This is a genomic window from Coprobacter fastidiosus (assembly GCF_030296935.1).
In the GTDB taxonomy this organism is placed as follows: Bacteria; Bacteroidota; Bacteroidia; order Bacteroidales; family Coprobacteraceae; genus Coprobacter; species Coprobacter fastidiosus.
Genome location: NZ_AP028032.1, coordinates 2191515 through 2306857, shown reverse-complemented (window position 1 = coordinate 2306857; position 115343 = coordinate 2191515). Strand labels below are relative to the sequence as shown.

89 protein-coding genes, 2 tRNA genes and 1 pseudogene (2 of these 92 cut by a window edge) are annotated in these 115343 nt (G+C 39.2%); 46 read left to right on the top strand and 46 right to left on the bottom strand.

The window, feature by feature from the left end; translation table 11 throughout:
* The 4 genes from mobV to QUE35_RS09135 all read right to left on the bottom strand — a co-directional run.
* Positions 1-558, bottom strand: the 5' portion of a protein-coding gene (gene mobV / locus QUE35_RS09150; RefSeq protein WP_005866998.1) for a MobV family relaxase. The gene continues 804 nt to the left of window position 1, outside the view; 558 of the gene's 1362 nt are visible here — the first part of the coding sequence; its start codon is at positions 556-558; its stop codon lies beyond the left edge, outside the window.
* Between the two features lie 247 nt (positions 559-805).
* The gene (locus QUE35_RS09145; RefSeq protein ID WP_031258179.1) at positions 806-1138 is read right to left on the bottom strand and encodes a hypothetical protein; all 333 of its coding nucleotides are present in this window, start codon (positions 1136-1138) and stop codon (positions 806-808) included.
* 28 nt (positions 1139-1166) lie between these two features.
* Complete coding sequence (locus QUE35_RS09140) at positions 1167-1559, bottom strand: hypothetical protein (RefSeq protein ID WP_005866999.1); 393 nt, start codon at positions 1557-1559, stop codon at positions 1167-1169.
* A gap of 17 nt (positions 1560-1576) precedes the next feature.
* The gene (locus QUE35_RS09135) at positions 1577-2809 is read right to left on the bottom strand and encodes a site-specific integrase (protein WP_005867000.1); all 1233 of its coding nucleotides are present in this window, start codon (positions 2807-2809) and stop codon (positions 1577-1579) included.
* Positions 2810-3151: 342 nt separating this feature from the next.
* On the opposite strand from QUE35_RS09135, the gene QUE35_RS09130 reads away from it, so the two are divergent.
* The 3 genes from QUE35_RS09130 (at position 3152) to QUE35_RS09120 (ending at position 6764) form a co-directional block, all read left to right on the top strand.
* Positions 3152-3733 (top strand): non-canonical purine NTP diphosphatase, encoded by a 582-nt coding sequence (locus QUE35_RS09130; RefSeq protein WP_022600066.1) that lies wholly within the window; start codon positions 3152-3154, stop codon positions 3731-3733.
* A gap of 18 nt (positions 3734-3751) precedes the next feature.
* Positions 3752-6064: a type IX secretion system anionic LPS delivery protein PorZ gene (porZ, locus tag QUE35_RS09125; protein ID WP_022600063.1), complete on the top strand. Its 2313-nt coding sequence runs from the start codon at positions 3752-3754 to the stop codon at positions 6062-6064.
* A 187-nt stretch (positions 6065-6251) separates the two neighbouring features.
* On the top strand, positions 6252-6764 hold the full coding sequence (locus tag QUE35_RS09120; protein WP_031258177.1) for a DUF4251 domain-containing protein: 513 nt from the start codon (positions 6252-6254) through the stop codon (positions 6762-6764).
* Positions 6765-6800: 36 nt separating this feature from the next.
* Here QUE35_RS09120 and QUE35_RS09115 read toward each other — a convergent pair whose 3' ends face one another.
* Positions 6801-7580 (bottom strand): radical SAM protein, encoded by a 780-nt coding sequence (locus QUE35_RS09115; RefSeq protein WP_022391211.1) that lies wholly within the window; start codon positions 7578-7580, stop codon positions 6801-6803.
* A 252-nt stretch (positions 7581-7832) separates the two neighbouring features.
* Here QUE35_RS09115 and QUE35_RS09110 point away from each other — a divergent pair, with 252 nt between their 5' ends.
* Positions 7833-8426 (top strand): DUF4294 domain-containing protein, encoded by a 594-nt coding sequence (locus QUE35_RS09110; protein ID WP_022391212.1) that lies wholly within the window; start codon positions 7833-7835, stop codon positions 8424-8426.
* A 10-nt stretch (positions 8427-8436) separates the two neighbouring features.
* Here QUE35_RS09110 and QUE35_RS09105 read toward each other — a convergent pair whose 3' ends face one another.
* Positions 8437-8964, bottom strand: coding sequence for an RNA methyltransferase (locus tag QUE35_RS09105; RefSeq protein ID WP_022600060.1), 528 nt, complete (start codon positions 8962-8964; stop codon positions 8437-8439).
* Between the two features lie 472 nt (positions 8965-9436).
* Between QUE35_RS09105 and nadA the strand changes: the two genes are divergently transcribed.
* The gene (nadA, locus tag QUE35_RS09100) at positions 9437-10426 is read left to right on the top strand and encodes a quinolinate synthase NadA (protein WP_022600059.1); all 990 of its coding nucleotides are present in this window, start codon (positions 9437-9439) and stop codon (positions 10424-10426) included.
* Here nadA and queG read toward each other — a convergent pair.
* The 3 genes from queG to QUE35_RS09085 form a co-directional block, all read right to left on the bottom strand.
* Positions 10415-11356, bottom strand: a complete 942-nt coding sequence (gene queG, locus QUE35_RS09095) for a tRNA epoxyqueuosine(34) reductase QueG (RefSeq protein WP_022600058.1) — start codon at positions 11354-11356, stop codon at positions 10415-10417. The genes nadA and queG overlap by 12 nt on opposite strands.
* Positions 11337-11960: a polysaccharide deacetylase family protein gene (locus QUE35_RS09090; RefSeq protein WP_022391216.1), complete on the bottom strand. Its 624-nt coding sequence runs from the start codon at positions 11958-11960 to the stop codon at positions 11337-11339. The genes queG and QUE35_RS09090 overlap by 20 nt, the downstream gene beginning before the upstream one ends.
* A gap of 75 nt (positions 11961-12035) precedes the next feature.
* Entirely contained in the window at positions 12036-15293 is a 3258-nt protein-coding gene (locus QUE35_RS09085) for a DUF2723 domain-containing protein (RefSeq protein ID WP_022600057.1), read from the bottom strand.
* Positions 15294-15490: 197 nt separating this feature from the next.
* Here QUE35_RS09085 and QUE35_RS09080 point away from each other — a divergent pair, with 197 nt between their 5' ends.
* Together QUE35_RS09080 and xyl3A are read left to right on the top strand one after the other, a co-directional pair.
* Positions 15491-16501: an NAD-dependent epimerase/dehydratase family protein gene (locus QUE35_RS09080; RefSeq protein ID WP_044261425.1), complete on the top strand. Its 1011-nt coding sequence runs from the start codon at positions 15491-15493 to the stop codon at positions 16499-16501.
* A 41-nt stretch (positions 16502-16542) separates the two neighbouring features.
* The gene (gene xyl3A, locus QUE35_RS09075; RefSeq protein ID WP_022600055.1) at positions 16543-19149 is read left to right on the top strand and encodes a xylan 1,4-beta-xylosidase; all 2607 of its coding nucleotides are present in this window, start codon (positions 16543-16545) and stop codon (positions 19147-19149) included.
* Positions 19150-19226: 77 nt separating this feature from the next.
* On the opposite strand, the gene QUE35_RS09070 is transcribed toward xyl3A, so the two are convergent.
* Positions 19227-19655 carry a PH domain-containing protein gene (locus QUE35_RS09070; protein WP_169721113.1) on the bottom strand — a complete coding sequence of 143 codons (429 nt, stop codon included), beginning with the start codon at positions 19653-19655 and terminating at the stop codon, positions 19227-19229.
* Positions 19656-19759: 104 nt separating this feature from the next.
* On the opposite strand from QUE35_RS09070, the gene nadB reads away from it, so the two are divergent.
* The 3 genes from nadB (at position 19760) to nrdG (ending at position 24365) form a co-directional block, all read left to right on the top strand.
* Positions 19760-21334: an L-aspartate oxidase gene (gene nadB / locus QUE35_RS09065; RefSeq protein WP_022391222.1), complete on the top strand. Its 1575-nt coding sequence runs from the start codon at positions 19760-19762 to the stop codon at positions 21332-21334.
* A gap of 318 nt (positions 21335-21652) precedes the next feature.
* Entirely contained in the window at positions 21653-23860 is a 2208-nt protein-coding gene (locus QUE35_RS09060; RefSeq protein ID WP_022600053.1) for an anaerobic ribonucleoside triphosphate reductase, read from the top strand.
* Entirely contained in the window at positions 23853-24365 is a 513-nt protein-coding gene (nrdG, locus tag QUE35_RS09055; RefSeq protein WP_022600052.1) for an anaerobic ribonucleoside-triphosphate reductase activating protein, read from the top strand. Before QUE35_RS09060 ends, nrdG begins: the two co-directional genes overlap by 8 nt.
* Before the next feature lie 18 nt (positions 24366-24383).
* On the opposite strand, the gene QUE35_RS09050 is transcribed toward nrdG, so the two are convergent.
* The 3 genes from QUE35_RS09050 to QUE35_RS09040 all read right to left on the bottom strand — a co-directional run bounded on the left by QUE35_RS09050 (position 24384) and on the right by QUE35_RS09040 (position 28209).
* Positions 24384-26051: a DUF4419 domain-containing protein gene (locus QUE35_RS09050; protein WP_022600051.1), complete on the bottom strand. Its 1668-nt coding sequence runs from the start codon at positions 26049-26051 to the stop codon at positions 24384-24386.
* Positions 26052-26198: 147 nt separating this feature from the next.
* A complete protein-coding gene (gene rbr / locus QUE35_RS09045) occupies positions 26199-26774 on the bottom strand; it encodes a rubrerythrin (protein ID WP_009318349.1) in 576 nt (191 codons plus the stop codon).
* A gap of 151 nt (positions 26775-26925) precedes the next feature.
* A complete protein-coding gene (locus tag QUE35_RS09040; protein ID WP_022600050.1) occupies positions 26926-28209 on the bottom strand; it encodes a DUF2851 family protein in 1284 nt (427 codons plus the stop codon).
* 164 nt (positions 28210-28373) lie between these two features.
* On the opposite strand from QUE35_RS09040, the gene dapB reads away from it, so the two are divergent.
* From dapB to folK, 11 genes are all read left to right on the top strand, one after another.
* Positions 28374-29087 carry a 4-hydroxy-tetrahydrodipicolinate reductase gene (gene dapB, locus QUE35_RS09035; protein WP_022600047.1) on the top strand — a complete coding sequence of 238 codons (714 nt, stop codon included), beginning with the start codon at positions 28374-28376 and terminating at the stop codon, positions 29085-29087.
* Positions 29088-29111: 24 nt separating this feature from the next.
* Positions 29112-30575 (top strand): signal peptidase I, encoded by a 1464-nt coding sequence (lepB, locus tag QUE35_RS09030; protein ID WP_022600045.1) that lies wholly within the window; start codon positions 29112-29114, stop codon positions 30573-30575.
* A gap of 6 nt (positions 30576-30581) precedes the next feature.
* Positions 30582-31583, top strand: coding sequence for a signal peptidase I (lepB, locus tag QUE35_RS09025; protein WP_022391230.1), 1002 nt, complete (start codon positions 30582-30584; stop codon positions 31581-31583).
* Positions 31584-31585: 2 nt separating this feature from the next.
* Entirely contained in the window at positions 31586-32215 is a 630-nt protein-coding gene (locus QUE35_RS09020) for a WbqC family protein (protein ID WP_022600043.1), read from the top strand.
* Between the two features lie 188 nt (positions 32216-32403).
* A complete protein-coding gene (locus QUE35_RS09015) occupies positions 32404-33594 on the top strand; it encodes an MFS transporter (protein WP_052330514.1) in 1191 nt (396 codons plus the stop codon).
* A 297-nt stretch (positions 33595-33891) separates the two neighbouring features.
* Positions 33892-34773 carry a cell division protein FtsX gene (locus QUE35_RS09010; protein ID WP_286260642.1) on the top strand — a complete coding sequence of 294 codons (882 nt, stop codon included), beginning with the start codon at positions 33892-33894 and terminating at the stop codon, positions 34771-34773.
* Between the two features lie 21 nt (positions 34774-34794).
* On the top strand, positions 34795-35016 hold the full coding sequence (locus tag QUE35_RS09005) for a DUF3098 domain-containing protein (RefSeq protein WP_009318341.1): 222 nt from the start codon (positions 34795-34797) through the stop codon (positions 35014-35016).
* 19 nt (positions 35017-35035) lie between these two features.
* Positions 35036-35929, top strand: coding sequence for an undecaprenyl-diphosphate phosphatase (locus tag QUE35_RS09000; protein WP_022391233.1), 894 nt, complete (start codon positions 35036-35038; stop codon positions 35927-35929).
* Entirely contained in the window at positions 35929-36648 is a 720-nt protein-coding gene (gene truB / locus QUE35_RS08995; protein ID WP_022600037.1) for a tRNA pseudouridine(55) synthase TruB, read from the top strand. Before QUE35_RS09000 ends, truB begins: the two co-directional genes overlap by 1 nt.
* A gap of 71 nt (positions 36649-36719) precedes the next feature.
* Positions 36720-37769, top strand: a complete 1050-nt coding sequence (gene queA / locus QUE35_RS08990) for a tRNA preQ1(34) S-adenosylmethionine ribosyltransferase-isomerase QueA (protein ID WP_022391235.1) — start codon at positions 36720-36722, stop codon at positions 37767-37769.
* Positions 37770-37779: 10 nt separating this feature from the next.
* Positions 37780-38253, top strand: coding sequence for a 2-amino-4-hydroxy-6-hydroxymethyldihydropteridine diphosphokinase (gene folK, locus QUE35_RS08985; RefSeq protein WP_022391236.1), 474 nt, complete (start codon positions 37780-37782; stop codon positions 38251-38253).
* 47 nt (positions 38254-38300) lie between these two features.
* On the opposite strand, the gene miaB is transcribed toward folK, so the two are convergent.
* Positions 38301-39677, bottom strand: a complete 1377-nt coding sequence (gene miaB, locus QUE35_RS08980) for a tRNA (N6-isopentenyl adenosine(37)-C2)-methylthiotransferase MiaB (protein ID WP_022600034.1) — start codon at positions 39675-39677, stop codon at positions 38301-38303.
* A 380-nt stretch (positions 39678-40057) separates the two neighbouring features.
* Here miaB and QUE35_RS08975 point away from each other — a divergent pair, with 380 nt between their 5' ends.
* Together QUE35_RS08975 and QUE35_RS08970 are read left to right on the top strand one after the other, a co-directional pair.
* Positions 40058-40495, top strand: a complete 438-nt coding sequence (locus QUE35_RS08975) for a hypothetical protein (RefSeq protein ID WP_022600032.1) — start codon at positions 40058-40060, stop codon at positions 40493-40495.
* A 42-nt stretch (positions 40496-40537) separates the two neighbouring features.
* A complete protein-coding gene (locus tag QUE35_RS08970; RefSeq protein ID WP_022600030.1) occupies positions 40538-42031 on the top strand; it encodes a butyryl-CoA:acetate CoA transferase in 1494 nt (497 codons plus the stop codon).
* Positions 42032-42110: 79 nt separating this feature from the next.
* Here QUE35_RS08970 and nagB read toward each other — a convergent pair whose 3' ends face one another.
* Positions 42111-42920 carry a glucosamine-6-phosphate deaminase gene (nagB, locus tag QUE35_RS08965; protein WP_122329723.1) on the bottom strand — a complete coding sequence of 270 codons (810 nt, stop codon included), beginning with the start codon at positions 42918-42920 and terminating at the stop codon, positions 42111-42113.
* A gap of 208 nt (positions 42921-43128) precedes the next feature.
* Here nagB and QUE35_RS08960 point away from each other — a divergent pair, with 208 nt between their 5' ends.
* On the top strand, positions 43129-45111 hold the full coding sequence (locus tag QUE35_RS08960; RefSeq protein WP_009318330.1) for a glucosamine-6-phosphate deaminase: 1983 nt from the start codon (positions 43129-43131) through the stop codon (positions 45109-45111).
* A 68-nt stretch (positions 45112-45179) separates the two neighbouring features.
* Here the strand turns inward: QUE35_RS08960 and QUE35_RS08955 are convergent, their stop codons facing one another.
* Both QUE35_RS08955 and QUE35_RS08950 read right to left on the bottom strand, forming a co-directional pair.
* The gene (locus QUE35_RS08955; RefSeq protein ID WP_009318329.1) at positions 45180-45449 is read right to left on the bottom strand and encodes a tetratricopeptide repeat protein; all 270 of its coding nucleotides are present in this window, start codon (positions 45447-45449) and stop codon (positions 45180-45182) included.
* 178 nt (positions 45450-45627) lie between these two features.
* Positions 45628-45700, bottom strand: a tRNA-Glu gene (locus QUE35_RS08950).
* Positions 45701-45913: 213 nt separating this feature from the next.
* Here QUE35_RS08950 and QUE35_RS08945 point away from each other — a divergent pair.
* Complete coding sequence (locus QUE35_RS08945) at positions 45914-47209, top strand: NCS2 family permease (RefSeq protein WP_022600025.1); 1296 nt, start codon at positions 45914-45916, stop codon at positions 47207-47209.
* Between the two features lie 171 nt (positions 47210-47380).
* Here the strand turns inward: QUE35_RS08945 and QUE35_RS08940 are convergent.
* The 11 genes from QUE35_RS08940 to QUE35_RS08890 form a co-directional block, all read right to left on the bottom strand.
* Positions 47381-47453 (bottom strand) — tRNA-Gly (locus QUE35_RS08940).
* Between the two features lie 158 nt (positions 47454-47611).
* A complete protein-coding gene (locus QUE35_RS08935) occupies positions 47612-48061 on the bottom strand; it encodes a YqaA family protein (RefSeq protein ID WP_022390052.1) in 450 nt (149 codons plus the stop codon).
* Positions 48022-49026, bottom strand: coding sequence for a hypothetical protein (locus QUE35_RS08930; protein ID WP_009318325.1), 1005 nt, complete (start codon positions 49024-49026; stop codon positions 48022-48024). Before QUE35_RS08930 ends, QUE35_RS08935 begins: the two co-directional genes overlap by 40 nt.
* Before the next feature lie 4 nt (positions 49027-49030).
* Positions 49031-50299, bottom strand: a complete 1269-nt coding sequence (gene purD / locus QUE35_RS08925) for a phosphoribosylamine--glycine ligase (protein WP_022600023.1) — start codon at positions 50297-50299, stop codon at positions 49031-49033.
* Between the two features lie 20 nt (positions 50300-50319).
* Positions 50320-52473, bottom strand: a complete 2154-nt coding sequence (locus QUE35_RS08920) for a S9 family peptidase (RefSeq protein WP_031258168.1) — start codon at positions 52471-52473, stop codon at positions 50320-50322.
* A 21-nt stretch (positions 52474-52494) separates the two neighbouring features.
* Positions 52495-54045 carry a THUMP domain-containing class I SAM-dependent RNA methyltransferase gene (locus tag QUE35_RS08915; RefSeq protein ID WP_022600020.1) on the bottom strand — a complete coding sequence of 517 codons (1551 nt, stop codon included), beginning with the start codon at positions 54043-54045 and terminating at the stop codon, positions 52495-52497.
* A gap of 26 nt (positions 54046-54071) precedes the next feature.
* Entirely contained in the window at positions 54072-54971 is a 900-nt protein-coding gene (locus QUE35_RS08910; RefSeq protein ID WP_009318321.1) for a serine O-acetyltransferase, read from the bottom strand.
* A gap of 151 nt (positions 54972-55122) precedes the next feature.
* A complete protein-coding gene (locus tag QUE35_RS08905; RefSeq protein WP_022600018.1) occupies positions 55123-55536 on the bottom strand; it encodes a hypothetical protein in 414 nt (137 codons plus the stop codon).
* Between the two features lie 17 nt (positions 55537-55553).
* Positions 55554-56012 (bottom strand): DUF3592 domain-containing protein, encoded by a 459-nt coding sequence (locus QUE35_RS08900; protein WP_022600016.1) that lies wholly within the window; start codon positions 56010-56012, stop codon positions 55554-55556.
* Positions 56013-56039: 27 nt separating this feature from the next.
* Positions 56040-62150, bottom strand: coding sequence for an RHS repeat-associated core domain-containing protein (locus tag QUE35_RS08895; protein ID WP_022600014.1), 6111 nt, complete (start codon positions 62148-62150; stop codon positions 56040-56042).
* Between the two features lie 16 nt (positions 62151-62166).
* The gene (locus QUE35_RS08890; RefSeq protein ID WP_022600012.1) at positions 62167-62601 is read right to left on the bottom strand and encodes a T9SS type A sorting domain-containing protein; all 435 of its coding nucleotides are present in this window, start codon (positions 62599-62601) and stop codon (positions 62167-62169) included.
* Positions 62602-62950: 349 nt separating this feature from the next.
* Between QUE35_RS08890 and QUE35_RS08885 the strand changes: the two are divergent.
* Positions 62951-64493, top strand: a pseudogene (locus QUE35_RS08885) (GNAT family N-acetyltransferase).
* Between the two features lie 48 nt (positions 64494-64541).
* On the opposite strand, the gene QUE35_RS08880 reads toward QUE35_RS08885, so the two are convergent.
* On the bottom strand, positions 64542-66614 hold the full coding sequence (locus QUE35_RS08880; protein WP_022600010.1) for an acetate--CoA ligase family protein: 2073 nt from the start codon (positions 66612-66614) through the stop codon (positions 64542-64544).
* A gap of 139 nt (positions 66615-66753) precedes the next feature.
* Between QUE35_RS08880 and metG the strand changes: the two genes are divergently transcribed.
* The 13 genes from metG to QUE35_RS08815 all read left to right on the top strand — a co-directional run bounded on the left by metG (position 66754) and on the right by QUE35_RS08815 (position 85673).
* The gene (gene metG, locus QUE35_RS08875; RefSeq protein WP_256998622.1) at positions 66754-68811 is read left to right on the top strand and encodes a methionine--tRNA ligase; all 2058 of its coding nucleotides are present in this window, start codon (positions 66754-66756) and stop codon (positions 68809-68811) included.
* Positions 68812-68961: 150 nt separating this feature from the next.
* Positions 68962-70413: a lipopolysaccharide biosynthesis protein gene (locus QUE35_RS08870; protein WP_122329722.1), complete on the top strand. Its 1452-nt coding sequence runs from the start codon at positions 68962-68964 to the stop codon at positions 70411-70413.
* A 13-nt stretch (positions 70414-70426) separates the two neighbouring features.
* A complete protein-coding gene (locus QUE35_RS08865) occupies positions 70427-71326 on the top strand; it encodes a glycosyltransferase (RefSeq protein WP_022600004.1) in 900 nt (299 codons plus the stop codon).
* Positions 71327-71344: 18 nt separating this feature from the next.
* Positions 71345-72613 (top strand): glycosyltransferase, encoded by a 1269-nt coding sequence (locus QUE35_RS08860; RefSeq protein ID WP_022389992.1) that lies wholly within the window; start codon positions 71345-71347, stop codon positions 72611-72613.
* A 7-nt stretch (positions 72614-72620) separates the two neighbouring features.
* A complete protein-coding gene (locus tag QUE35_RS08855; protein ID WP_022600001.1) occupies positions 72621-73370 on the top strand; it encodes a glycosyltransferase family 2 protein in 750 nt (249 codons plus the stop codon).
* Positions 73371-73556: 186 nt separating this feature from the next.
* Positions 73557-74642: a CDP-glucose 4,6-dehydratase gene (rfbG, locus tag QUE35_RS08850; protein ID WP_022389990.1), complete on the top strand. Its 1086-nt coding sequence runs from the start codon at positions 73557-73559 to the stop codon at positions 74640-74642.
* Positions 74643-74659: 17 nt separating this feature from the next.
* A complete protein-coding gene (rfbH, locus tag QUE35_RS08845) occupies positions 74660-75994 on the top strand; it encodes a lipopolysaccharide biosynthesis protein RfbH (protein ID WP_022599998.1) in 1335 nt (444 codons plus the stop codon).
* A complete protein-coding gene (locus QUE35_RS08840) occupies positions 75984-76874 on the top strand; it encodes an NAD-dependent epimerase/dehydratase family protein (RefSeq protein WP_022599995.1) in 891 nt (296 codons plus the stop codon). The genes rfbH and QUE35_RS08840 overlap by 11 nt, the downstream gene beginning before the upstream one ends.
* 12 nt (positions 76875-76886) lie before the next feature.
* The gene (locus tag QUE35_RS08835; RefSeq protein WP_022599993.1) at positions 76887-78695 is read left to right on the top strand and encodes a thiamine pyrophosphate-binding protein; all 1809 of its coding nucleotides are present in this window, start codon (positions 76887-76889) and stop codon (positions 78693-78695) included.
* 262 nt (positions 78696-78957) lie between these two features.
* Positions 78958-80250 (top strand): methionine adenosyltransferase, encoded by a 1293-nt coding sequence (gene metK / locus QUE35_RS08830; RefSeq protein WP_009318308.1) that lies wholly within the window; start codon positions 78958-78960, stop codon positions 80248-80250.
* Positions 80251-80375: 125 nt separating this feature from the next.
* Entirely contained in the window at positions 80376-81494 is a 1119-nt protein-coding gene (locus tag QUE35_RS08825) for a TlpA disulfide reductase family protein (protein WP_147404877.1), read from the top strand.
* 10 nt (positions 81495-81504) lie between these two features.
* Complete coding sequence (locus QUE35_RS08820; RefSeq protein ID WP_009318306.1) at positions 81505-83043, top strand: YifB family Mg chelatase-like AAA ATPase; 1539 nt, start codon at positions 81505-81507, stop codon at positions 83041-83043.
* Positions 83044-83231: 188 nt separating this feature from the next.
* Complete coding sequence (locus QUE35_RS08815) at positions 83232-85673, top strand: T9SS type A sorting domain-containing protein (RefSeq protein WP_022599989.1); 2442 nt, start codon at positions 83232-83234, stop codon at positions 85671-85673.
* A gap of 143 nt (positions 85674-85816) precedes the next feature.
* Here QUE35_RS08815 and QUE35_RS08810 read toward each other — a convergent pair whose 3' ends face one another.
* The 6 genes from QUE35_RS08810 to QUE35_RS08785 form a co-directional block, all read right to left on the bottom strand.
* Positions 85817-87325 (bottom strand): GH3 auxin-responsive promoter family protein, encoded by a 1509-nt coding sequence (locus QUE35_RS08810; RefSeq protein ID WP_022390617.1) that lies wholly within the window; start codon positions 87323-87325, stop codon positions 85817-85819.
* Positions 87326-87560: 235 nt separating this feature from the next.
* Positions 87561-89351, bottom strand: coding sequence for a DEAD/DEAH box helicase (locus QUE35_RS08805; protein ID WP_022390618.1), 1791 nt, complete (start codon positions 89349-89351; stop codon positions 87561-87563).
* Between the two features lie 240 nt (positions 89352-89591).
* Positions 89592-90647, bottom strand: a complete 1056-nt coding sequence (locus QUE35_RS08800) for a tyrosine-protein phosphatase (RefSeq protein ID WP_022390619.1) — start codon at positions 90645-90647, stop codon at positions 89592-89594.
* A gap of 110 nt (positions 90648-90757) precedes the next feature.
* Positions 90758-91687 (bottom strand): carbohydrate kinase family protein, encoded by a 930-nt coding sequence (locus tag QUE35_RS08795; RefSeq protein ID WP_022599987.1) that lies wholly within the window; start codon positions 91685-91687, stop codon positions 90758-90760.
* A gap of 6 nt (positions 91688-91693) precedes the next feature.
* Complete coding sequence (locus tag QUE35_RS08790) at positions 91694-92314, bottom strand: SIS domain-containing protein (RefSeq protein WP_009318300.1); 621 nt, start codon at positions 92312-92314, stop codon at positions 91694-91696.
* Between the two features lie 29 nt (positions 92315-92343).
* Complete coding sequence (locus QUE35_RS08785) at positions 92344-92898, bottom strand: LOG family protein (protein ID WP_022390621.1); 555 nt, start codon at positions 92896-92898, stop codon at positions 92344-92346.
* Between the two features lie 163 nt (positions 92899-93061).
* Here QUE35_RS08785 and QUE35_RS08780 point away from each other — a divergent pair, with 163 nt between their 5' ends.
* Positions 93062-94285, top strand: a complete 1224-nt coding sequence (locus QUE35_RS08780; RefSeq protein WP_022599985.1) for a M16 family metallopeptidase — start codon at positions 93062-93064, stop codon at positions 94283-94285.
* A gap of 42 nt (positions 94286-94327) precedes the next feature.
* Here the strand turns inward: QUE35_RS08780 and QUE35_RS08775 are convergent, their stop codons facing one another.
* Positions 94328-95059, bottom strand: a complete 732-nt coding sequence (locus QUE35_RS08775; RefSeq protein WP_022599984.1) for an HAD family hydrolase — start codon at positions 95057-95059, stop codon at positions 94328-94330.
* A gap of 12 nt (positions 95060-95071) precedes the next feature.
* On the opposite strand from QUE35_RS08775, the gene mnmA reads away from it, so the two are divergent.
* The 3 genes from mnmA (at position 95072) to QUE35_RS08760 (ending at position 98895) form a co-directional block, all read left to right on the top strand.
* Positions 95072-96151: a tRNA 2-thiouridine(34) synthase MnmA gene (mnmA, locus tag QUE35_RS08770; protein ID WP_256998621.1), complete on the top strand. Its 1080-nt coding sequence runs from the start codon at positions 95072-95074 to the stop codon at positions 96149-96151.
* A gap of 40 nt (positions 96152-96191) precedes the next feature.
* Positions 96192-96623: a Fur family transcriptional regulator gene (locus QUE35_RS08765; RefSeq protein ID WP_031258153.1), complete on the top strand. Its 432-nt coding sequence runs from the start codon at positions 96192-96194 to the stop codon at positions 96621-96623.
* 334 nt (positions 96624-96957) lie between these two features.
* A complete protein-coding gene (locus tag QUE35_RS08760) occupies positions 96958-98895 on the top strand; it encodes a heavy metal translocating P-type ATPase (RefSeq protein WP_022599982.1) in 1938 nt (645 codons plus the stop codon).
* A 250-nt stretch (positions 98896-99145) separates the two neighbouring features.
* Here QUE35_RS08760 and QUE35_RS08755 read toward each other — a convergent pair whose 3' ends face one another.
* The 3 genes from QUE35_RS08755 to QUE35_RS08745 form a co-directional block, all read right to left on the bottom strand.
* Positions 99146-100162: a 2-oxoacid:ferredoxin oxidoreductase subunit beta gene (locus QUE35_RS08755; protein WP_009318293.1), complete on the bottom strand. Its 1017-nt coding sequence runs from the start codon at positions 100160-100162 to the stop codon at positions 99146-99148.
* 3 nt (positions 100163-100165) lie between these two features.
* Positions 100166-102019 carry a 2-oxoacid:acceptor oxidoreductase subunit alpha gene (locus tag QUE35_RS08750; protein ID WP_022599981.1) on the bottom strand — a complete coding sequence of 618 codons (1854 nt, stop codon included), beginning with the start codon at positions 102017-102019 and terminating at the stop codon, positions 100166-100168.
* Between the two features lie 274 nt (positions 102020-102293).
* Positions 102294-102824, bottom strand: coding sequence for a shikimate kinase (locus tag QUE35_RS08745; protein WP_009318291.1), 531 nt, complete (start codon positions 102822-102824; stop codon positions 102294-102296).
* 117 nt (positions 102825-102941) lie between these two features.
* Between QUE35_RS08745 and QUE35_RS08740 the strand changes: the two genes are divergently transcribed.
* The 3 genes from QUE35_RS08740 (at position 102942) to QUE35_RS08730 (ending at position 106024) form a co-directional block, all read left to right on the top strand.
* On the top strand, positions 102942-103589 hold the full coding sequence (locus tag QUE35_RS08740) for a ribonuclease H1 domain-containing protein (RefSeq protein ID WP_022599979.1): 648 nt from the start codon (positions 102942-102944) through the stop codon (positions 103587-103589).
* A gap of 132 nt (positions 103590-103721) precedes the next feature.
* Positions 103722-104930 (top strand): glycosyltransferase family 4 protein, encoded by a 1209-nt coding sequence (locus tag QUE35_RS08735; protein WP_022390628.1) that lies wholly within the window; start codon positions 103722-103724, stop codon positions 104928-104930.
* A 104-nt stretch (positions 104931-105034) separates the two neighbouring features.
* Complete coding sequence (locus QUE35_RS08730; protein ID WP_022599975.1) at positions 105035-106024, top strand: glycosyltransferase family 2 protein; 990 nt, start codon at positions 105035-105037, stop codon at positions 106022-106024.
* 88 nt (positions 106025-106112) lie between these two features.
* On the opposite strand, the gene QUE35_RS08725 is transcribed toward QUE35_RS08730, so the two are convergent.
* The 7 genes from QUE35_RS08725 to pyk form a co-directional block, all read right to left on the bottom strand.
* Positions 106113-108674 (bottom strand): glycoside hydrolase family 84 protein, encoded by a 2562-nt coding sequence (locus QUE35_RS08725; protein WP_022599973.1) that lies wholly within the window; start codon positions 108672-108674, stop codon positions 106113-106115.
* 220 nt (positions 108675-108894) lie between these two features.
* On the bottom strand, positions 108895-109701 hold the full coding sequence (locus QUE35_RS08720; RefSeq protein WP_022599971.1) for a DUF5672 family protein: 807 nt from the start codon (positions 109699-109701) through the stop codon (positions 108895-108897).
* Positions 109701-112136, bottom strand: a complete 2436-nt coding sequence (locus tag QUE35_RS08715) for a glycosyltransferase family protein (protein WP_022599969.1) — start codon at positions 112134-112136, stop codon at positions 109701-109703. The genes QUE35_RS08720 and QUE35_RS08715 overlap by 1 nt, the downstream gene beginning before the upstream one ends.
* A gap of 131 nt (positions 112137-112267) precedes the next feature.
* On the bottom strand, positions 112268-113497 hold the full coding sequence (locus tag QUE35_RS08710) for an FtsX-like permease family protein (RefSeq protein ID WP_031258151.1): 1230 nt from the start codon (positions 113495-113497) through the stop codon (positions 112268-112270).
* Positions 113498-113508: 11 nt separating this feature from the next.
* Positions 113509-113844 (bottom strand): 30S ribosome-binding factor RbfA, encoded by a 336-nt coding sequence (gene rbfA, locus QUE35_RS08705; protein WP_009318277.1) that lies wholly within the window; start codon positions 113842-113844, stop codon positions 113509-113511.
* 112 nt (positions 113845-113956) lie between these two features.
* Positions 113957-114586, bottom strand: coding sequence for an O-methyltransferase (locus QUE35_RS08700; protein WP_009318275.1), 630 nt, complete (start codon positions 114584-114586; stop codon positions 113957-113959).
* 13 nt (positions 114587-114599) lie between these two features.
* Positions 114600-115343, bottom strand: the 3' portion of a protein-coding gene (gene pyk, locus QUE35_RS08695; RefSeq protein ID WP_031258150.1) for a pyruvate kinase. Its footprint extends 723 nt past the window's final position; the window shows 744 of its 1467 coding nt (coding positions 724-1467); the start codon falls outside the window, past its right edge; its stop codon occupies positions 114600-114602.

Sequence of the window (115343 nt, the reverse complement as noted above, 5' to 3'; positions counted from 1 at the left end):
TTCGGCATAGGTATCTTGATAGGATTTTAATTTCAGCCGTGTCATAATATCGTCTGCGCACAGCCTCACGGTGTCGGTCGGCTTCTTGCGGTATCGCTTCTTCGCCTGTTCCTCCCTTTTCCTGCGCTTTCGCTCTCCCTTGACGATGGGGACGAGCGTAACGTGTATGTGCGGCGTTTCCTCGTCCCTGTGCAGGTGAGCCGCCACGATGTTCTCCTTTCCGAACGTGTCGGCGAAGTATTTCAGATTGTCGGCGCACCACTCGTCCAAACGCCCCTCTTCCTCTATCCGCTTCATATCCTCGTGCGTTCCCGACACGTTGATGCGGATAGCCCGTACTTGGTTGCTTCCGATTTTGCGTGTCAGCCCCGCTTCTTCTAATCTCTGCTGTATAGCCGCCGAACGGTCTTTCACCCCGTCGGGGTATTCGATGAGCCTGCGGTTTAGGTGTGTGCGTGTGGGGTCGGCGTTCTTCGGTATGATGAAACGCTCGATATGTGCGGTCGTTCCGCTGTCGCCGCCGTGCGCCTTTTCCATGTGTAAAACTACGAAACCCATATATTCTTCCTTTCTTTTTTGGCTTGTGAAACAATGATTTTTTGTATCTTCGGGGGCGGCAAATGCCGTCCCCGATGGGGTGTGCAGAGGGGCTTGCCCCTTGCCTTATTGGGGAATTTTCAGCGATACGTAGTATTGCGGCTCGGAAAATTCCCTAATAAGCTACGGTATTTTCTCCGTAAATACCCTGCGGCGTGTCGTCCGTCTGCCCGTCTGCCTTTCGGCTATGGCTGTCCCTGCCGTCTGCTTACCCGTATAACCCCACCTTATTATTTTTCCCTTTCGGTCGGTGGTGGGCGGCGGGGCGGTCGTTTCCGTTTTCAAAGGCTCTTTTGCACGGGGCGGTCGGATACAAGGTTTTCCCGATAAATACGCTCGCAGCGAAGCGAGAGGAAGATTTATCGGGAAACGGCGCAGCCGCCTGACCTTTTAGCCGACATAAAGCCCCGTGCTTGCTTTGCCTTTGTAAACGGAAATGATTGCTCCGCTTTCCTCTGAAAAGAGGAATAGAACCTGCAATATATATCACCATAGTGATAGGTTTGCATGTTTGCATGCCGGTATGTTGGTACGTTTGCATGTTGGTATGTTGATATGTTGGTGTATCATCATGCTTTCCAACGGCTGTTGGGCTTGCCGTCCGAAACAACCGACACGAATACCGTCGTTTTCTCTTTTCGCCCGTGTATAATCCTCTCTAATAATGCCCTGCGGACTTTCGCCGCCCCGAACGACTCGATACGGAAAGCGAGGGCGGCTATCGTTTCGAGGTTGTAAACCTCGATGTAACTTCTCTCCGGTAAGCGGATAAGGCGTTTTATGCCGTACTCTTTCAAAACTCCGCTTTTGCAGAGTGCCTTTATCCCTGCCCGAACCGTCGGGGCGATAACCCCGAACAGTTCGCAGATTTCCCGCTCGGTCATGGCGGTTGCACCTATATCGCTCGGCAGGGAGATATTGCCCTGCCCGTCCATCGTGATAATGTTCCTTTCTTCTTTCATCGGGATTCTGTTTTTAATTAGATGGCTCGGCAGATATTCTTCTCCATATCCTCCAACTTGTGCGACAGGGTTTCCATGTCTTGGCTTATCTTCTGGGCGGTGATTTTGGCGTAAATTTGGGTGGTCTTTATGTTGGTATGCCCCAAAAGACGGCTCACCGTTTCGATGGGTACGCCGTGCGACAGAAGCACGGTCGTGGCGTTCGTGTGTCTTGCAACATGGTAGGTCAAACGTACCTTGAAGCCGCATTGTCTGCCTATCTCTTTGAGTATCTTGTTGCAACTGCCGTTACTCGGAACGGGGAAAACATGACCGTCCCGAGCCAGTCCCTTGTATTTCTCTATGATACACTTGGGAACGTCCAAAAGACGGATGTTCGATTCGGTGTTGGTCTTCTTTCTTCGGGTGATTATCCAAAGGTTGCCGTCGAAGAATGTTTGCAGGTGGTCGGCGGTGAGGTTCTTCACGTCCGAATACGCCAAACCCGTGAACACCGAAAAGACGAACAAGTCCCGTACAAGTTCATGGGTGGCATTCTTCATGGGTGCGTCCATGAGCGTCTGTATCTCCGTTTGGGTGAGGTAGCCCCTATCCACGCTTTCGGGAGAGTTGATATATCCGGCAAAGGGATTGAACGGCAAACGTCCGTCGTTTCTCGCTATCGAAACGATGTGCTTCAACGCAATCATGTAGCCCCACACGGTATTGGTGCGGCATTTCTTCTCCGTGCGCAGAAAATACTCGAAATCGTTGATGAACGTGAGGTTGAGTTCCTTTAACGGGATGTCCTCACGCTTGTAGGTATGGGGCAGGAACTCCCGAATATGGTTGCAGACCGTCCGATAACGGGTAAATGTACCCTGCGCCCTGCTGTGCCCGACTTTCTTCTCAAACTCGGCGTTGTGCTGCTCGAACAGCTTCAGCAAGGTTTCCTGCTTGATGCCGATACCAAGATAGGCGTCTTTGAGTTTGGCGGCGGTAACATATCCGTCCGTCTGCATTAACTCTTGATAGCGGCGGTTTACCTCCACACGGATTTTATCTACCGCAAGGTTGATTCTCTGCGCTTCGACGCTCTTGCCCGAAGCACGGCTGTTTTTCACGTCCCACAACCGTGGGGGAACGTCCATCTTGCAACTGAACTGTTTAATCTCGCCGTCCACCGTGATACGGCACATTAAAGGCAGGTTGCCGTTCGGCTTCTCGCTGCCTTTCTTCACGTAAAATAATACCTTGAATGTACTTCGCATAACTCACTCCTTTTTTTGGTTACAAAATTAGTTATTAGTGAGTTACCGACTGCTATGCAAAATTACGCAAATCACAGAAACAGAACCATTTAGCAAGAAATTCACACCCGTTACGGGGGTAATGAGGTGGTAACTGAACTTCTGCGCTGTTTGGCTTCGAGGTGGTATTTCGTTGGCTCTGCCCCATAGAAAAACAAAGCGTAACGAACACTCTATCAGCTAATTCGCTACGCTTTGCCCAAATTTACTTTTTCGCTATGTGTTTATTTTATACTTTTGTTTCAGAAAGAACTAACAATAATAAGTTTATTTATAACGTTATATACAATAAGTTATTCTATTATGAAACAAATCGTCTTCGCAACAAATAATAAGCATAAATTAGAAGAAATCAGGAACATTCTTGATAATGCATTGAATATTTTAAGCCTCGATGATATAAATTGTCATGAAGACATCCCTGAAACCGGAAGTACGATAGAAGAAAATGCACTTATTAAAGCTCGATATATAAAAGAAAAATACGGTTACGACTGTTTTGCAGACGATACGGGGCTCGAAATAAAGTCCTTAAATAACGAACCCGGAGTATATTCGGCCCGATATGCCGGAAACGATCATAACTCAGAGAAAAATATGCAAAAAGTCCTTGAAAATTTAAAGGGCAAAAACGATCGTTCAGCCTGTTTCAGAACTTGCATAGCATTAATAACAGGTAACAACGAATATCTTTTCGAAGGAAAAATAGAAGGAGAAATAATCACAGAAAAAAAAGGAGAATCAGGATTCGGATACGATCCTATATTTGTACCGGACGGATATACTCAAACATTCGCAGAGTTAGGAAATGACATAAAAAACAAAATAAGTCACAGAGCCTTAGCTGTAAAGAAACTTATAAACTTTTTGCAATCTATACAATAAAAAAAGAGTACCTCGATTATGACGAAGAAATTATTCTTTTTTGTCGGTATATTACTTTATTCTCTTCTGTCTTTCGCCCAGACAGAAGTAGGAGCATGGAAAATTTATCCGGTATTTCTTACACCTTCACAAATAACGGAAACGAAAGATAAAATATATTTTCTTTCGGACGGATATTTGTTTTCTTATGGTAAAGAAGACGAAGAATTCAGGGAATTGAACCGGTTGAATATATTATTCGACAACGATATAAAACTTATAAAATATAACGATGAACACGATATATTGACAATTGCTTATACAAACAGCAATATAGATCTTATAATAGGGGAATCGGTATATAACATACCTTACATAAAAAATACAGCCATAACTTCTTCTAAAAATATCAATGACATAACTTTCTATAAAGATGAAATATATCTTTCTACAGATTTCGGTATCGTTATATTGAATGTTCCCAAAAAAGAGATAAAAACAACTTATAATTTTAATAAAGCCATTAATTCTGCCACAGTAATGGGAGAATACTTTTATTGTCTGGTACAAGGAGAGGGGCTTTATCGCTGTAAATTGGATGATGTATTATATGATTTCGACAATTGGGAAAAATGCTATTCGACCGAAGGCACTCAATTGCTTTCTTTAGAAAACGGAATGTGGATGTTAGATACTAATAAAAATATCATTTACTTCGATACGGAAAGTAATTCTACCGCTATTTACAATAAAGGTAATATATCCTCTATAAAAGAAACGAATACCGGCTATATGGCCTGCGGAACAAATAACATAATAGTATATGATAAAAACAATAACAAAACCGATGAAATCATTTATTCTGATTACAATATGTCGGATATTGTTCCGATAGATGTAAGTATGAATAATAGACAAAATACATATTGGATATTGCATAAAAAAGGCATTGCCGCATTTAAAAGAAGCAACGAATCTTTCCAGCAATCTAAAAATATAGACAACCTCAATTACTCGACTGTCAATATTCCCTATTTTTTGACTATGACCGACAACGGCAAATTATATGTCAGTACACAGGGGGTAGGCAGTAAAAATATTTATGACCAATACATAGATTCCCACATATCGATTTACGAAAATAATAAATGGTCTAATATAGAAACTGACAATATCCCTACGACCATACATCCGGATATAAAATTTTGTACGACTTACAATATTGCCGAAGATCCTGAAGATCCGGAAACTTTTTATATAGGAACATGGTTCGAAGGGTTATATCGTTTCAAAAATAAGCAATATGACACCCATTGGAATGGAACAGAAGATAATTCTCCTATTTCCGGTGGATGGAGTCATAAAGTAAATTGTTTGAATTTTGATTCATCTAAAAACCTGTGGATGATAAATTACAGTACACCCGGTATTCTTGTCATGAAAAAAGACGGAAATTGGATAAAACTTAATTATCCCGACATAGTAACACAACAATATACCGAACAAATAATATTATGTAAACATTCTTCTTCTAAATGGGTTATTGTTCCTAAAACATCCTTTGTTTTCGCTTTTAATACGAATAATACTTTGGAAAATATGAGTGATGACCAGACCCGAAAATTTTCGACTTTTTCGGATCAGGATAATAAACAGATAGACGGAAACGACTTTATTTGTGCTGCAGAAGACAGAAACGGACAGTTATGGATAGGAACAAACAGAGGGCCTATCGTATTAAATAATCCTGACAATTTCATGCAATCGGACTTTAGATGTACACGGATAAAAATACCGAGAAATGACGGAACAAACGCGGCAGATTTACTTCTAAATGATGAAAATATACAATATATCGCTGTAGACGGAGCTAACCGCAAATGGATAGCTACCCAATCATCGGGAGTATATTTGGTTAGTGAAGATGGTCTTGAAACCATACACCACTTTAATATGGACAATAGTATATTGCCTTCGAATAATGTTCTCTCGATAGCCATAAATAAAACTACCGGAGAGGTATTTTTCGGAACTGAAAAAGGATTGGTTTCTTACCGTTCCGATGCGACCGAACCCAAGGAAGATTTCTCCAACGTATATGCATTTCCTAATCCTGTTCGTCCTGATTATACAGGAGTTATAACAATTACAGGATTACAGGAAAGATCTTTAGTCAAAATTACCGATACTACCGGAAATCTTATTTATCAAGATTATTCGGAAGGCGGCCAAATGGTTTGGAACGGATTGAACAGAAACGGAGATAGGGTGAAAACAGGAGTATATTTGGTATTTGCTTCATCCAGCAATGGAAAAGAAGGTGTCGTTACCAAAATATTAATAGTAAACTGATGACTTTTTTCCTGAACTTTAAGATCCTGTTTGAATTTTGCCCGGGTCAGATTTAAAAGTTCCTTTCGAGAATATTTTTCTGATTTTACGAGGATGACAGCAGACTATATGATGAGTGAAAATACTAATCTGACCTGATAATATTTCCTTATCGGAAAATTTACACAGGTTTTAAAATAAATTTGTTATGAAGAAGATTTTAATATTATGTATGTCAGTCGTTATCTGCATCGCTTTTGCAACGGCACAAAACAAAAAATCAGTATCGGCAAATTCTATTCAGAAAGAAAAAACACAACAAACAGAGAGTAAAAAAATATTAGATGCCATACAGAATAAAAAATATAAAATATCGGTCATTTCAGCTTCTCCCATGAACGGAAAGACCGTATATCTCACCTCTCCCTATTCTGTAAAAATAAGTAACGATTCGGCATATATAGAACTTCCTTATTTCGGTGTAGCCTATTCTGTTCCTTACGGTGGTGGAGAAGGAGGAATAAAAGCGAAAAACAAATACGAAAATTATAAACTTCGTGCTCTTAAAAAAGGAAAGTATGCCGTTAGTTTCGATATAAGAGGAAACGAAGATTTTTTCAAGGTATCCATAGATATGTGGCCTTCGTCAGGTAGAGCATACATACATGTACAACCGAACAATAAACAAGGTATTTCTTACAACGGAAACATTGTTTTATAGCTTATTTAATTTTCAAAGATAAATTCTACTATAATGTCAAGCCGAAACTGAAACATTCAGACCGGCTTGACGTATTTTCAAAGCTATTTTTTCAAGTTCTTCCTTAGATAGTTTTACAAGGTTTTTCTCAGGAGTCTCTCTATCTATACTATAAATCATTACTTGTTTAGGGTTTATGAGTTTTACGGTTTCTAACCATGCATCCACTTCTTTATCTGTCGTATTATCTATTCTTTTACCCTTATGCTCTCCACGTAAAAATAAAGTCTGTATAATCAAATTTCCATTAAAACGTTTCAGATTATCAACTAACTTATCAACCGAAAATTTCGGTTGATTAGGTTCATTAATGAGTTTTATAGTATCTAAAAATACAGAATCCAATTTCAATATATTATTATCCACTCTATTCAATGCTCTGAAGACAGACTCTTTTCCTATATGACAGGCATTAGATAAAACACTCACTTTAGCCTCCGGAAAATATCTATTCCGCAAATTTATAGTATCTTCTATTATTTCTTCGAACTGCGGATGCAAAGTAGGTTCACCATTACCGGCAAAGGTAATAACATCTGGTTTTTCTCCCTTTTCGACCATAAGCTTCAACTTATCATCTAATGCATTATACACAGCCTCCCGAGTAGGCAAGCCGTTTTTACCCCGCTTGTCGGCATTATATCCGCACTCACAATAAATGCAATCGAAAGAACATACTTTACCGTCATCGGGTAAAAGATTCACTCCTAAAGAAACACCCAATCTTCTACTATGTACCGGTCCAAAAACAATTTCTCTAAATAGAATAGTTGACATATTTTTCCTTTTTACCGACTACAAAAATAATCATTCGCTTTTTCTGTAACAAAAACGAATTGTCAATTGTTATATCAACTATTTTACTCTAATTGTTAATAAACAAAATAATAAACTTATATACAATTGATTATATAATATAATCAATATCTTATAAACAGATAAATTACTAGTTATTAACAAGCTGAAACTATATAATAAATAATGCAAAAAATAAAATTCATACTTACTAATACACTATTTTTGTAACTGATGAAGAAAGTAGTAGTCATAATATGTAGCATAGTATGTTTATGCGGATTAACCTCCCCTATACATAGTCAGTCCGTAGCTTATAATCAGATGTACAGGACAATTATAGAAAACGGAGATACTGTATGGATGGTACTTATGCGACCTGTTTATTGTTTCCCCCCGTTAAAATTCAAAAACAGCAAAGAAGAAAAATACTACTGGAGAACCGTACGTGATGTAAAAAAAACTCTGCCCTACGCAAAACTTGTATATAATGCACTCATAGAAACTTATGAATATATACAAACCCTACCTGAAAAAGAAAGAAAAGCTCATTTAAAACGTATGGAGAAGGAACTTTTCAAAGAATATAAACCCGTATTGAAAACATTCACCTATTCTCAAGCTAAATTGCTCATAAAACTCATAGACAGAGAATGTAATCAATCTTCCTTCAATCTTATAAAAGCTTTTTTAGGAGGTTTCCGGGCAAATGTATGGCAAACTTTCGGAAGTTTGTTCGGAGTGAGCCTTAAAAAAGAATGGGAACCGGAAGGGAGCGACAAAATGCTGGAAAGAATATGTATCTTAGTAGAATCGGGACAACTTTAATACATAAAATTTATCTCAACATTTTAAAGAAATCCCATATAACTAATCCTGCAGTTACTGATACATTTAAAGAATGCTTTGTCCCGAACTGAGGTATCTCTATACTTTGATCACACTTATCAACAACGCTTTGTTGCACTCCTTTCACCTCATTACCCAAAACGACAGCGTATTTACAATCTTTATTCAACTGTAAATCAGATAATATGATACTGTTTTCAACTTGTTCTATAGCATACACGATATACCCTTCTTCATGTAATTTATCAACAGCAGCGTTAGTATCCTCGAAATAATGCCACTCGACACTATCTTCTGCTCCTAAAGCCGTTTTATGTATTTCAGGATGAGGAGGAGGAGCAGTAATGCCGCATAAATAAACAGCTTTCACTAAAAAAGCATCGCTTGTGCGAAAAACCGACCCTACATTATTCAAACTCCTTACATTATCCAGAATCACGATAAGAGGTATCTTATTTTTCTTTTTAAATTCTTCTTGTGAAACCCTATCAAGTTCTAAAATGGTTTTCTTTTTCATTATCTCTAAATATTACGCATCTTAATATATTGCAAAGATATAATTTTCTCTTTGTGCAAACCCTATTAAAAGTATGCTGATAACTTGTGAAAAACATCGGATAAATAAAGAATAACTTTTTCTCATCAAACATAGGACAATTAAAATATTCTATTATATGAAACGAGAAATCTAAATTACAAATCAAAAACACAAAAGTTTTAAATGAATATATCAACTGTAAAATAAGGGTTTATCCATACAGTAAATAAAAGAAAGTTTTTAACTTTGCCACTTATTAACGTATAGTTAATTATGATGGTAAAACTCTTATAATAAGAAAAAACAGATGTTGATATACTCTTTATAAAAAGACATAAAACCTTAATAACTTAATATACAATAGTTCTTATAAAAAAGATATCAATACTATCAACAAGCTATTATCATCATCTATTTTAAGTTTTAAATAAATAAAAGAAGAAATATAATTATGAGTATTGTGAACATCGGTAAGGGATATGTCGATTTCCCTGTTCCGGGAGGTATAGACTTGAGAAAAGAGATCGATAGATTGCGGAAAGATAAGAATGCCGTGATACTTGCCCATTACTACCAATCGGGAGATTTACAAGATATAGCCGATTTTGTAGGGGACAGTCTGGCTTTAGCTCAATGGGCATCTCGGACAAAAGCCGACATTCTCGTATTATGCGGAGTTCACTTTATGGGTGAAACAGCTAAAATTCTTTGTCCTGATAAAAAAGTTTTAGTTCCCGATCTGAATGCCGGATGCTCTTTAGCCGATAGTTGCAATGCTACCGACTTTGCCGAATTCATCAAAGAAAATCCCGGACATACGGTCATTTCTTATGTTAATACATCGGCTGCGGTCAAAGCTCTTACCGATGTAGTGGTCACTTCTACGAATGCCCGTCAAATAGTAGAAAGTTTTCCTGTTGAAGAAAAGATTATATTCGGACCTGATAGAAACCTCGGGAATTATATAAATAGCGTCACAGGGCGTAATATGAAGCTGTGGAATGGTGCATGTCATGTACACGAACAATTTTCTGTTGAAAAAATAGTGGAGTTGAAAAAAGAGTATCCTGATGCCTTATTATTGGCGCATCCTGAATGTAAAAACGTCATATTGACGTTGGCTGATAAAATAGGGTCTACGGCTGCATTATTGAAATTTGCAACTCAGTCTGAAGCAAGACGATTTATCGTAGCTACGGAATCGGGTATTTTGCATGAAATGCAGAAACAGAATCCTGATAAAATTTTTGTTCCCGCCCCGCCTAATGACAGTACTTGTGCTTGCAATGAATGTAATTTTATGCGGTTAAACACGATGGAAAAATTATATAACTGCCTTAAATATGAGCAACCTGAAATTACAGTGGACGCTGAAATAAGAGAAAAGGCCGTATTGCCTATTCAGAGAATGCTCGATATTTCGGCGAAATTAGGACTCTGATTTATTTTTTCGAAGTATATTTATATTTCTTAGAAGTCCTTCGTATTTTACCCGTTTGACAGCCGATTTTTTAAATATGCGGTTATAATCTTCGTGTGTCAGATGTTCAAGTTTCTCTTGATCGAGAGATAAAAACTCGGAAGAAGGTTCAAACTCCGGTATTGTTGTGGGAATAGAAAACCTGTTCCAAGGACATACTTTCTGACAAGTATCGCAACCATATACTCTATTATTCATTTTAGAGCCTATTTCAAATGGAATATCAGACCTGTTCTCTATCGTTTGGTATGATATGCACCTGTTAGAGTCAAGTGTCGTAAAATCGCCCGGAATCAAAGCCTGTGTGGGACAGTGTTCGATGCACGAATTGCAATGTCCGCATCTGTTTTGCATGGGAGTATCCCATGGTAGTTCGAGAGAAGAAATTATTTCTCCTAAAAAGAAAAAAGATCCTTTTCCCGGTATGATCAGTTGTGTATTTTTTCCTATAAATCCTATACCGGCCTGCTGAGCCCAGTAACGTTCCATGACGGGAGCTGTATCGCAAAATATTCTTCCTTCTATGGGAATCAGTGTATTTATATAGGAAAATAATTCATTTAATTTTTCTTTTAGAACAATGTGATAATCTTGTCCATAAGAATATAGTGCGAATTGAGGATGATTTTCAGGAATGTGTATAGAGGGATAATAATTCAAGGCTACTACAAGCACAGAACGAGCGTTTTCTACCAATAATCGAGGATCGAATCTTTTGTCTTTATAATTTCTCATATATTGCATTCGGGCTTCTTTACCCTTCTGTAACCATTTGTCGAAATGTAAACGGCAATCTGCATCGACTTCTTTTACAGGAGTTATACCGCAAGCTGAGAAACCTAAGGCAAAAGCTCGTTCGAAGATTTTATTTTTAAGGGAAAATTCGTTCAAAATTATATCCTTTTTCTAATAACCATTCGATTGATTTAGGAAGAGCATAACGTAAATTTTTTTGAGATTTGAGAGAATCGTGGAAAACGATGATAGATCCGTTTCTTACAAATTTCTTCACGTTATTAAAAACATCTTCTCCGTTTAATTTTTTACTGTAATCGCGAGTTACCACATCCCACATGATAATATGATAATCGAGTTTTTGTAAAGTGAGGAGTTGAGAGAAACGCATGTGACCGTGAGGAGGTCTGAATAATTGGCTTTTTATGAGTTGATTAGCCGCTTCTACATTTCTCACATAGTTTTGAGTAGTATATTTTATACCTTGTATATGGTTCATTGTATGGTTTCCCGTAGAATGTCCCCGCAATTTTATCTCTTCATATAATTCTCTGTTTCGGGCAACGTTTTCTCCCACACAAAAAAAAGTAGCTTTTACTTGATAATGATCCAATAAGTTAAGTACCCAGGGAGTTACTTCGGGAATAGGACCGTCATCGAAAGTAAGATATATATTTTTTTCTTTTCCCGGAACCGGAATACGCCATATTGTTTCCGGATAAAGCATTCTATATAAATAAGGCGGCTGTTCTATCAACATGACCAAAACTTTTTAAAACAAATAGGATATTCTCTCTTATAACGAGAATATCCTATTCGTCGAATATTTATATTTTTACTGTTGTTGCAGCATGGCAGTAGGATCTATACCTATGCTTTTTAGTTTATTGACATATTTCATTGCCGATTCTTGATCGTTCTGAGAAATGAACATAGGTATGACATTTTTTATAAGAATAAACTGATTGATCTGTACATCTCTGTCTATCGATCTCAATTGATTAGGAGTAAGAGTTGTGTACCATTTGAGGTATTCGAAAGAATTATCGGCTATCTCTTCCAATAGTTTTTTCGCTTTTTCTTTTTGTCCCAATTGATAATAATTCATAGCCAATTGAGTAGAAATGTAGTCGTGAGGAATTGCCGTGCCTGGAATTTTTTCCATACAATAATCCAACGCTTTCAATGCTTTATCTGTTTTACCTTCTTCCATTAGCTGGCCGATAAGTTCTACAAACATCATACGCAGCGTAAAACACATTCTTCTTATGTTTTCGTCTAAATAAACGTTAGGATTCTCAATGCCTCCCCATACGAATTTGTTCATCATATTGTCATACATTTTTTCCGTATCGATAGAACTGTCTCCATCCGGATTTTTGACAGGTACGATACGATATGCCAACCCTACACGGCTGAAATACGGTTTAAGATTCATATACATTTCCGGTCCTACGGTTACTGCATAATATATAGGACGTTTCCAGCCTTCTTTCGCATTTGTATTGATCATATCCAGAATAGCTATTTCGTTTAATGTCATGGAATTTTTATTTGTGTATGACAAATCTATTCTTTTAACGATACTGTCTTTCAGTTCAGGAGTTACAGTTCCCGATTTCAATACAGATGCAGAATCTACAGGTATATAAAAAGCATTGGTAGGGAAATAGTTGAAAGTACCTTGTGCTTCGGGTATTTTCTTGGTCCATTCTTCATCGGACAAGAAAAAGTTCATTGCATCGCTTACCGACATAGGTTGTTGTGTAACGTTATATAAGTAAGCATATTCGCGTTTTCCGTTACCGTATTGATATTCTTTCATAGATATAGGAAGAGGAGTAGATTCATAAGCTTGACTCTTCATCTGATCTATATACCAATCGGTTTGCAAGTAACTTAAATTACATACACGTACATCGGTACGATAACCTTCCGTTTCTTGTACATACCATAAAGGGAAAGTATCGTTATCTCCGTTGGTAAAAATAATACCGTCTTTTTCTATACAGGAAAGGTAATTTTTACCGAAATCTCTACAAGTATAACGTCCCGAACGATCGTGATCGTCCCATGTCTGACTTACCATTTGTATAGGTACTATGAGACAGAGTACGGTGGCTATGGAAGATGCCACTTTCGGAGAAAGGTATCTTTCAAGACCTTTACTTATTGCCGCTACACCTAAACCTATCCAAATTGCAAATGCGTAGAAAGAACCGGCATAAGCATAATCTCTTTCACGCGGTTGATAAGGAGTTTGATTCAGGTAAATAACAATAGCTATACCGGTCATGAAAAATAAGAAGAACGTTACCCAAAATCCTTCTATACCTTTTTTTCCCGAATATGCTTGAAAGAATAATCCTATAAGACCCAATATGAGCGGCATCATGTAAAATACATTGCGTCCTTTATTGTTTGCCAGTTCAGAAGGAAGATTAGTCTGATCTCCGGCTAGGTGTTTATCTATAAAATTAAAACCGCTGATCCAATTACCTTTACTTACCTCTCCGTTTCCTTGCAAATCATTTTGGCGTCCTGCAAAATTCCACATGAAATAACGCCAGTACATAAAATTCAATTGATAATCGAGGAAGAATTTCAAATTTTCTCCGAAAGTAGGTTTATAGACTGTATGAGTTTCTCCCTGGTAATTTTTTACTTTAACAGGTTTTCCTTTGAAATTAGTCCACTCTTTATAAGCTTCTATATGTTGAGGACTACTGCTGTACATACGAGGGAAAAACATATCCAGTTCGGGAGTATATATATAATCTCGTTTATGGTCTATGATTATATATTTGTCTTTTTCGTTTTTATCGGTTTTTATATTTCTTCTCCATATAGCTGAACCTTCCTTAAACATGGGTGCTCCGTTATTGTCGCGTGCTACATCCGATACGAACGTATTTCCGAACAGAAGAGGACGGTCTCCATATTGTTCCCGATTCAGATAACTTGCCAATTTGAATACATCTTCAGGAGAATTTTGATCCATAGGCGTGTTTGCAGAAGAACGAATCACGATCAGGGCATAAGAAGAGTAACCTATGAAAATAACCATGATAGATACCAAAATAGTATTCAAAGCACGAACCGGCAGCTTTTCTTTGAAGAAAAGATAACAAGCTAAAATGATAGATAACAATATGCCTATCCATATTTTATCTCCTATAAAAGGAATACCTACCATAATGACGCTTATTAAGAAAGAGAGCCGCAAACGGAACTTATTTTTTTGACTGTATGTTTCATAAATAGCCCAAGAAATGCATCCTATTACGAGGAAGAAATAAATAATGACACCGGTATTGAAAGGTGCGCCGAATACGTTTACAAATAAAAGTTCCGCCCATCCGGCGACTTTTACAAATCCCGGAATCAATCCGTATAATAAAATTACGATTATAGCGAACGAAATGGCAATAGCTATAAGAGAGCCTTTTGCATTCGTATTTTTGAATTTTCTGTAGTAATATACCAGTACGATAGCCGGAATACATAATAAATTGAGAAGATGTACTGCAATGGATATACCGATAAGGTAAGCTATAAGTACTATATACCGGTAAGAATGAGGTTCGTCGGCTACAGTTTCCCATTTCAAGATGAGCCAGAATACAAGAGCCGTACAGAAAGAAGAATATGCATAAACTTCACCTTCTACTGCCGAAAACCAAAAAGTATCACTGAATGCGTAAGCTAAAGAACCTACGAGTCCGCTTCCCAAAATAGCGATCATTTGTCCCATACTCATCTCTTCTCCTTCTTTTACCACTATTTTTCGGGCAAGATGAGTTATAGTCCAAAATAATAATAATATAGTGCCTGCACTGAGTAGTCCCGACATCAGGTTTATCATGTAGGCTACCTGAGTAGGATCAGAGGCAAAATTTGCGAAAAATCTTCCCGTTAACATGAAAATAGGATTTCCGGGTGGATGTCCTACTTCGAGTTTATATGCAGAAGAAATGAATTCTCCGCAATCCCAGAAACTGGCTGTTGGTTCCAGCGTTAAAATGTAAGTTACGGCCGATATGACAAACACGACCCAACCTAAAACGTTGTTCAGTAATTTGTATTGCTTCATAGATTTTATTTGATGAAGAGGCTATAAGCTCTATATGCGTTGCAAATATAGGAAAAGATTGTCAACAAAATGTTTTAAAGATTGTAATAATCTCTCTATTAAAGCTCTTCAAGAGAATAAAATGCAATAATAAGATATGATTTTTTGTTAATTCTCCTTTTATTATTACTTTTATCACATATAAAATGAAGTTATTTATGCTCAAAAAAATATTGGTTACGGGTGCGGGAGGTTTTATAGGAGGTTTTATAGTAGAAGAAGCTTTGCGGCGAGGTTATGAAACTTGGGCCGGTGTTCGTGCCTCTACCAATAAAGAATATTTGAAGGATGAAAATATAAAATTTATAGACCTTAAATTTAATGATAAGGAACAATTGAAAAAACAGCTTTCAGAACAAAAAGAAAAGTTCGGTGCGTGGGATTATATTGTTCATAATTTGGGAGTGACAAAATGTAAAAATCCTGAAGACTTCGATCTTATCAACTACAGTTTTGTAAAAAATTTTACCGAAGCTTTAATAGAAACCGAAACCGTCCCCGAGCAATTTATCATGATGAGTAGTCTGGGTGCGTGGGGAATAGGTGATGAAACAGGTTTTACTCCTATACGGCAAAGCGATGTTCCGCATCCCAATACTCGTTATGGGAAGAGTAAACTTAAAGCAGAACAGCATCTTTATTCCTTATCGAATTTTCCTTACGTGATAATGCGTCCTACCGGAGTGTATGGTCCTCGTGAAAAAGATTATTATCTGATGATGAAAACTATTAAATTCGGATTTGACTTTTCTGTCGGATATAAAAAGCAATTGATAACTTTTATTTATGTTCGGGATTTGGTAAAAGCTATTTTTCTGGCTATAGATAAAGGTGTTAAACAACGAGGATATTTTATTTCTGACGGAGGAGCTTATACTTCTACCCAATTTCGCAAATATATAGCTTCAGCTATGGGAAAGCGGTTTGTCATTCCTATTCGTTTACCTCTTGTTTTTCTAAAGATTGTTTCTTATTGTGCCGAATTTTTTGCGTCTTTGACAGGTTCTGCCAGTACGCTTAATAGAGATAAGTATAATATTATGAAGCAACGTAACTGGATTTGCGATATAACTCCTTTACAAAAAGAACTTGGATTTGAACCTGATTATCCTTTGGAAAAAGGTGTTTATGAAACTGTAAACTGGTATAAAAAATCGGGTTGGTTATAATAGATAAATTATTTTTAGTTACACAAAACAATAACACACACATGAAATCGAAAAAAGTAATTTTATTTACACTGCTGTTTTTTTCGGCTTTTTCTTTTAGGGCCGAGAATCCTCCGTATAAAAATCCGGAATTATCTCCGGATGAAAGAGCTTTGGATTTATTGAATAGGATGACTTTGAAAGAGAAGTTCGCCCAAATGCACAATAACACCGGAGGTATAGAACGTCTGGGCGTTCGTCCGTATGATTGGTGGAATGAAGCTTTACATGGAATTGCACGTGCGGGAAAAGCAACGGTTTTTCCGCAAGCAATAGGTCTGGCAGCGACTTTTGATGATACGGCTGTTTATGAAATGTTCGATATGGTTTCGGATGAAGGAAGGGCGAAATATCATGATTTTCAGAGAAAAGGAATGTATAACGGTTATAAAGGACTTACGTTCTGGACTCCGAACATCAATATTTTCCGTGATCCTCGTTGGGGACGCGGCATGGAAACATATGGAGAAGATCCTTTTTTGACTACGAAAATGGGGCTTGCTGTCGTAAAAGGTCTTCAGGGAGACGGTACTCAAAAGTATGATAAGGCTCACGCTTGTGCGAAGCACTATGCTGTTCATAGCGGACCTGAATGGAATAGGCATAGTTATAATGCCGAAAATATTTCTATACGTGATTTAAGAGAAACTTATTTGCCGGCTTTTAAGGCGCTTGTTACAGAAGGAAAAGTGAAAGAAGTAATGTGCGCCTATAACCGTTTTGAAGGAGAACCTTGTTGTTCTAATAAGACTCTGTTGATAAATATATTGAAAGACGAGTGGGGATTCGATGATGTTATCGTTTCCGATTGCGGAGCTATTGCCGATTTTTATACAAAAGGCAGACATGAGACTCACGCTTCGGCGGCAGATGCATCGGCAGATGCGGTTATATCCGGGACAGATTTGGAGTGCGGCGGTTCTTATTGGGCTTTAGATGAAGCTTTTGAAAAAGGGTTGATTACCGAAACTAAGATCAATGAATCTGTTTTTCGGTTGCTTCGTGCCCGTTTCGAATTGGGAATGTTCGACGATGACTCTTTGGTATCTTGGTCTTCTATTCCTTATTCGGTAGTTTGTTGCGATAAGCATAAAGCAAAGGCCTTGGAAATGGCACGTAAAAGTATGGTATTGTTGAGTAATAAAAATAATACGTTACCCTTAAGTAAAAGTATAAAGAAAGTAGCGGTAATGGGACCGAATGCTAATGACTCGGTAATGCTTTGGGCTAATTATAACGGGACGCCCGACAGATCGGTTACTATATTGGAAGGAATTAAAGCGAAGTTGCCTGAAGGAAGCGTAATTTATGAAAAGGGATGCGATTATGTAGACACCGAAGTTTTTCTCAGTTATTTCGATCGGTGTCAATATAATGGTAAAAAAGGTTTTAAAGCGACTTTTTGGAATAATCGTGATTTGTCGGGAGATATTGCAGCGACAGGTCAAATAAGCGAACCTTTTAATTTCGATACGGGAGGAGAAACAGTCTTTATGCCCGGAGTGAATCTAAAAGATTTTTCGGCCCGTTTCGAGTCTGTATTTATTCCTGAACGAACCGAAGAGGTTGTATTTACTATATCGGCAGATGATGGTTGCCGTGTTTATGTCGACGGAAAAGAAATTATTTCGGATTGGAAAAACGGACCTGCATCCAGAAAAGATTATCGGATGAATGTCGAAAAAGGAAAGAAATATGATATTCTTATCGAATATTATCAGGGAGGAGGAAAAGGAGCACTTAAATTCGATGTAGGGTTGAGCCGTCAAATCGATTATAAAGCTGTCGCCGAAAAAGTGAAAGATGCAGATGCTATTATTTTTGTCGGAGGTATTTCTTCTTCTCTTGAGGGAGAGGAAATGGGAGTGAAATATCCCGGATTCAAAAACGGTGACCGCACGAATATAGATCTTCCTCAAGTACAGAAAAATATGATGAAAGCTTTGAAAGAAACAGGAAAACCCGTAATTTTTGTATTGTGTTCGGGAAGTACTATGGCTTTATCTTGGGAAGATAAAAATATGGATGCTATTCTTCAGGCTTGGTATCCGGGACAGGAGGGGGGTACTGCGGTTGCCGATGTGCTTTTCGGAGATTACAATCCTGCCGGGCGTTTGCCGTTGACTTTTTATGCATCTTCCGATGATCTTCCTGATTTTGAAAATTATAATATGTCCGAAGGTCAAGGGCGTACTTATCGTTATTTTAAAGGAAAACCCTTATATCCTTTCGGGCATGGATTGAGTTATACCGGTTTCAGTTATTCGAAAGCTAAATTGAGTAAAAAGTCTATGAGTGTAAATGATTCGGTATTTTTGAGTCTGAATTTGAAAAATACGGGTCTGCGAGACGGGGATGAAGTAGTTCAAGTATATATACGCAATTTGCAAGATCCCGAAGGTCCTTCTAAATCATTGAGAGGATATAAACGTGTTTCGGTAAAAGCGGGGCAAACCGTACCTGTAAAAATAGATTTGCCGGCTTCTTCTTTCGAATTTTTTAATCCGGTAATTGAGAAAATGGAAGTACGACCGGGAAAATATGAAATTCTTTATGGCGGAACATCCGATGATAAGCAGTTGAAAAAACTCGGTTTAGAAATCAAATGATAGATAGAAAAATATGATATGAAAAAGATCTGTTTAAATAGTCTCGCTTAAGCAGATCTTTTTTGTTTCTATCAATTTTATTTTGTGATTTTTATGTCGGGATTGCATTTGATTGTTTCACGGATAAACCCTTCTTTATCATAAGGAGAAATAGCTATTCTCCGATTATCTTTGCAGTATAGTATAATCTGGTCACTTGATAAAGCATACCTTTTTGTAGGATTCGTAGTAAATGACGAGTTTTTTTTCGGATGAGAAATAATTTCCGATATAGTATCTAACTTGATTTTTATTACAGGTAAATATCCCGATTTGATATATAACATATTGTTATTGAATATATATTCCGTATGTATAAAAGAAGGAACGAACAATACGTTTATGATGAGCATGATGACTAAAAAAATGATCGATTTAATCCACATACTGTAAAAAAGGAGAATGATCGTTATCAGCAGTAATATATGGGTGAGAATTCCTATTTTTGATTTGAATGTACGTTGCATAGAAATAGATTTTTTACGAAGATACAACATTGCTACTTTATTTTTACCTTTGTGTTTAGAAAAGTTCGGATACGCTCGGCAATCGTATCGAAAAAAAGAAAAATATGACACATAAATTTGATTTTTTGGTAATAGGCTCGGGTATAGCAGGGATGAGTTTTGCCTTGAAAGTAGCTGAAAAAGGTCGTGTAGCTGTAATTTGTAAAACAGGTCTTGAAGAAGCGAATACGTTTTACGCACAAGGAGGAATTGCTTCTGTAACCAATACGCTGGTCGATAATTTTGAGAAACACATTGAAGATACGATGATTGCGGGAGATTGGATCAGCGATCGGGCTGCGGTCGAGAAAGTGGTGCGAGAAGCTCCCGGTCAGATTAAGGAGTTGATCGATTGGGGAGTAAGTTTTGATAAAGACGAGAATGGAAAATTTGATCTTCATAAAGAAGGAGGACATTCCGAATTCCGCATTTTGCATCATCAGGACAATACCGGAGCTGAAATTCAGGATAGTTTGATCAGAGCTTTGAAAAATCATCCGAAAATTAAAGTTTTTGAGAATCATTTTGCGATCGAAATCATAACACAGCATCATTTGGGAGTAAACGTAACCCGTCACACCGGTAATATAGAATGTTACGGTGCTTATGTACTTGACCAGAATACGAACCATATTCATACATTTCTTTCAAAAACTACTTTGATTGCTACGGGAGGAGTAGGAAATGTTTACCGGACTACCACAAATCCGCCTGTCGCTACTGGAGACGGTATTGCCATGGTATATCGTGCAAAAGGCGATGTAAAAGATATGGAATTTATCCAATTTCATCCTACTGCATTATATAATCCGGGAGAGCGTCCCAGTTTCTTGATTACCGAGGCGATGCGCGGTTATGGAGCTGTATTGAAAACTAAAGATGGAAAAGAGTTTATGCAGAAGTACGATGATCGCCGATCATTAGCTCCTCGTGATATTGTAGCCCGTGCCATCGATAATGAAATGAAAACTCGCGGAGATGAATGTGTATATCTTGATGTGACCCATAAAGACCCGGAAGAGACCAAAAAGCATTTTCCTAATATTTATCAAAAATGCTTGAGTTTGGGGATCGATATAACAAAAGATTATATTCCTGTAGCTCCGGCTGCACATTATTTGTGCGGGGGTATTAAAGTTGATTTGGATGCACGTACGTCTATAAAAAACTTGTATGCCGTAGGTGAATGTTCTTGTACCGGTTTGCATGGTGCGAATCGATTGGCTTCCAATTCGTTGATAGAAGCGGTAGTTTATGCGGATGCTGCAGCAAAACATGCGGTGAAAGTATTGCCCGATATAAAGATACAAGAAAATATTCCCGATTGGAACGATGAGGGTACATCATTGCCAGAAGAGATGGTATTGATAACGCAAAGCGTACGGGAAGTAGAACAGCTTATGTCGGCTTATGTGGGAATAGTGCGTTCCAATCTGCGTCTGAAAAGAGCTTTGGACAGATTGGAAATACTTTATCGTGAGACGGAAGATCTTTTCCAGCGTTCGGTCGTGACTCGGGAGATATGCGAATTGCGCAATATTATTAATGTAGGATATTTGATCATCAAGCAAGCCATGGCACGTAAAGAAAGCAGAGGCCTGCATTATACGATAGATTATCCTAAGAAAAATAAAATTTGATCAGATATTTTTTACTGATAATTTAGTCTGTTATCATAAACTTTTAGAAAGTTACCGTAATATTTTTTTCGGTAACTTTTTTATTTTACATATATACACAATTTTCAATTTTGAATAATTTTATATTGATATTATTTTTAGAAGTTTCTAATTTTAAAAATTAAAAAGTTGATAATTAGTTATATATAAATTTTATTTATATAAAAAGTTTTCAAAAATAGAAATTGTATTGTTATATAAGAAATAAATTTTTTACCTTTACATCGGTATTCAGAGATAATAAAAACGATATAAAAAATAAATTTTAGTCTCAAAAAAATGATACAGACAGTAGTAAAACGCGATGGACGTATCGTGGGTTTCAATGAAGAAAAAATTATTGCAGCTATTCGTAAGGCGATGTTGCATACCGATAAGGGTGAGGATATGAGTTTGATTCGTCAGATCACCGATCGTATCGTATGTCGGGGAAGTGAGCAAATGAGCGTAGAGGCAATACAGGATTGTGTCGAAGTGGAACTGATGAAAAGTAGCCGTAAAGATGTAGCCCAGCGTTATATTGCTTATCGTAATCAAAGGAGTATTGCCCGTAAAGCGAAAACCCGCGATATTTTTCTTGAAATTATAGAGACTAAATCAAACGATATAACTCGCGAAAATGCTAATATGAATGCCGATACTCCGGCAGGTATGATGATGAAATTCGCAAGTGAGACTACAAAACCTTTTGTAGATGACTATTTATTGAGTGAAAGAGTCAAAACGGCAGTAAGAGATTCATATATCCATATACATGACAAAGATTATTATCCTACTAAAAGCCTCACGTGCGTACAACATCCGTTAGATAAGATTTTGAAAAACGGATTTTTTGCAGGACATGGAGAATCCAGGCCGGCAAAACGAATAGAGACGGCAAGTATTTTGGGGTGTATTTCTTTGGAAACGGCTCAAAACGAGATGCATGGCGGACAGGCGATTCCGGCTTTTGATTTCTATTTAGCTCCGTTCGTAAGAAACAGTTTTATCGAAGAAATAAAAGTAATTTCCGATATGAACGGTACTGATTATTCTCATCTTTATCAAGTGGATTTGGATGACTATATTACCCGTCCTCTTGATGGTCTTACAGGGGATGCCCGTGTCGTGCAGCATGCAGTCAACCGCACGGTAAGTCGGGTGCATCAATCTATGGAAGCTTTTATTCATAACATGAATACGATTCATTCTCGGGGAGGCAATCAGGTGGTGTTCAGCTCTATTAATTACGGAACCGATACTTCGGCCGAAGGGCGTTGCATCATTCGTGAATTGCTGGGATCTACGTATGAAGGTGTAGGTAACGGGGCTACAGCTATTTTTCCCATACAGATATGGAAGAAAAAACGTGGAGTAAGTTACTTGCCGGAAGACCGGAATTATGACCTTTATAAATTGGCATGTAAGGTAAGTGCCCGTCGTTTTTTTCCTAATTTCTTGAATCTGGATGCAACTTTCAATAATCATGAAGAATGGCGTATCGATGATCCGGAGCGTTATAAATATGAAGTGGCGACAATGGGATGTCGTACCCGCGTTTTTGAAAATCGTTTCGGAGAAAAAACGTCGATAGGGCGTGGAAATATTTCTTTTACGACAATCAATATCGTTCGGTTGGCGATAGAATGTATGAATATTCGAGACAAAAGCGAACGGATTGCTCGTTTTTTTGCTAAGCTGGATGAAGTGCTCGAGATTACCGCACTGCAACTTCACGAGCGGTTCGAGTTTCAGAAGACGGCCTATGCCAAACAGTTTCCTTTGTTGATGTCCGCTTTGTGGAATGGATGTGAGAAGTTGAAGCCGAATGATACGATAGCATCGGTTATTAATCAAGGAACTTTGGGTATAGGTTTTATCGGATTGGCGGAATGTCTGGTTGCTCTTGTCGGTAAACATCACGGAGAAGATGCTTCTGCTCAAGAATTGGGATTGCGTATTATTACCTATATGCGTGATCAGGTAAACCGTTTTTGTGATCAATATCAGCATAATTACAGCGTATTGGCTACACCGGCTGAAGGATTGTCCGGAAAATTTACGGCAAAAGACCGTCAGACATTCGGTGTTATTTCGGGAGTTACAGACCGAGATTATTATACCAACTCGAATCATGTTCCGGTGTATTATAAATGCAGTGCAAGACATAAGGCCGAAATAGAAGCTCCTTACCATGACTTGACTCGTGGCGGACATATATTTTATGTCGAAATAGACGGGGATGCTACACATAATCCTGAGGCAATTATGGCTGTTGTCGATATGATGGATAAATATAATATCGGTTACGGATCGGTAAACCATAATCGTAACCGCTGTATGCAATGCGGCTATGAAGATGCTTCTGCCGGACTCGATACCTGTCCTCATTGCGGTAGCAAAGAGATAGACCGGCTTCAGCGGATTACGGGTTATCTGGTGGGAACGACAGACCGTTGGAATCATGCAAAGTTGTCTGAACTTAATGATCGTGTCGTTCATGATTGATTATATATATATATTGGATATTGTCGAAGATACGACTGTCGACGGACCGGGGTTGCGTACCTCGGTCTATTCGGCCGGTTGTCCGCATCGTTGTCCGGGTTGTCATAATCCTCAGTCATGGGATATTTGTAACGGAAAAAAAATGTCGTTGAATGAAATTCTTTCCGTAATAAAAAGCAATGATTTCGACAATGTGACTTTTAGCGGCGGTGACCCGTTCTTTCAGCCGGAAGCTTTTACCGAATTAGCACGTCGTATAAAAGAAGAAACCTCTAAAAATATATGGTGCTATACCGGATATTTATATGAGGAGATCGTTGCTTCTGCCCGTTTATCCCTCCTATTGCCATATATAGATGTATTGGTTGACGGTAGATTCGTAGAAACGCAGAAAGATACCTCTTTATTTTTTCGGGGAAGTCGCAACCAGCGACTTATCGATGTGCCTGTTTCATTGCGGCAAGATCGTGCAGTAGAGTTCGTGTATGATCCCGTTTCTGTTTAAGCTTGTTTAGGAGATTGTCTAAAATACGATCTCCAATTCACTATTGGCTTTTACTTTCAATTTCAGTTCTTCTTCTGAAAAATCGAAATAATCGAGGACTTTATCGGGATGGGCGAGAGCGGGTATCCATGATTCAGGTAAAATCGTCAACTCCCTTTCGAAAAAGTCGATGAGTTTCTTATTCTCCGTATTGCGGCCTTTCAGTTTTATTTGAGCTACCGAACCGTCACAAGTTATTACGAAACGCAATGTATCTCCGGAAAGATCGATATTATTCAGTTGTTGGTATTTCTCTTTATTCCGGTTCAATTCATTGCGTATAAATAAAAGACTTGCTTGCTGCGATTTGAATTTTTTAATATCATATATAGCCGAATCGGTGTATTCATTGCATATTCTGGGAGACCATAATTGCGGGTCGTTGTGATGTTTAGGGGATAGAGATAATACGTCGGATACATCCATTTTTACTTTTGAAGTATCTTTTTTGCATACGAGCCAGGAAATAAACGGTTCGAGTGTTTTATCTTGTGACTGTTTCACCCCGAAAAATCCGGAATAAGCTTCCATTTTTTTAGTTGTTCGGTTAAAATAATTTATCCATTTGATGTCTATTTGCGATAAACCGGAGGGAAAACTTTCAGTTCCTAATGTAGATAATTTGTAATCGTTTCCATGTAAATAGGGGTTCAGGCGATATACCAACTCGTATTTACCCTTTCCTTCGGAAGTATATCCTAAAAAATCCTCTCCCGTTGTCGGTAAATATGGAAAAAACTTGATAATCCAACCCGATATATAGAATGCTCCGTATTCTGCGGCATCTTTATATATGGAATCCCAGAATGAAACATTGATTTTATCATCGAAAACATTGATAAACTCTTTTATTATAGGTCTAAGTTCCTTTCCCCACCATGTTAATCCGAGTTTATCCAAATCCGACAGATGATCGAATATCCATATCCAGTCTTCTTTGTTTCCCGTAATCGTTATTTGCGGAATACCGCATCCGGTTTCTCCTACATAAGAGAATTTCTTTTTGTAACTTTCCAGAAGGGTTATTTGGTAAACGGTTGTCTGAACTGGGGTTGTGGTCGAAAAGTTCGGAACAAAGAAATCATAAAGGTCGTTATGGGTATGATTTTTTGTTTCATTGCAAAAATCCTTTATCAATGTTCCCCAATATCTTGCATTGTTTTCGAGGCTGTCGTTTCGAATGATAAGTTCTTCTTTCTTTTCATCTGTAAAGATGATATTTTTAAGAGAATCATAATGTTGGTTTATGTGTATCGATGTCGCCTGACAGATTAATGTCCAGATATGATCCGGACTCAGTTTCAGCGGCCTGTGTTCGTCATAGCAATATTGTAAAGTTTCTATAAATCCATTGTCTCGGGTATATATGAGGCGTTCATTTTTATGTTCATCCGGTAAAAAAGATATTTTTTTCTCTATTTTCAACTCCATCATATCTTTTACCGGATATGTCTTTAGTAAAGAGTCTGCCGGTTTTACGGAAGAAACATTAAAAGTTACTCCATTAACGGAGGTATCGATTACATTTTGTATTTTGATAATTTGGGCAGAGTCGAAGGGTTCGGCGCTTTTGGACTGAGAACCGGACTTACCATTACATGCAAAGAGTATAACCGTTAGAAAATATAATATCGAATAGTTTTTCATGTATAGAGATTGTATTATGGATTCTTAATTTTACAAAAATAAGAAAAATAAATTATTATGCAATAAGAGTGATGATAATATGTTTATAGTCAAAAAAATACGGCTGTCCGAAATTTCAGACAACCGTAGAGCTCCGTAAATACACCATTAATAATTATCTCGTTTAGGTTCGAAAAAATCTTTCGGATGCAGACATGCCGGACATTTTTCGGGAGGAGTTTTTCCTTCGTGAACGAAGCCGCAGTTCCGGCATTGCCATTTAATGGGCTCTTCGCGTTTGAATACCATTTTATCTTCTACCCGAGCAAGCAATTTGCGATAACGCCATTCATGGAACTCTTCCACTTTGGCGATCATCTTAAACGCTGTGGCAATATCTTTAAACCCTTCATCGGCAGCTATTCCCGAGAAATCGGCATATAGAGAAGACCATTCGAGCTTTTCCCCTTCTGCTGCTTCCAGTAAGTTTTGAGCTGTATTGCCGACAGGTCCGGTAGGATAGTCGGCAGTAATCATTACCATACCACCTTCAAGATAATCGAAAAAACGTTTTGCATGAGCCTTTTCTTGATCTGCAGTTTCAAGAAAAATTCCGGAAATCTGTTCATAACCTTCTTTCTTAGCTACCTCTGCAAAAATAGAATAGCGATTTCTTGCCTGAGATTCACCGGCGAAAGCTTTCAATAAATTTTGTTCTGTGATCGTACCTTTAATTGTTTTCATACAAAAATAATTTATGCTGTTTGAGAATGAGCTGTCTTTGAAGAAATTCCGGTTTGGGGTGTTTCTTAGAAATAACATATTAAAACAAGAAAAGGTTTACGAAAATTTGAAAGACTTCTTAAATAGTCTCTGAAATGAGATTTATTCTATTTTATTTACAATTTATCGGGCTTGATAATAATCTGTGTCCTATCCGGCAATACAGACATTTTTTAGGCACGCAATAGGCTGTATGTAGCTGTATCAGAGCTTGACTGTCGAGTGCATTATCGGTTTTGATTCCCGCTTGAGAAAAATATCGGATTATTCTGTTTTGTTCGGCTTTTATATTTTCCAACAGATTCATAGCCCGTTCGTTATAAACCTCATTCCCTGTTTTTACTCCATAAGCATATAATAGCGGGGCTACCGTATTGATCAGCAAAATATCTACGGCACTTTTCCCTAAAGCTTTAGGCCGTTGTGGTGACAGTTGTCCGAAAGAGTAATGAGTATCCCAATACCCGTTTAGGTAGAGATCGAACAGTCGTCGGAAAGATTTCTCATCTTTAGTTTCACGAATTTGGGTAAATAGAGAAAATCCTTGATGAATAAGTTGTGCCAATAAAGCGATTCGCTGATGAGGAAAATTTGCCGGACGCAATCGGGCGAATTTCCAACATTCCGGATTTAGAGGAGAAAGTCCGAATTTATTTTTGAGAAATGCATATTCGTTTACCATTCTTTGGTAATAAGCATCATTCGGGAAATGTTCCGGATCGAGTAATCCGGCTTGCCCGAAAAGAAAAGCTTCGATTTGGAACAGAGAGTCGGCATGTTTTTGCATGAACAGTAAGGGCAAGCTGCGGGCAAGCCTTTCGAAAGCATCGCTATTGGTTCCGAAACCCAAACTTCGAGATAAAGTAATGTAGCATACTTCTTCCCAATTTCCTCTATAAGATTCTAACCAGTTGCATATCCGTCGGGCTTTTTCTTGAAGGCGTTCCATCGCTAAAGACGTTATCCAGTCGGTTAAAAAAAGAGGCGGTAGTTCATGCAAACGGTCTCCGCAGGGAAGAAAGGAGTTTTGATGGATTAATAATTCATAATTGTCTTTAATTATGTCCGGATACCGTATTATGAGTTGGGGGATAATTTCTCCGGTAGAACGAACAATTTCTGCATCGTTGTTTTCTATAACATGTAATATTACCGAATCGTAAGATTTATCGTGGTTATGGTTATGAAGTTTCCAGTCGGAGGCGTTTTTATGTATTTCGACATTTCCTGCCCATAACTTTTCTCCTATACGGATTTTGGCATTGAAAAAGTCCGGACCGGAGTCTGAGTTTCGGTGTCCCGGATCGATAATTTCTATCTTTTCGCCTTTTGTCGTAAGTAAGTTCCGGTTATCGAAAAGGCGATGTTCCCAAACGTAATATAATAACTTTTCCATTGAATCATAATTTTGATGCTCAAAAGATTATCTGAATGTTATGAATTGTCGGAAAAAATCTTTGAGTTCGAAATTTCAGATTGAATTTATTATATTTGCAAATTAAAGAATATCCGGTAAAAACCGGATGATTTGTGAGATGTTTTAAAACAGAAATAGAACAGATGAAAATAGCGTTAATAGGTTACGGAAAGATGGGGCATGCGATTGAACAAATAGCCCTTCAGCGAGGACATGAGATCGTTTCTGTCATTGATGTGAATAATCAAGAAGATTTTACGTCTGATGCGTTCAAAAGTGCCGACGTAGCCATAGAGTTTTCTATGCCGGCCGTGGCGATGGATAATTATCGCAGGGCTTTTGCTGCCGGAGTTCCGGTCGTTTCGGGTACGACTGGTTGGCTTGAACATCTGCCTGAAATAAAAGAAGCTTGTAAAGCCGGACAAACATTTTTTTATGCTTCGAATTTTAGTTTAGGAGTAAATATCTTTTTCGCACTCAATAAATATCTGGCAAAAATTATGAATGATTTTCCGGCTTATGATGTGAGAATGGTAGAAACACATCACGTTCATAAGTTGGATGCTCCCAGCGGTACGGCGATTACGTTGGCGGAAGGTCTGATCGATAATATAGAACGAAAAAATAAATGGGTTGAAGGGAAAGAACCTGCAGAAGATGAGATCGGAATCTGTTCGGTAAGAGAAGGTGAAGTTCCGGGAATACATACGGTTATTTACGAATCGGATGTAGATACGATCAGCATAACTCATGACGCCAAAAGTCGTATGGGATTTGCTTTAGGTGCAGTGATTGCCGCAGAGTTTACTTGTGGGAAAAAGGGCTTTTTGACAATGCAGGACATGCTTAAATTTTAAGAACAACATTAATATACGATTATAATGGAAGAAGAAAAAACAACTATATCCCCGGAAAAGGAAAAATCGATAAAAGGGCGTTTTTCCGGTGTACGCAAAAGCCGGTGGATACGTTTTTCGATAGCATGTATCATCTATATAGCTTTTGCGATATGGCTCGATAATTATTATATTTTGCCGGGGCTGTTGGTTTTGCTCGATATATATATTACCCGATTTATACCTTGGACATTTTGGAAGAAGTCGAAAAATAAGGCTACTCGTAAAACGATGGAGTGGGTCGATGCCATTTTGTATGCTTTGGTTGCTGTTTATCTGATCAATACTTTCTTTTTTCAAAATTATAAGATCCCGTCTTCTTCTCTCGAAAAGACCCTATTGGTCGGTGATTATTTGTTTGTCAGTAAGTTGAGTTTCGGACCTCGTGTCCCGAACACTCCTTTATCTTTTCCGCTGGCGCAGCATACAATGCCGGTTATCAACACAAAGTCCTATATAGAGTGGCCGCAATGGCCTTATCATCGTCTGAAAGGTTTGGGACAGGTAGAACGCAACGACATCGTCGTGTTTAATTTTCCGGCAGGCGATACGGTGGCATTAAAGGTTCAGAATCCCGATTATTATACACTTTGTTATAATGAAGGTTGGGAAACAGTAAACAATAATAAGGCGGTTTTCGGTGATATCGTTTATCGTCCGGTAGATCGTCGAGAAAATTATGTGAAACGCTGTATAGGAATGCCCGGAGATAATTTTGAAATTCGTAATAATCAAGTGTATATCGATGGAAAGCCGTTGAAAAATCCTAAAGAAATGCAGCTTAATTATTATGTAATGACCAGTAGTCCGGATATTCGGTTGGGAGAATCTAACTTCAGAGAATTGAATGTCAGTGAAGACGATCGTTTCCTCGTTAGTGGAGATCGTGGTTATGATAATGTTCTTGAATATTTGGGTTTTCCGAGAAATGCCGATATGGGATTCAATCCGGTTTATCGTCTTCCTCTTACTCAAGAAGCTTTAAATAAGCTGAAAAGCTATAAATTTATAACAAAAATAGTTCCCGAACCGGGAGATTTCGGTGGAGATACATATCCTTTAGGATATTATAAGAAATGGACCCGTGCCGATTACGGGCCGGTTTGGATTCCCGAACGGGGTGCTGTATTGAAACTTACGCAAGACAATTTGCCTATTTATGAACGGGTGATTCGTAATTATGAGGGAAACGATTTGCAGGTAAAAGAAGATGGCAAGATCTATATAAATGGGAAAGAGACCGATACGTATCAATTTAAGATGAATTATTACATGATGCTCGGCGATAACCGGGATAATTCGGCGGACAGTCGTAGCTGGGGATTTGTCCCAGAAGATCATATAGTCGGCAAACCATTGTTTGTGTGGCTGTCTATTGATAAAGATAGAGGCTGGTTTGACGGACGCATTCGTTTTGATCGTTTCTTCAAATGCGTGACAAAGGATTGATGATTCATGAAGGAGAGGGGCGTACAGGAAGGGAAAATTCCATGGAAGCTGATTGTCGGAATTATATTGTCGGTGTGGCTTTTGCGGACTTTTTGTGCCGAATCGTTTCGTATCCCTGCCAATCAAATGGAAAATACTTTGTTAGAAGGCGATCATCTTTGGGTTTGGAAAAGCAGTTACGGTGTACGTGTGCCTCAAACCCCAGTTTCATTACCGTTTTGTTATGATACGATTCCCGGTACGAAAATCCGGTCATATATCTCTTTGGGAATCCCGGAAATGTATTTTTTCAGAAAGTTCCCTAATCGTAATGATATTGTCGTTTTTAATATTCCTTCTTTAGAAAAGAATATTCCGGTAGATCGAAAAAAAATTGCGGTTGCACGTTGTATCGGATTTCCCGGGGATACGGTAAGTTTTCAAAATGGGGTTTTACGTATTAATGGTAACTTCGTTTCTCAGCCTTCCCGTGCAATTGCTGCTTATTTCTGCGCCGATTCGGTAAAGTCGGTGATAGATTCCTTGTTTTTAAAGTTGAATATCACTCCTGTTTCAACGAAAATCGAGAAAAAAAGTCTCTATTTTTTGTCTCGTTATGACTATTTTAGAGTCAAGAACCTATTGGCTTCTCCTGATCTTTTACAAGAAGTTAATCTTGATCGCAATAATTTTCGGGTCGTACTTCCTTTGTTTGGAGAAGCTACATCGGTGAATGCCGAAAACGCTTCATTTATTGCCCGGTTGATGAGTGCGTATGAAGGAAGAGATGTAGAGGTGCGTGACGGAAGAATCTATGATGGTGAAACCGAAATAGTTTCATATCGTTTTGCTCAGCCTTACTATTGGGTATTGGCAGATAATCGTGAAATGGGAACAGATTCGCGAAGCTTCGGAGCTCTTCCTCATTCTCATTTGGTGGGTAAAGGTAGCCGAGTCTGGCTTTCTTTCGATTCGGGAAAGCCTTTTTATAAAGCTTTTCGTATCGACCGTATTTTTAAAGTTCTTTGATTATGACTTCAGCTTGTCTTTCTACAGCTTATTTAGCTCCGGTTTCTTATTATAAAACATTGTGTAACCGAGATCATATAATTGTGGAGAAATGCTGTAATTATGTAAAGCAAACTTATCGTAACCGATGTAATATAATTAGTGCAAACGGGTTGATTCCTCTTTCTGTTCCGGTGATCAAGCCCGATACGGCGAAGTGTCTTACTCGGGATATTCGCATTTCCGACCATGATAATTGGCAACACATGCATTGGAATGCTATTGTTTCGGCATACGGTTCTTCTCCTTTTTTTGAGTATTATCAAGATGATATTATTCCATTTTTTGAAAAAAAATTATCCGGGACATTCCTATTCGACTTGAACGAGTCTTTGCGGGAAACAATATGCAGATTGTTAGAAATAACGCCCAATGTTGTTTATAGCGATGAATATGTTGATTATACAGGAAGCGAAACAGATGATTTCAGAGATGTGATACATCCTAAAAAAGAGATTGATAAAAGATTTCATCTGCAACCGTATTATCAGGTCTTTTCATCGAAGTTGGGTTTTATACCCGATGCCAGCATTCTCGATTTGCTGTTTAATATGGGACCTGAGTCTCAACTTGTGCTTTATGATCGGATATAACTGTCGAAACAAAATGTAAAGAAGACCTTGACCGAATTTCTTTATCGGAGAATTTAAACAGTCAAAGAGACGGCTGAATATTTTTGTTTGAAAACTATTACCTTTGCATCGAAAAATTCATGAATTTTTCCGTTGAGATGACTTTTGACACAAGATGCGGAAAATTATTGTGCTAAATCGAAAGTGTTATGATGAAGGATAAGTTGTGGACTCGAAGTTTTTTAGCGGTTGCCGGGGGTAATTTTCTTCTGTTTTTTGCTTTTTATCTGTTGTTACCTGTGCTGCCTATGTATTTGATGGAACAATTCGGGTCGAATAAAGCGACTGTGGGAGTTATACTTTCCTCCTATACGATAACAGCTCTTTTTGTCCGTCCTTTTGCAGGATACATGGTCGATACATTTCCCCGGAAGCCGTTACAGTTAATTTGTTATGGGGTGTTTACTCTATTTTTCGGCGGATATTTACTTGCCGGGACACTGCTTCTTTTTGCTGTAATAAGGGCGATGCACGGCCTGGCATTCGGTATGGTGACTGTTTCGAACAGTACTGTGGCGATCGATGTCATGCCGTCTTCACGCCGAGGGGAAGGAATAGGATATTATGGAGTAAGCAGTAATTTGGCAATGGCAATGGGACCTACCGTATCATTATATATATTGGATGCATTCCGCAATTATGATTCGATATTTTTATTATCCTTGTTTTCCTGTATATTGGGTTTCTTTTTGGTTACTACCATAAAAATGCCGTTGAAACAGCGTTCCGTTGAGATACAGCCGGAAAAAGAACATGTCTCTCTCGACCGTTTTTTATTGGTAAAAGGAGTATCCGGAGCGATCTCTCTTTGCCTTCTCTCGTTCAGTTACGGAGTCCTTTCTACTTATCTGGCTATATATGGGAAAGAGGAGGTAGGAATAGACTCGGGAACAGGATTATATTTTATGCTTATGGCTTTCGGTCTTATATTTTCCCGGCTTACTACCGGAAAATATTTGAATAAAGGATTGATCGTCAATATGATAACGGTTGGGATTGTATTCCTTGTTATCGGTTATTCTGTTTTTATCTTTCTGAAATCTCCTGTGGGATATTATTTTTCTGCTGCTGTTTTAGGAATGGGATACGGTTTGATTTGTCCTTCATTTCAGAATCTTTTTATCAATTTAGCTACTCATAGTCAAAGAGGTACTGCAAATTCTACATTTTTTACCGCATGGGACTTGGGGTTAGGTTTAGGAGTCTTGATCGGGGGAAGCATTGCCGATATGTCGGATTATACTGCAGCTTATACGTTTGCATTGGTATTGGTGGTGTTAGGATTCTTTTTCTTCCGCCATATTGCAGGCCCTTATTTTGAGAAAAATAAGTTGAGATAATATTTTGTTAAAAAAAACGAATTAAAATGCCGTAATTCGTTTATTATTTGTTATTTTGCCTCAAATTTCGGGTAAAAGTGTACTTGCGTTATTTTAGTTATAATTGAAGTATTGCGGGAGTCTGAGAATAAGAGAGATAGAAAATAAAAAAAAATATATCATCAAGCGGTAAAGTCATATCGGTTATCCGGTTTCTGAATTTTTTTAAGACTATCGATGTTTCTGTATCACTCTATTTTTTAGATTTCTTTCCTGAGCTTTTCAATGCTGTATTTTTGAATTATTACGAATAAAGTAATGAGCGAATCGAAATCCGGACGACATATTACGTTCTTTAATGCGCGCCTGACCTCTACTATCAGTATTTCCTTGGTACTTTTTATCTTGGGAATTGTTGTTCTTATGGGTATATTGGCAACGCGTCTTTCGATGTATGTAAAAGAAAACATGGGATTTTCCATTGTTTTGAAAGAGAATGTGACGGAGTCGCAGGTGAAAAAGTTACAAAAAAAACTTGATATAGCTCCTTATGTAAGAGCGACTCAATATATATCGAAAGAAGATGCTTTAAAAGAGTTGGAGGTCGAATTAGGGGAAAACCCGAAAGATTTATTGGGCTTTAATCCGTTGCAAGCCTCTATCGAAGTAAAACTTCGTTCGGATTATGCTCATCCTGATAGTCTGGTGTGGATCGAGAAAGGATTAAGAAAAGGAACTGTTGCGATCGATGATATAGTTTATCAAAAAGATCTGATACAACTGGTAAATGACAACATTCGTCGTATAAGTTTTATGCTTTTGGGATTAGCTGTCGTACTGATGCTCATATCGTTCGCCTTGATCAGTAATACAATACGTCTCGGCGCTTATTCTAAGCGTTTTATTATTCAGACTATGAAGTTGGTGGGAGCGACTCCTGCATTTATTCGCAAACCTTTCATCATATCCAATATTATAAACGGAATTATAGGTGCGTTTATAGCAATGGCTTTACTCTCCGGATGTGTCTATTATCTGCTGACCGAATTTGATAATCTGTACACATTGATCGATATCAGCTCCCTTTTTTGGGTGTTTGTGATTGTCCTTTTATTGGGAGTTGTACTTACTGCGATTTCTGCGTGGTTTGCTGTAAATCGTTATATCCGGATGGATCGGGATAATTTATATTATGTTTAGAACCATAGAAAATAAATATAGATGGATACAAAAGATTTTGCATTAGGAAAACAGAACTTGATTTTGATCGGTATCGCTTTTGCTGTGATTATTTTAGGGTTTGCTCTGATGGCAGGTCCCGGATCTACACCGGAACATTATAATCCGGATATTTTCAGTTTCAGACGTATCGTATTAGCTCCCGGTATTGCGTTTGCCGGATTTGTGTTTATGATTTATGCAATCATGAAAAAATCGAAATAAAACGCAGTACGATAAGTATATGGAAGAATTAAATTGGTTTCAGACCATTATTATAGCGATTGTAGAAGGATTGACCGAGTTTCTTCCGGTTTCTTCTACCGGTCACATGATCATTGCCCAGAATATGTTGGGTGTCCCGAGTAGTGACTTCGTAAAAGCATTTACCGTGATTATACAGTTTGGGGCGATCTTGTCGGTAGTCGTGTTGTATTGGAAACGGTTCTTTAAGTTGAATCCTTGTAAAATATTCGATTCTGAGGCCGTTTCCGGAAAAACTGGATCTGCCCGATGGGTGGAATACGGCAGACGGTTTTTATATAAATACGATTTTTACTGGAAGCTGTTGGTTGCTTTTATACCTGCTGCGTTTTTCGGATTATTGTTCAGTGACAAAATAGACGAGATGCTCGAAAGCGTTACGGTTGTCGCCGTTATGTTGGTTATCGGTGGTGTTGTAATGTTGTTTGTTGATAAGTGGTTTAACAAAACGACACCCGATCAGACAATGACGCTGAAAAGAGCATTCAATGTGGGGCTGTTTCAGTGTATTGCTATGATTCCGGGAGTATCTCGTTCGATGGCGACGATTGTCGGAGGTATGGCTCAGAAAATGACTCGTAAAAATGCGGCCGAATTTTCTTTCTTTCTGGCCGTTCCTACCATGTTTGCAGCTACGGCATATAAATTGTTGAAACTACTGACTTCTGAAAATGGAATGCAGGTATTGCAAGATAATTTATTGACTTTGATTGTCGGTAATGTGGTAGCGTTTATCGTGGCTTTACTGGCGATTAAATTTTTTATCAGTTTTGTAACGAAATACGGATTTAAAGCGTTCGGATATTACCGTATTATTGTAGGAGGTATCATCATTGTGCTGATGTTGTTAGGGTATAATTTGGAAATAAGCTGATGAATTTTTTAGAAGGAGAAGTTCTCTATTTCGATAAGCCTTTGTATTGGACCTCTTTTAAGTTGGTTAAGATTGTGCGTACGCGCATATCGCGGAAGTTGAAAATAAAAAAGATAAAAGTCGGGCACGCCGGAACTCTTGATCCGTTGGCTTCAGGAGTAATGATAATTTGCACCGGGAAAGCGACGAAGTTGATAGAGAGTTTTCAGTACCAGACAAAAGAGTATGTCGCAACTTTACAGTTAGGAGCAACAACACCCTCTTTTGATCGGGAAACAGAAATAGATGGGGTTTATCCGACGGAACATATAACCCGTGAAGGCGTAGAAACGGTTTTAAGGCAGTTTGTCGGTTCTATTCAACAAGTTCCTCCGGTTTATTCCGCATGTAAGATCGACGGACGGAGAGCCTATGATTTTGCACGTAAAGGTGAAGATGTCGAACTGAAAGCGAAAGAGCTTGTTATAGATGAGATAGAGTTGCTCGAGTATCAGTCTGATATAATAAAAATCAGAGTGGTTTGCAGTAAGGGAACTTATATACGGGCTTTAGCACGGGATATCGGACAGGCGTTGGGTAGTGGGGCTCATTTGATCGGTTTGGTTCGTACCCGGGTAGGAGATGTCCGTTTGGAAGATTGTTTGCAAGTCGACCAGATCGATGAATTGGTCGAAAAGGCTGTTGTTACAGAAGTTGATAATAAAGAAGAAATAAAGTAGAATATTCCGGCATGAAGTGATGTCCTCTTAAAATAGGACAGTGCTTTTTTGGAAATAAAATTGATATACAAATGAAATTATCGCAATTCAAATTTAAGCTTACCGAGGAGCAAATAGCTAAATACCCGGCAAAAAACAGAGACGAATCGCGTTTGATGGTTGTGCACCGTAATACCGGTGAAATAGAACATCGTATATTCAAGGATATACTTGAATATTTTGACGATAAAGATGTTTTTGTTTTTAACGATACAAAAGTCTTTCCGGCAAGATTATATGGGAATAAAGAAAAGACAGGTGCGAAGATCGAAGTGTTTTTGTTGCGTGAATTGAATGAGGAAAATCGTTTGTGGGATGTATTGGTTGATCCGGCACGAAAAATCCGCATTGGGAATAAGCTATATTTCGGTGAAGACGATTCGATGGTTGCCGAGGTCATAGATAATACGACATCGAGGGGACGTACTTTGCGTTTCTTGTTTGACGGTACTCATGAAGAATTTAAGGAAGCTCTTTATAAGTTGGGAGAAACCCCGCTTCCCCGCTACATAAATCGTCCTGCCGAACCGGATGATGTAGATCGTTACCAGAATATTTTTGCAAAAAACGAAGGCGCTGTTGTCGCTCCGGCTGCCGGACTGCATTTTAGCCGAGAGCTGTTGAAACGAATGGAGATAAAAGGAATAGAGAGCGGATTCCTTACGCTTCATTCCGGCTTGGGAAATTTCCGTGAAATAGATGTAGAAGATCTTACCAAGCATAAAATGGATTCGGAGCAAATGTTGGTAACGCCAGAGTTGGTTGCTTTTGTAAATAAGGCAAAAGACGAAAATCGGCAAGTTTGCGCTGTGGGAACGTCCGTGATGAGAGCTATCGAAAGTACGGTAAGTACCGATGGTCACATGAAGCCTTATAGCGGTTGGACTAACAAGTTCATTTTCCCGCCTTATGATTTTACGGTAGCAACCAGTTTGGTCAGCAATTTCCACATGCCGCTTTCTACTATGTTGATGATGGTAGCTGCATTCGGAGGGTATGATCTTGTACTTGATGCGTATGACAAGGCATTGAAAGAAGGTTACCGGTTCGGTGCCTATGGGGATGCTATGTTGATCATTTAAACTATAAGGAATGAATATTGTTTATATCGCTTTGGGGTCTAATCTGGGAGACCGGAAATATTATTTGACTCGTGCGATAGATGAAATAGAAAAGCGGATAGGGGAAATTATTTCTCTATCCGCTTTTTATGAAACCGAACCTTGGGGTTTTATTTCCCGATATCCCTTTTTGAATGCTGTCTTAAGAGTCGATACCGAGCATGATGCTATTTCTGTATTGGATTTGACACAGTCCATAGAAAAAGATTTGGGTCGTAAGGTAAAAAGTCATGGATCATATCAGGATCGCTGTATCGATATAGATCTCTTATTTTTTAATACTGAGATATTAAAAAACGACCGATTAGAACTGCCGCATCCTCTTTTACAAGAACGGCGCTTTGTCCTTGAGCCTCTTGTAGAGATTGCTCCGGATTTGTATCATCCGATCTTACATAAGACAATAAAAGATATATGGCAGGAATTTTTGTCTGTCTCAAAATAAACAGAGACCATCTCTATTTTATTTTGAGATGGCCTCTGTTTTATAGATTAATTTATCGCTTCTCCCAATAGTGTTGCCGATGAAGCATCCGTGATTTTTACCTGCACGAAATCTCCGATATGGTAGTTTTGTTTCGGGAATACGACAACTTTATTTTGTCCGGTGCGTCCGAACAAGTCTTCTCTCGAACGTTTGGAATATCCTTCGACCAAAACCTCGAAAGTTTTGCCTATATCCCGTTTATTGCTCTCTGCAGACAGCTTATTTTGTAGATCGATCATTTGTTCCAATCGTTTTATTTTGATCTCTTCTGCAATATTGTCCGGCAGATGTTTAGAGGCGTATGTTCCGGGACGTTCCGAGTATTTAAACATGAAAGAAGCGTCGAATCCTACAGTTTGCATTAAGGATAAGGTTTCTGCAAAATCTTCATCCGTCTCGGAATGAAATCCGCTGAACATATCTGTCGTAATCCCGCAATCGGGAATTATCCGGCGAATAGCGGCGATTCGGTCGAGATACCATTCCCGGGTATATTTACGATTCATCAATTTTAAAATGCGGTTGCTTCCTGATTGTACAGGTAAATGTATATGGTGGCAGATATTCGGGTTTGCAGCAATCGTGTATAAAATATCATCGCTCATATCTTTGGGATGTGAGGTCGTGAATCTTATGCGTATTCCAGAGCCAGCTTCTTTTGCAACTAAGGCGAGTAATGCCGGAAAATCTATTTTTTCACCGTTGGGACGGCTGAATATATACGAATTGACATTTTGCCCTAATAAAGTTACTTCTTTGAATCCTCTGTCTTTTAGGTCATTCAATTCTTTAAGTATGCTTTCGGGTTCTCTGCTGCGTTCGCGTCCACGAGTGTAAGGAACGATGCAATAAGAGCAGAAATTGTTGCACCCTCGCATGATAGAGATAAATCCCGAAATGCGGTTTCCTCCGATTCGTTTAGGAATTATATTTTTATAAGTTTCTGTTGTCGATAGATCTACATTAATTGCTTTTTCCCCTTGTTCTACAGCTCCGATCAAGTTAGGGAGGTCAAGATAAGCATCTGGGCCTACAACTAAATCGACATGGTGTTTCTCCAATAATTCTTCCTTTACCCGTTCTGCCATGCAACCGAGTATTCCGATTACCAGATTCTTTTTCTTTTTGCGTAAAGAGTTGAAGTATTGGAGACGAGATAAAACTTTCTGTTCGGCATTATCTCGAATAGAGCAGGTATTAACCAGGATAGCATCGGCGTCTTCGATAGAGTCGCATAGTGCATATCCGTCCATTTGCATAATAGAAGCTACAACTTCGCTGTCGGCTACGTTCATTTGACAACCATAGGTCTCGATAAAGAGTTTTTTTTCTGCTGTCTGCTCGGTCGCAGATTTAAAGTCTGCTTCGGAGTTTTCTTTCATTTGGATATATTTTTATAGTTAGAAATGGTATTATGTATTTTTTTTAGATAAAAACCTAACAAAAAATAATATATAATGCTTGCTTTTAAAAATTTATTTATACTTTTGCGTCTAACAATATATGAAATTTTTTCATAGTTAAGGTTTAGGTTAAATCTGTTAAGGGCAGTTGTGAAATTGCCCTTAATTCTTTATATACCATCGGTTTAATTTCTTATAGAGTATTTTTAACCTGCCTTTATTTATGAATTTGTTTCATATCGACTTTACATAACCGCTTTTCAGATCATTATATCTGACCGATCTGATATAAATTTTGAAAGTCATCTGTTGTTTATCAGCTTTATTTTGTACATTTGGGAACAAAAATACGAAAAGCTATGGAGAATTTGTGGATTTACGTTCTTCTTATTTTTATATTTATCGTCAGAGCGATTACTAAGAGTGCGCAGAAACAGATTGATGCCCATAAAAAAATAGATCAGGATGAGACATATATTCCGGCAGAAGAGGGCGAACATCCGGTAAATCGACCTTTAACTTGGGAGGATCTGTTCCCTTCGGAACCTAAACAGCAAGTACCTGTACGGCCTGTTGTTGTAAAGGCTGAAAAAGAAGAGAAGAAGATAAAGCTTATAAATATAGAATCGCCTTCTCAACCGGAAGTTACGAAAAAGGTTTCCGAAATCGTAAAAAAGGAAACTGTTATTCCGGATGAAGTTTATGATATTCCGAATTATTCGGATCTGTTACCTTATGGTTCGGATGAGCTCCGTAAAGCGATAATTGCTTCTGAAATTTTGGCAAGAAAGTTCTGAAAATTAAAAACACAATTGGTTCATATAAAATCTAACGCAAATATGTCATTTAAAGTTATTTCGGCAGAAGAAGCCGCCTCATATATTCATCACGACGATAATGTGGGCTTTGGCGGTTTCACAGCTGCGGGAACACCTAAAGTCGTACCCGCGGCAATAGCAAAGAAAGCACAAGAAGAACACGATGCCGGGCGTCCTTTCGCAATCGGCGTTTTTACCGGAGCTTCAACGAATGATTCTCTTGATGGGGCTTTATCCAGAGCCAAAGCAATAAAGACCCGTACACCTTATCAATCGCATAAAGACAGCCGCAATGTGATAAACAGCCGGGAGATGTCTTATTACGATATGCATCTTTCACATCTGGCTCAAAACTTGAGATATGGTTTTTTAGGAAAAATAAATGTTGCGGTTATTGAAGCTACAGATGTTTCTGAAGATGGCAAAATCATATTGGGTACAGGTGTAGGGATAGCACCTACGGTATGTCAGTTAGCCGATAAAATTATTATAGAACTTAATAGTCATAATCCGAAAGAGTTAGCAGGATTTCATGATATTTATCAACCTGCCGATCCTCCATACCGGCGTGAGATCCCGGTGTATAAACCCAGTGACCGTATCGGTAAACCGTATATACAAGTCGATCCGAAAAAGATTGTGGGAATCGTGGAAACAAATCTTCCGGACGGTGTGAAGGAGTTTGCTCCGGCAGACGAGGTGACGACCCGTATTGGAGATAATGTTTGTAACTTTTTAGTTTCTCAGTTGAAAGCGGGCTTGATTCCTAAAGAGTTTTTACCGTTGCAGTCGGGTGTAGGGAACATTGCAAATGCCGTATTAGGCGGATTGGGAAATAGCCCGGATGTTCCGGCTTTTGAAATGTACACCGAAGTGATACAGGATGCCGTTATCGGATTGATGAAAACAGGTAAGTGTAAGTTTGCCAGCGGATGTTCATTAACTGTCAGTCCGGCTGTTTTAGACGAAATATATAAGGATATAGACTTTTTCAGAGATAAGATCGTATTGCGTCCGGGGGAAATCTCCAATAGTCCTGAAGTTGTAAGACGACTTGGTTTGATAACAATAAACACAGCTCTTGAAGCTGATATTTTCGGGAATATAAACAGTACGCATGTCACCGGAAATAAGATGATGAACGGTATCGGAGGTTCTGCAGACTTTACCCGCAACGCCTATTTATCGATCTTTACATGTCCTTCTGTTGCCAAAGGCGGAAAGATCAGTGCTATCGTACCGATGGTGTCTCATCTCGATCATAGCGAACATTCGGTAAGTGTTTTGGTGACCGAACAAGGCGTCGCCGATTTACGGGGGAAATCTCCGATCGAAAAAGCGAAGCTGATTATTGAGAATTGTGCTCATCCTATGTATAAACAATTGTTGTGGGATTATCTCAAACTTGAAAGGGGAGGACATACTCCGCATAATTTGAAAGCATGTTTTGCTTTTCATCAAGAATTCAATAAATCGGGGGATATGGCTTTGACTAACTTTGATGATTATAAATGAATCTGATGATTAAATAATAAAAGAGAAGCGATCGATATATTATCGATCGCTTCTCTTTTATTATTTAGTTTATTTTAATTTAGAGCAAAGAGTCCGGGTCTAAATTATTCTTTTCTATATCGAGAAAGTATTTATATGTTCCGACTTTCAATTCGTCAGTAGCTGCATCATCACAAACAATAATGCTTTTAGGATGCATTTGCAGAGTACTGATTGTCCACATTTGACTGATACCACCTTCGACACCATGGCGCAATGCACGAGCTTTGTTGTGTCCGTTGACGATAATCAAGACACTTTTAGCGTCCATTACCGTACCGACACCTACTGTCAAAGCGGTTTTCGGAACTAAGTTTACATCATTATTGAAAAACCTTGAGTTTGCGATGATCGTGTCATGAGTCAAAGTCTTGACACGAGTACGCGATGTAAGAGCAGATCCCGGCTCGTTGAATGCTATATGCCCGTCAGGACCGATACCTCCTAAGAAAAGGTCTATACCTCCTAACGATTTTATTTTCTCTTCGTATCGGGCACATTCTTCTTCAGGATTTTCGGCATTTCCGTTCAATATATTGACATTTTCCGGTTTAATATCGATATGGTTGAAGAAATTATTCCACATAAAAGAGTGGTAACTTTCGGGATGATCTTTCGGGAGACCGATATATTCATCCATATTGAAAGTTATCACATTTTTGAATGATACGACTCCTTTTTTGTTCAAATCGATTAAATTCCGATACATTCCCAAAGGAGAAGATCCGGTCGGCAGACCTAAGATAAAGGGTTTTTCTTCTGTCGGATTAAACTCATTGATTCGGGCGGCAACGTAATTGGCTGCCCAACGCGATACGTTTTCGTAGTTCGGTTGAATAATTAGTCTCATAGTATATTTATATTTGTTGATATGTCCTTTTCTGCATGTTTTATTCAAACTTTGTTTCAAAAGTACGTAAATTTAACTATTAAAAACGATACAATAAGGTAAAATCGTATCAAATTATTGTTTTTGGCACAACCTTTATAAAAATGAATGTACTTTTTGTGGGTAATAATATATATCTTTGTTATTCTAAATTTAATAAACCCATACTATGAAAGCAAATTTAAGCTCTCAAATCAAATTAGACAGAACGCCGAAACGTTACTATCGGCCGGATAATGCGTTCGAACTTACCGCTCTTACGCGTTTTGAAAAAGTATTTACTGAAATTTATGAAAGCTCCGAAGAGGGAGCATTGCAAGTAGCTCGTGAAGTTGCCGATTTAATGCGTACCCGTGAGAAAGAGGGACGTTTTTGTGTTTTAGCATTAGGATCAGGTGCCGGAACTCATGGTGTATATCGCGAATTGGTGCGTATGCATCAAAATGAAGGTTTAAGCTTCTCTAATACTATTATATTCAATGTCAGCGAGTTTTTTCCATTAGAGGCAGATGCTCCCGGAACATCGAAGTTATTGCATGAAGTATTGATCGATTTGATAGATATCGATCCTCAAAATGTATATACTCCGGATGGGACTATTGCTAAGGAGTCGATTTTCGATTTTTGTAAAGATTATGAAAAGAAAATCGAAAAATTAGGCGGACTTGATCTTACATTAGTGGAGTTCGGACCTTCCGGAAATCTGGCATTTAACGAACCGGGTTCTCAAATCAATTCTTCTACCCGTTTGATGTTGTTAGGTAGCGAATCTCGCCACAATTTTGCAAAATTATTCCACTCCAATGAGGCAGTTCCTCATAGTGCTATTACGATGGGTATTTCGACTCTTTTGGGTGCGAAAAAAGTGATTGTCGTAGGTTGGGGCGAGACAATAAGTCCCTATGTGAGACAAGCGATCGAAGCTCCTGCATCCGATACCGTTCCGGCAAGTTTTCTGCAATCCCATAAAGAGTCTAAATTCGTTTTAGACCTTTCTTCAGCAGAACACCTGACACGTTTAAGTACTCCTTGGTTGGTTACTTCTTGCGAATGGGACGATAAATTGATTCGTCGGGCTATCGTATGGCTTTGCCGTATTACGGGCAAACCTATTTTGAAATTAACGAATAAAGACTATAATGATAACGGTTTGAGCGAATTGTTGGCGCTTTTCGGTTCGGCATATAATGTAAATATCAAGATATTTAATGATTTGCAGCATACTATTACCGGGTGGCCGGGTGGAAAACCGAATGCCGATGATACTTTCCGACCTGAACGGGCGAAACCTTATCCTAAGAAAGTTATTGTATTCAGCCCGCATCCTGATGACGATGTGATCTCTATGGGAGGCACATTAAAACGTCTGGTAGATCAACATCATGATGTACATGTTGCTTATGAAACATCGGGAAATATCGCAGTCGGAGACGAAGATATGATGCGTTATGTAATGCTTATGGGAGGAATCGCAAAAGATTTTTGCTTCGATACTCCGGAATTTATGGCTAAACATGCGGAAATAACTAAATTTGTAAAAGAGAAAAAGGACGGGGACATAGATACACCCGATATTCGCCATCTGAAAACGTTGATTCGTCAGGGAGAAGCGCGTACTGCATGTAATTATATCGGTGTGAAACCGGAAAATGTTCATTTCCTGAATTTGCCGTTTTATGAAACGGGAACAATTAAAAAAGGAGATTTGACCGAGGTAGATAGAGATATTGTCAAAGATCTTCTTGAAAAAATTAAGCCGGATCAGATTTTTGTTGCCGGAGACTTGGCCGACCCTCATGGCACTCATCGTGTTTGTTTGGATGCGGTTCTTGCGGCTATTGACGATATCAAGGATGAGGAATGGATGAAGAATTGCCGTATATGGATGTATCGCGGTGCATGGGCAGAATGGGAAATCGACCACATCGAGATGGCTGTACCTATCAGTCCGGAAGAATTACGCCAAAAACGAAATTCTATCTTGAAACATCAGTCGCAAATGGAAAGTGCACCGTTCCTTGGTGATGACGAACGTCTTTTCTGGCAACGGGCAGAAGACCGGAATAAGGCAACGGCAGACTTATATACCAGTCTTGGTTTGGCTTCGTACGAAGCGATAGAGGCTTTTGTAGAATATCATCCGTTGCGATAATATTATAAAGAGTAGTAGAAAGAAAGCGGGCTGTCTCATTTTTAAGTGGGGCAGCTCGTTTTTTATGATTATGGATTAAAATCCGGATTCATGAAATTTTGGATGTCGACAAGTACCTCTTGAGCCTGTTTGGCCGGACTTTCGGGGTTTATCTCCGTAGCGCTTAAATAGTAAAAAGTCGCTTGTTTCCAGTTTCCTTTCTTTCTAAAAATATTACCTAACAAATAATACGCCTCATCGTCTTTCTCATTTTGTTCGATACGCCGATTGAGCAATTCGATAGCCTCTTCCAATCTGTTTTCAGCGATTAAATCTTTTATTATGTCTGTTGTTTCCATATTCTGCCGTTTTTACAAATATACGCTTTTTGATCAGATTAAACTTTAAATAGGCCCTAAAGTGGAATAATTAACGTTTTTACGAGAACAGAGTTTTTATCTGGAGAAGTACACCCACCTTTTTGGGGGAAAGGCAGAATAAAAAGAGATTACCGTTGTCGATAATCTCTTTTTTTTGTAGCGGAGCCGGGAATCGAACCCGGGTCTCAACAATGAGAATGTTACATGCTAGGCCACTACACTACACCGCCATAAATATGCAGCAAATGTATATAAAATTTTAAATCGATGTTCTCGAATATTGATTTTTTTTGGAAAATTTAAAATATCTCTTTAAGTGAGAATATTTTGGTTCGATATACCTTCTTATCTAAAAAATTAAAATAGGGAGTAATACTTTTATTACATTTGTAACTTGGATAATAAGTTCATTATTCGATTATAAATACGATACTGTTTTGTGTATGTTACAAAAAATATTCGGGTTCAATAAGCAGACGATGAACCTACGCACAGAAATAATTGCAGGAATTACGACTTTTTTGACAATGAGCTATATTTTGGCTGTAAATCCGGCAATGTTGAGCATTACGGGTATGGATAAAGGGGCAATCTTTACCGCCACAGCCCTTGCTGCCGCTATCGCTACGCTTTTGTTAGCTTGGATGGCAAAATTACCTTTTGCCCAAGCTCCGGGTATGGGGCTGAATGCTTTCTTTGCTTTTACCTTAGTGCAGGGTATGGGTTATTCTTGGGAAACGGCATTGACAGCGATGTTTGTAGAAGGACTTATATTTATATTGATTACACTGTTAAATGTCAGAGAAATAATACTGAATAGTATTCCGGTGAACCTCAGGCACGCTATATCTGCCGGAATCGGAATGTTTATCGCTTTTATAGGATTAAAGAATGCCGGCATTATAGAATCGAACCCTTCGACATTCGTGGCATTAGGGCATTTTACTCCTATATCTTTATTAGCTATTTTCGGAATATTGCTGAGTGCCGTGTTATTGATAAAGAAGGTAAAAGGCGCTCTGTTTTACAGCATTCTTTTGTGTACGATTGCCGGTATACCGTTAGGTGTTACCGAGATACCGGAAAATTTTATACCCGTTTCCATGCCTCATTCCATAGCCCCTACATTTTGTAAATTCGATTTTGAAGGCTTCTTTACTTTAGATATGGCAATTATCATTTTCACATTGTTGTTTATGAATATATTCGATACGCTGGGAACTTTGGTCGGACTTGCTACGAAAACAGGAATTATGGATAAAAATGGACATATTCCCCATGTGAAAGAAGCCATGATGTCCGATGCTATCGGGACTACGATCAGTTCGATGTTAGGAAGTTCTACTGTCACGACTTATGTAGAAAGTGCTTCGGGTATTGCGGAAGGAGGGCGTTCGGGCGTTACTTCTCTGATTACCGGTTTGCTTTTTATTCTGGCGCTCTTTTTTGCTCCTGTTTTTCTATTGATACCCGGAGCAGCTACGACCGGAGCTTTTGTTTTAGTCGGTGTATTTATGATGGATTCTATCGGTAAGATAAATTTGTCCGATATTTCAGAAGCTCTCCCGGCTTTTGTTACGATTATTATGATGGTGCTGACCTATTCGATAGCCAACGGTATCATTTTGGGATTGCTTTGTTATGTGTTGTTGAAGTTGTTCTGTGGGAAATATAAGCAGATTACCCTTACGATGTATATTCTCGCTATATTGTTTATTATAGATCTTATTTTGGCGTAGCACAATATCCGATAAAATGTATTTTAGAATCTGTTTAAATTTTGTTCGGAGTGTTTTTGTGAATTTTTTTGAGGGTATTTGGGGGATAAATATTAATTTACACACGTACCGAAATCCATTATAAATAAAAAAACAGCTATTTACAAAATATGCAAATAGCTGTTTATCAAGAGCGGCAAACGGGACTCGAACCCGCGACCCTCAGCTTGGGAAGCTGATGCTCTACCAACTGAGCTACTGCCGCATTTCTTTTTGACGTGGACAAAGATACAATTTTTTTTATTTCAATGTATATTCTGTAAAAATCTTTTTTTGTTTAGTGATGTAAGAGGCTGTTCAAGTTTTCTGATAAAGAGCTTTTCAAAGTTGACTCCGGGTAAAATTTAGACAGGCATTTAAAATCTACATAAAGAAGTCGATGCCTTTGGCAACACAGTAATAACGGAGGAATTTGCCTGCAAGCATCGATAAATTTGTAATAAGTACATTGGCACGCATAAGCCCTAATGTGACGATGATCAGATCTCCTCCGGCAGGAAGAAAGACGAAAAAAGCCATCAGAGCTCCTTTCCCTTGCAAAAATTTTTGAGTTTTATCCAAACTCGATTTCTTAATGCGCAGATATTTCTCTATCCATTCGACTTTTCCCAGTCGTCCTATATAATAGCAGGTTACTCCTCCCAGCCAATTTCCGGCAGTTGCCGAAGCGAGACATCCCCACTCGTTATATCCGGCATATAGCAGTAGGCCTAATACGACTTCTGAACTAAACGGAAGAATGCTTCCGGCAAGAAAACCTGCTATGAAAAGCCCTATATAACCCCACTCACTAAGTCCTGCAATAAAATCCATAAATAGAATAATAGGTAAATGAATATAATGGTATAGAACAAATAAACCATTACCTTGTTGGTAATGTTATTGAAGAGGTGTGATGCTTGTATTGCTACATATACATTTAAAAAAGGCAGGAAGTTGTAAAACTCCGAAATATTCAACCCGATGAATATTGTTGTACACACAGATAAGACATTGATAAACTCGTTGTAAACGCGAGTACATATTTTGTCGCTGTAATGCTTATAAAGGCTGCTTATGCCAGCAATGAATCCGATGGCGATTGTCGGTAAGAGATATAATAACTGAGAAAATTCGCCTTCGTCATGTAGCCAATGTATTGTCCCGGCGGTTTTGAATATTTTATCGAATGATAACGGATAATTCCAAATGAAATGCCCTCCGTAAAAGAGCCATATAACCGTAATAATTCCGATTATGGACGCAAAAAATGTTTTAGAATTTAATGCCCGGGTCTGATATAATCCGATCCAGAATATCGGGAGAAAGAATATTAACGGTGTCCAAAACAGAAAACCGGCTGTAATAAGCAGGGAAAAGGTAAAAGCTTGATTCTGCGGGCGAATATTTTGATATGTACTGTAAAGAAGTGCTATGGACAATAAGATCACCGGTACGAGAATATTGCCGATTCGTAATTCTGAAGTCAGTTCGGGATTAGAACATTCAAGTAATAAGAAAAACAGCAAAGGAAGCGATGAATGCGCTCTAACGATCGTATATATGTTATTGATCCATAGGAGTAATAAACTGCTTATCAAGATTGCTCCCAGATTGATAATAATACGGATATGCTCGGTATGTATTCTGTTGAACAAAAAAGACAGCAAGCCTTCTGTGCCGGATACCTGCGGCTCGTAAAAGAAGTAAGCTACCAAAGATAACAAACAGGCAGCTACCACACTGAATGTAATGGTGGTAGTACTGCCCGAAATATTGTATAGCTTGTCTTCCCTCATATTGTTAAAGGTCAAAACCTATATCGTGGCGGAAATATTTCTTTTCGAAGGAGATTTTTTCCGCATTCTTAAATGATGTCGCAAGAGCTTCGTTTTTATCTTTTCCATAAGAGCTTACGGCGATAACGCGACCTCCGTTCGTGACGATGTTCCCGTCTTTCAATGCTGTCCCGGCGTGGAACAAGATACTGTCGTTTATCCGGTCGATTCCGGTGATTATTTTCCCTTTTTCATAATTACCCGGATAACCTCCCGATACGAGCATAACCGTTACTGCGGAGCGAGGATCGACTCGGAGTTCTTTTTCGGATAGTTTGCCTTCGGCTACACCTTCGAATAGTTCGACCAAATCGGAAGCTATACGGAGCATTACCGCTTCGGTTTCGGGATCTCCCATTCGCACGTTATACTCTATTACCATCGGTTCGTTTTTCACATTGATAAGACCGAGGAATATAAAACCTTTGTATTCGATATTTTCGGCTTTCAGGCCTTCTATTGTCGGTTTTACGATACGGTCTTCGACTTTTTTCATAAATTCGGCATCAGCGAACGGTACGGGAGAAACCGCACCCATACCTCCCGTATTCAATCCGGTATCGCCTTCCCCGATCCGTTTGTAGTCTTTCGCCTCAGGGAGTATTTTATAAGAATTGCCATCGGAAAGAACGAAGACCGAGCATTCGATTCCGGATAAAAATTCTTCTATGACGACCGTGCTGCTCGCTTCTCCGAACATACCGCCGAGCATTTCTTTCAGTTCCCGTTTCGCTTCGTCCAAGTCGGGAATGATCAGTACACCTTTCCCGGCTGCCAATCCGTCGGCTTTCAGTACGTACGGAGCTTCCAATGTGTCGAGAAAAGCGCATGCTTTGTCATACTGCTCGGCCGTGAAACTTGCATAGCGGGCGGTGGGGATATGATGACGCATCATAAATGCTTTGGCGAAGTCTTTGCTCCCTTCGAGTCGTGCACCCTCTTTTGATGGTCCTATTACCGGAATTTTATTTAATTCCGGATCGTTTTTGAAATAATCGTATATACCTTTTACCAATGGGTCTTCAGGTCCTACTACGACCATATTTATGTTATTGTCGAGGACAAACTGACGGATACCGTCAAAATCGGATGCCGACAGAGCTATGTTGATGCCGATCGACGCTGTTCCTGCATTGCCCGGGGCAATATATAGTTTATTTACTTTCGGACTTTGTTTTATTTTCCATGCCAGAGCGTTTTCCCGGCCTCCTGATCCTAATAACAAAATGTTCATTATTGTCTGTTTTTCTTAGTTTATTTTAAATAATCATCAAAATACCGAGTTATTTTTTCATATAAATGTACCCGGTCAGGACCCAATACATTATGGAAGTGTCCCGGATATACAAAGTAGTCGGGATATGTCCCGGATTGAATGCAACTTTTTAAAAAAGACAAGCTGTGTTGCCAGACTACGACCGGATCTTGATCTCCGTGTATCAGCAATAAATGTCCTTGAAGGTTTCCTGCAATACGGTTCAAATTACTGTTTTCATATCCTTGTGCATTCTCTTTAGGCGATCCCATATAACGTTCCCCGTACATTATTTCATAATATTTCCAGTCGATTACAGGACCTCCGGCAACACCGGTTTTGAATGTTTCGGGATTGTTCAGCATCATATTCGTGGTCATAAATCCGCCGAAACTCCATCCGTGTACACCGATTCTGTTTTCATCGACATACGGTAGAGATTTCAGCCATTTTATACCTTCCATCTGATCTTGCAGTTCAATCTTTCCAAGCTGCCGATGAGTAACGTTTTCGAATGCCGATCCCCGGTTTGCCGATCCTCTTCCATCTATTGTAAAGATAATATATCCCCGATTTGCCATATAAATATCCCAGCCTCTGGCATCCCACTTCCAGCCATCCCGAACTTGTTGGACGTGAGGGCCTCCATACACATATACGATGACAGGGTATTTCTTACCGGTTTCGATTTTTGCCGGTTGTGTAAGACGGTAATATAAGTCTGTTTTTCCGTCCGCCGCCTTTATTGTCCCGCACTTTATATCCGGCATTGCATAACCGTCATAAGGGTCGGGCGCACATAATAGATTTTTTGTTTTACCTGTTTTCAGATCGGAGAAATCGATCATGCGGGGAGTATTATGGTTACTGTAACGGTCTATCATATATCGTCCCGATTTGCTCATCAGGGGGGTGTGTACGCCGTTTGCAGGAGTCAGTCTTTCCCGTTTTCCGTTTGAGAGAGTTACCCGGTATAAATTCACTTCCAGAGGAGATGCTTCGGTAGAGGTGATATACAAGTATTTTCCTGTCGGATCTATTTCTGCCGAAAGGACTTCCCATTCTCCCCGAGTGATTTGCCGGATCATTTTTCCCGATGTGTCGTAAAGATATAGATGCCGGTAACCGTCTTTTCGGGAAGTGTAAATAAATAATTCGGGTTTTCCGGGAATGAAAATCAGCGGATTTTCCGGTTCTACATATTTTTCATTTGTTTCGGTAAACAAAGTGCGGAGATGCTTTCCTGAAGCAGCATCATATACTTCGACAAGGCAAGTGTCTTGACGGCGGTTCAATTCTTGTATATAAATTTCTTTTTCATCGGGCGACCATGTTATATTAGTAAAATAACGGTCTTTAGGAGTTCCTGTATGCAGATATACGGTATTTCTGTCTGAAAGACGAAAAACACCGACTGTTACTTCGTGACTCCGCATGCCTGCCATCGGGTATTTGATATTTTTCAATTTAGCTTCTCTTGCCGAAATATCTACTAATGGATAGTCGCCTACCATGGTTTCATTCATCCGGTAAAATGCAAGAGCATTTCCTTTCGGAGACCAAAAAGTACCTTTCTTGATCCCGAATTCATTCCGGTGTACGTTATTTGCACCCATCGAAATATAGCCGTTCGAATCTTTACCTACGGTTATCCGTTCTCCGTTTGGCGATATAATATATAGTCCGTTCTCATTGGTCAGGGCATATTGGCGTTTGTGCGGGTCAAAGTCGAAATCGGTGTCTCCTTTTTCCAATGGATAAAGCTGTTCGATAGAGCTGCCGTCGGCAGATAAATGGATAAAATGCTTGTCATGTAAAAACGATATTCCGTTTTCTTTTCCGTCTTCCCACACTGATATTCTGGGCATCGATCCGACAGGTTTCAGCCCTTTTTCCGCAATAAACCGGTTTATATCCTTTACGGTAACAAGAACCTTTTCTTTATGATTTCCCGGTTTTACGATCATTATAGAATCACCTTTTTGATAAATATAATTTTCTCCGAGAAATTGTAGTTGCTTTATATTTTTCGGCACGAATCGAGCGTAAGTTTTGCCTCCGGGCATCAGGTTATCGAGTGAAAATTCTTTAAGTTGAGCCGATACAGCCATAAATTGAGTGATTGCTAATATAAATAAAAAACGGAGTTTCATTCAATAAATCATTTTTGTTTGTTACTTATCGGGATAATTCCTTTTACGTGATTTTTTCATCTGTTCTTTTTCTTTCCGTGCTAGGTTCTTGTCTCGAAGTTTTTTCCAGCCGGGACGGTTATCTTCAGAAGGAGTGCGGCCGATAGAGGGCTGTCTGAATGTGACGAACTTTTTCACGGCTTCTTCTCCATGCCATTCGGGAATGCTGCTGTCTTTCCGTTCTCTCTTATTTTCCGGCTGTTTCTCGAAATCGTCTTTTTTCTTTCTGAAACGGGTCTCTGTTTTGGTGAAAGGTTCTTTGTCTCGATAAGGTAAACGCTTTTCTGCCTTTTCATTGTTCCTTTCTTTGAAGCGATATTCCCGTTTCTTGAACTCGGTAGATTCACTGTCTTTCTTTTTCTCCTTGAATCCTCCTGTCTCGCGTTTGAAGTCGTTATATTTACCTTCGAAAATTTCGTATTTCCGGTATTCGCATTCTAATGAACCGTTCATCATATTTATGCAAATAGCGGGTTTCAGGCCTATTTTATTGAAACATTCGTCGTGATAACTGATAATCCAAGCATCATAGCCTTTGAATACGTGTTTAAGTTGGGAACCTATCATTTCATATAATCCCAACAGGTCTTTTGACGAGATGCGTTCTCCGTAAGGAGGATTTGTTATCAATATTCCGTTTTCGGGCGCTTCGGTATATTGTTGAAAAGGTTTTACCTGCAGATCGATATACTTAGCCATTCCGGCGCTTTTTATATTTTCTCGGGCGATAGCAATAGCTTTGGGTGAAATGTCAGAACCGTAAATCTTGAAATTGAATTCTTTTTCGTTGCTGTCATCATTATAAAGAGTGTCAAAAAGCTCTTCATCGTAATCATTCCACCGTTCGAATGCGAAGTCTTTCCGATAGATTCCCGGTGCTGTATTTGTTGCGATCAGGGCGGCTTCGATCAAGATCGTTCCTGAACCGCACATGGGGTCTATGAAATTTTTTTCACCTTTCCATCCCGATTTAAGAATAAGGCCGGCTGCCAAAACTTCATTAATGGGAGCTTCGGTTTGTGCGACTCTGTATCCTCTTTTGTGTAGCGATTCGCCGGAACTGTCGAGAGATAGAGTGCAGGTGTTATGTGCGATATGCAAGTTCAATATGAGATCGGCATTGTTGAGCCGGACCGACGGGCGTTTACCTGTTTTTTCCATGAAAAAGTCGGCGATGGCATCTTTAGCACGATAGGTGACGAACTTCGAATGTTTAAATTCTTCCGAAAAAACGACAGATTCGATAGAGAATGTTTGTTCGGGAGACAGATATTGATGCCAGTCGAAAGACTTGATTTTTTCATAAACCTCATCTGTATCGGATGCAGTAAATGAGAAAATCGGTTTGAGAACACGCAATGCCGTCCGACAACATAAATTCGTTTTATATAAAAGCTGTTTATCCCCCTTGAAAGATACCATGCGTTTGCCGATTTCGATATCTTCTCCGCCCAGTTCGGCAATTTCTTGAGCCAGAATATCCTCTAACCCTTGCAATGTTTTAGCGATAATTTCAAATTTCTCGTTTTTCACCCTGATAAAACTTTATATTTGCGTATTTATTTTTCTGCTTTTTGTTGTAAAATGCGAGCTCCGGGTTCAACGTTTTCCGTAACCCAGATGTTACCGCCGATCGTAGCGCCTTCTCCGATTGTAATGCGGCCTAAAATAGAGGCATTGGAGTAAATAATGACATTGTTCCCGATAATCGGATGTCGAGGAATACCTTTGATCGGATTCCCGTTTTCGTCAAGAGGGAAACTTTTTGCACCGAGAGTTACCCCTTGATAAATTTTCACGTTATTGCCTATAATTGCAGTTGCTCCGATAACGACTCCCGTTCCGTGATCGATAGTGAAATATTCTCCGATTGTAGCGGCCGGATGTATATCTATACCTGTTTCGGAATGAGCCATTTCGGAAATCATTCGAGGAATAAGCGGTACTCCCAATTGAATAAGACAGTGAGCAATGCGGTAATTGCTGATAGCCCGTATTGCAGGGTAGCAAAAGATGACTTCTCCGTAACTCTCCGCTGCCGGATCTCCGTTATAAGCAGCGATCACATCGGTAGCCAGCAGACGGCGTAGTTCGGGCAGGGATTTGATAAACTCTGCCGATTTCTCGTTTGCCGATTCCCGCATATTTTCAAGACTGGTGTATTTTTTGCGGTCGCAAGCGAAACAAAGACCTGCCAGTATCTGTTCGGTCAATAGTTCGAACAAACGTTCCGTACCTACACCGACATAATATGAAATTGTACGACGGTTGATTGTAGAATGTCCGAAATAGCCCGGAAAAATCAAAGACCTGCACAATTCGATAATTTCGTGTAAAACTTTTTCTGAAGGCATCGGTTCTCCGTCATGATGTTGATGGCATAGAGTCTTGAAAGACTCGTATTCCGATAGCTGTTCTACGGTAGAGGTGATTACATCGGAGTATTTGTGCGGGTTCATATTCTTTTTTTCGGTTTTATTAAAAAGACATTCTTTGCAAAGTTACAAAATATCGCGGATATTCCGGACTAAAAGTTAGGTTAGAGTCCGAAGTGTCTAACTGGATTTTTCTGTTTCCTATAATGGGTCACGATGTTTTTTCGAGAATTTGTCATTTCTTGTTTTGATTTTGTTTTAATTTTTGTCTTTTTAATTCATACAAATAAAGTTGGTGGAATTCTTCCGGAGCATACTGTATAATCTCCGTATTTTCCCCCAAATATGTATTCCGTTCCGGAGATTCCTCATTGTAATATATCGGGACCGGCATTCCCACCCAAGGACTCCGCTTAAAACCCGGATAAGTGATCGTGTATTCCTTGCCATCGACTTTATAACGACATTCCGCTTCATATTCCGTATCACCGTATATCGTTTCACAGGTATCCACTTTCACAATCAAAGCCCAAGCAAGCGTGTTATTCTTTCTCATCATACTTCGTGTACGTAACGATTTTGTAAACCACCACCCCCAAATTATAACCAAAATGATGAACAATAAATTAGATAATTTCTTTTTCGACATGATATGTTATTATAAAGTTAATCGATCGGAAGTATAAGTTTCCACTCCAATGAATCCTCCCGTACCTGACGTTCATAAAATTTTACCGGATCTTGCAATATAGAGTCCATCCTCGCATCTTCGGCTCTCATATTCATTTTCGGATCATCAGGATTATACCATATTGGTACACGGAGTCCCAAAGGCGGCATTTTATCAAAAGGTATCGAATACGGAACATACCGTTTATTCCCGACATAAAATATTATACTTGCTGAATAATTTTTTTTCTTCAGGTATTTGACTTTATAAATAACCGCCTCGGCAATACCTTTATTTTGACGAATAATATCATACTCTGCTTCCTCTCGTTGAATTCCCCAATAAATAGAACCAAAAAGAAGTCCGAGTCCCGACATAATTAATATCGCAATCAGAATATCCTTTATTTTAGGATATTTATTTATCGTTTTTTTAATCCACTTTATTCCACCCATGTTTAATAATCTTTTAATTACAATTTTTTAAAGCGATAAAGCTTCTTTTAAGGTATCCTCCTCTTCTGGCAATTCTACACCTCTCGTAAAGCCGGACGGCAGATTGTACCACCACGGATTATTCATATAAACCGGTTGTGTCGGTATGGGATAACTTATATTATTATTTAAATTATCAATGCTATTCATCCATCTTGTAGAAACTGCTTTTGCTCCGATTTGAGATCCTGTACTTGCCCCGAGGTCTAATGTAAACGATTTATAATTATTTTTCAAAAAAGAATTTTTCCAACTCTTTCCCGGCAAATCGGTTTTCGAAGGAAACATTTTACCCAACTTATCCGCTTTCCAATCCAGGAATCCGGTCATTCCTACATCCGCAACAGTACCGACAATGATTTCCTGATAAGGGGCGATTGAAAATCCCTCTCCAACCTTGTATTCGAACGTATTGGTCAGCAATGGGGTCACATATTTCATGGTTTTCACAACTTGAGAACTTGTACCTAACCCAGCGGTAATGCCTCCGGTAATGCCGGAAACAAAAACATCAAAAAAGTCAATCTGTGATGTGAAAGCTTCTTTTGGAGTATACTCTCCAGTAGCCAAATTCGCTATACCCTGAGAAACATAATTGATCGTAGCACTCCATAAAGCTGCATCGATTATAACCCCTACAGGACCTAAAAAGAGAGAGAAAATCCATTTCCCATTCTCATCTTTATAAACCAACGGATTGTTCAAGCAATAGGTGTAACGGTTAAAGTTCTGACTGAAATCCGGCATCTGCACATAGGGATCGGGACTGAGAAAGCGTCCTATTACCGGGTCATACAGCCGGGCATTCATATCGATTAACCCGAAATTTTGTAAATGTATATGTCCGCAATAACCACGTCCCAGTACTAATGAAGGCTCTTTTTCCCGGGAATATAACTCATGGGTGTCAGGATTGCGTAATCGTCCCCATGGATCATAACTCAATTCTTGTTCAACAAATCCGTTTTCATTAACAATATGCGTGATGCTTCCCAAATGGTCTCGACAAAGAAATATAAGCCCTTTTTCTTCCCACGAGAAATATTTATCGGACAAAACAACTGATGCCGAGTAGGCATCTCCGTCAAGATATAAAACAACTCCTGAGTCCTTTTGTGTATCTGATCTTTCTTCATATTTATTTTCTAAATAAAATTTATTTCCGGACATTACCCGTACACCCGCATAGTCATAAAGGAAATTAAATATTTGACCTCCTTCGGAAATTTTTTCCGGAAGAGACAAGCCGTTATACGAAATTTCCTGAACGTCAGAAGGGATACCGTTCCCGTAAAGATTTACCGTTTCTATCGCGTACGGTTTACTTTCGCTATATTCAAACTCTCCGACTTCAGAGTGATTTAAGATATTACCCTTAACGTCATACGTTATCGTTTTTCCGTCAAAGGAAATCAATCGATTTAATTCGTCATAGCCAAAATCCTCTTTCAAGTTGCGGACATTATCTTTTCTCCATTTCAGATTTCCCGTACCGTAATCAAAACTCATACTTATATCTTGAATTATACGACTGCCGCATTTGACGACTTTCCCTGTCGGAAAACCGAATTCATCATATTCAAAAGTCCGGGTCAATGGCCCGGTAATCGTTTTTGAAGGTAATCCCATATCGTTTTCCGTGCTTAATCTCCAAGCGATTTTATTTCCTCCGACCCGAATAGCAATCTTATGCCCCTTTACATAACCGTTTTCAACAGTAACAGGCGATGTCTTTTCACTGGCATACGTGATTGCACCTACTTTTCCTGAACTATTGTACTTATATGTGCGATAAATCCTATTTTCTTTTATAATTGTCGTATCGGATTGCAAACGGCCTAAATTATCGTAAACATAAGTGTGTCCGATATTTCGATTGTCAATAGCGCTTTTTAATCGATTTTCATTATCATAGACAAAAGACGTAACAGATTCCGGTTGTCCGGCTTTTAATATTGTCTGTTTTATTTTACGCCGATAGATATCATACTCATATTGTGTTTCATTCCCATTTGCCTCTTTTCTTGACTTGAGTAATCCGTTAGAGAAATATGTTAATTGTATCAATCCTGCGCTCGGATCCGATATTGTCTCCTTTTGGCGCAATGGAGTATATTTAAAAGACGTAACAACTTCTCCCGGAGACGTAATTGACATTGGCAGACCGTCGACTCTCAGATCATATACGATATCTCCTGTCGCATCCGAAATTTTTATCAATTGTTTCAGCGAATTGTATGTTTTTGTAACCGTAATTCCATTTTTGATTTCTTTTATCGTATTTTGACCATATTCATAAATTTCATTTTTGCCCGAAGCGTAATGTTTTCGTATAGGGCGGTCATAACGATCATATTCTGTCTCATTCCAAAGAGAAGGAGCATCGGAACGGGACGGTAATGATGTTTTATATAAACGCCCCCATGTGTCATATATCTTGTCTATGTTTAAAAATTTTCCATCAAAGCGTTCTTCGCTTTGACGAACCTCCCTGCCAAACGTGTCATAAAAAATTTTTTTTACCGGCTCTCCCGATTTTTCGATAGTTTCTACGGTTTTTGCATTTATAGGAGTTTCTGTCCAAGCCCGGGTAATTTTTTCTGTTGTAGCGTCAGGATATATTACGGATACCTGACGTCCCCATACATCATAAGTGTAATGGATTTTTCTATTTTTATTATCTTGTTCCGTTAGAATATTTCCCAAAGCATCATATTGATAAGTTTTCTCCAATCCTACAGGATTCGTATTCTTAATGACTCTTCCCAAAGCATCATATTCCCATTTCTCTACTAAAGGAGTATTCCCGTCCAAATAATAAAAAGTCTTCTTCTCTTTTATATTCATATTTTCATCATATACCTGTACTATTCCATGTTTTCTACGTCGATTAAAAAGTCTCATGTCAGATGCATAGTAGACAGACTCTCCGACTTGAATGTTTTTATCATACGAGCGAACGATACATTCGGCTACTTCTTGCTTTGCTGTATCGGTTTTGCGCTTTTTTATCAATTCCCAGATACACACACCTAAATTATACAACGTATCGTTATCAAAATGATTATATATCCATGTTACCTCTTTTGAAAAATTTTCTCCGTAATCTACATTCTCTTTAATCGGATATCCGAGATCATCATACGTATAGGTAGTTTTTTGTATATTCCCATTTAATCGATCGGTTTCTACCGACTCTGTGAGTAAAACCTGAACGTGTTTATCTTCATGTTTGACAATCTGATATTTTCCTACCCATAGCGTTTCTTCCGAACTATCGGTAAGCAATGATCTGAATTGATACGGATCAAAAGATCTTTTCCTTGACTTCGTACGTATTACATCCCAGTCTGTAAATGTCTTAAAGCCACAAAAGCCCAGTCCTTGCAAATTTGCTACTGCTTCTTCATACGTATACCGATGGTAATCGACTTCATTTCCTTTGCTGTAGGTTTGCAAACTTTCTGTTATCCAAACAGGACCATTAAAATCGATATATGGATATATAGAAGAATTACCTTTTATATATTGTTCCGAGACATTCATTTTTTGGAAATAAATGTCTGTTTGATTACCCATACTATTTATAACTCTTGTAAGCAAGCGTCTTTCTCCTTGATCGTCATCATAGTTGATTTTATAAACTTTATTTTTATCCAGTCCGTACAGAAACATGTGATTTAATGCTTGTGTCACAGTAGAAGATGACAAAATAATGTCTCCTTCAGGTAATCGGCAGGAAAACTTTGAAGAGGCGGTAGAAGAAATAACTCCTGATTTTATCAAGTGCACTTCCAATATATTGTATACACCCAATTTTTTTCGAACAATAATATCTTGAATGCCATCATTGTCCATATCCTGAGTTATAAGATCATCATCTTTTTCAATAGAAAAAGAAACCTGTTTATTATATGCGTATTCGTATCCTGTAGAAATCCAAATGTCCCATAAATAATCATATTCTTTAAACGTATATTCTACAGTCTTGCCATGAGTAGGACATTCGTAAGTGTTGTATACCGGATACATGCAGTCAATACAGTAATCTGCCGGCTGAATATATTTTTCACACGAGAAGCACCAAATGTCCGGGATTCCTGTATTGCTATTGATTCCTTCATATCCGAAGTCTTGTCCATGGCAATCAGGACATTCTTTGGGTGAATAGACAGGTACTTCCCGAGTTCGATGTATTGTGGCATTGGGTGCTACCAAAATATCAGTCTTTCTATCTCCGTTAATATCCGTAAACAAGTATCTCATGCTATTGGGGTTGATAGGTGAATATGGACGACTGTATATTTGTTCCAGAATCCACTTATCACTTTCTTTTTTGAATGAATAAAAGTTCCAAAAATTTTCCCCGATATGACAGATATCAATCTTTCCGTCACCATCAAAATCCATCGGAACCAATATTTCATGACCATAATTAAAATTGAAGACATATTCATTAAATACCGGTCCGGCTTCGTCTTCCAAATCTAACAATAGACATTTGGAATTTTGGGTTATTTCCATCGGATTCATCATCGATACCGCAAAAATTTCATTTTTTCCATCCCCATCAAAATCACCAGGTAAGAATACTTTCGGACAAAAACTGTCCGTATTTTTTTTTCGGAGAGCTCTTCCTGAAATATATTTTATGTTTTTTTTGACAGGTAAAGATCCGGATAAATATTCCTGATCATATATCGAAACACTGACCACATCATTTCCGTTTTCAACAATATTATTTATTTTGACAATTTCATCGTCCGCAGTTCCAATAACATTAGAAGCAAATGCTTTCATAAACCCCGCTCCGGTAGTTAATGTTAAAGCATAATTTGTCCCGCTACCTAAGTTCGGATACAATAAAAATTCGTGTTCCGGGATTAAACTCACGTAATAATATTCTTCCACAGGATTGTAACTTAATCCGGGGTCTGGGTAAACCAAAATTCCGTCATCATCACTGCCATAACGGATTTTTCCTGTGGAAATAATCATATTATCCATCGATTCATAATAAGTAGAAACCGTAGCGGCGCTGCTGTTCAGTGAAGGTACAGGCCGATTATATCCGTATGTAAATTGCAATGGGGGCAATCGTTTTTCATAGTTTTCCGACCAGCAATTAATCTCGGTTAGCACCGTAGGGTCATTTTTATATGTGAATTTATAGATTCGCAATACTTGTTGTTGATATTTTATGACGATTTCGTCTAAAAGTCTATTGTTTTTTTGTTTTACACCGGCAGTATATGTATTGGTAGAATCGGGACGACCGTCGATATAGTGAAATTCAATAAAAACATAATGTCCCGAATTATTTTTATCACCTCTGCCACCATAAGAAATTGAAGATATATAATGTAATTTATTCTGTATGTCATAATCGTAATCATAATCTATATGATTACCGTATATGTCTGTCAGTCGAGATATCGGATATTCTATTCCATCATTAAAAACCGGAACATACTCGGCAATTTTTCCGTCAGGATAATTCACACGAAAAGAATTTATCAAACCGTCTTCGATTTCCGAACGTACTTTTATATTTCCCTGCTCCGACAAGTAAAGGTCTGTATCTTTTTTTATTAAACGTGTTCCATCCAATATAAATACTCCTGCAGTATCTAATGCGATAGGGGATACTTTTCCATCATAATACTGTGAGAAGTTCGTAGGCCTTAACATTGATAATCCTTTTATAGACCATCCCCAACCCAAAATGCCATTTTGAGAAAGGCTGTTATAAACAAGAGATATTTCAGGTATGCAATCTTTTCGTCCGTTCGGAAGGGACAGAGGGACTTCATGAACAGTTGCACCCATTTCATTGACTGTAGTAGTAATATTTATTTTACCGACATCATAAATATTATTATCAGAATTGATTGCAGCAGTTGAGACATTAATGATTTTGGGAAGCTTTTTCTGCTTATTTAAGATAGTGTATGAATCGTTATTTTTCTTTATTAATTTTATTTCTTTTGCAATAATAGAATCGGTCACTGATATTTGAGGAATTTCCGACAAATCAATGACTTGAGCGAATGACGAAAAAGTAATCAGAGATACAAGTGAAAGTAATATATTTTTCATAATATGGATAAAAAGGTTATTCTTTTATAATCTTCCAAACAGAACTTTCTCCATTCAGTGTGAGTTTCAATAAATATGTACCGGGGATATTCTTAGTTAGATCAATTGAAACTATGGGAGATGAGATCTTCATAGATAGTATATTTTGTCCGCTTATCGAACAAATTTGTACAGAACCTGTCAAATTTTCGGTTTTTCCGGAAAAACAAACTGTTAATATTCCTCTTGTAGGATTGGGATAAATTTTTACTATCTGTCCGGATAGTTTTTCAGAAACAAAAGATGTGTCTTTTTGTATATTCTTTTTACGTTCTGAATATGATTGTAGTTTATTCAGAATAATTTCTCTTTTAATTCGATTTCCGGAAGCATCATATGAATAATGTACTTGTCTTTGCCCGAATAAATAGAAGTTAAAACCGATCAGAAATAGTATTAATATAGGTTTCATACAGGAATTTGGATATATAAATATGGTTAACTTGCTAAAGAGATATTTCAACAAATTTAATATTAAATTTTTAATTTCATAAGGGCTTGAAATAGAATTTTATTTAGTACTTATTTAAATTTTGTAAAAAATATAGTTGAAACATTTTGTGTTTTTTTTCGGTCTGTTTTTCTGTTTTCGCTCGTTAAATAATTCGTTATCCTTTTCGTAAAAACAGAAAAGTATCTCTGAAAGAAACGTTCAAAGTTGACCTGAATAAAATTTAGACTCCCTAAAAAGAGAATGAAAAAGATATCTTTTTTTGACAGACAAATTCATATCTTTGCGTTCGTTTTTTAAAATCTTTGATATGGAACTTTCCCACAAGATCAATAAGGTAGAAATTCGCAATTTACAGATTTCAGATTATACTCAATTGTCTCAGTCGTTCCGTAGGGTTTACTCTGACGGATCGGATGTTTTTTGGACTCACCAGCAGATTGAAAAACTGATCGCTATTTTTCCGGAAGGGCAGTTTGTAACGGTTGTCGATGAGAAAATCGTCGGATGTGCTCTTTCTATAATCGTTGATTATGATTTGGTAAAAAACGATCATACGTATGCAAGGGTTACCGGAAACGAGACTTTTGACACTCATAATCCTAACGGAAATATTTTATACGGGATAGAAGTATTTATCCATCCCGACTATCGAGGGTTGCGTTTAGGACGTCGTATGTATGATTATCGCAAAGAGTTGTGCGAACGGCTTAATTTGAAAGCGATCATGTTCGGAGGCCGTATTCCGAATTACCATAAATATGCTGCGGATATGCGTCCGAAAGAGTATATTCAGAAAGTCAAAATGAAGGAGATTTATGATCCTGTACTGACTTTTCAGCTTTCGAATGATTTTCATGTGCGCAAGGTAATGACAAATTATCTGCCTAATGATGAGGAGTCTAAGCATTATGCCACTTTGTTGCAATGGGATAATATTTATTATACTCCACCGACTCAAGACTTTAAAGTAACGAAAACTAATGTGCGAATAGGTTTGGTACAGTGGCAGATGCGTCCCTATAAGAGCATAGATGATGTTTTTGAACAAGTCGAGTTTTTTGTGGATGCCGTATCGGATTACAAAAGCGATTTTGTATTATTCCCCGAATATTTCAATGCACCGTTGATGGCAAAGTTCAATCATTTGGGAGAATCGGAAGCTATTCGTTCTTTGGCGCAATATACCAATGAGATTCGCGACAGGTTTATCAATCTGGCTATCAGTTATAATATAAATATAATTACCGGAAGTATGCCGTTAATTAAAGAAGACGGCCTGTATAATGTCGGATTTCTGTGCCGGAGAGACGGGAGTTACGATATGTATGAAAAAGTGCATATTACTCCGGATGAAATCAAGAGTTGGGGGTTGACCGGTGGTAGCATGGTGAAGACTTTTGAGACAGATTGTGCACGTATAGGTATATTGATATGCTACGATGTCGAATTTCCCGAATTGTCCCGTTTAATGGCTGACCAAGGAATGCAGATTCTGTTTGTGCCTTTCCTTACGGATACGCAGACGGGATATTCCCGAGTGAGAGTATGTGCTCAAGCCCGGGCGATAGAAAACGAATGTTTTGTTGCGATTGCCGGAAGCGTAGGAAATCTTCCGAGAGTGCATGATCATGGATATACAGTATGCTCAATCAGGGGTATTTACTCCTTGTGATTTTGCTTTCCCGAATGACGGGAAACGGGCAGAAGCAACTCCGAATACCGAAATGATATTGATTTCAGATGTTGATTTGGATTTATTGAATGAACTGCATACTTATGGAAGTGTCCGCAATCTGAAAGATCGTCGTCAAGATTTGTATGAGTTGCGGTTAAAAAAGAAAAATAACTGATTTCTATGCGGCGGAGAAAATGTCCTATTTTCTCCGCCGCATAGAAATTTATTTGTTTTTTGCCTCTTTCTCGATTCGGATGCGGGCATCTACCGCAATAATACCTTTTTTAGTTGCCAAAAGCGGATTGATATCCATCTCTTTTATTTCTGTAGCGAAACGCAATAATGTAGATAGACGGACGATGATTTCGGCAAACTGGATTTCATCGATAGGAGCTTCTCCTCTGACTCCCCGAAACATTTTGTAAGCACGCAGGGAGCGAATCATAGAGAGAGCTTCGTTTTCACTTAAAGGTGCTAATCCCGAAGCGATGTCTCTTAATATCTCTACAAAAATTCCTCCTAACCCGCAAAGGATGACATGTCCGAAATGAGGCTCGTACTTTGCTCCTACGAAAAGTTCTTTTCCTTGTAACATCGGTTGTACCATTATTGCGGTTACTTCGGGAAGTTTCATCATCCGATCAAATTCGAAAGCGAGATGCTCTTCTGATTGAATATTAAGAACTACTCCTCCTATATCGGACTTGTGGACAGGTCCTACTACCTTTGCGACTAAAGGAAAATCTAATTGTCTGGCTTTTTTAAGAAGCTCTTCTTTCGAAGAAGAAACGATTTCTGGGACTATTGGAATTCCGGCGGCAGAGAACAGAGACTGGACATGATTGTGCGGAAGATACCCGTTTTCTCCTATGTCATCGATAATCCTGCGTATTTCCGGTACGTTTACCCCGTATAATTCTATTCCGCCATTGGTCGGCTTCGAAGCATTGAATACTCGTGCGACAGCAGTTGCTAAAGCGACTTCATCCGAAAAATTGACATGTCCCTTATTCAGGAAATATTCAACTTCTTTCCCGGCGGTTACTACGGATGGGAGCACAGGGAATATCGGTTTGCTGCATTCTTCCATTTTTCGGTGCAACACATCATAGGCATCGTAAACTTTTACCAGTCCCGGACTACCGAAGATAACGGCTATTGCATCTATTTCGGGAGTATTTTCACAAAAGTCTATAGCTTTTTCCAAATGTTCGGGAGTTCCTGTAGCCAAGATGTCGATCGGGTTTCCGACCGAAGCTCCGGGATAAAGCTCTTCTTTTAGTTTTTGTGCAGCCTCTCCCGAAAGTTCAGGAACATGCATTCCCCCTTTAGAAAGAGCATCGGTCAACATTACGGCCGGACCTCCGGCATGTGTAACAATGGCGAAATTGCGGCCTTTGATTTCTTTTAAATTAAAAACGCAGGCGACGGTCGTCAGTTCTTCACGGCTGAAACAGCGAACGATTCCGGCTTTACGGAAGAGTGCTTCGACAGCCAAATCCGAGCTTGCCATAGCTCCGGTATGTGAAGAGGCTGCACGACTTCCCGATTCTGATGATCCCGATTTTATTGCAGCTATTTTGCATCCTTTCCGAATTAGAGAGGAGGCATGCAAGAGCATACGGTCGGGGTCTTTGATGTTTTCGATATAAAGGATTTTGATCGGTGTGGATTCTCCCGGAATATAAGTGCGGTCAAGATATTCCAAGACATCTTCGACTCCGATCTGCGGTGCATTTCCGACCGACCATACAGAATTGAACCGCAGTCCTTTGCCGATAGCGGACTCCATGATATACACGGCAGTAGCTCCCGAACTCGATATCAGATCGACACCTCGGGAATCGAGTTCGGGAATCGGCAGAGTGAATACGCTCCGGTGGTGACGGTTCATCAAACCTATGCAATTCGGTCCGATTAGCGATGCCTCGTATTTATTCGCAGTCTTTAAAATTTCCTGTTCTAATAGGAATCCCTCATGAGTTTCTTCTCCGAATCCGGCCGATATAATAATAAATGCTTTGGTATTGCGGGTCGAAGCCAGCTCTTCTACAATAGAGGGGCAAGCTGCTGCCGGAACGGCTAATATCGCCAGTTCTGTGTTTGGCAATGATGTTATGTCGGGAAAACAGGGAATACCTTGTACCTCTGTTTCTTTCGGGTTTACTGCATATAATTTCCCGGGAAATTTTCCTTCCAGCAGATTCCGAATAATCTTTCCTCCGGGTTTTTGCGTATTATTCGATCCTCCTATGATCACAATACTTTCCGGAGCAATCAATTCTCTATTGATCATAATATATAAAATTCTTTATTTCAGATGATTTAGCAAAAAATTGCATACATATTCGTTCAAAGATAGCGATTTTACTTTTTCCTCTTATCGCATTGCGACAAAAATCGTATATTTGCAAATCATTTTGAAAAAGGAAAAGATAAAATCATATAAACCAATGGAAAAGAAATTCAAACGTACTCTCGTAACTACAGCGTTGCCTTATGCTAACGGCCCTGTGCATATCGGGCATCTGGCCGGTGTATATGTTCCTGCTGATATTTATACCCGATATTTGCGTCTCAAAGGAGAAGAGGTGATCCATATCGGCGGATCGGATGAGCATGGAGTACCTATTACCTTGAAGGCTAAAGCTGAAGGTATCACTCCGCAAGATGTAGTCGATCGGTATCATTCGATAATAAAAAAATCGTTTGAAGAGTTTGGAATTTCTTTCGATATATATTCCCGTACCTCTTCCGATATCCATACGAAAACAGCTTCCGAGTTTTTCCGGAAATTGTATGACAAGGGAGTTTTTATCGAGAAGACGACGGAGCAGTATTATGATGAAGAGGCTAAGCAGTTCCTTGCCGACCGTTATATTACCGGTACTTGTCCGCATTGTAAGAATGAAAGGGCTTATGGCGATCAATGTGAAGCCTGCGGAACATCTCTGAATGCGACGGATCTGATCAATCCGAAATCGGCAATCAGCGGCAGTGTTCCGGTATTGCGGGAAACGAAACATTGGTATTTGCCTCTCGATAAATATGAAGATTTTTTGCGTAAATGGATTCTGGAGGATCATAAGGAATGGAAATCGAATGTTTACGGTCAATGTAAATCTTGGCTCGATATGGGGTTGCAGCCTCGTGCCGTTAGCCGGGATCTTGATTGGGGAGTTCCTGTTCCGGTAGAAGGCGCTGAAGGCAAAGTATTATACGTTTGGTTCGATGCTCCTATCGGTTATATTTCCAATACGAAAGAGTTGTTGCCCGATAGTTGGGAACGCTGGTGGAAAGATCCGGAGACGAAGTTGGTTCATTTTATAGGAAAAGATAACATTGTTTTTCACTGTATCGTATTCCCGGCGATGTTGAAAGCCGAAGGGAGTTTTATTCTTCCGGAAAATGTTCCTGCAAACGAATTTTTAAATCTTGAAGGAGACAAAATTTCTACATCTCGTAATTGGGCGGTATGGTTGCATGAGTATTTGGTCGATTTCCCGGGTAAGCAAGATGTGCTGCGTTATGTTCTTATTGCAAATGCTCCGGAAACGAAAGACAATGATTTTACTTGGAGAGACTTTCAGGCACGAAACAACAATGAGTTGGTTGCCGTATTAGGGAATTTTGTGAACCGTGCAATGGTTCTTACACATAAGTATTTTGGAGGAAAAGTCCCGGCTTGCGGAGAGTTGACCGAGTATGATAAAGAGACGCTTGACGAATTTGCCGGAGTAAAGGTCGAACTTGAAAATTATTTGGAGAATTACCGTTTCCGTGATGCCCTGAAAGAGGCGATGAATCTTGCCCGTATCGGTAATAAATATTTGGCAGATACAGAACCTTGGAAATTGGCGAAGACCGATATGTCTCGTGTCTCTACGATTTTGAATTTGGCATTGCAGATTTCTGCTAATCTGGCGATTGCATTCGAGCCGTTTCTTCCTTTTTCTGCCAAGAAGTTGAGAGATATGTTAAATATGACTCATGCCGAATGGAACTTGTTGGGGAATACCGATATCTTACCTGAAGGGCAGCAGTTGAACCAGCCTGTTCTTTTGTTCGAAAAAATTGAGGATGCTCAAGTTGAGGCTCAAGTACAAAAACTGTTAGATACGAAAAAAGCGAATGAGCTGAAAAATCATCAGGCCGCTCCTGTTAGAGAAAATATCGATTTCGAAGATTTTATGAAATTAGATATTCGGGTAGGCAAGGTTTTGGAATGTCAAAAAGTACCTAAGGCGGATAAACTGTTGCAATTTAAAATCGATGATGGTTTAGGAGGGCGTACTATTGTTTCGGGAATAGCGAAACATTATAATCCTGAAGATTTGGTGGGAAAACAGGTTTGTTTTGTCGCTAATCTGGCGCCTCGTAAATTGAAAGGCATCGAATCGCAGGGAATGATTCTTTCTGCTGAAGATGCCGACGGCAAATTGGTTGTTGTAGAACCGGAACAGCATGTAAAACCGGGATCGGAAGTAAAATAAACCATAATATTTTTGTTTAAGAGAGGCTCTGTTTGAATTTTTTATCGGAAAATTCAGGAGGAATCTAAATATTAATAAATCCCCGGAGAAGTTTTAGTTTTCCCTCTTTGGGGATTTTTTATTCAACATGAAACATGTGGGCATCGAGATATGTCGGATAACTTGAAAAAGAAAACATTGACAGCTCTTATTTGGAGTTTTGTCGATAAATTCGGCCAGCAGTTTTTATACTTTGTAACGGGTATAATTCTGGCTATTCCTTTGAATCCGGTCGATTTGGGGAAGATGGCGTTATTGGCTGTATTTGTCGCTTTGTCGAGTATTCTTATAGACAGTGGATTCGGATCTGCTCTGATTCGTAAAAAAGAGGCGACCGATGCCGATTATAGTACTATTTTCTATTTCAATATCGGAGTCAGCCTTATCTTTTATCTCATCCTTTTCGCTTTAGCACCGTTCATCGAGAGTTATTCGGGTGTTCCGGGGTTAGCGGCGGTTGCACGGGTTTCGTTTTTGAGTATTGTTTTTCTGGCATTCGGCATGATTCAGCAAACTCGTTTGATAAAATATATTCAATTTACGCAACTGGCACGTATAAATATTATTTCTCTGTTTTGTTCTTCGGTGTTTGCTGTCATTACCGCATTCATGGGTTGGGGAGTCTGGGCTTTAGTAATACAGTCTTTAGGAATGGCGATTGTAAAGTCTGTCTTGTTGTGGATTTACGGACGCTGGAGACCGAAATGGATATTCAGAGTTGCCTCGATGAAAGAATTCTTCGGATATAGTTCGAGTCTGATAGGTACGGGGGTACTGAATACGATATTCAATAACATATACCCGTGGTTGATCGGAAAAGGTTATTCGACACAAGCGGTCGGTTATTATAATCAGGCTAATAAATTTCAGGATATGCCTTCGGCATTGATTGCCAATATTTTTAGGAGCGTTGCTTTTCCGGTATTGTCTTCGATTAATGATGACAGAGAGCGAATGATACGTGTTTTCGGGAAGTATATCCGGACGGTGTCTTTTATAATTTTTCCGATTATGTTTTTATTGATGCTGGTTTCGCAGCCTCTTATATCCATATTGCTTCCTGAAAAATGGGCGCCTTCTATTCCTCTCATGCAGGTATTGTGTATTTCGGGAGCATTTTCGCCTTTTATAATTTTATATTACGATTTATTCAATGCCGTAGGGAGGTCGGATATCAATTTGAAGATGGAGATTTTTAAAAAGATTTTTTTCATAATAGGAATACTTGTCTGTTTTAAATACAGTATAATGGCATTGATGTGGTTATGGGTGGTTTATACCCTTTGTTCTTTGATTGCAACGATGTTTTTAGCACATAAGTATGTAAATTATACAATGGGATCATTTTTTTTCGATATATTTCCCTGTTTATCTATATCTTTGGTAATTGCGGCAATGTCGTCCCTTTATTATCTGGTCTTTCAAGACCGATGGTTGTTGCTTGTTACGATTTCCGGAACATTCGGACTGCTTTATATTATTGCGGCACGTTTATTCCGGTTAGAAATGTGGCACGAATGCCTTCAGTTATTTAAAAAGAAAGTTTTGACAAACGGAAAATAAAAACATTTTGAATATGCAAATCGCTCCGATTGCTCTTTTTGTATATAACCGTCCCCGACATGTACGGTATTGTATAGAGTCTCTACAAAAGAATTTTTTTGCGGATAAGAGCGAACTGTTTATTTTTTCTGACGGGGCAAAGGATTGCGGTCAGGAAAAAAATGTGCGGTCGGTACGGGAGTATATACGTAATATTCAGGGATTTAAACGACTGCATATCGTAGAACAACCTGAGAATAAAGGATTGGCTTCGAATATTATTTCCGGAGTTACCGATTTGGTCGAGAAATATGGTCGAGTCATTGTTCTGGAAGATGACCTGATCGTCTCCCCATGGTTTCTTACTTTTATGAATGAGGCTTTGGAAGCTTACAAAGATGAGGAGAGTATTGTAAATATAAATGGACATTTGCTTAAAGGCAAGGGGACATTTCCTGAAACTTTTTTACTGAGCTTTGCAAATAGTTGGGGGTGGGGCACTTGGAAACGGGGTTGGGATTTGTTTGAACCGGATGGAAAAAAACTGCTTCGAGAATTAGAAGCCCGGAACTTGACTCGTAAATTCGATTTTGACGGAGCTTATCATTTTACCCGGATGCTTAGGGAACAGATAGCCGGTATGAATAGTTCTTGGGCGATTCGTTGGAATGCTTCTATTTTTTTAAAGGGAAAGTTGTCATTAAACAGCGGTCGGTCGCTGGTCACGAATATCGGTTTTGACGGAACGGGAACGCATTGCGATAAATATGGGTTATTTGCGACGGATTTATATACGGGGCAGGTTAAGGTAGAGAAATTGTCTTTGCTACAAGAAAACAAGAATGCCCGGGAGATGTTGGCTCGTATTTATCGTTTCGATAACTCGTATTATAACAAAATAAGGGTTCGGATATTAAATTTTTTGCATAGATAAAGAGGGGAAAGTCTAAATATGAAAGTTGTTCTCGTTAGTACATATGAGCGTAAAGGCGGAGCTGCAATTGCCTGTTACCGTTTGAAAGAGGCTTTATTGAAAGAAGGGGTGGATGTGATGTTGTTGACGGCTTATAAAACTTCTGATGATCCTACGGTAATAACACCTTTTGATACGCGTTGGAAACGGCTGAAGAATCGTTTTCATTTTTATAAAGAACGATTTTCTATTTTTATAAAGAATGGTTTTTCCCGGAAAAATTTATTTGCTGTATCTATTGCCGATTCGGGAACGGATATTTCCGCTCTTCCGGTCATCCGGGAGGCCGATATTATTCATTTACATTGGGTTAATCAAGGATTTTTATCTCTTCAGAATATACATCAACTGATTAAACTTGGAAAACCGATGGTGTTTACGATGCATGATATGTGGTATTGTACATCGATTTGTCATCATGCCCGTTCTTGTGACCGTTTTATGTCGATTTGCAGGGAATGTCCTTATTTGCAATATCCGGGAGCATTCGATCTTTCCTATAAGGTTTGGTTGAAGAAACAGTTTCTGAGAAATCCGGATATTGTTTTTACGAGTGTCAGTCGTTGGTTGGCGAAAAGAGCTGGAGAAAGCGTTCTGATGGAGACCAATAAAATTTTTGTTATACCCAACGTTATCGATACAGAAGTGTTTTATCCGAGAGACAGAGAAAAGGTGCGTATGAGTCTGGGGATTTCTGATAATAGTAAGGTGGTTGTGTTCGGAGCTGCAAAATTGAATGACGAAAATAAAGGGTTTAAGCTGCTGAAACAATCTTTGAAAGACTCAAAGTATTGTCGGGAGATAAATCTTTTTCTGTTCGGAGAAATAAAAAGGGACAAAGACTTTCTAAAAGATATTCCTTGTAATTATCGTTATTTGGGAGAAATCGGCAATTCTGAAGATCTCGCCCGAATATATAGTGCTGCAGATGTTACGGTTATGCCATCACATTATGAGACATTCGGGCAGACTTTAGCGGAGTCTATGGCTTGCGGAACACCTGTGGTGGCATTTAATAGCAGTGGACAGACTGACATAATAGACCATTTGGAAAATGGATATTTAGTGACGTATCCTTTTACTTCGGACTTTGTAGAGGGAATGGACTGGGTTTTGGACCATACGAATCCCGAAATGAGGAAAAAGTGTATCGATAAGATAAAGCGATGTTTTTCACGGGATGTCATTGTCCGGCAATATCTCGATTTATATCACGATTTGTTTGTTAAAGATCAATTAAGAAAATAAAAATAATATGAAACCCTTGTTTTCGATAATAACGATAACTTATAATGCTGCCGAGACAATTGAAACCACATTTCGAAGTGTCGTCGGACAATCTTTTACCGATTATGAGTATATTGTCGTGGATGGTGATTCGAAAGACGGAACGGTAGATTTTTTGCGGTCTCGAAAAGATTGTTTGGCAGTGTTTATCAGTGAACCGGATAAGGGTTTATATGATGCGATGAACAAAGGAATGCATCTGGCAAAGGGAGAATATCTTATTTTCTTAAATGCCGGAGATACTTTTCATTCGGAAAATACTTTAGCGGATATTGCGGTTTCGATAGGGAGTTCCCGTCCTGACGTCATATACGGAGAGACAGCTCTTGTAAATGATAAGCGGGAGTTTTTGGGAATGAGAAGATTGAAAACCCCGGAAACACTTAATTGGAAAAGTTTCCGTATGGGAATGTTGGTATGTCATCAGGCTTTTATTGCAAAACGGACGCTTGCTCCCGATTATGATCTTTCTTATCGCTTCTCTTCTGATTTTGATTGGTGCATCCGTTGTATGAAAAGAGCGGGTACGTTATGGAATACGCACTTGACTTTGATCGATTATCTGAATGAGGGTGTTACGACTCGTAATCACAAAGCCTCTTTAAAAGAACGCTATAATATTATGGTCAAATATTACGGACGCATATCGGTTATGTTTTTACATTTATGGTTTGCTTTGCGTTTTTATACGGCAAAATGGATAAAAGGGCGAGTGTAGGTAGGAGTTTCGAGATAAAGATGTTTTTCTGAAAGGAAACATTTTTGTTCGTAAAAGTGCTTCATCTCATTAATTTTAGGACAATCGAAAGTTTTTTTATATATTTACTTCGTATATTTGTCACAAGGTCCGGATGGCTTTGCCGGGCAACATTCATGCAAAGAAATTAATGAAATTAAATCAGAAATGAATTCGGGAAAAGCATATCTTTCATTTTATAGCGGGAAAAGAATTTTTATTACCGGTCATACGGGATTTAAAGGGAGTTGGTTGGTAAAGATTTTATCGATGGCAGGTGCGGAAATAAAGGGTTATGCTCTTCCTCCGGCTACAGATCCTGATTTGTATAGTGCCCTTGAGATAGACAAGCTTTGTACATCTGTGTTCGGAGATATTATGGATCGAGAGAAACTCATCCGTGAAATAGAGGATTTTGCTCCGGATGTGGTTTTTCATCTTGCGGCGCAACCGTTAGTCCGTCTTTCTTATGATATTCCTGCAGAAACTTTCGGCGTTAATGCAATCGGCACTGCGCATGTTCTGGATGCTGTCCGTAAGATAAATAAGCCGTGTACGGCGATTCTGATAACTACAGATAAAGTATATCATAATAACGAGTGGAATTTTCCGTACCGGGAAAACGACCGTTTAGGAGGATATGATCCGTATAGTGCAAGCAAGGCTTGTGCGGAGCTGGTTATCGACTCTTATCGAAATTCGTTCTTTAACCGGAAAAGTCATAATGATCATAAAAAAGCGATCGTAAGTGCCCGTGCCGGAAATGTGATCGGTGGAGGAGATTGGGCGAAAGATCGTCTCGTCCCGGATATTGTCAGGGCATTGCATAAGGGAGAGGAGATTGTACTTCGTAATCCGGCGGCCGTTCGTCCGTGGCAACATGTTTTAGAGCCGTTAGGCGGATATTTGTTGTTAGGTTATCTTGCATCGGTTCGGTATGCCGATTTGTCCAATGCTTATAACTTCGGACCTAATCCGGAAGATACGCTTACAGTCGAACAGATGACAGCTTTGGCGACAGATATTTGGGGAATCGGCAAATATCGAGTGGAACAAAATCTGTCAGCACCTCATGAAGCCGGGCTGTTAAAACTGGATATTTCTTTGGCTAAAGCCGAATTGGGATGGAAACCCGCTATGAATGCCCGGGAAGCGCTGGAGCTGACGTTGCAATGGTATAAAACATATTATCAGGATAAAGGATTCATTTCTGATTTGACAGAACAACAGATACAATATTTCTTCAGTAAGTAAATAACTAAAATCAAAATATGAGTACAAAAAGAGAACAAATCATACAGCTGGTAAAGGAGTATTATCGGGAAGAATTTGAAAGTAAAAAGAAAGATTTCGAGCCGGGAGATAAGATCTCTTACGGAGGACGGTTTTTCAATGATGAAGAAATGTGTGCTTTGGTCGATTCTTCATTGGATTTTTGGCTGACGACCGGAAGATATGCTGCCCGTTTTGAAAAAGAGATGGCTCAATTCTTAAATGTTCGCTTTTGCTCGTTGACCAATTCAGGTTCATCTGCGAATTTGTTGGCATTTATGGCTTTGACATCTCCGAAATTGGGCGATCGCCGAATTAAGAGGGGTGACGAAGTGATTACGGTAGCTGCCGGATTTCCGACAACTGTGACTCCTGTAATCCAGTTTGGTGCTGTTCCTGTGTTCGTAGATGTGACAATTCCCGGATACAATATCGATGTAACTGAGTTGGAGGATGCTTTTTCGGATAAGACGAAGGCTGTTATGGTTGCCCATACACTCGGTAATCCTTTCGACATAGCGGCTGTCAAGCAATTTTGCGATAAGCATGGATTATGGCTTATCGAAGATAACTGCGATGCCCTGGGCTCTCGTTATTTTATCGATGGGGAGTGGAAATATACCGGTACGATCGGAGATATAGGTACTTCGAGCTTTTATCCTCCTCATCATATGACAATGGGTGAGGGAGGTGCTTTATATACGAATAACCTGCAATTGAAACGTATTATAGAATCGTTCCGGGATTGGGGGCGTGATTGTTATTGTAATTCGGGGAAAGACGATACTTGCAAACGTCGTTTTACACAGCAATTCGGTGAATTACCGTTGGGGTATGATCACAAATATGTCTATTCTCACTTCGGATATAATCTGAAAGTTACCGATATGCAGGCTGCAATCGGGTGTGCTCAATTGCAGAAGTTGCCGGCTATCATAGATGCCCGTAAACAGAATTGGAAATATCTGAGAGAGAAATTATCGGTTTACGGTAATAAGCTGATATTGCCCGAACCGACCGAAAATTCTGATCCGAGCTGGTTCGGTTTTGTTATCAACGTAAGAGAAGATGCCGGATTTACTCGTAATGAAATTGTCGATTATTTAGAGAAAAACGGCATACAAACACGAATGCTGTTTGCCGGAAACTTGATTAAACATCCTTGTTTCGATGAGATGCGTACGAAAAAAGAGGGGTATCGTGTTTGCGGAGATCTGACAAATACCGATGCGATTATGAGCGATGTTTTCTGGATTGGCGTTTATCCCGGAATGACTCGGAAAATGCTTGATTTTATGATCGAAAAGATAGGAGAATTTTGTCATGCCCGTTAAAACTGTTTTGCTTACGGGAGGAAATGGTTTTATAGGGAAGAATCTCAAAGAGAGTTTTCTTGCGCAGAAATATAATTTGTTGACTCCCGGAAGTAAAGATCTCAATCTGTGCGATGAAGATGCGGTAGCCCGGTATTTTGATGAGCATCAGATCGATATCGTTATCCATTCGGCCGTAAAACCGAATCATCGTAATGCAAAAGATCTGAGTAATATATTTTATTCGAATACACGTATGTTTTTTAATCTGGAACGGTATTCTGACCGGTATCAGAAAATGCTCGTACTCGGGTCGGGTGCTATTTATGATTTACGGTACTACCGTCCGCTTATGAAAGAAGATGAATATACGCGTTTCTTGCCGGCCGATGAACATGGATATTGTAAGTATGTGTGTGAAAAGGTAATTGAAAAGAGCAGCAATATATATGATCTGAGACTGTTCGGAATTTTCGGGAAGTATGAAGATTATGCGATTCGCTTTATTTCCAATGCCATTTGTAAAACGTTGTATGATCTTCCTGTCACATTGCGTCAGAATAGGCGATTCAGTTATTTGTATGTAGACGATCTGCCTTCGGTTATAGATCATTTTATCGAAAACACACCTCGATATAAAGCATATAATGTTGTTCCCGATCAGGTCGTTTCATTATATGATCTGGCACGTATGGTGGTCAGGATATCCGGAAAAGAGTTGCCGATATTAGTCGGGCAAGAAGGCATGGGATCGGAATATAGTGGCGATAATTCCCGTTTGAAAAAAGAAATGCCCGATATTCGGTTTACTCCGATAGAAAAATCCGTAGAACAATTATACGAGTGGTATGCCGCTCATCGTGACGAGATTGATAAAAATGTATTGTTATTTGATAAATAAAACCTTTGTACTATGATTAAGACCAGTGATTTTTTGTTTAAGTATTTAGTAGAGAAACACGGCATCACAGATGTTTTTTTAGTTACGGGTGGCGGTGCGATGCACTTGAATGACTCTATCGGACGAAATCCCGATATTCGGTATATTTGTAATCATCATGAGCAGGCCTCGGCGATTGCAGCTGAAGGGTATTATCGCGCTTCGGGCAAATTGTGTGTGACGAATGTAACGACAGGTCCTGGAGGAACAAATGCCGTAACCGGAGTTTTGGGACAATGGACAGATTCTATTCCGGCGATTTATATTTCGGGTCAGGTAAAACAGAGTACGACGATACATGCTTGTCCGGATTTGCATTTGCGGCAATTGGGAGATCAGGAAGCAAATATTATCGATATTGTGAAGCCGATCACAAAGTTTGCCGAGATGATTACGGATGCGAATGATATAAAATACTATATAGATAAAGCAATTTATTTAGCGACACATGGCCGCCCGGGTCCCGTCTGGATCGATGTTCCTTTGGATGTACAAGCTGCTCTTATCGAAGAAGAAAACTTAAAAGAGTTCGATCCGTCGGAGTTGGAACAGCAATCGTACACCCCGATAGAGAAGTCGGTAAAATCTGTCATTGAGAAATTGAAGACTGCAAAACGTCCGGTTTTCTATGTCGGTAATGGTTTGAGATTGGCCGGAGTCGTAGATGATTTTATCCGGATAGCAGAAAAAACGAATATTCCGGTAGTCACGGCGATTAGCGGACATGATATCATTTGGCATGATCACCCTTTGTTTTTCGGAAAACCGGGAATATGCGGTGACCGGATCGGGAATGTGATGGTACAAAATTCCGATCTGTTGATTATTCTCGGAACTCGTTTGGGCATTCGCCAAATCGGATATGCCTATGAACAATTTGCTCCGTCGGCATATAAGATCATGGTCGATATCGATGCTTGCGAAATGTCGAAACCTACGTTTACACCGGATATGAAGATACATGCCGACCTGAATCCTTTTATTAAAGAGATGGAGTCGGAGGTATCGACTATCTCTTTCCCGGATTATACCGCTTGGATAAATTGGGGGAATGAGCGTCGTAAAGAACTGCCTACGGTATTCGAAGACAATCCCTCGACTCCGGGTTATATCAGTTCGTATGTGTTTGCCGATGAGTTGTTTAAGCAATTGAAAAGCGGAGATGTTGTCGTTACGGGTAATGGCACGGCTTATACCTCTACTTATCAGGCGATGCACGTAAACAAGGGAGTCAGGGTATTTGCCAATCAGGGTTGTGCTGCTATGGGATATGATTTGCCTGCAGCCATAGGTGCTGCCGCTGCCAATAAATGGGGGCGGACTATACTGATTACCGGAGACGGAAGCATTCAGATGAATATTCAGGAATTGCAGACGTTACTGACATTTAATCTTCCGGTGAAAATATTTGTGTTGGAAAATGAAGGTTATCTGGCGATAAAAACTACACAGAAGTCGTTTTTTAATAAAAAATATACGGGAAGTAATCCGCAGAGCGGGGTGATATGTCCCGATATGGCAAAAATTGCCGGAGCTTACGGAATACCTTTTGTCCGCATACATGAAGAAGGGAAAGTATTAAAAGATACAATCGCGGAAGTATTAGCTTCTCCGGGAGTCATGATTTGTGAAATTACGATGGACCCGGAACAAACGTTGTTCCCTAAATCCGCTTCTTCGATGGATAAAAACGGTAAGATGGTATCGTCTCCGTTAGAGAGAATGTTCCCGTTCTTGCCCGATGAAGAACAGCAAAAATGTACATATCCCGGCAGTAAATAAGATATTGTCAAGACTGTAACCGATATAAAAAAGAGTTCTGTGATCAATAAATCCCGGAACTCTTTTTTATATGCCGGAAATGCATTATCTTTGCCGCGAAATAAATGTGGAAGGATTTGGCTGCTTGCAACCACACAAAAAAATGCTAAAACTGCGTGACCTGCCATGTTGTACGGAATCCGGCTTTAATTCATTTCCTTCCCCGTTTTTTAATAAATATTTTTATGGAGCACGGTTGTGCATAAATTAAAATTAAAAACAGATGAACTATTTATTCACCTCGGAATCGGTGTCTGAAGGACACCCCGATAAAGTAGCCGATCAGATATCGGATGCTTTGCTTGATGAGTTTTTGGCGTATGATTCCAACTCGAAAGTAGCTTGCGAAACATTGGTGACTACAGGACAAGTAGTACTTGCCGGAGAAGTAAAATCTGATGCTTATGTCGATCTGATGGATGTTGCCCGTCGGGTAATAAACCGTATCGGATATACAAAAAGCGCATATAAATTTGACGGAGACTCTTGCGGTGTTTTTTCTGCGATACATGAACAATCTGCAGATATAAACCGTGGGGTAGAACGTGAAGATGAAATGAATCAAGGGGCTGGAGATCAAGGGATGATGTTCGGATATGCCTCTAATGAAACGGACAATTATATGCCGCTTTCATTAGATCTTTCTCATCTCTTGTTGATCGAGCTGGCTGCGATTCGTCGGGAGGGAAAAGAGATGACCTATTTGCGTCCCGATTCTAAATCTCAGGTGACGATAGAATATAATGAGGATAATGTCCCTGTCCGGGTTCATACGATTGTGATCTCTACGCAACATGATGAATTCATAGTACCGACAGAGCAAACTCATGAAGCACAGATGGTTGCTGATGAAAAGATGCTATCGATAATTTTTGAAGATGTAAAGAACATCTTGATTCCCCGTGTAATAGCCAAACTTCCCGAACGTTTGAAAGCTCTTTTCGACGATAAGTTGATTCTGCATGTAAATCCTACGGGAAAATTCGTGATTGGCGGTCCTCACGGGGATACCGGACTTACGGGTCGGAAGATTATTGTAGATACTTACGGAGGTAAAGGCGGACATGGCGGCGGTGCTTTTTCAGGAAAAGATCCTTCGAAAGTCGATCGTTCTGCAGCGTATGCAGCCCGTCATATCGCCAAAAATCTCGTAGCGGCAGGTGTATCCGATGAGGTTCTTGTTCAGGTTTCTTATGCGATCGGTGTTGCTCAGCCGGTAAGTATTTATGTAAATACTTACGGTAAATCTCATGTGGCATTGAGTGACGCCGAAATCGCATCTCGAATAGGCGCTATTTTTGATATGCGTCCTAAAGCCATAGAAAAACGTTTGAAATTGCGAAATCCTATTTATGAAGAAACGGCAGCTTATGGTCATATGGGACGTAAGCCTTGTACGGTAGTCAAGACTTTTTCTTCAAAATACTTCCCGAAGCCGGTTGTTAGAGAAGTAGAGCTTTTTACTTGGGAAAAGTTGGACTATGTGGATGCGGTTAAGGAAGCATTCGGTCTTTGATGGTTTAGACGGTCTCTAAGAAAAATAAGAGGAAAGTCTGTTCGAGTATATCTTTGAACAGACTTTTTTTGTTGCTGTTGACAAAAAAAGTAAATTTGCAGATAGTCATCAATATAAATGAATATATGAAAAATATAATCATATTTTTTCTCTCCTTTTTCTTGTTCTTGACGGCATGTAGTTCTGGAGATAAGTATATTGTAAAAGGAAATCTTTCTCATTTGGAGGGTCAGTATTTATATGCCGTACACGAAAGGTATAAGAAAGAGCTTAAAATGGATACGATCAGGGTACAGTCGGGTAAATTCGAGCTGACGGGAGAAAGTGAGATGTTGACTTCTTTGCAGTTGTATACAGAAGATTATACCCCGTTGATGCAGTTATTTGTAAAAAACGGAGATCACATCTCTTTAGAGGGGGACGTACAGAGACCTTTTGAGATTCGGATAAAAGGGAATGAAGCATACCAGGCCGTTACGGATTTTAATCAACGGAATGGTGCATTATTGCAAAGGATTGCCGAAAAGCGGAAAGAATATTATACCCGGGAAAAAGATTCTGCTTATTTTGATGATCTGAAAAAATTAGAAAATGAAATTTGTAGAGATGCCGAATCCGAGATTTCTGCAAAACCGGCTTCTCCGGCTTCTATAATTCTCATGTATGAATATCTTTTAAATGAGAATACGGTAGAATTGTGTGATTCTTTGTTGCGCATCATGCCTTCTGAAGCAAAACCGGCTTCGTTGTTGGCAAAAATAGATCTTTTTATAGAGCAGGTACGGAGAGTATCGGTAGGAAAGATTTTCCCTTATTCTGTTTTGAAAAATAAAAAAGGAGAGTCGGTTTCGACAAATACTTTTCGAGATATTCCGACAGTAGTGACTTGGTGGGCATCTTATGATCCGGCAAGTCGGGAGGAGATGAAAAATATAAGAGAAATTTATTCTAAATATAAAGACGATAAAGTCAGGGTCGTAAATATTTCTCTCGATATAGATAAGGAAAGCTGGAGAAACCGGATAAAAAACGACTCTCTTGAATGGACTCAGTTGATTCAGCCTGAAGAGTGGAATGCTTCTTCGACACGGAATTTAGGCATTTCCAGAATTCCATATACGATGATTCTTGATAAGACCGGACGCTTGGAAAAAGTCGGGTTGGAAGGAGATGAACTTAAAAAATATATAGATAAAATGGTTTCCCGAATAGATAGTCTGGAATCTGTTAAGGAAAAAGGTTAAATCTCGGATCATGTTGATAAAGGTTTTTGGTGCTGCTGTGCAGGGAATAGATGCTTTGGTCGTAACGATCGAGGTGAATTGTACGCAAGGAATCCGTTTTTTTCTGGTTGGACTTCCTGATGCGGCTGTAAAGGAAAGCCATGAACGTATTGTCTCGGCTGTTCAACATAATGGTTATAAATTTCCTCGTCGCCAGATTGTTATAAATATGGCTCCTGCCGATATTCGGAAAGAGGGTTCTGCGTATGATTTGCCGTTGGCTGTCGGTATTTTGGCTTCTGCCGAATTGATCAAACCCGATAAGCTGTCACAGTATATGATTATGGGAGAACTGTCTTTGGACGGTTCTATTCTTCCGATAAAGGGGGCTTTGCCTATTGCAATCAAGGCGAGAGAAGACGGATTTAAAGGGCTCATCGTTCCGCAAGCGAATGTAAAAGAGGCGGCTGTCGTAAATAATCTCGATGTTTACGGTGTCGGGAATATCCGTGAAGTGATCGAATTTTTTAATGATGAGAGAGTTTTGTCTCCTACTGTAATCGATACTCGAAAAGAGTTTTATCAACAGCAATGTGAATTTGATCTCGATTTTGAAGATGTAAAAGGGCAAGAAAATGTTAAGCGAGCTTTTGAGGTCGCTGCCGCCGGTGGTCATAATTTGATTATGATAGGCCCTCCGGGAGCAGGAAAATCGATGATGGCGAAGCGGATAGCTTCTATTATGCCCCCATTGACTTTGCAGGAAGCATTGGAAACGACTAAAATACATTCGGTGGCGGGAAAGATGGAGCGGGGGAGTTCTTTGTTGTCTCAACGTCCTTTCAGAGCTCCGCATCATACTATATCGAGTGTAGCTCTTGTCGGAGGAGGAGCTTTCCCTCAGCCCGGCGAAATTTCGTTAGCTCATAACGGAGTCTTATTTTTGGATGAACTACCTGAATTTTCAAGGCAGGTTCTTGAGGTGATGCGTCAGCCGTTGGAGGATCGTAAAATAACTATTTCCCGAGCAAAATATTCGATCGAATATCCGGCCAGTTTGATGTTGGTAGCTTCGATGAATCCTTGCCCGTGCGGATATTACAATCATCCTGAGAAAAAATGTATTTGTCCTCCCGGCAGTGTTCTGAAATATTTGAATCGTATTTCCGGACCGTTACTTGATCGTATAGACATACAAATTGAGATTGTTCCGGTTCCTTTTGAGAAAATGGCGGATAGCCGTCCGGGAGAACCCAGTGCCGTAATCAGGGAAAGAGTAATACGAGCACGTGATATTCAAGCAGAACGGTTTAAAGATATTCCGGGGGTGTATTGCAATGCGCAAATGAATACAAAATTATTGAACCGTTTTGCCCAGCCCGATGAACTTGGTAAAGAACGGTTAAAAGACGCCATGAAACGTTTCGGCCTGTCGGCACGGGCGTATGACCGTATTCTCAAGGTTGCTCGTACTATTGCCGATTTGGCAGGGAGTGAGAATGTGCTGTCGGTGCATATTGCCGAAGCGATCAATTACCGGAATCTCGATAGAGAAAATTGGGCAGGCTGATCACTTCTTTAGATGGGTGCTTAGATGTACTAATATATTGTGATATAAATATTTCTGTATTTAATATAATATTGCATATTTCTGAAACTATTTATGGAAATAGCGTTGAATTGCTGTTATTTTCGATAATTTTGCTTTTGTTGTATTTATGACAAATAAATGGGTCACTTTTTTAAAATCGTATATTTATGAAAAAATTGTTACTATCTTTTTTCTGTTTGTTATTGGCAGTACAGAATTATGCTCAGGAAGGAGTTGAATATAAAACGTTGCCGACACGAGTTAGTATTATATCTCCTGATTCAGAGCATTTTGATCCTTCTTCATTGAATATATCCTGTCATAAAGAAGTTGTCGAGCCATTTGTATGGGATAATTCTACAAAAAGTTATGTAGGCAAAATACGTTGTTATTTCGGTGATGATATAGTAAATTTTACAATAGGAACTCCCGATAACCGTATTGTGTGTGAATTGGAAGGCTTTATTGAAAATCTTGAATCGATAACAGAAGCTAATTTCAAAGTAGATTTTTCTCAATATCATTATGTACAAATAAAAGCAAAAGATAAGAGAATGTCTCTTTATGTTGATTATATTTATTCTTCGGAAGACGATAGCGGGTCATCATTCCCCGGAGGAAGTCATATTTATACTAATATGGTTGATAATGCAACATGGTGTAAATCCGGGAAATATACCTATGAACCTGAGATTACATTTGATGATGCTGCCGTAATGACGACTGAGCATTATTTGACTGTGGATAATAGAGATGTAGAAGAGATTATAGACATCGACATGGAGAAGATGCATTTGGTAACATTCCATGTTACAGGAGTCGAAAAAAAGCCTTTGGCAGGAGCTTCTATTGATGTTATTCCGTCAACGAATGCGGATTTGGATATGGAGCTTGATACCGATGACGAAGGAATAGGGAGAGCCTATTTGTTGGATGGATCTTATTATTTCGGGGTAGATGCTTCCTATAATAACTATTTGGGGAGCGATGACTCTATCGTAGAGTTTACCGTATCCGGAAAAGATATTGATGTAAAATATGGGTTTGATGACTATAAGAAAGTGATATTCAACATATCCGGAATAGGTCTTCAGTCTGTTGCATTGTCAATTATGAAGGCTTATGAGTCGAATCAAGATGAATATTATGAGTCTTTATCCGGAGAGGGAGTTGTGGCTCATGAGATGTATCTGCCGGCAGACGGACAATTCAGTTATAGTATCAATCCGACTTGCTCAGGCTATAAATTCCCTGTTAAGAATGATGTTTTTGAAGCAAATACGACAGATAGGTTAGATATTGTTTTTGATGAACAAAATTATACACAAGTATTTTTTGATGTTATAAATAAGCCTGAAGAAAATTATCCGTATATAAAGATATTTCACAATGCTACCTTGGTGCGCGATTTATACATTGGGGATATGTCTTCTAAAGAGATGTTTTCTCCGGGCGAATATAATTATGTGTTGATAAGTAATAATAGTGATTTGCAGTCAAAGGGTTCGTTTGCCATTTCCAAAGGAGATGAGAAAAAGACTATAACTGTAGATTGTGCCGAAGGTATAAGCAAACCGGTCTTTTTTAGTGTAAAAAATATGCCGGAATCTATTAAATCGGAATATCTTTCGTATGAGGTAAAAAGTGAAAATGGAATGGATTTGTTCAATTTCAGTTTCTATCCCGGTCAAGAAGAGCCGGTTCAATTTTCTTTGCCGAACGGTTCTTATATTTTTGCTATTAGTAAAGATGACAGTAGAGGGGCATTTTATCATGAACAGAAAGTCGAGATAGATGATAATAATCGTAATGTAGAAATTGATCTCGGAAATTATGGTACTGTACGGGTATATACTACTGCTCCTGAAGGAATTTCGGTAGATGATATATTTTGTATATATCCTGATGGGCAGACGGTTGACCTTTATGGTGAAGAAGTCATGGTATGGCTTGAAAGCGGCAAAGAGTATAGCTTTATCGCATCGGGTAGTGATGATAACGGCTTTGATATGCATTCGTCGGAGAAGAAAGCAGTTACCGTTAAGGCTGGCGAGGTCGTTGATGTTACTTTAGATCTGGAAATTCCGCAGACCGATTATACGGTATCGATGAGTATCCGAGATAGATATGCAGGTTATATTAAGAATGCAAAAGTGACGATTAATGGAGAGGCTTATCGGTCGAATCGTCAAGGACAGGTCCAAACTCTTATTCCTGTTTCCGGAAATAGCCTTACTTATAGGGTAGAGGCTACTGGATATGAAACTTTAGAGAAAACAGTTCAACTATCAAAAATGGATATTCTGTCACAATATGTAGATATAGATGTGTTCTTGGAATATGATGGTGGAGTTGATGGCATAGAAGAGCAGACGATTGATAAGTTGAAAGTCTTGAATACTGTTGTAGATGGTAATTTATTTATCGATAATGGAACAGAAAATATGTGGAACATGATTATGGTGGGACTTGATGGTCATGTTGTGATCAATAAAAATATAGAATTGGGTATCAATGATATTGGTGTAGAAAATCTTGCTTCAGGATTTTATATCGTTGTATTAAGTAACGGTACTGAACAAAAGTCTGTAAAGATTATCAAGCGATGAAGTTCTGCAAGTAAATCTTATATAAACAAAAAGCGGTTATCTGTAATTTTGATGATAACCGCTTTTTTGTTTATAAAATTTTGATTTTCAGAACTTATCTAAATTTCCCGATAAAAAAATATTATCAGGTCATTTGTAAAAACTCAGTGGTTCATTTTTAGCATATCTTCTATATGCTCACGGCTATTGCTGAGGCGTGGAATTTTGTGTTGTCCGCCCAATTTCCCTTTATCTTTCAACCAGTCATGGAATAGTCCGGGACGGGCTTTTATTATTTCAAGCCGGTCAAGGAAGATACCTTTGTATCGTTTAGCCTCATAGTCCGAATTAAGGCTCTGTAATGTCGCATCGAGAATGTCGGCGAACTGTTCTAATGACTCCGGTTCTTTTTCGAATTCGATCAACCATTGATGGCGACCTCGGCTTTTGTTCGACATGAATACCGGTGCGGCACTGTAATTTGAGATAATTGCTCCTGTTTGTTCACAAGTTTTTGCCAAACCTTTTTCTGCGTTATCTACCATTAGTTCTTCTCCGAAAGCGTTGATAAAATGTTTTGTCCGTCCGGAGATAATGATTTTTGCAGGATCGGTCGATGTTACTTTTACCGTATCGCCTATCTGGTATCGCCATAGTCCGCTGTTGGTCGTAATAACCAATGCATAATTCTGGCCCTTTTCTATTTCCCAAATCGGTAGTACGACCGGATCTTTTTTCCCGACTTCCGATAAAGGAATAAATTCAAAAAACACACCTATATCGAGTAACAACAGCATTCCCTGTTCGTCAAAACTGTTTTGTACGGCAAAGAATCCTTCTGAGGCATTGTAAGTTTCTACGTAGTGCATCTTTTCAGACGGAATCAGCTCTTTATAATAAGAGCGGTAGGGTTCGAAGCTTATTCCCCCATGAAAGAACACTTCGAGATTAGGCCATACTTCGGATAGATATTGTTTTCCGCTTTGTTGTAATATCTTTTTTATCAGAGTCAGAAACCAAGACGGAACACCGGACAAGTTTGTTACATTCTTGTGTAGGGTGGACCGTACGATTTCTTCGAGTTTCTTTTCCCATTCCGACATTAAGGCGATTCGCTTTTCCGGAACACGGATGAGGTTGACTAACGGATTGATGTTCTGTATCAGGCATGCCGACAAATCTCCGCATCGGATGTCTTTGCGGAGAGAGCTGATCTGGTGGCTTCCCCCGAGAATCAAACCTTTTCCTGAGAACATCCGACTATCGGGATTCATGTTCAAATAACTGACGACACAATCTGTACCCCCCCGATAGTGACATTGGTACAATCCTTCTTTACTGACCGGAATAAATTTGCTTTTGTCGTTTGTCGTCCCGGAAGATTTGGCAAACCAGCGGACTTTTGACGGCCATATAAGGTTGTTTTCACCTTTAAGCATCCGTTCTACATACGGTTTCAGCTCTTCGTATGTAATCAACGGAACTTGTTCGGAGAATGTTTTATAATCTGGGATTTTCTTGAAACGGTATAGTTTCCCTATTTCTGTATTTTGTGCTGTTTCAAGAAGGTTGTATAGTTGTTTTTTTTGTATCTCGTCTCCGTATCTTTCAAACAAGTCGATCTGTTTTTGTCGTTTGGCAAAAAGCGGGCGTACTATAGGTGTTATATCCATCTTGTTTTGGTTGTTATTCGAGGCAAAAATACAAAATATACTAATTTTTATTTCATGATCAGTAAATTATATGCATGTATTTTGCATTATGTAGCAATTGAGAGGCATTTTGTTTATCGAATTATAAAATTATGTTTGGCAAAATATAGATTTTGAGGATCGGATAATACAAAGAAACCGTAAATCCATTTTCAGACTTACGGTTTGTTCTTATTTTTTAATAACGGAGTTTTTATTATCTCCGTTTTTTCTTACTGTTTTCACGTCCCCGACTTTTGGAAGATTTGTATTCGTTTCCAAAACTTCCTCGTTTTTGTGAAGATTTTCCTCCGGAATCTCTTTTACCGAATCCCCCTTTTCTGTCGGAATGTTCCCGTTTCCCGGAGCTTTCTTTTTTGTCTGCCGGTTCTACAGAAACCCGTTTGCCGAAGAAATTGATGTTTTTCAGGCTTCCGATTATGTTACGAGCAGATTTCTCTTCTACTTCGAAAAATGAGAAGTTCGGAAGAACATCGATTCTGCCGATGGAGGCGTGTCCCTTAACGTTGTCGTTAATCATTTCGATTAATGTACTGGGGTAAAAACCGTCGGCTTTTCCAAGATTGATAAAAAGGCGGGAATAGCCTTCTTCTGCTTTTCTGGCTTTACTTCTTGTGCGTTCTCCACGTTGATTTCCCCGCTCTTTCGTATTTCTGTCCTCCGGAATATCCAGTTCGCTTGCATCTGCATAATAATCGATCAGTCTGTTAAATTCGAGCGAAACGATTCGCTTGATGAGGTCTTCGTTGCTTAACCACTCCAGTTTGCGGAAGATGGATGGCAGATAAGATGCGATTTCTTCTTCGTTAACTTTAACTTTTTCAATTTTGTCTACCAGATTAAACAATTGCTTTTCGCATATCTGACCTCCTGTCGGAATATGCCCTTTTTCGAATTTTTTACCGATGATTTTTTCAATATCCCGCATTCGCCCTTTTTCTTTTACGTGAATTATGGCGATGGAAGTTCCCTTTTTTCCGGCACGGCCTGTACGACCGCTTCTGTGAGTGTATGTCTCGATGTCATCTGGTAATCCGTAGTTGATGACATGGGTCAGGTTATCTACATCGAGACCGCGTGCCGCAACATCGGTTGCGACCAATAGCTGAAGGTTTTTTACTCTGAATTTTTGCATGACGGCATCCCGTTGTGCTTGAGATAACTCTCCATGTAAAGAATCTGCATTGTATCCGTCTTGTATCAGTTGGTCTGCTATCTCTTGGGTCTCCCGTCGGGTACGGCAGAAAATGATGCCGTATATATTGGGATAATAGTCGGCAATGCGTTTTAATGCCAGATATTTATCTTTTGCGTGTACCAGATAGTAAACATGTTTTATATTTTCAGCTCCTTCATTTTTGCTCCCGATTACCACTTCTTTGGGATTACTCATGTAGTTTTTTGCTATTTTGGCTATTTCCGCCGGCATGGTAGCTGAGAATAGTAACATATTGCGTTCTTCCGGAATAGCGGCTAATATTTCGTTTATGCTTTCCGTGAAGCCCATATTGAGCATCTCATCGGCTTCGTCCATAATCACTGTACTTATCCGGTCGAGTTTTACCATCTTTCTGTTCATCAAATCGATGAGACGGCCCGGAGTCGCTACGATGATTTGTACTCCTTTTTTCAATGTTCTTATCTGGCTTTCGATACTTGATCCTCCGTAAACGGGAAGTATTTTCAGCCCGCTGATATATTTTGAATAATCGTTCAGATCACTGGCTATTTGCAGGCACAGTTCTCTTGTCGGACTTAAGATAAGGGCTTGAGGATAATTGTCGCTGACATCTATTTTTTGAATTACGGGAAGTCCGAATGCCGCAGTTTTTCCGGTTCCGGTTTGAGCCAAAGCTACGATATCGGTATTTTCGGCAAGTAAAAGGGGAATAACCTGTTCTTGTACAGGCATTGGATTCTCAAATCCGATTTCAGAAATCGCTTTTAATATTTTGCTGTCGATTCCTAATTCTTCAAATGTTTTCATTTATTTATGTGCTTATTAGAACCTTTAGGATTGCCGCAAGAAGTCGCTGTGTTATCCCAACCTTTTAACTTTCTCAATACCTGACGGGGCTGTCCGCCTAAAAGGAGAATCGTATACCTACATGAAACCTAAAGAATTTATTTGCCTGCAAAGGTAGATATAAATATTGGCATAATCGTAAGTTCAGCATATTTTTAACTGAATTTGTTTAATTCATAGAGAATTAGAGCCAAAAGAATGTTATTGAAGAAGAATCTCTTGTAATCTTTTTTGTTTTTCCGGAGTCATGTTCAGTTCTTGTTCCAGATAATTCTGAATGCTGCCGTATTGTCTTTTTATATATTTAAATGCGCAATTGAGGTATTGTTCATCTGCAGTCATCAAGGCGGTGACCGCTTCTTGTATATCTAAAGGAAAATCGACTAAATTCAGATCTATTGAACGCTTGTCAAGGTACTGATTTGTCAATAAATAGTCATCTAAGATTGTCTCTTCGGGTATATTCAGGGCAGATAAGATAAGGACTACTGCAAATCCTGTATAATCTTTTCCATAACTGCATGTGAGTACTACCGGGTAGTTCTCGGGCATTAACAACTGGTTGAACATCGATTTATACGTTGTCGTTGCTTTCTTGGAAAGATCGATAAACAGATCTTGCATAAATACGCATGCATCTCCCCGTTTGAATTCATGGTTGTTGATTTTCTCTTCTAACATATCTAATGGGTATAAAGATATGGGCATGTGTATGATATTTTCTAATTTGAGACTTGACGGAGGCAAAGTGAAAATTTGAGAGTCTCTGAAGTCGATCAGGGTTTTGATTTTCAGATTTTTCATACGCTGTATGCTTTCATTGTCGAGTGAGTCTATTTTTCCAGACCGATACAACATTCCCCATTTGATTCTTTTTTTATCATAATTTTTGTAACCGCCGAGATCTCTGAAATTTTGGACGAAATTGAATTGTTGGGAGCGGGTTCCGACAATACGGTCATATTTGTCGTCAAATCTTAATAAAAAGTATTTACGGGCAATAGTCGGATTTGTATGGATACGTATGTTTTCATCAGATATCGGACATTCTGCAATCAGCCCGTTTTCTGTATCGAAATTTTGGGGATCGACAGAACTGTATATCTTTACATTGCCTTCGATAACAGGAGAAATATCCCATTTCAGTATATAATCCGGAGTATTATCGATTTCGCATACAATGTCAATTTCTGGTTCTGAAGAACTGCAAGCTGAGAAAATAATAAGTAAAAAAAGATATTTGAGATGATTTAGCATAGTCTGTGACTCTTGATAAATATTCGCAAATATAAAAAAAGCCCACTATAAAAAAGTAGGCTTTATATTCTTTAATATATAATAGAATATCTTGTGGATTTGGCAGACTATTAATGTGTTGTCCTGTATTTTGCTGCAAATTCGGTAGAAATGTAGTTATCATAAGAGTTACATACTTCTAAAGAGAAGTCTATTCCGGAGGATATAATGTCTGACCATTTTTCTGGTGAAAGGTTTTCTAATTGACTGCGTGAAATGTTTTCTCTCAGTATACCGTAAAGTAGTCCGGCATTGAAATTATCTCCTGCTCCGATCGTACTGACCGGTTTTATTTGCGGTACGTCGAAATGTAAATGTGTCTGAGCTGTGAATAATTCTACACCTTTTGGTCCTCTTGTGTAGATAAAATTAGGACAATAGAATTTAATTTTGTCGAGATATACTTTCCCCGGATCTGAAAGATTAAATAACGTCTCGAAATCTTCTTCCGAACCTCGTATAATATCTGCATATTCGAAATTCTCGAGTAAAGACGGAGTGATGCGCATGGCTTCGTGGGCGTGAGCTTTCCGGAAATTAGGATCATAATAAATTATGGCTTTCCGTTCACGGGCATATTCCAGAAATTCTGTTATCCGGTATCTTAGAGATGGATTTACGGCATAGTATGAGCCTAAAATCAGAATGTCGTCGGGGTCTATTCTTGGCCATATGACATTTAGTCTATTTTCGGGATATTGGGTATAAAACATATACCGGGCTTCATTCTGGTCATTTAAAAAGGCTAAAGATACGGGCGATTTCCCTTCACAAAATATATCTACATTCTCAGTCGACAGGTTATTTTCTCGCATAAATGACAAGATATTGTTCCCGACCTGATCTTGTCCTAATTCCGTTATGAAGTGAACGGGTATTCCCAAACGTCCCAGACTGACCATCGTATTGAATACAGAACCTCCCGGTAAGGCTTTGGTTGGTTGTCCGTTTTTGAAAATTATATCGAGAATTGTCTCTCCTATGCCAATAATTTTTCGCATATATCGTTATTTTTTGTCGTCACAAGATTGTTCCCGTGAAAGTTGTCCCAAATATCCTCCGTGATGCCTTAGTGCGTATTGGCTGCTGTCGAATCCGGTTGCTTTCATAGTGCCTACGACTAATATGTCGCCGATAACAGTCATGAGAGTTGTCGAAGTCGTCGGAGTGAGGCCTAACGGACAAACTTCTGCCGGTGCTCCGGTAAACAGGCAGACATCGGCGGATTGTGCCAATTGACTGTCGGGATTTCCGGTAATGACAATAAATCGTAGATCAGGTTGCAGCCGGGATGCCAAAACGAGTAATTCTAAAATTTCACGGGTTTTTCCCGAATTAGAAATTACCAGCATTAGATCGTTTTCTTGCAGAACGCCTAAGTCTCCGTGTTGGGCTTCACTGGGATGTAGAAAAACAGAAGGTATTCCTGTAGAACAGAAAGTCGTTGCGATATTCATGGCAATCTGTCCGGCTTTCCCCATTCCGCTGGTAACTAATTTCCCTTTTTTGCGATGTACTTGTTCTACAATTAATGAAATTGCTTTTTCAAAAGCATCGGATATAGGAATATTTAATATAGCGTTTGCTTCACGTTGTAAAATAGATTGAATGTCCTCAGCAGTTGTCATTCCGGTATATATTTAATTGATTTAATAATTCAAAAATTCTCGAGTATTCGGATACACTCTTCTGCATTTGTCGCTATTTGATAATAATTTTTGTAATGAGGAGATGCGAATCGTTCCCTGTAAAATAGCTCTATCTGGTTGATCAGAAGGTTGTAGAATCCGTTTGTATTGCAGAATACGACTTTCTTGTCATGATAACCTAAATGTCCGGCTGCGATTACGGTAAAAATTTCATCTAATGTTCCGAATCCACCGGGCAAGGCAATGAATACATCGGCTTTGTCGAGCATTATTTGTTTTCTCTCTCCGAGAGTGTCTACCCTTATCAGCTCATCCGGTAGTCGGCTGGCCTTTCCATAATCGCAGATGCGGTGTGTAATGATCCCGGTGATAGATCCACCGTGTTTTTTGACGTGTTCGGCTGTCGCTTCCATGAGTCCGACATTAGCCCCACCGTATATCAACCTTTTTTTATTTTTCCCTATCCATCGGCCTATTATTGCCGACTCTTCAAAATAACAACTGTCGACTTCGTTCCCTGAAGCGCAAAAAAGACCGATATTTTGAATCATAGTTTTTTTCATTGGATTTATAAAAACGAAGATAGGGCTTTTTTACTAAATATTATCTTTCTCAAAATATTTTTTATCAATAGTATATTGTTGATAGTAAAAGAAATGTTTTGGAAAAAATAGTTCGGAACATTTTTTTATATCTAATTTTGTGCGCTTAAAAGAAAAAGAAAGCATGGCACATCATCAATTTTATACTTTATCGAACGGGTTGCGTATTATATATCAGCCTACCGTTTCTACTGTCTCTTACTGCGGATTTACGGTCAATGCGGGAACGAGGGACGAATTCTCAGGGGAATTCGGTATGGCTCATTTTGTCGAGCATCTTATATTTAAAGGAACTGCACATCGCAGATCGTGGCATATCTTGAACCGAATGGAAAATGTTGGAGGTGAGTTGAATGCTTATACGGCAAAGGAGGAGACAACTGTATATGCCGTTTTTTTAGAAGAGCACTTGTCTCGGGCTGTCGAGTTGCTGTGTGATTTGGTACTCCATTCGCAATTCCCGGCGCAGGAGATAGAACGAGAGGTGGAAGTAATTCTCGATGAGATCAATTCTTATAAAGATAATCCGGCCGAATTGATTTATGATGAATTTGAGAATTTGCTTTTTTCAGGACATGCCTTGGGGCACAATATATTGGGAGAACCGGAAGAATTACTTCGTTTTACCTCTCAAGACGGACGTCGTTTTTTGAGACAGCAGTATATACCTTCGAATATGGTGTTCTTTTTTATGGGACATACGCCTTTTAAGCGTGTGATATCTCTGCTTGAGAAATATATCGGGGGAGAACCGGAAGGGAAAGGTATAAACCATAGAGTTGCTCCCGGAGGATATACTCCGTTTGCTGAGCGGCGTATTTTGGATACTTTTCAAGCGCATGCATTGGTCGGGAATCGGGCGTATAGTATGTTCGATGAGCGGCGCGTCCCTTTATTCTTATTGAATAATATGCTTGGAGGGCCGGGCATGAACAGCCGTCTGAACATTGCTTTACGTGAGAAAACAGGATGTGTTTATACTGTCGAGTCTTCTGTAACTTCATATACAGATACCGGGGTCTTTGCTATATATTTCGGAACAGATCCGAAGAAAGTTGATAGATGTCTTTCATTGATGCATAAAGAATTTAAGCGTTTGCGTGATACGGCATTGTCTATATCCCAACTGGCTGCGGTCAAAAAGCAGTTTATCGGACAGATGGGGGTCGGAACTGAAAATCGGGAAAGTATGGCTTTGGGTTTAGGAAAAACCTTCTTACATTACAATAAATATGATACTCTTGAAGAATCATTTCGTAGGGTAGAAGCCGTTACTGCATCGGATCTGCTCGAGGTTGCCAATGAAATATTGGACGAAAAAAGCATTTCGACTCTTGTTTTTGTTTAATTAAGAGTCTACCTGGACTTTATCGGGAAATTTGAACAGGAACTAAATAATAGACAACAATTCCCGAATCGATTTTAATGAAAACATCCGGTCACATGTCTCCGGCTTGTCAACTTTTTCATGTTCCCATGTCGTATAAAAAGGAATGTGTGCAGCATATCCTCCGATCGACAAGACCGGAATAATATCCGATTTCAAGGAGTTCCCGACCATGAGAAATTTGTCCGGAGATACTTGTAGACGATCTATCAGAGACCGGTAACCCGACTCATTTTTCTCGCTCATGATTTCGATATGGGAAAAGTATTTTTTTAATCCCGATTCTTCGATCTTTCGTTCTTGGTCGGTAAGATCGCCTTTCGTTGCCATAACCAAGGTATAATCTTTTTGAAGAGCAGATAGCGTATCCTCTACACCGTCGATTAATTTGACAGGATAAGAAAGCTGTTTTTTCCCTAATTCCAATATTTCTTTAATCGTATTTCCTGAAATTTTATTGTTGCTGAGTTCCAATGCTGTTTCTATCATACTGAGAACAAATCCCTTGATTCCGTAACCATATATAGGAAGTGTTTTTATTTCGTTTTTTAATAACGATTCGAGGACTTGATTTTGATCGGCATATTCTTTAATCAGTTCGCAAAAACAATGCTCGTTTTCCCTGAAAAAAAGTTCATTTTCCCATAACGTGTCGTCTGCATCGAAAGTGATGATATCCAATTCTTTTTTCATACGATTCATTTCCATTTTGAAAGCAAAGATACATACATTCATAGGAATAGTCTTATATTTGCGAGAGGTAAAAAATCTGAAATGAACAGAAAAAAGGTTTTATTGGGGATGAGTGGCGGTACAGACAGTTCTGTCGCTGCAATGTTGCTGCAGGAGCAGGGCTACGATGTTACAGGTATAACGTTTCGGTTTTATGAGATTGATGAAAATACTGCATATTTGAGTGAGGCGGCTGAATTAGCTGCTCGATTGGGAATACCTCATTATATTTATGATGCAAGGGCGGAATTTGAGAAGAATATCGTTGCTTATTTTATAGATGAATATATGTCCGGTCGCACTCCTGTACCCTGCATTGTTTGCAATAATACCTTTAAATGGCCGTTAATGGCCAAAGTTGCAGATGAACAGGGTATCCGGCATATCGCTACCGGGCATTATGTCCGATTGATGGAAGCGGGTGGTCATTCTTATCTGCAATCCGGAGTCGATCCGGACAAAGACCAATCCTTTTTTCTTTGGGGACTTCCTGAAATTTTGATCAAAAGAATGATTTTACCTTTAGGGACGTTAACAAAGACTGAGGTTCGGGAAATTGCCCGACAACGGGGATTCTTTCAGATTGCTGCCCGAAAAGATAGTTTGGGAGTTTGTTTTTGTCCGGGAGATTATCGCTCTTTTTTGAAAAAACGGTTGGGCGAGTCTGTTTTTTCAGAGGGATTTTACGAAGATGAATCCGGCAAGATTATCGGTAAGCATAAAGGATATCCTTTTTATACCGTAGGTCAACGCAGAGGACTGGGGTTGAATTTGCAGCATCCGGTTTTTGTTAAAGAAATTTCTGCTCAAGATAATCGAGTAGTTATTGCGCCCCTTTCGGGGATGTATAAAATCCGGATGATATTGAAATCTGTAAATGTAATCGATTCTTCCGATTTTGACGGACGTTGTGCGATAACCTGCAGAATCCGTTATCGAAAACAGAATACTCCTTGTCGGGTCTTTTTTATTTCGGATAATCAGGCGGAAGTTCGTTTTGACGAGCCGGTACATTCTGTTGCTCCCGGTCAGGCGGCCGTTTTTTATTGCGGGGATAGACTATTGGGCGGAGGCATTATTGTATCTGCGGAGTAATAATAACGTTATATCAGATTAAAAATGTGCTATGGAGAATATGGGAGAGAAAGAAATTTTGGAAAAATTAGAACGAAAGGGAGTAAAGCCGACGGCTAACCGTATATTGGTATTAAAAGCTTTGTTGAGTAATTCGACGCCTGTCAGTTTATCGGATTTAGAAGATTTTATCGTTACGATGGATAAGTCCAGCATCTTTCGTGTGTTGACATTGTTTCTCGAACATAATGTCGTTCATGCAATGGAAGACGGCAGCGGGTCTTTAAAGTATGAGGTTTGCATGAGTGAAGGCAGATGCTCTCTTTCCGATATGCATATCCATTTTTATTGCGAAGTGTGTCACCGGACATATTGTTTTAAGACGATACACGTTCCGGTAATGGAACTTCCCGAAAATTTCACACCGCATTTTGTCAATTATATGATCAAGGGGGAATGCCCGGAATGTAAGAGACGGCATTCCGAAATTTGAGACGTTTGCTTGATCGGCATTTCTTTGGCGCTTTGCCAATACTTGTTTTTTCTGTGGAGGATATGCCTTGTCCCGATATGGACTGCTTGTCCTCGATTATAGCCTTATTTTCACTGTCCACTTCTTGTGAAAACGGTAAAACAGACCGGAAGAAAGAGCAAAAATGACCCGATAGAGTTTTTTATCGGAAAATTTAGATAGGCTCTAAGGCAAATGATATAGAATAAAGTGCAAATCATTTTTACTCAATAGAGGGTACAAATTTCTTTGCAATCAGGTTGCATAATTTTCTCTCTAACTTTGTGCCAAAGATCAAAATAATCATGTTTTAATTATGGCACATAATCATCACGAGCATCATCACGGTCATAAACACCTTCATGCTCACGGAGGGTTGAAAGGGCAAGTAATCCTTATTATCGTCACTATACTTTTGTTTATTGGAGCGGTACTTATTGAGAAGAACTGTAATCTGCCAACATGGCAACTACTACTCGTTTATCTCGCTCCTTATTTGTTTGTCGGTTATCATACATTGGCAGAGGCGGCTGAAGGCATCTTGGGTGGAGATATCTTCAATGAACATTTCCTGATGTCTATTGCTACAATCGGCGCACTTTGTATTGGCTTTTTTCCGGGAGCTGAGACAGAATTTCCGGAAGCGGTATTTGTAATGTTATTCTTCCAAATAGGAGAGTTATTTGAAAATTATGCTGAAGGAAAGAGCCGTGGCAGCATTTCACATCTTATGGATATACGTCCTGACGTTGCTAATGTGGAGATCGGTGGAAAATTGGTAACCGTTTCACCCGAAAATGTAAATGTGGGAGATATCATTGTCATTAAGCCGGGCGAAAAAGTTCCTCTTGACGGAAAAGTTATTGACGGCACATCATCTCTTAACACGATTGCCCTGACGGGAGAAAGCATGCCCAGAGATTTGAGCGTGGGCGATGACGTAATTTCGGGCTGTGTTAACCTTACGGGGGTTATTCGCGTAAAAACGACTAAAGATTTCGGGGAGAGTACGGTTTCAAAAATTATCGAACTGGTGGAAAGTGCCGATGAGCATAAATCTAAGAGTGAATCGTTCATTACAAAGTTTGCACACGTATATACCCCGATTGTGGTTATTGCCGCATTACTGCTTGCTGTTATACCACCGTTATTTTCATCGGTGGGATTTGCCGAGTCGTTCCCGGCGTGGTTTCACCGTGCACTGATTTTTCTCGTAGTATCATGTCCATGTGCTTTGGTGATCAGTGTACCGCTCACATTCTTTGGGGGACTTGGCGGTGCATCACGCAAAGGTATTCTTATTAAAGGGAGTAATTATATGGATACGCTGGCAAGAGTGGGTACGGTGGTATTCGATAAGACCGGAACTTTAACTCGGGGAGAATTTGAGGTAACAGCTGTACATCCTGATGATTTCAATGAAACAGAACTTTTACATCTTGCGGCGCATGTGGAACATTTCTCTACACATCCGATAGGAGAAGCCTTGCGTACCGCTTTCCCGAACGAGGCAACAGATGGTTGTAAGATAACGGATGTCGAGGAAATTGCAGGACATGGAATCCGTGCAAATGTATCGGGCTGTACTGTTTGTGTGGGTAACTCTAAAATGATGGATGCGATTGGTGTAAAATGGAATAATTGTCATAGTATAGGAACGATAATTCATGTGGCCGTAGATGGTAAATATGTCGGGCATGTAGTCATAAATGACCGTTTGAAAGATGATAGTGCACAGGCTGTTAAATCACTGAAACGACTTGGCGTGGATCATATGGTAATGCTTACCGGTGATCGTAAGGAGGTTGCGTTTGATGTGGCAAAAAAACTCGGACTCGACACTTGCTACGCCGAGTTGATGCCTGCCGATAAGGTGAGATATGTTGAGCAGTTGCTTGCCACAAAAACAGAAAACAAAACTCTTGCTTTTGTAGGTGATGGAATTAATGATGCTCCTGTTTTGAAACGTGCGGATATTGGTATTGCAATGGGTGGACTTGGCAGTGATGCCGCAATAGAAGCCGCCGATGTGGTGCTCATGGATGACCAACCGTCAAAAATAGCCACAGCAATACGTATTGCACGTCGCACCATATGCATTGCACATGAGAATGTATGGTTTGCTATCGGTATAAAGATTGCAATACTCGTTCTTGCTTCTATCGGGCTCGGTACTATGTGGATGGCTGTTTTTGCAGATGTCGGTGTAACTGTTTTGGCAGTGTTTAATGCAATGCGGGCGTTACGAATTTAAGCGTTTGTTCTCAAATCTGACCTAAGCAAAATTTGAACAGGCTCTAAGACGAGCACTATGGAAAGGATAAATTTAAAGAGCCATATCATTACTCAAAATAGAGTTTGATATGGCTCTTGGGGTTACGTTGAATTGAGTTAGGTTTCAGATTAAAAGTTTATCTTTTCGATAAAGAAACTTTGAATTAGAACATCTTTGCAAAACTCAAAAAAACACACAAAGTCAACTTTGTAAAAACTCGGACAAGATTTTACTTAACTTCCCATGTCTCTTCACTTAATAAAAGATCCCGAAGAGTCTTTTTCGGATTCTTCTCTCTTATGGAGTCGATCTGTTTTTTTACTTCTTGATCGTAGACGGGAGCATCGACCGATCGAATAACACCTACGGCCAAAGGCAGTTCGTGACCGTCCATCATGGCAAGGCGTTGATGTAAGAAATTATCTCGGGTTGTCGCATCATGAGTGAGTATATCATTAAGTGTTACTCCGTTTTCTCCTATTGTGACTGCTTTTAATGTGAAACCGTCGAGAACCAATCCCTTATTGAGATCTTTACCGAAAAGCATTTTTTCTCCGTGCTTCAAATGTATTGTTCGTTCTGCCCGGAATTCTTTATCCGCTACATAACTATGTATGTGGTCGTTGAATATGACACAGTTTTGCAAAATTTCAACGACCGATGCCCCTTTATGTCTTCCAGCTTCTACCATTACTTCTTTAGATACGGCCAGATCGACATCGATTGCCCGGGCAAAAAAATGTCCTCGAGCTCCGAATGTCAGTTCTGCGGGTACGAAAGGGTCTTCGACCGTACCGTAGGGAGATGATTTGGTAACAGCTCCTCGATCACTGGTCGGAGAATATTGGCCTTTTGTGAGTCCGTATATTTTGTTGTTCAGCAAGATAATATTAAGATCTACATTTCTTCGTAAGGCATGAATAAAGTGGTTCCCACCGATAGCCAGACAATCTCCGTCTCCGGTAATTTGCCATACCGTGAGATCGGGATTGGCGGTTTTGACACCCGTTGCGATAGCTGCTGCCCGTCCGTGAATCGTATGAAATCCATAAGTATTCATATAATACGGTAACCGGGATGAACAACCTATACCCGATATAACAGCCGTTTTGTGAGGCGGAATGCCTAACTCGGCCATTGCTTTTTGTAATGTATTTACTACGGCATGATCTCCGCACCCCGGACACCAGCGTACATATTGGTCGCTTTTAAAATCTTTGGCGGTATATTCTGTATTGCTGCTCATGAGTTATTCCTCCATCAGTTTTGAAAAATGATCGGTCAGTTCACTTACCATGAACGGTTGACCTTGAACTTTGTTGAATCGTGATACATTGGTAAGTCCCGGAATTTTGGCACATAATTGGGTGGCGAATTGTCCGTTATTCAGCTCGCAAACTACGACTTTCTTATATCGTCTTAGTATCTCTTCCGTGTTTTTGGGCATTGGATTGATATAATTGAAATGAACCATTGCTACCTTTTTGCCGATAGCGTTCATTGATTCCACAGCAGAATAAAGATGTCCGTATGTACCACCCCATCCGACAACCAGTAAATCAGCTTCCGGATTACCCAATATCTCAAGTTCGGGTATTTCGTTTGCTATATAATCGATTTTTGCTTGTCGCATATCCGTCATTTTTTGGTGATTGGCCGGATCGGTTGATATGGCACTGGTAATACAGTCTTTTTCCAACCCTCCCAATCGGTGCATAAAACCTTCTGTTCCGGGAATAGCCCAATAACGGACATTCGTTTCAGGATTACGTTTATAAGGTTTCCAGTTATCTTTCAATAAATCATTGTAAACGTATTGAGGATGTATTTCGGGATATTCTTCCATTTCGGGAATGCGCCAAGCCGAAGAGCCGTTTGCGATAAAAGCATCTGTCAAAAGAATGACCGGAGTCATGTGTTCCAATGCTATTTTTGATGCGGCGAAGGCCATATCGAAACAGTTGGTCGGGGTCGAAGCCGCGAGAACGACTACGGGAGATTCGCCGTTTCTTCCGTACAAAGCTTGTAGCAAGTCTGTTTGTTCCGATTTAGTCGGGAGTCCTGTAGAAGGGCCTCCGCGTTGTACGTCGATAATCACTAACGGCAGCTCTGCCATAACGGCAAGACCGATTGCTTCGCTTTTTAGTGCAAGTCCCGGGCCGGAAGTCGATGTGGCTGCAAGGTTACCGGCAAAGCTAGCTCCGATCGCCGTGCATATTCCGGCTATTTCATCTTCTGCTTGAACGACTTTTACACCCAGATCTTTTCTCTTGGCCAATTCATGAAGAATATCACTTGCCGGAGTGATAGGATAACTTCCTAAAAATAACGGTAACCCCGATTTTTCAGATGCAGCGATCAATCCTAATGCAGTTGCCCTGTTTCCGTTTACATCGGTATAGAATCCTTTTTTTGCCGACTTTGTCTCGATACGGTAAGTCGATACCGAAGCATGTATGTTGTTTCCGTAATTATATCCGTCGGTCATGACTTTAATATTGGCCTCGAGAACGGACGTTTTTTTTGCAAATTTGTTTTTCAATAAGTGTGCGGCCTGATCTAAGGGGCGGTCGAATAACCAGCAAATCAGTCCTAATGCGAACATATTTTTACAACGAAGAATTGTTTTGTTATCTAATCCCGAGTCTGCTAAAGAGTCTTTGACAAGAGATGTGATGGCTACGGGAACTACTTGTACCGAATTCATGTTCAATTCTTTAAAAGGATCTTCGGTTAGGAATGCTGCCTTTTCGAGATCATTTTTTTGGAATGAATCGGTATCGATGATAACCACTGCATTCGGTTTTACATATTTAGTATTGGTTTTTAATGCTGCCGGGTTCATGGCAACCAAAACATCGGCCTTATCTCCCGGAGTATATACCCCTTTACCGATATGCACTTGAAATCCGGATACTCCGCCCAATGTCCCTTGAGGGGCACGTATTTCTGCCGGATAATCGGGGAAAGTGGAAATTTCATTTCCGATAGCTGCCGAAATGTTTGAAAAGAGGTTTCCTGCCAATTGCATTCCGTCTCCGGAATCTCCGGAGAAACGGATAACCACTTTTTCCAGTTCTTTCACGTTCGTTTGTTCTGACATAATCTCCCTTATTTAGTTTATTGTTTCGATCGAATTGTTTGTAATGAAAAACAGGAATATTTCAAGTTTCAAATTATTATATATTTTGCTAAAATGGTATTTATTGTATAGCAAATGTGCTTTTTATGAAGCTAATTTGTTACTACAACGCAAAGAAACAAAATTTTTGGTAACTAAACCAACTTTTGAGAAGTTATCCTTATGAAATTTTAAAAATAAGCTATTTCTGTGAGTTTTTTTCATGGAAAAGAGAAAAATAGAAGAGAGTGTTAATTTATTTTTGTTCGATAATAGTATAAAGTCGTTCTACGGCTTTTTCTATGGCATCGTAACTTTCCAATTCACCGGTATCGAAGATAATAGATGATCGTTTATATTTTTCTTCACGAGCTGAAAGATTTGTTTTTATGAACTCCATTAGCTCCGAATCGGTTTTATCCCGTAATAGCGGACGATTACTACGGGCGTGTTTCAATCTTTGAAAAAGAATCTCAGGGGTTGTTTGTAAATAGATACAACATCCTTGTTTATTCATATAGTCGATATTATCAAAAAAGCAGGGAGCTCCGCCGCCAGTGGCGATTATCACATCTTCAAATTCTCCGACTTCTCGCAGCATGTTCCGTTCGATAATGCGAAATTCCTTTTCTCCTTTTTCTGCAAATATTTCATTTATGGTTTTCCTGAACCGGGTTTCGATATAATGATCGAGGTCGATAAACGAGAGTCCGGCTTTTTGTGCGAGACGTAATCCGAGAGTACTTTTTCCAGAACCCATGTATCCGGTAAGGAATATTCTTTTCATAACTGGCGGTATAGATTTGATTGTTATGATAACTGTTTTGCAAAAATAGACCATTTTACTACAATACTCAATAAATATATCTATTTTTGTGTAAAATGATTTTTTAACATTCCATATATGGGGAATAAGTTCAAATATTATGTCGTGTGGGAAGGTCTAGCTCCGGGAATTTATGATTCTTGGGAGGAGTGTCAATTGCAGGTAAAAAATTATAAAGGAGCTAAATATAAAAGTTTTCCGACCAAAGATGCTGCAATAAAGGCATTTCGGGCAGGATACGATGAACATTTGGGAATACTGGGACAATTGGCCGATGTGATGAAGAAAAGTCATACGGTGAATTTGGATGCTGTTCCCGAGTATCTGAAAGATTCATTGGCTGTAGATGCTTCTTGTCTGGGAAATCCCGGTATCATGGAATATCGTGGAGTTAGTGTCCGTACCGGGAAAGAAATTTTTCGGCAAGGTCCTTTTGAAGACGGGACTAATAATGTGGGGGAGTTTTTAGCCTTAGTGCATGGTTTGGCCTTATTAAAACAACAGAATAGTTCAATGACAATTTGCTCTGACAGCCGGAATGCCATGGCTTGGGTACGAGATAAGAAATGTAAAACAAAACTTGTCCGAACAGAAAAAAATACAAAAATATTCGAGTTGATAGCGCGGGCCGAAAAATGGTTGGCTGAAAACACATATCCAAATCGGCTGGTAAAATGGGAAACTAAAGAATGGGGGGAGATTCCTGCCGATTTTGGAAGAAAATAAAAGTTTCTTTAATCCATGCAGCATATTATGGAGAAGATACGTCTTTCTGTATAGATGTCTGTTTTATTTCATTTTATGAAAATGAAATTCAGAAAAAGTAAAACGAAAAGAAAACGTATAAATCGGAATAGTATGATTATTGGGTTAGATGCAAAGCGGGCGATGGCAAATCATACCGGCTTGGGAAATTATAGCCGGTATATGGTAGATATATTAGCAACTTATCATCAAAGCAATAATTACCGGTTATTTGTCCCGAAAGAAAAAAAGAACAGTTCGTTCGATAAATTGTTGCATCATAATAACGTCCGTTCGTCGTTTCCCCAATCTACTACGATGAAGCGTTTTTCTTCTTTGTGGCGTACTTGGTTTATTAAAAAAGACCTTGTACGGAACGGTATACAGTTATATCATGGATTAAGTAATGAATTGCCGATAGGAATACATAAGACGGGAATCAAAAGCGTGGTAACTATACATGATCTTATATTCCTACGTTATCCCGAATATTATAAACCCATAGACCGTAAGATATATAATTTTAAGTTCCGGTATGCTTGTCAGGTTGCAGACCGTATTGTTGCGATCAGTGAATGTACGAAACGGGATATTATGCATTTTTATCATATTCCTGAAGAGAAGATAGATGTCGTATATCAAGGTTGTGACCCGCAGTATTCGGTTCGGGTGAGCGAGTCCCGTAAGTCGGAAGTAAGAGTAAAATATGATCTACCGGAAAAATTTATTTTGAATGTCGGGAGTATAGAAGAACGCAAAAATCTTATGCTGGCGGTTCAGGCTTTAAAAGACATTCCTTCCGATGTGCATTTGGTTGCTATCGGGCGTAAAACTCCTTATGTGAATAAAATAATGGATTATGTGGCTGAAAATAATCTTGGAGATCGGGTTCATTTGATTCATGATCTTCCGCATAAAGATCTCCCGGCAGTTTATCAGTTGGCCACTTTATTTGTATACCCTTCGCGTTTCGAAGGGTTCGGAATACCTATTATAGAAGCTATGCATTCTCAGCTTCCGGTTATTGCGGCTACCGGATCTTGCTTGGAGGAAGCCGGAGGAAAAGATTCTTTATATGTCGATCCGGATGATGTTTCCGGAATGGCTGAAGCGATGAACCGGATATTGGAAGATCCTGCTTTGCGTGAAAAGATGATTGCTTCTGGAAATATCTATTTGCAGCGTTTTCAGGAAAATATTTTGGCAGATTCGATGAGTAAGGTTTATTTGAAATGTTTTGAAGGAACTGAATCTGCAACGATTAGTCAGCAGGATATTCAGGTTGAAGACTATCGAATGAATTGGTCAAAGAGGCCTTTATAAACAAATTCTTGTTGAAAATTCTTCTTTTCTAACTATTGTGTATATTCAAATAAGATTTGACAGGGATTTATTATCTTTGTCGCAAAATAATATCGTATAATAATATGGATAACAAACCGGAGGTAATAGATCCATCTGAATTGCTGACATTGTGTATGCCGACTTATAATCGGGTTGTAAATGTTTGTGAAGCTTTAGAAGATATTATTCCGAAAATAAGACCGTATAATTTCCGTTTGATCGTTGTCGATAACTGTTCGCCCGACAATACCCGTAAGGTCGTTGAGGCTTATCAGGGGTTATATGATCGTTTAGAATATTTCGGACAAGATGAGAATAAGGGATATGATATTAATTTCGAAACGGCGTTGAAATTAGCGAAAACACCGTATTGCTGGGTAATAGGAGACGGAAACAGATTGCAGGCACAGAATTTTCCGGCAATAGTGAAAACTCTTTCCGAACAAATGCCGGATATTTATATTGTCGATGAGGTGCATCGGGCACTCTCCTCTTTTCCTCCTAAGGTTTATACTGATGCAAGCGATCTGTTACATGATTTAGGCTGGCATATGACTTTGCTCTCTTCTACTATATTTTCCCAAAAGATTATTCAGATGGGAAATTTCGAGAAATATAGAAATACACATTTCTTGCATTTGGGAGTCGTATTCGATTCTCTTGCCCGTCTTGATAAATTTACAGCGGTATGGAGCGGTTTGGATTTAATACACGGCAGTATGCTGCCGAAAGGAAATAGTTGGAACCCGGGTCGGGTTATGGAAATTTTCGGAGGTGCGTGGACTGAACTGATTCTTTCTTTACCGGATAATCTTTCGATGGAGGCGAAACGCTATTGTATAGCTTTTCATGGTAAAAAAACACGTCTTTTCGGGAAACGGCATCTTAAAAAACAACGGGCGGCCGGAGGGCTTAATTATTCTATTTATAAAAAATATGAGAAATATATCCCTTATTTTGCTCCGGGGAAACGTCTTCGTATCTTGATTTATTCTTTTTATCCTAATTTTTTGAATCGTTATTATTGGAGGAATAAACGTTATATCCGAAAGACGGGGAAACCTCTTTTTTGATGGGATTGGATCTGCCCGGTCAGAAAATATAAAAGCCGTTTCAGCATTAGATTCATTAGCTGAAACGGCTTTCAATTTAGATTAGCTTTTATTCTTTTTCTGCTATAATCTCGAATATTTCTGCAGTACCTTCTATCCTTATTTTTTCTACGTTCTTATTTTCTAACAGTATTTTGGAGAACGGTGAATCGAGGATTGTTTCAGAGACCAAATTGCCTTTTGCATCTAATTGTTTACATTTGAGAGGAGTTGATAAACGATTTGTTAACAAGATATAGCTTTTTATGCCTTTCTCTACTTCAAAAACTATAGATTCGCTACACTCAAAAGATGTGCCGAGATTACGGTCAAATGCGTAGAGAGCTTGTTGCCGGTCTTCTGTTTCTAATTTGAATCCCAGATTTTCTGCATGTAGAGGATTTACCTCGAATGAACGTACCGAGGCATAGTTGGTCCGTTTAGAATCAAGGCGTTTCAACCGTACATAACGGGCTTTTACAGGATCACCGTTCCAATGAATAACATATTGTTTCTCTAACTCTCCTGTTAAGGCTTTCCAATTATTCCCGTTTTCGGAATATTCAAGGACAGCATGGTCGAAATAGTCTACATCATCGATCGAATTTCTCCCTTGTAGGATGGATATTTCTGAAACTTCTCGTATTGTTCTCAAATCGACACCGATCCAGTCTCCTGCTTTCTGTGCAATACCAGAAGTGTAATAAGTCGTGGTATCATTGTCGAGCATCAGTTTGGTTTGTGTGGTACTGGAGTTCCCGAACGAACCGATACCTTTATAATCCATCGGTATCTCTCCGGTAAGATGTTTCAAAAATTCGTGGGCCATATCATCCATTGCGTTTTCATAAAATGGCTGAAGTTTCATTGTTCCGGATTTATGAGCTTCGTAATTTTTTCGGTCTTCCTTGCTCATTAGATTTTGTATGTATTTGTTCCAGAATAGTGTATCATTCTGTCCGGTACGATAGATGCGAGTTAGTTCTACTGCACGTTTTCCTCTTGTTCCTAATTTCCCGAACTCCGTTAACCATGGGTGAAGCTCTTTCATCAGGTTCTGGTTGGTGCAACCTTTGTCTATTTCAGCAGGTACGTTTTCTATTTTTTCAAATTCCCTCTCTAAATTTCGGGCAGCTTCATCCGTCCAGTTTGCAAGCCTGAAAGTGGTTGTTTCCCATGATTCATCCCGACGATAACCTGTTTCTGTATCGCAAGAGTGAATGGCAAAGGTGCGATAAGCATCCCGGGCATTCGGCATCAGTTCGTTTAAGCCTCTTTCCCAATTATCTAAAGCGTTGTAGGCAGCAATGTTCCATGTATAATCTGCGACCCCATATAAAGCCAATTTCGAAGCTTCTCCGTGTTCCATCGGATTACTGACAATTCCGCAGACTTCTTTTTTTGTGAGCGATGTATCCAGGCCGTATACCGGACCTTGTAAGAGAATATTGCGCACATAGTCTGTTACAGGGTAGTTCCACCAATAATAAGCCGGCCGTTTAATACGGGAATTTATAAAATCCAGTGTTTCTTTAGTCAGGTCGCTGCAAACAACATCTCCCGTCCAGAAAACTTTTATATCAGGATAGAGAGTTTTACCGTAAATAGCGAGGCTGCCTTTTTCCGTAGGATCTGCCCAAAGTTTGGAGTAGTCGGTCGGGCAGACAGTGAGTGGAGATACGTCACCTTTGACTTTTACAAAATCATCCGTTAACCGGTTCAATAGTTCGGTTTGTTTCGACGGATTAGTTCCCTCCCCCGAAATATCATCGAAAAAAATTGCAAAGTGGCGTACTCCGAGATCGTACATCCAATTGAATTTATTGACCAGATTTTTGTAGTCTTCTTCATTCCATTTAATATCTTGTCCCGGATGTATTGCCCAAACAAAATCTACACGATTCCGTTTGCTGGCTTCGATCAGTTGTTTAATGTTTTTTGCCTCTTTTTCAGGATAGGGAAGACGCCAATTGGGACAACTGTGATAAGGGTCGTCTTTCGGTCCGTATAAGTAAGTGTTCATTTTGAACTTTCCGTAAAAGTCGATAAGAGACATTCTTACTTCGTGAGACCATGGAGTTCCGTAAAAGCCTTCGACCACTCCGCGATTCGGCAGGTTGGGATAATCGTTGATTTCCAGATAAGGCAATTGCTTGTTTACGGCAATCGGGCTTTCCAATAATTGACGTAAAGTCTGGATGCCGTAAAATGCTCCCCGTTCATCATATCCGGTAATGGATATGCCGTTTTTATGAATATTCAGGGCATAAGCTCCGGATACATCCTTTACTTTTTGTTTTTCAGCTACTTTTTTCCCGAAGTCAACGATCAGTTTTGCTCCATTTTTATTGAATATGACAAAATTTAAGTCGTTTGTAAATTTTTTCTGTTTATCTTTCAAGATAAATCCTTGAGAAATATCCAGTTTCTCATTTCCTATGAAACTCAGCTTTTGTGGAGTCGGATTGATGACTAACCCTTGATGATCTATTTTTCTCCCCGGAACAGGTAATACATCTTGTTTTTCTGAACGTTGTGAGGATAAATCGAAATTTGTTTCTTGTGCATACAGATTACTGCACATGAGTACGCCTGCAATTCCTGCAAATAATGTCTTTTTATAATTTGTCATTTTTAGTATTAGTATTTAAGTATTTACACTTAATAAACGTTACAAATATATTGTATCTTATCGAAATAAAAATTGTTTCAAATCAAAAAAGCTATTAAAAAATATATATTGATTGAAAGACTGTCTGAGTTTTCCGGTAAAATTTATGTATTCGGATTTTTTTGAATCTCTTGCCAGTTTGTTTTTTGTTGGAAAATTTAGACAGCTCTTTAAATATTTTTTATTTCCGGGAATATATTAATTTTTCGATGATCGGGCTCCAAAAAGGAAGCATTGCCGGTTTGTTCCACCCATGACATCCGAAAGGAAGTTGGTGCCCGTGTATCTGAAATGCCTCTTCCGGTAATTTGTCGAATGCAAAAGCGATGGCTTCTCTCCATGAGGGAATTCTGAGCTTATGTTCTTTCCGGTTTACTTCTACTCCCCAGAATACATCTTCGTTGAATCGGTTATGGTTACATTGAGATATGTATTTTTCTATTATCGGTCGTTCATTTTGGGCTATTTCAAAGAAGGCGGATACTTTGCGTAAAGAAAAACCTCCATTGCCGACTTTATAAAAAAGTTCTGTATAATCCGATGCATTGAATAGTTTGTTATAGCCTTTTTTCAGTTTAAAAAACAAATGATAATACCATCGTGTATATTTACGTTTAGGAATCCATGGTGCGCCTATATAATCGAAATTGTGACTGCACCATTGTTCAAGTTCGTCTCTGAATACGAATGCATCGGTTTGATGTATGAGTATATATTTGGTATCTAAAAATGTTTTGTAAAATTCAGAAGAGAGCATTAACCGGTTATACCCTTTTAACCCTTTAAAATATGATTTGTCAAAAGAGTATGTTTCTCTTTTGCCATATCGTTTCTCTATTACGGTCATATCTAAACCGTCCGGAATCACGAAACATATGCTGTAACGTTTTAATATATCGAAACATCGATCTAATGATATCCATTCGGTGTCGGATAATTCCGTTGTATAGATTGGTATGATTACTTTTACTAAATCCGGATCAACCATTATTTCTGCACTTTCTTAGTTCTGCAATTGGTATAAATAGCAATAATACCTAAAATAAGAATCAGTCCGATACATACGAATGCAATTCCTACCGTGATGTGTATTGATTGAGGATCGAAACGGAAAATGATTTCATGATCTCCCGATGGAATATCCAATCCCCGTAATACATAATTTACTCGTGCCATTTCGACCGGTTCTCCGTCTATGGAAATATGCCATCCCCAAGGGAAATAAATTTCGGAGAATACTGCGAAATTATTTTTTGATGTATGAGATTTATATTTTAATTCATTGGGTTTGTAAGATGTCAGAAAAATCGTATCGCCTGCAGCAGGAGCAGAGATATTTGTTTTTATTTTGTCTGCGAAATGGCGATCGGCGATCACTGTTTTCTTTTCATTAAAATCGTCTAACGCTTTCATTTCCTGTTCGGCATTTTCTACCCATTTAATTTCGGATACAAACCATGCATTGCCCGCAGCTTCAGGATTTTGTACTACTTGAGGTGCAGCACCGTTTTCTCCGGGAAGGATAAAATATTTTGTATTGAGCATGTTTATCACATGCGGGTTGTTTTTACTGAGCTGGTACTTGATCAAGTCATCATATCTCCGCAATTTTGCAGCATGATAACCTCCGATAGATTTATGTCTGTAAGAGGTGATGGCATCGTTAAATGGATCATACAGAAGATTGTACACTCGATAATTCGGATCAGGATCGGCGAGTATTTGCTTGTCTATTTCTGTTATGGGGAAGGGGTCTTTCAATTTTTTTGCCGATACGAAGTTTTCGCTGTTCAAATAACGCTTGTTTACCGGGTACATGTCGGCAAGAATAATAATGCCGCATAATGCGACCAGAGTTGTTTTGTTGATTTTACCTTTGGCAAATAAGAACAAAACGATAGAGCCTGCCAATATGAACAAGAAACTGCGTAATGCATCATCTGTAAAAATAGATTCCCTTACCAATTCGAGGTTGTAGAACACATCTCGGTATTCCATGTGTTCGCCCATAAACACCTGTTCTTCCGCACTCAGGAAATTAAAGAACAATCCGGGGAAAAGGAAGAATAAAAGAGATATACCTCCGGTTAGAGCAAAGGAGATGATACTTTCTCTTTTTTTCTCGATGAGGATACGGGGATTTGTGATTATTTCTTTCAGTGCTAAAATCGCTAATAAGGGAATACAAAACTCTGCTACCACAAGAATACTTGATACTGTCCTGAATTTGTTATACATCGGGAAGTATTCGATAAAAAATTCGGTTAGCGGTAAGAAGTTCTTTCCCCATGACAAGAGCACCGTTAATATTGTTGCTGCCAGTATTGCCCATTTCAAAGGACCTTTAACGATAAAACAACCCAATATGAAGAGTAACATGACGAATGCTCCGACATATACCGGACCTGCCGTTCCGGGTTGATCTCCCCAATAATGATTCCCGATTTGAGCTACATACTCCCGTACTGAAGGATCTGCTTTTTGCATAGCTTCGGTATTTTTTGCGATAGCTCCGGTTGCTCCCCCTTTTACGTTCGGAATCAATAATGACCAAGTTTCTCCTATTCCGTAACTCCAATGAGTTATATATTCGGTATCCAGTCCGCTTTTAGCTGATATTTTTTCATTGGCATTTGTGAGTTCCGCTTGTCCGCGCATCGTTTCTTTAGAATACTCATAAGTATTATAAAGACTCGGAATATTCGCTCCAATAGCCAGTAATCCGGCACAAGTAATTACTCCGGTGGCCTTAAAATATTGTGGAAGTTCATGTCTTTTTTTGAAATCGAAAAAGTAGGCAATAACTAAAGCGGCTATAAAGAACATGAAATAGTAACTCATTTGAATGTGGTTTGATGTGATCTGCATCATTCCGAAGAATCCGATTAATGCAGCACCTCCGATGTATTTACCGCGATAGGCCAGTATTATACCGGCGATTGTCGGCGGTATATATGCCAGAGTGATGAATTTCCAGATGTGTCCGGCTCCTATGATAATAAAGAAATAAGAAGAAAAGGCGTAGGCAATTGCTCCCACCAATGCAAGATACCACCGGATTTTCATTGCCGATAATAGGATGAAAAAACCTAACATCATAATGAATACGAGTGATGCCGGAGATTGTAGTCCGAGGTGATATATTCTTCCGATTTGTCCCATCCAGTAATTATTGGCATAACTGGGTGAAATTTGGAAATTAGGCATTCCTGAAAAAAGCGAATTGGTCCAACGTGTCGTTTCTCCGGTTGCTTCACGGAAAGCTTTTCCTTCCTGACCGATTGCGATTCCTTGTTGAGTATCTCCTTGAAATAACACTTTCCCCTCTAAAATATCCGGAGAAAAATAAATATAGGAGAGAATAATCATAAACAGAATAGAACCGATATACGGAAGAGTTTTCTTGAAGTTTATTTTACACATGACAAAAAATTTTCTTTATTATTCTGTTGCAAATGTATAGAAAAAAATAAGAAATCGGCTTTTCTTCTTTTGCCAAATCCAAAATATTAAATACCGGTTATTAGGGGCGGTTTAATTTTTATGAGGATTTTTTATTCTGTTCTTAACCATTTGTTACGCAAATATTTTACCGGATACCACGCTGCGGGTAGTCCTAATAACGTGACAATTGCCAGTACGGCAAGTGCATCGCTCCACAAAAGACGTACAGGATAAGCATCTACGATGAATGCTCCAGAGGTTTGACCTAATCGGAGTAATCCGTATTCTTGTTGTAGCCAACATAAAAATATTCCGGCGATGAGTCCTGTCCCGGCTCCGATTGCCGAAATAAGCCACCCTTCGGTTAAGAATATTCTGGAAATAAGCTTTTCATCAGCTCCTAAATTTTGCAAAGTCTTAATATCGTTTTGCTTGTCTATGATCAGCATCGAAAGAGATCCTATAACGTTGAATGTGGCGATCATAAGAATAAAAGCCAGTATCAGAAATGTCATCCATTTTTCTATTTGCATCATTCTGAAAGAGGTCTCTTGCTGCATCATGCGGTCTTTGACAAGATAATCTTTTCCCAGATGTTCCGATAACGAAGCAATAACGTGCTTTTCGTTAGTTTTGGGTTTTAGCTTTATTTCCAATGCGGAAGCTTGTTGAGGATAGTCGAACAGTTTGGCTGCCATGTCTAACGGAACAATAACCATTTGATCGTCATATTCAGGTTGATTTACACTGAATACGGCTGTCGCGAACATCCGGTCTTCATTAAATGCATTCGAGGGATTTGCTAAATTTACTTTTGCTTTGCGTTTAGGAGTATAAACAGAAAGAGGATATACGTAATGTGCTCCCACCTCCAAACGATTTGCTACTCCGACTCCTATGGTTGCATAATTGGCAACGGAATCTTTTAAAAAAAAATTCCCGTCTAATAATATGCTATCGATATTGCTTACTTGAGAATAGTTGTCCGGTACTCCTTTTAATAATACCGGCATTTGTCGGTTCCGGTATATCAATAAGGCGTTCTCTTCTATTACCGGAGCGATTGCGTCTATTTCTTGCCATTCTGCAAGAGATTTTATCGAAGGGTCTTGCAGCGATAGAGTCTTTCCCGTGGCCGGTATGACTTTTATTTGCGGATCGAGAGAGGAATATAGAGAGGCTATAAGATCTTGAAACCCGTTATAGACCGATAATGTACAAATCAATGCCATGGTAGTTACGGCAACACCGCATATAGATACCATGGATATAATATTGATCGCACTATGAGATTTTTTTGAAAAAAGATACCGGATCGCTATTTTCAGGGAAAGACTCATCGCATCTTTGTTTATTTATTCAATAACGTATCGATATTTTCGATATAGTCGAGAGAGTCGTCCAAAAAGAACATCAGTTCGGGTGTCTTGCGTAGTTGGAATCGAACCCGTTGTGCGAGTTCATAACGTATCGATCGTGCATTGTTTTGTATCGATTCAAGAATTTCTTGTGATTTTTCCGGAGGAAAAATACTTAAATATGCTTTAGCTATGCTTAAATCGGGACTTACGCGTACAACGCTTACTGAGATGAGTGTACCATGAGTTTTACGGGTTTCGTTTTGAAAAATGTCACTTAGGTCTTTTTGAATCAGACGGCTTATTTTACTTTGTCTTGTAGTTTCCATAATTTGAATATTTTATTTTTGATCCGGGATTTTTTTGAAAAAATCCGGATCGCAATGTTACGACAGTTCAATATACGAACTTTTCGCGAAATGTGACCCGGATATAAGAAATTTATTTTTTCCAGATTAAGGTTAGCCCGTCACGTAGTGGTATGATTACTTTTTCCACACGGGTGTCCGAAGCTATCAGATCATTAAATTTCCGAATTCCGACGGTTTGTCCGTCTCTGGCTTGCGGGTCGATTATTTTACCGTCCCATAAAGTATTGTCCGCTAAAATAAATCCTCCCGGACGTACTTTGTCGAATACGAGATCATAATATTCGCAATAGTGGCGTTTGTCGGCGTCGATGAATACCAGATCGAATGTTTCATCAAGAGTCGGTACGACTTTTATTGCATCTCCTATATGGAAGCGTATATTTTCTTTATAAGGCGATTGCTCCAGATAAGGCCGGGTGAAATCTTCCAATTCGTCATCCATTTCAATTGTGTGAAGTACGCCTCCGGGATTTAGTCCTTCTGCCATGCATAAAGCGGAATAACCTGTAAACGTCCCCAATTCGAGAATTTTGTCGGGACGAATCATCCGGCAGAGCATTTTAAGAATGCGTCCCTGTAAATGCCCCGACAGCATACGCGGACGTAATAGATTTACGTGAGTATCCCTATTCAGTCGTTTCAGATATTCACCTTCTTCGTCGATATGGCTCAGGATGTATTCTTCCAGCAGTTCTTCCATGTTTCCGATGCTCTTATCGCAGATCTTCTAAGTTCGGGAGTAAGTAACTGTTGTAACAATCCAATACTTTTCCTACCGGGTCGATCTCAAGGAATGTACTGCCACCTCCTTCTCCGAAAGCGCCTCCGATATATGCTATTAGGTCGTCTCTGGTTATCCAGCCGCGGTCGATCATCAGTTTCAGTCCGTTATGAAGATATTCTCTGGAGGTATTTGTTTCTGGTTGATATACGGCAATTACTCCATAAGACAGAGCTAACTCTCGCATTGTCGATTCTCGGTAACAAACGGCAAGAACAGGATATTTCCCTCTGTATGCAGCGATATTTCGAGCTGTACGTCCGGTATAACTGTCGGTAACGATTGCTTTTACACCGAGTTTTATCGATGAGCGTACGGCTTGTTTGGCAAGAAATGCCGTAATATCTTCCTTGTCTTCTTCTGTCGATACTTGGATATCGTTATCCGATAGTTTTGTTTTTTCGGCTTCTTCCGCTACTTTCGACATTGTAGCGATAGCCTCTACCGGATATTTACCGTATGCGGTTTCTCCGCTAAGCATCAAGGCATCGGTACGGTAATAGATGGCATTAGCGATATCTGTTACTTCTGCCCGTGTAGGACGGGGATTTTTGATCATCGAGTGTAACATTTGTGTCGCTACGATAACCGGCTTTTTGGCTTGTACGCATTTCTTGATAAGAATGCGTTGTATTCCTGGTATTTTTTCTTGGGGAACTTCGATTCCTAAGTCTCC

Coding starts and splice junctions, on each gene's coding strand:
- QUE35_RS09145 (WP_031258179.1), bottom strand. CDS start 1,138: ATGCAAACGTACCAACATACCGGCATGCAAACATGCAAACCTATCACT.
- QUE35_RS09140 (WP_005866999.1), bottom strand. CDS start 1,559: ATGAAAGAAGAAAGGAACATTATCACGATGGACGGGCAGGGCAATATC.
- QUE35_RS09135 (WP_005867000.1), bottom strand. CDS start 2,809: ATGCGAAGTACATTCAAGGTATTATTTTACGTGAAGAAAGGCAGCGAG.
- QUE35_RS09130 (WP_022600066.1), top strand. CDS start 3,152: ATGAAACAAATCGTCTTCGCAACAAATAATAAGCATAAATTAGAAGAA.
- porZ (WP_022600063.1), top strand. CDS start 3,752: ATGACGAAGAAATTATTCTTTTTTGTCGGTATATTACTTTATTCTCTT.
- QUE35_RS09120 (WP_031258177.1), top strand. CDS start 6,252: ATGAAGAAGATTTTAATATTATGTATGTCAGTCGTTATCTGCATCGCT.
- QUE35_RS09115 (WP_022391211.1), bottom strand. CDS start 7,580: ATGTCAACTATTCTATTTAGAGAAATTGTTTTTGGACCGGTACATAGT.
- QUE35_RS09110 (WP_022391212.1), top strand. CDS start 7,833: ATGAAGAAAGTAGTAGTCATAATATGTAGCATAGTATGTTTATGCGGA.
- QUE35_RS09105 (WP_022600060.1), bottom strand. CDS start 8,964: ATGAAAAAGAAAACCATTTTAGAACTTGATAGGGTTTCACAAGAAGAA.
- nadA (WP_022600059.1), top strand. CDS start 9,437: ATGAGTATTGTGAACATCGGTAAGGGATATGTCGATTTCCCTGTTCCG.
- QUE35_RS09090 (WP_022391216.1), bottom strand. CDS start 11,960: ATGTTGATAGAACAGCCGCCTTATTTATATAGAATGCTTTATCCGGAA.
- QUE35_RS09085 (WP_022600057.1), bottom strand. CDS start 15,293: ATGAAGCAATACAAATTACTGAACAACGTTTTAGGTTGGGTCGTGTTT.
- QUE35_RS09080 (WP_044261425.1), top strand. CDS start 15,491: ATGCTCAAAAAAATATTGGTTACGGGTGCGGGAGGTTTTATAGGAGGT.
- xyl3A (WP_022600055.1), top strand. CDS start 16,543: ATGAAATCGAAAAAAGTAATTTTATTTACACTGCTGTTTTTTTCGGCT.
- QUE35_RS09070 (WP_169721113.1), bottom strand. CDS start 19,655: ATGCAACGTACATTCAAATCAAAAATAGGAATTCTCACCCATATATTA.
- nadB (WP_022391222.1), top strand. CDS start 19,760: ATGACACATAAATTTGATTTTTTGGTAATAGGCTCGGGTATAGCAGGG.
- QUE35_RS09060 (WP_022600053.1), top strand. CDS start 21,653: ATGATACAGACAGTAGTAAAACGCGATGGACGTATCGTGGGTTTCAAT.
- nrdG (WP_022600052.1), top strand. CDS start 23,853: ATGATTGATTATATATATATATTGGATATTGTCGAAGATACGACTGTC.
- QUE35_RS09050 (WP_022600051.1), bottom strand. CDS start 26,051: ATGAAAAACTATTCGATATTATATTTTCTAACGGTTATACTCTTTGCA.
- rbr (WP_009318349.1), bottom strand. CDS start 26,774: ATGAAAACAATTAAAGGTACGATCACAGAACAAAATTTATTGAAAGCT.
- QUE35_RS09040 (WP_022600050.1), bottom strand. CDS start 28,209: ATGGAAAAGTTATTATATTACGTTTGGGAACATCGCCTTTTCGATAAC.
- dapB (WP_022600047.1), top strand. CDS start 28,374: ATGAAAATAGCGTTAATAGGTTACGGAAAGATGGGGCATGCGATTGAA.
- lepB (WP_022600045.1), top strand. CDS start 29,112: ATGGAAGAAGAAAAAACAACTATATCCCCGGAAAAGGAAAAATCGATA.
- lepB (WP_022391230.1), top strand. CDS start 30,582: ATGAAGGAGAGGGGCGTACAGGAAGGGAAAATTCCATGGAAGCTGATT.
- QUE35_RS09020 (WP_022600043.1), top strand. CDS start 31,586: ATGACTTCAGCTTGTCTTTCTACAGCTTATTTAGCTCCGGTTTCTTAT.
- QUE35_RS09015 (WP_052330514.1), top strand. CDS start 32,404: ATGATGAAGGATAAGTTGTGGACTCGAAGTTTTTTAGCGGTTGCCGGG.
- QUE35_RS09010 (WP_286260642.1), top strand. CDS start 33,892: ATGAGCGAATCGAAATCCGGACGACATATTACGTTCTTTAATGCGCGC.
- QUE35_RS09005 (WP_009318341.1), top strand. CDS start 34,795: ATGGATACAAAAGATTTTGCATTAGGAAAACAGAACTTGATTTTGATC.
- QUE35_RS09000 (WP_022391233.1), top strand. CDS start 35,036: ATGGAAGAATTAAATTGGTTTCAGACCATTATTATAGCGATTGTAGAA.
- truB (WP_022600037.1), top strand. CDS start 35,929: ATGAATTTTTTAGAAGGAGAAGTTCTCTATTTCGATAAGCCTTTGTAT.
- queA (WP_022391235.1), top strand. CDS start 36,720: ATGAAATTATCGCAATTCAAATTTAAGCTTACCGAGGAGCAAATAGCT.
- folK (WP_022391236.1), top strand. CDS start 37,780: ATGAATATTGTTTATATCGCTTTGGGGTCTAATCTGGGAGACCGGAAA.
- miaB (WP_022600034.1), bottom strand. CDS start 39,677: ATGAAAGAAAACTCCGAAGCAGACTTTAAATCTGCGACCGAGCAGACA.
- QUE35_RS08975 (WP_022600032.1), top strand. CDS start 40,058: ATGGAGAATTTGTGGATTTACGTTCTTCTTATTTTTATATTTATCGTC.
- QUE35_RS08970 (WP_022600030.1), top strand. CDS start 40,538: ATGTCATTTAAAGTTATTTCGGCAGAAGAAGCCGCCTCATATATTCAT.
- nagB (WP_122329723.1), bottom strand. CDS start 42,920: ATGAGACTAATTATTCAACCGAACTACGAAAACGTATCGCGTTGGGCA.
- QUE35_RS08960 (WP_009318330.1), top strand. CDS start 43,129: ATGAAAGCAAATTTAAGCTCTCAAATCAAATTAGACAGAACGCCGAAA.
- QUE35_RS08955 (WP_009318329.1), bottom strand. CDS start 45,449: ATGGAAACAACAGACATAATAAAAGATTTAATCGCTGAAAACAGATTG.
- QUE35_RS08945 (WP_022600025.1), top strand. CDS start 45,914: ATGTTACAAAAAATATTCGGGTTCAATAAGCAGACGATGAACCTACGC.
- QUE35_RS08935 (WP_022390052.1), bottom strand. CDS start 48,061: ATGGATTTTATTGCAGGACTTAGTGAGTGGGGTTATATAGGGCTTTTC.
- QUE35_RS08930 (WP_009318325.1), bottom strand. CDS start 49,026: ATGAGGGAAGACAAGCTATACAATATTTCGGGCAGTACTACCACCATT.
- purD (WP_022600023.1), bottom strand. CDS start 50,299: ATGAACATTTTGTTATTAGGATCAGGAGGCCGGGAAAACGCTCTGGCA.
- QUE35_RS08920 (WP_031258168.1), bottom strand. CDS start 52,473: ATGAAACTCCGTTTTTTATTTATATTAGCAATCACTCAATTTATGGCT.
- QUE35_RS08910 (WP_009318321.1), bottom strand. CDS start 54,971: ATGAACCCGCACAAATACTCCGATGTAATCACCTCTACCGTAGAACAG.
- QUE35_RS08905 (WP_022600018.1), bottom strand. CDS start 55,536: ATGTCGAAAAAGAAATTATCTAATTTATTGTTCATCATTTTGGTTATA.
- QUE35_RS08900 (WP_022600016.1), bottom strand. CDS start 56,012: ATGGGTGGAATAAAGTGGATTAAAAAAACGATAAATAAATATCCTAAA.
- QUE35_RS08895 (WP_022600014.1), bottom strand. CDS start 62,150: ATGAAAAATATATTACTTTCACTTGTATCTCTGATTACTTTTTCGTCA.
- QUE35_RS08890 (WP_022600012.1), bottom strand. CDS start 62,601: ATGAAACCTATATTAATACTATTTCTGATCGGTTTTAACTTCTATTTA.
- QUE35_RS08880 (WP_022600010.1), bottom strand. CDS start 66,614: ATGATCAATAGAGAATTGATTGCTCCGGAAAGTATTGTGATCATAGGA.
- QUE35_RS08870 (WP_122329722.1), top strand. CDS start 68,962: ATGTCGGATAACTTGAAAAAGAAAACATTGACAGCTCTTATTTGGAGT.
- QUE35_RS08865 (WP_022600004.1), top strand. CDS start 70,427: ATGCAAATCGCTCCGATTGCTCTTTTTGTATATAACCGTCCCCGACAT.
- QUE35_RS08860 (WP_022389992.1), top strand. CDS start 71,345: ATGAAAGTTGTTCTCGTTAGTACATATGAGCGTAAAGGCGGAGCTGCA.
- QUE35_RS08855 (WP_022600001.1), top strand. CDS start 72,621: ATGAAACCCTTGTTTTCGATAATAACGATAACTTATAATGCTGCCGAG.
- rfbG (WP_022389990.1), top strand. CDS start 73,557: ATGAATTCGGGAAAAGCATATCTTTCATTTTATAGCGGGAAAAGAATT.
- rfbH (WP_022599998.1), top strand. CDS start 74,660: ATGAGTACAAAAAGAGAACAAATCATACAGCTGGTAAAGGAGTATTAT.
- QUE35_RS08840 (WP_022599995.1), top strand. CDS start 75,984: ATGCCCGTTAAAACTGTTTTGCTTACGGGAGGAAATGGTTTTATAGGG.
- QUE35_RS08835 (WP_022599993.1), top strand. CDS start 76,887: ATGATTAAGACCAGTGATTTTTTGTTTAAGTATTTAGTAGAGAAACAC.
- metK (WP_009318308.1), top strand. CDS start 78,958: ATGAACTATTTATTCACCTCGGAATCGGTGTCTGAAGGACACCCCGAT.
- QUE35_RS08825 (WP_147404877.1), top strand. CDS start 80,376: ATGAAAAATATAATCATATTTTTTCTCTCCTTTTTCTTGTTCTTGACG.
- QUE35_RS08820 (WP_009318306.1), top strand. CDS start 81,505: ATGTTGATAAAGGTTTTTGGTGCTGCTGTGCAGGGAATAGATGCTTTG.
- QUE35_RS08815 (WP_022599989.1), top strand. CDS start 83,232: ATGAAAAAATTGTTACTATCTTTTTTCTGTTTGTTATTGGCAGTACAG.
- QUE35_RS08810 (WP_022390617.1), bottom strand. CDS start 87,325: ATGGATATAACACCTATAGTACGCCCGCTTTTTGCCAAACGACAAAAA.
- QUE35_RS08805 (WP_022390618.1), bottom strand. CDS start 89,351: ATGAAAACATTTGAAGAATTAGGAATCGACAGCAAAATATTAAAAGCG.
- QUE35_RS08800 (WP_022390619.1), bottom strand. CDS start 90,647: ATGCTAAATCATCTCAAATATCTTTTTTTACTTATTATTTTCTCAGCT.
- QUE35_RS08795 (WP_022599987.1), bottom strand. CDS start 91,687: ATGCGAAAAATTATTGGCATAGGAGAGACAATTCTCGATATAATTTTC.
- QUE35_RS08790 (WP_009318300.1), bottom strand. CDS start 92,314: ATGACAACTGCTGAGGACATTCAATCTATTTTACAACGTGAAGCAAAC.
- QUE35_RS08785 (WP_022390621.1), bottom strand. CDS start 92,898: ATGAAAAAAACTATGATTCAAAATATCGGTCTTTTTTGCGCTTCAGGG.
- QUE35_RS08780 (WP_022599985.1), top strand. CDS start 93,062: ATGGCACATCATCAATTTTATACTTTATCGAACGGGTTGCGTATTATA.
- QUE35_RS08775 (WP_022599984.1), bottom strand. CDS start 95,059: ATGAATGTATGTATCTTTGCTTTCAAAATGGAAATGAATCGTATGAAA.
- QUE35_RS08765 (WP_031258153.1), top strand. CDS start 96,192: ATGGGAGAGAAAGAAATTTTGGAAAAATTAGAACGAAAGGGAGTAAAG.
- QUE35_RS08760 (WP_022599982.1), top strand. CDS start 96,958: ATGGCACATAATCATCACGAGCATCATCACGGTCATAAACACCTTCAT.
- QUE35_RS08755 (WP_009318293.1), bottom strand. CDS start 100,162: ATGAGCAGCAATACAGAATATACCGCCAAAGATTTTAAAAGCGACCAA.
- QUE35_RS08750 (WP_022599981.1), bottom strand. CDS start 102,019: ATGTCAGAACAAACGAACGTGAAAGAACTGGAAAAAGTGGTTATCCGT.
- QUE35_RS08745 (WP_009318291.1), bottom strand. CDS start 102,824: ATGAAAAGAATATTCCTTACCGGATACATGGGTTCTGGAAAAAGTACT.
- QUE35_RS08740 (WP_022599979.1), top strand. CDS start 102,942: ATGGGGAATAAGTTCAAATATTATGTCGTGTGGGAAGGTCTAGCTCCG.
- QUE35_RS08735 (WP_022390628.1), top strand. CDS start 103,722: ATGATTATTGGGTTAGATGCAAAGCGGGCGATGGCAAATCATACCGGC.
- QUE35_RS08730 (WP_022599975.1), top strand. CDS start 105,035: ATGGATAACAAACCGGAGGTAATAGATCCATCTGAATTGCTGACATTG.
- QUE35_RS08725 (WP_022599973.1), bottom strand. CDS start 108,674: ATGACAAATTATAAAAAGACATTATTTGCAGGAATTGCAGGCGTACTC.
- QUE35_RS08720 (WP_022599971.1), bottom strand. CDS start 109,701: ATGGTTGATCCGGATTTAGTAAAAGTAATCATACCAATCTATACAACG.
- QUE35_RS08715 (WP_022599969.1), bottom strand. CDS start 112,136: ATGTGTAAAATAAACTTCAAGAAAACTCTTCCGTATATCGGTTCTATT.
- QUE35_RS08710 (WP_031258151.1), bottom strand. CDS start 113,497: ATGAGTCTTTCCCTGAAAATAGCGATCCGGTATCTTTTTTCAAAAAAA.
- rbfA (WP_009318277.1), bottom strand. CDS start 113,844: ATGGAAACTACAAGACAAAGTAAAATAAGCCGTCTGATTCAAAAAGAC.
- QUE35_RS08700 (WP_009318275.1), bottom strand. CDS start 114,586: ATGGAAGAACTGCTGGAAGAATACATCCTGAGCCATATCGACGAAGAA.